Annotated in this window: 115 protein-coding genes and 1 pseudogene (1 of these 116 running past the window's edge); 51 read left to right on the top strand and 65 right to left on the bottom strand. The window is 36.4% G+C overall.

The features are described from left to right. Nucleotides 1-479, top strand: the 3' portion of a protein-coding gene (locus M900_RS13235) for a tRNA-dihydrouridine synthase family protein (protein WP_021275540.1). Its footprint begins 478 nt before the window's first position; 479 of the gene's 957 nt are visible here — the last part of the coding sequence; the start codon falls outside the window, past its left edge; its stop codon occupies nucleotides 477-479. 1 nt (nucleotide 480) lies between these two features. Here the strand turns inward: M900_RS13235 and M900_RS13230 are convergent, their stop codons facing one another. Further along, entirely contained in the window at nucleotides 481-1,260 is a 780-nt protein-coding gene (locus tag M900_RS13230) for a DUF968 domain-containing protein (RefSeq protein ID WP_021275658.1), read from the bottom strand. Between the two features lie 145 nt (nucleotides 1,261-1,405). Here M900_RS13230 and M900_RS13225 point away from each other — a divergent pair, with 145 nt between their 5' ends. Beyond that, a complete protein-coding gene (locus tag M900_RS13225) occupies nucleotides 1,406-2,209 on the top strand; it encodes an ABC transporter substrate-binding protein (protein WP_084703604.1) in 804 nt (267 codons plus the stop codon). Here the strand turns inward: M900_RS13225 and M900_RS13220 are convergent. The 4 genes from M900_RS13220 to M900_RS13205 all read right to left on the bottom strand — a co-directional run bounded on the left by M900_RS13220 (nucleotide 2,187) and on the right by M900_RS13205 (nucleotide 6,881). After that, nucleotides 2,187-3,596 carry a PQQ-binding-like beta-propeller repeat protein gene (locus M900_RS13220; RefSeq protein ID WP_021275531.1) on the bottom strand — a complete coding sequence of 470 codons (1,410 nt, stop codon included), beginning with the start codon at nucleotides 3,594-3,596 and terminating at the stop codon, nucleotides 2,187-2,189. The two genes, M900_RS13225 and M900_RS13220, sit on opposite strands and share 23 nt — an antisense overlap. Continuing rightward, complete coding sequence (locus M900_RS13215; protein ID WP_021275624.1) at nucleotides 3,550-5,838, bottom strand: PEP/pyruvate-binding domain-containing protein; 2,289 nt, start codon at nucleotides 5,836-5,838, stop codon at nucleotides 3,550-3,552. The genes M900_RS13220 and M900_RS13215 overlap by 47 nt, the downstream gene beginning before the upstream one ends. A gap of 65 nt (nucleotides 5,839-5,903) precedes the next feature. Further along, nucleotides 5,904-6,464, bottom strand: a complete 561-nt coding sequence (locus M900_RS13210) for a haloacid dehalogenase (RefSeq protein ID WP_021275433.1) — start codon at nucleotides 6,462-6,464, stop codon at nucleotides 5,904-5,906. A 54-nt stretch (nucleotides 6,465-6,518) separates the two neighbouring features. Then, nucleotides 6,519-6,881, bottom strand: coding sequence for a DUF1304 domain-containing protein (locus tag M900_RS13205; RefSeq protein ID WP_021275461.1), 363 nt, complete (start codon nucleotides 6,879-6,881; stop codon nucleotides 6,519-6,521). A gap of 109 nt (nucleotides 6,882-6,990) precedes the next feature. Here M900_RS13205 and M900_RS13200 point away from each other — a divergent pair, with 109 nt between their 5' ends. From M900_RS13200 to M900_RS13190, 3 genes are read left to right on the top strand one after another with little or no spacing between them, the layout of a single operon-like run. Continuing rightward, the gene (locus M900_RS13200; protein WP_021275495.1) at nucleotides 6,991-7,293 is read left to right on the top strand and encodes a hypothetical protein; all 303 of its coding nucleotides are present in this window, start codon (nucleotides 6,991-6,993) and stop codon (nucleotides 7,291-7,293) included. 25 nt (nucleotides 7,294-7,318) lie between these two features. Beyond that, nucleotides 7,319-7,951: a lysoplasmalogenase gene (locus tag M900_RS13195; protein ID WP_021275393.1), complete on the top strand. Its 633-nt coding sequence runs from the start codon at nucleotides 7,319-7,321 to the stop codon at nucleotides 7,949-7,951. Beyond that, a complete protein-coding gene (locus M900_RS13190) occupies nucleotides 7,948-9,036 on the top strand; it encodes a chromate transporter (RefSeq protein ID WP_021275286.1) in 1,089 nt (362 codons plus the stop codon). Before M900_RS13195 ends, M900_RS13190 begins: the two co-directional genes overlap by 4 nt. Here the strand turns inward: M900_RS13190 and M900_RS13185 are convergent. Further along, a complete protein-coding gene (locus tag M900_RS13185; RefSeq protein ID WP_021275341.1) occupies nucleotides 9,010-9,465 on the bottom strand; it encodes a hypothetical protein in 456 nt (151 codons plus the stop codon). The genes M900_RS13190 and M900_RS13185 overlap by 27 nt on opposite strands. Before the next feature lie 100 nt (nucleotides 9,466-9,565). On the opposite strand from M900_RS13185, the gene M900_RS13180 reads away from it, so the two are divergent. Continuing rightward, entirely contained in the window at nucleotides 9,566-11,752 is a 2,187-nt protein-coding gene (locus M900_RS13180; protein ID WP_021275509.1) for an OsmC domain/YcaO domain-containing protein, read from the top strand. A gap of 2 nt (nucleotides 11,753-11,754) precedes the next feature. Then, nucleotides 11,755-12,060: a DUF962 domain-containing protein gene (locus M900_RS13175; protein WP_034732780.1), complete on the top strand. Its 306-nt coding sequence runs from the start codon at nucleotides 11,755-11,757 to the stop codon at nucleotides 12,058-12,060. 42 nt (nucleotides 12,061-12,102) lie between these two features. Here M900_RS13175 and M900_RS13170 read toward each other — a convergent pair whose 3' ends face one another. The 3 genes from M900_RS13170 to M900_RS13160 all read right to left on the bottom strand — a co-directional run bounded on the left by M900_RS13170 (nucleotide 12,103) and on the right by M900_RS13160 (nucleotide 14,820). After that, the gene (locus M900_RS13170; protein WP_021275353.1) at nucleotides 12,103-12,501 is read right to left on the bottom strand and encodes a hypothetical protein; all 399 of its coding nucleotides are present in this window, start codon (nucleotides 12,499-12,501) and stop codon (nucleotides 12,103-12,105) included. A 74-nt stretch (nucleotides 12,502-12,575) separates the two neighbouring features. Continuing rightward, the gene (locus tag M900_RS13165) at nucleotides 12,576-13,625 is read right to left on the bottom strand and encodes an alkene reductase (RefSeq protein WP_021275566.1); all 1,050 of its coding nucleotides are present in this window, start codon (nucleotides 13,623-13,625) and stop codon (nucleotides 12,576-12,578) included. A gap of 10 nt (nucleotides 13,626-13,635) precedes the next feature. Beyond that, nucleotides 13,636-14,820 carry an MFS transporter gene (locus M900_RS13160; protein ID WP_052600825.1) on the bottom strand — a complete coding sequence of 395 codons (1,185 nt, stop codon included), beginning with the start codon at nucleotides 14,818-14,820 and terminating at the stop codon, nucleotides 13,636-13,638. A 113-nt stretch (nucleotides 14,821-14,933) separates the two neighbouring features. Between M900_RS13160 and M900_RS13155 the strand changes: the two genes are divergently transcribed. From M900_RS13155 to M900_RS13140, 4 genes are all read left to right on the top strand, one after another. Continuing rightward, the gene (locus M900_RS13155; RefSeq protein ID WP_021275474.1) at nucleotides 14,934-15,227 is read left to right on the top strand and encodes a helix-turn-helix transcriptional regulator; all 294 of its coding nucleotides are present in this window, start codon (nucleotides 14,934-14,936) and stop codon (nucleotides 15,225-15,227) included. Nucleotides 15,228-15,411: 184 nt separating this feature from the next. Continuing rightward, nucleotides 15,412-16,026, top strand: coding sequence for an HAD family phosphatase (locus tag M900_RS13150; protein WP_021275366.1), 615 nt, complete (start codon nucleotides 15,412-15,414; stop codon nucleotides 16,024-16,026). Nucleotides 16,027-16,065: 39 nt separating this feature from the next. Next, entirely contained in the window at nucleotides 16,066-16,659 is a 594-nt protein-coding gene (locus M900_RS13145; RefSeq protein ID WP_021275578.1) for an SCO family protein, read from the top strand. Beyond that, nucleotides 16,656-17,111 (top strand): copper chaperone PCu(A)C, encoded by a 456-nt coding sequence (locus M900_RS13140; protein ID WP_021275500.1) that lies wholly within the window; start codon nucleotides 16,656-16,658, stop codon nucleotides 17,109-17,111. Before M900_RS13145 ends, M900_RS13140 begins: the two co-directional genes overlap by 4 nt. 135 nt (nucleotides 17,112-17,246) lie before the next feature. Here M900_RS13140 and M900_RS13135 read toward each other — a convergent pair whose 3' ends face one another. From M900_RS13135 to M900_RS13100, 7 genes are all read right to left on the bottom strand, one after another. After that, the gene (locus M900_RS13135) at nucleotides 17,247-17,669 is read right to left on the bottom strand and encodes a hypothetical protein (protein WP_021275466.1); all 423 of its coding nucleotides are present in this window, start codon (nucleotides 17,667-17,669) and stop codon (nucleotides 17,247-17,249) included. Nucleotides 17,670-17,941: 272 nt separating this feature from the next. Then, nucleotides 17,942-20,014: a hypothetical protein gene (locus M900_RS13130; RefSeq protein WP_021275293.1), complete on the bottom strand. Its 2,073-nt coding sequence runs from the start codon at nucleotides 20,012-20,014 to the stop codon at nucleotides 17,942-17,944. A 176-nt stretch (nucleotides 20,015-20,190) separates the two neighbouring features. Then, on the bottom strand, nucleotides 20,191-20,472 hold the full coding sequence (locus tag M900_RS13125; RefSeq protein ID WP_021275556.1) for a hypothetical protein: 282 nt from the start codon (nucleotides 20,470-20,472) through the stop codon (nucleotides 20,191-20,193). 9 nt (nucleotides 20,473-20,481) lie between these two features. After that, nucleotides 20,482-21,024, bottom strand: a complete 543-nt coding sequence (locus tag M900_RS13120) for a hypothetical protein (protein ID WP_021275645.1) — start codon at nucleotides 21,022-21,024, stop codon at nucleotides 20,482-20,484. A gap of 240 nt (nucleotides 21,025-21,264) precedes the next feature. Then, complete coding sequence (locus M900_RS17320) at nucleotides 21,265-22,629, bottom strand: cupin domain-containing protein (protein ID WP_021275350.1); 1,365 nt, start codon at nucleotides 22,627-22,629, stop codon at nucleotides 21,265-21,267. Nucleotides 22,630-22,748: 119 nt separating this feature from the next. Continuing rightward, nucleotides 22,749-22,979, bottom strand: a complete 231-nt coding sequence (locus tag M900_RS13105) for a hypothetical protein (protein WP_034732778.1) — start codon at nucleotides 22,977-22,979, stop codon at nucleotides 22,749-22,751. Further along, nucleotides 22,980-23,348 carry a PEGA domain-containing protein gene (locus M900_RS13100; protein WP_021275464.1) on the bottom strand — a complete coding sequence of 123 codons (369 nt, stop codon included), beginning with the start codon at nucleotides 23,346-23,348 and terminating at the stop codon, nucleotides 22,980-22,982. It lies immediately after the preceding gene. A gap of 87 nt (nucleotides 23,349-23,435) precedes the next feature. Here M900_RS13100 and M900_RS13095 point away from each other — a divergent pair, with 87 nt between their 5' ends. Continuing rightward, entirely contained in the window at nucleotides 23,436-25,091 is a 1,656-nt protein-coding gene (locus M900_RS13095) for a DUF4105 domain-containing protein (protein ID WP_157680662.1), read from the top strand. Nucleotides 25,092-25,171: 80 nt separating this feature from the next. Next, nucleotides 25,172-25,909 (top strand): ABC transporter substrate-binding protein, encoded by a 738-nt coding sequence (locus M900_RS13090; protein ID WP_034732775.1) that lies wholly within the window; start codon nucleotides 25,172-25,174, stop codon nucleotides 25,907-25,909. Here the strand turns inward: M900_RS13090 and M900_RS13085 are convergent. Then, entirely contained in the window at nucleotides 25,906-26,466 is a 561-nt protein-coding gene (locus tag M900_RS13085) for a GNAT family N-acetyltransferase (RefSeq protein WP_034732774.1), read from the bottom strand. The two genes, M900_RS13090 and M900_RS13085, sit on opposite strands and share 4 nt — an antisense overlap. A 363-nt stretch (nucleotides 26,467-26,829) precedes the next feature. On the opposite strand from M900_RS13085, the gene M900_RS13080 reads away from it, so the two are divergent. Continuing rightward, nucleotides 26,830-29,031 carry a CHASE domain-containing protein gene (locus tag M900_RS13080; protein WP_021275472.1) on the top strand — a complete coding sequence of 734 codons (2,202 nt, stop codon included), beginning with the start codon at nucleotides 26,830-26,832 and terminating at the stop codon, nucleotides 29,029-29,031. 75 nt (nucleotides 29,032-29,106) lie between these two features. Here the strand turns inward: M900_RS13080 and M900_RS13075 are convergent, their stop codons facing one another. From M900_RS13075 to M900_RS13060, 4 genes are all read right to left on the bottom strand, one after another. Then, the gene (locus M900_RS13075) at nucleotides 29,107-30,186 is read right to left on the bottom strand and encodes a hypothetical protein (RefSeq protein WP_021275282.1); all 1,080 of its coding nucleotides are present in this window, start codon (nucleotides 30,184-30,186) and stop codon (nucleotides 29,107-29,109) included. 238 nt (nucleotides 30,187-30,424) lie between these two features. After that, nucleotides 30,425-31,528, bottom strand: a complete 1,104-nt coding sequence (locus tag M900_RS13070; protein WP_021275640.1) for a serine hydrolase — start codon at nucleotides 31,526-31,528, stop codon at nucleotides 30,425-30,427. Between the two features lie 135 nt (nucleotides 31,529-31,663). Beyond that, complete coding sequence (locus M900_RS13065; RefSeq protein WP_021275491.1) at nucleotides 31,664-32,119, bottom strand: GNAT family N-acetyltransferase; 456 nt, start codon at nucleotides 32,117-32,119, stop codon at nucleotides 31,664-31,666. Continuing rightward, nucleotides 32,112-33,062: a hypothetical protein gene (locus tag M900_RS13060; RefSeq protein WP_034732773.1), complete on the bottom strand. Its 951-nt coding sequence runs from the start codon at nucleotides 33,060-33,062 to the stop codon at nucleotides 32,112-32,114. The genes M900_RS13065 and M900_RS13060 overlap by 8 nt, the downstream gene beginning before the upstream one ends. Nucleotides 33,063-33,305: 243 nt before the next feature. On the opposite strand from M900_RS13060, the gene M900_RS13055 reads away from it, so the two are divergent. Next, complete coding sequence (locus M900_RS13055; protein WP_034732772.1) at nucleotides 33,306-33,641, top strand: hypothetical protein; 336 nt, start codon at nucleotides 33,306-33,308, stop codon at nucleotides 33,639-33,641. 57 nt (nucleotides 33,642-33,698) lie between these two features. Here the strand turns inward: M900_RS13055 and M900_RS13050 are convergent, their stop codons facing one another. Next, a complete protein-coding gene (locus M900_RS13050) occupies nucleotides 33,699-37,880 on the bottom strand; it encodes a BspA family leucine-rich repeat surface protein (protein ID WP_157680660.1) in 4,182 nt (1,393 codons plus the stop codon). 648 nt (nucleotides 37,881-38,528) lie between these two features. Here M900_RS13050 and M900_RS13045 point away from each other — a divergent pair. Continuing rightward, complete coding sequence (locus M900_RS13045; protein WP_255344730.1) at nucleotides 38,529-39,344, top strand: Fpg/Nei family DNA glycosylase; 816 nt, start codon at nucleotides 38,529-38,531, stop codon at nucleotides 39,342-39,344. A 10-nt stretch (nucleotides 39,345-39,354) separates the two neighbouring features. Beyond that, nucleotides 39,355-40,059 (top strand): sensor histidine kinase KdpD, encoded by a 705-nt coding sequence (locus M900_RS13040; RefSeq protein ID WP_021275325.1) that lies wholly within the window; start codon nucleotides 39,355-39,357, stop codon nucleotides 40,057-40,059. A gap of 4 nt (nucleotides 40,060-40,063) precedes the next feature. Here the strand turns inward: M900_RS13040 and M900_RS13035 are convergent, their stop codons facing one another. From M900_RS13035 to M900_RS13015, 5 genes are all read right to left on the bottom strand, one after another. Next, a complete protein-coding gene (locus M900_RS13035) occupies nucleotides 40,064-40,426 on the bottom strand; it encodes a DoxX family protein (protein WP_021275524.1) in 363 nt (120 codons plus the stop codon). Nucleotides 40,427-40,455: 29 nt separating this feature from the next. After that, on the bottom strand, nucleotides 40,456-43,542 hold the full coding sequence (locus M900_RS13030) for an efflux RND transporter permease subunit (RefSeq protein WP_021275404.1): 3,087 nt from the start codon (nucleotides 43,540-43,542) through the stop codon (nucleotides 40,456-40,458). Further along, nucleotides 43,542-44,741, bottom strand: coding sequence for a TolC family protein (locus tag M900_RS13025; RefSeq protein ID WP_021275591.1), 1,200 nt, complete (start codon nucleotides 44,739-44,741; stop codon nucleotides 43,542-43,544). The genes M900_RS13030 and M900_RS13025 overlap by 1 nt, the downstream gene beginning before the upstream one ends. A gap of 130 nt (nucleotides 44,742-44,871) precedes the next feature. Then, nucleotides 44,872-45,291: a hypothetical protein gene (locus M900_RS13020; RefSeq protein ID WP_021275388.1), complete on the bottom strand. Its 420-nt coding sequence runs from the start codon at nucleotides 45,289-45,291 to the stop codon at nucleotides 44,872-44,874. A gap of 11 nt (nucleotides 45,292-45,302) precedes the next feature. Beyond that, nucleotides 45,303-45,647 (bottom strand): hypothetical protein, encoded by a 345-nt coding sequence (locus tag M900_RS13015; RefSeq protein WP_021275303.1) that lies wholly within the window; start codon nucleotides 45,645-45,647, stop codon nucleotides 45,303-45,305. 296 nt (nucleotides 45,648-45,943) lie between these two features. Between M900_RS13015 and M900_RS13010 the strand changes: the two genes are divergently transcribed. The 7 genes from M900_RS13010 to M900_RS12980 all read left to right on the top strand — a co-directional run bounded on the left by M900_RS13010 (nucleotide 45,944) and on the right by M900_RS12980 (nucleotide 53,469). Next, complete coding sequence (locus M900_RS13010) at nucleotides 45,944-47,425, top strand: CoA-acylating methylmalonate-semialdehyde dehydrogenase (RefSeq protein ID WP_021275582.1); 1,482 nt, start codon at nucleotides 45,944-45,946, stop codon at nucleotides 47,423-47,425. A 12-nt stretch (nucleotides 47,426-47,437) separates the two neighbouring features. Next, a complete protein-coding gene (locus tag M900_RS13005; RefSeq protein ID WP_021275477.1) occupies nucleotides 47,438-48,706 on the top strand; it encodes a GTP cyclohydrolase II in 1,269 nt (422 codons plus the stop codon). A 1-nt stretch (nucleotide 48,707) separates the two neighbouring features. Continuing rightward, the gene (locus M900_RS13000) at nucleotides 48,708-49,907 is read left to right on the top strand and encodes a URC4/urg3 family protein (RefSeq protein ID WP_021275374.1); all 1,200 of its coding nucleotides are present in this window, start codon (nucleotides 48,708-48,710) and stop codon (nucleotides 49,905-49,907) included. Nucleotides 49,908-49,925: 18 nt separating this feature from the next. Then, entirely contained in the window at nucleotides 49,926-50,555 is a 630-nt protein-coding gene (gene upp / locus M900_RS12995) for a uracil phosphoribosyltransferase (RefSeq protein ID WP_021275657.1), read from the top strand. Between the two features lie 6 nt (nucleotides 50,556-50,561). Then, nucleotides 50,562-51,173: a uridine kinase gene (gene udk, locus M900_RS12990; protein ID WP_021275602.1), complete on the top strand. Its 612-nt coding sequence runs from the start codon at nucleotides 50,562-50,564 to the stop codon at nucleotides 51,171-51,173. A 36-nt stretch (nucleotides 51,174-51,209) separates the two neighbouring features. Beyond that, entirely contained in the window at nucleotides 51,210-52,982 is a 1,773-nt protein-coding gene (locus tag M900_RS12985) for an ABC transporter ATP-binding protein (RefSeq protein WP_021275459.1), read from the top strand. A gap of 82 nt (nucleotides 52,983-53,064) precedes the next feature. Continuing rightward, a complete protein-coding gene (locus tag M900_RS12980) occupies nucleotides 53,065-53,469 on the top strand; it encodes a hypothetical protein (RefSeq protein ID WP_021275338.1) in 405 nt (134 codons plus the stop codon). A 59-nt stretch (nucleotides 53,470-53,528) separates the two neighbouring features. Here the strand turns inward: M900_RS12980 and M900_RS12975 are convergent, their stop codons facing one another. Continuing rightward, nucleotides 53,529-54,875, bottom strand: a complete 1,347-nt coding sequence (locus M900_RS12975; protein ID WP_021275447.1) for a hypothetical protein — start codon at nucleotides 54,873-54,875, stop codon at nucleotides 53,529-53,531. Nucleotides 54,876-55,032: 157 nt separating this feature from the next. On the opposite strand from M900_RS12975, the gene M900_RS12970 reads away from it, so the two are divergent. Together M900_RS12970 and M900_RS12965 are read left to right on the top strand one after the other, a co-directional pair. Continuing rightward, on the top strand, nucleotides 55,033-58,893 hold the full coding sequence (locus M900_RS12970) for a hypothetical protein (RefSeq protein ID WP_021275361.1): 3,861 nt from the start codon (nucleotides 55,033-55,035) through the stop codon (nucleotides 58,891-58,893). Between the two features lie 13 nt (nucleotides 58,894-58,906). Beyond that, the gene (locus M900_RS12965; RefSeq protein ID WP_021275563.1) at nucleotides 58,907-59,449 is read left to right on the top strand and encodes an NYN domain-containing protein; all 543 of its coding nucleotides are present in this window, start codon (nucleotides 58,907-58,909) and stop codon (nucleotides 59,447-59,449) included. On the opposite strand, the gene M900_RS12960 is transcribed toward M900_RS12965, so the two are convergent. The 6 genes from M900_RS12960 to M900_RS12935 all read right to left on the bottom strand — a co-directional run bounded on the left by M900_RS12960 (nucleotide 59,420) and on the right by M900_RS12935 (nucleotide 64,725). Next, nucleotides 59,420-59,950: an NUDIX hydrolase gene (locus M900_RS12960; protein WP_021275460.1), complete on the bottom strand. Its 531-nt coding sequence runs from the start codon at nucleotides 59,948-59,950 to the stop codon at nucleotides 59,420-59,422. The two genes, M900_RS12965 and M900_RS12960, sit on opposite strands and share 30 nt — an antisense overlap. After that, nucleotides 59,950-60,558, bottom strand: coding sequence for a hypothetical protein (locus M900_RS12955; RefSeq protein WP_021275656.1), 609 nt, complete (start codon nucleotides 60,556-60,558; stop codon nucleotides 59,950-59,952). Before M900_RS12955 ends, M900_RS12960 begins: the two co-directional genes overlap by 1 nt. Further along, the gene (locus M900_RS12950) at nucleotides 60,555-61,283 is read right to left on the bottom strand and encodes a glycerophosphodiester phosphodiesterase family protein (RefSeq protein ID WP_021275365.1); all 729 of its coding nucleotides are present in this window, start codon (nucleotides 61,281-61,283) and stop codon (nucleotides 60,555-60,557) included. The genes M900_RS12955 and M900_RS12950 overlap by 4 nt, the downstream gene beginning before the upstream one ends. A gap of 13 nt (nucleotides 61,284-61,296) precedes the next feature. Then, nucleotides 61,297-62,967 carry a hypothetical protein gene (locus M900_RS12945; protein ID WP_021275482.1) on the bottom strand — a complete coding sequence of 557 codons (1,671 nt, stop codon included), beginning with the start codon at nucleotides 62,965-62,967 and terminating at the stop codon, nucleotides 61,297-61,299. 16 nt (nucleotides 62,968-62,983) lie between these two features. Then, a complete protein-coding gene (locus M900_RS12940) occupies nucleotides 62,984-64,417 on the bottom strand; it encodes an aldehyde dehydrogenase family protein (protein WP_021275413.1) in 1,434 nt (477 codons plus the stop codon). Nucleotides 64,418-64,485: 68 nt separating this feature from the next. Then, entirely contained in the window at nucleotides 64,486-64,725 is a 240-nt protein-coding gene (locus tag M900_RS12935; RefSeq protein WP_034732765.1) for a hypothetical protein, read from the bottom strand. A 220-nt stretch (nucleotides 64,726-64,945) separates the two neighbouring features. On the opposite strand from M900_RS12935, the gene M900_RS12930 reads away from it, so the two are divergent. Both M900_RS12930 and M900_RS12925 read left to right on the top strand, forming a co-directional pair. Continuing rightward, on the top strand, nucleotides 64,946-66,943 hold the full coding sequence (locus M900_RS12930) for a transketolase C-terminal domain-containing protein (RefSeq protein ID WP_021275605.1): 1,998 nt from the start codon (nucleotides 64,946-64,948) through the stop codon (nucleotides 66,941-66,943). A 14-nt stretch (nucleotides 66,944-66,957) separates the two neighbouring features. Further along, the gene (locus M900_RS12925; RefSeq protein WP_084703601.1) at nucleotides 66,958-68,397 is read left to right on the top strand and encodes a DASS family sodium-coupled anion symporter; all 1,440 of its coding nucleotides are present in this window, start codon (nucleotides 66,958-66,960) and stop codon (nucleotides 68,395-68,397) included. Here M900_RS12925 and M900_RS12920 read toward each other — a convergent pair. From M900_RS12920 to M900_RS12910, 3 genes are read right to left on the bottom strand one after another with little or no spacing between them, the layout of a single operon-like run. Then, nucleotides 68,374-68,613 (bottom strand): hypothetical protein, encoded by a 240-nt coding sequence (locus tag M900_RS12920; RefSeq protein ID WP_021275586.1) that lies wholly within the window; start codon nucleotides 68,611-68,613, stop codon nucleotides 68,374-68,376. The genes M900_RS12925 and M900_RS12920 overlap by 24 nt on opposite strands. An 8-nt stretch (nucleotides 68,614-68,621) precedes the next feature. Further along, nucleotides 68,622-69,092, bottom strand: a complete 471-nt coding sequence (locus M900_RS17315) for an HAD family acid phosphatase (RefSeq protein ID WP_052600824.1) — start codon at nucleotides 69,090-69,092, stop codon at nucleotides 68,622-68,624. Further along, nucleotides 69,070-70,980, bottom strand: a complete 1,911-nt coding sequence (locus tag M900_RS12910) for an MFS transporter (RefSeq protein WP_021275440.1) — start codon at nucleotides 70,978-70,980, stop codon at nucleotides 69,070-69,072. The genes M900_RS17315 and M900_RS12910 overlap by 23 nt, the downstream gene beginning before the upstream one ends. A gap of 265 nt (nucleotides 70,981-71,245) precedes the next feature. On the opposite strand from M900_RS12910, the gene grxB reads away from it, so the two are divergent. Continuing rightward, nucleotides 71,246-71,884, top strand: a complete 639-nt coding sequence (gene grxB, locus M900_RS12905; RefSeq protein ID WP_052600823.1) for a glutaredoxin 2 — start codon at nucleotides 71,246-71,248, stop codon at nucleotides 71,882-71,884. Further along, nucleotides 71,881-73,161 carry an AarF/ABC1/UbiB kinase family protein gene (locus tag M900_RS12900; protein ID WP_034732762.1) on the top strand — a complete coding sequence of 427 codons (1,281 nt, stop codon included), beginning with the start codon at nucleotides 71,881-71,883 and terminating at the stop codon, nucleotides 73,159-73,161. The genes grxB and M900_RS12900 overlap by 4 nt, the downstream gene beginning before the upstream one ends. Here M900_RS12900 and M900_RS12895 read toward each other — a convergent pair. From M900_RS12895 to M900_RS12850, 10 genes are all read right to left on the bottom strand, one after another. Continuing rightward, nucleotides 73,151-74,029 carry a DMT family transporter gene (locus tag M900_RS12895; RefSeq protein ID WP_021275669.1) on the bottom strand — a complete coding sequence of 293 codons (879 nt, stop codon included), beginning with the start codon at nucleotides 74,027-74,029 and terminating at the stop codon, nucleotides 73,151-73,153. The genes M900_RS12900 and M900_RS12895 overlap by 11 nt on opposite strands. After that, on the bottom strand, nucleotides 74,029-74,799 hold the full coding sequence (locus M900_RS12890; protein WP_021275478.1) for a mechanosensitive ion channel family protein: 771 nt from the start codon (nucleotides 74,797-74,799) through the stop codon (nucleotides 74,029-74,031). Before M900_RS12890 ends, M900_RS12895 begins: the two co-directional genes overlap by 1 nt. Then, entirely contained in the window at nucleotides 74,799-75,560 is a 762-nt protein-coding gene (locus M900_RS12885) for a hypothetical protein (RefSeq protein ID WP_021275574.1), read from the bottom strand. The genes M900_RS12890 and M900_RS12885 overlap by 1 nt, the downstream gene beginning before the upstream one ends. A gap of 11 nt (nucleotides 75,561-75,571) precedes the next feature. Continuing rightward, nucleotides 75,572-76,363, bottom strand: coding sequence for a mechanosensitive ion channel family protein (locus tag M900_RS12880; protein WP_021275542.1), 792 nt, complete (start codon nucleotides 76,361-76,363; stop codon nucleotides 75,572-75,574). Further along, nucleotides 76,353-79,382 carry an ATP-binding protein gene (locus M900_RS12875; protein WP_021275575.1) on the bottom strand — a complete coding sequence of 1,010 codons (3,030 nt, stop codon included), beginning with the start codon at nucleotides 79,380-79,382 and terminating at the stop codon, nucleotides 76,353-76,355. The genes M900_RS12880 and M900_RS12875 overlap by 11 nt, the downstream gene beginning before the upstream one ends. Nucleotide 79,383: 1 nt before the next feature. Beyond that, complete coding sequence (gene rimK, locus M900_RS12870) at nucleotides 79,384-80,286, bottom strand: 30S ribosomal protein S6--L-glutamate ligase (protein WP_021275596.1); 903 nt, start codon at nucleotides 80,284-80,286, stop codon at nucleotides 79,384-79,386. Continuing rightward, nucleotides 80,283-81,389 (bottom strand): CorA family divalent cation transporter, encoded by a 1,107-nt coding sequence (locus M900_RS12865; protein ID WP_021275446.1) that lies wholly within the window; start codon nucleotides 81,387-81,389, stop codon nucleotides 80,283-80,285. Before M900_RS12865 ends, rimK begins: the two co-directional genes overlap by 4 nt. Then, nucleotides 81,386-83,731, bottom strand: a complete 2,346-nt coding sequence (locus M900_RS17310) for a mechanosensitive ion channel family protein (RefSeq protein WP_021275367.1) — start codon at nucleotides 83,729-83,731, stop codon at nucleotides 81,386-81,388. The genes M900_RS12865 and M900_RS17310 overlap by 4 nt, the downstream gene beginning before the upstream one ends. 63 nt (nucleotides 83,732-83,794) lie before the next feature. Beyond that, complete coding sequence (locus tag M900_RS12855) at nucleotides 83,795-84,253, bottom strand: DUF962 domain-containing protein (RefSeq protein WP_021275677.1); 459 nt, start codon at nucleotides 84,251-84,253, stop codon at nucleotides 83,795-83,797. Between the two features lie 88 nt (nucleotides 84,254-84,341). Beyond that, nucleotides 84,342-84,968 (bottom strand): 50S ribosomal protein L25, encoded by a 627-nt coding sequence (locus M900_RS12850; RefSeq protein WP_021275371.1) that lies wholly within the window; start codon nucleotides 84,966-84,968, stop codon nucleotides 84,342-84,344. Between the two features lie 111 nt (nucleotides 84,969-85,079). Between M900_RS12850 and M900_RS12845 the strand changes: the two genes are divergently transcribed. Next, complete coding sequence (locus tag M900_RS12845; RefSeq protein ID WP_084703600.1) at nucleotides 85,080-85,715, top strand: alpha/beta hydrolase; 636 nt, start codon at nucleotides 85,080-85,082, stop codon at nucleotides 85,713-85,715. 145 nt (nucleotides 85,716-85,860) lie between these two features. Here the strand turns inward: M900_RS12845 and M900_RS12840 are convergent, their stop codons facing one another. After that, nucleotides 85,861-87,087, bottom strand: coding sequence for a DNA recombination protein RmuC (locus M900_RS12840; RefSeq protein WP_021275554.1), 1,227 nt, complete (start codon nucleotides 87,085-87,087; stop codon nucleotides 85,861-85,863). Nucleotides 87,088-87,161: 74 nt separating this feature from the next. Between M900_RS12840 and M900_RS12835 the strand changes: the two genes are divergently transcribed. Then, nucleotides 87,162-87,605: a DMT family transporter gene (locus M900_RS12835; RefSeq protein ID WP_021275288.1), complete on the top strand. Its 444-nt coding sequence runs from the start codon at nucleotides 87,162-87,164 to the stop codon at nucleotides 87,603-87,605. Here the strand turns inward: M900_RS12835 and M900_RS17305 are convergent. Next, nucleotides 87,567-88,502 carry a M23 family metallopeptidase gene (locus M900_RS17305; RefSeq protein WP_021275581.1) on the bottom strand — a complete coding sequence of 312 codons (936 nt, stop codon included), beginning with the start codon at nucleotides 88,500-88,502 and terminating at the stop codon, nucleotides 87,567-87,569. The genes M900_RS12835 and M900_RS17305 overlap by 39 nt on opposite strands. 133 nt (nucleotides 88,503-88,635) lie before the next feature. Between M900_RS17305 and hisS the strand changes: the two genes are divergently transcribed. After that, nucleotides 88,636-89,982 (top strand): histidine--tRNA ligase, encoded by a 1,347-nt coding sequence (hisS, locus tag M900_RS12825; protein ID WP_021275428.1) that lies wholly within the window; start codon nucleotides 88,636-88,638, stop codon nucleotides 89,980-89,982. Between the two features lie 66 nt (nucleotides 89,983-90,048). Here the strand turns inward: hisS and M900_RS17825 are convergent, their stop codons facing one another. Together M900_RS17825 and M900_RS12815 are read right to left on the bottom strand one after the other, a co-directional pair. Beyond that, a complete protein-coding gene (locus M900_RS17825) occupies nucleotides 90,049-90,312 on the bottom strand; it encodes a hypothetical protein (RefSeq protein WP_021275507.1) in 264 nt (87 codons plus the stop codon). Between the two features lie 112 nt (nucleotides 90,313-90,424). After that, complete coding sequence (locus M900_RS12815; protein WP_084703599.1) at nucleotides 90,425-91,204, bottom strand: ABC transporter substrate-binding protein; 780 nt, start codon at nucleotides 91,202-91,204, stop codon at nucleotides 90,425-90,427. 68 nt (nucleotides 91,205-91,272) lie between these two features. Here M900_RS12815 and M900_RS12810 point away from each other — a divergent pair, with 68 nt between their 5' ends. Then, a complete protein-coding gene (locus M900_RS12810) occupies nucleotides 91,273-91,698 on the top strand; it encodes a hypothetical protein (RefSeq protein ID WP_034732757.1) in 426 nt (141 codons plus the stop codon). A 2-nt stretch (nucleotides 91,699-91,700) separates the two neighbouring features. Further along, nucleotides 91,701-93,047 (top strand): hypothetical protein, encoded by a 1,347-nt coding sequence (locus tag M900_RS12805; protein ID WP_021275553.1) that lies wholly within the window; start codon nucleotides 91,701-91,703, stop codon nucleotides 93,045-93,047. A 37-nt stretch (nucleotides 93,048-93,084) separates the two neighbouring features. Here M900_RS12805 and M900_RS12800 read toward each other — a convergent pair whose 3' ends face one another. Next, on the bottom strand, nucleotides 93,085-93,516 hold the full coding sequence (locus tag M900_RS12800; RefSeq protein WP_021275647.1) for a hypothetical protein: 432 nt from the start codon (nucleotides 93,514-93,516) through the stop codon (nucleotides 93,085-93,087). Between the two features lie 244 nt (nucleotides 93,517-93,760). Here M900_RS12800 and rpsD point away from each other — a divergent pair, with 244 nt between their 5' ends. After that, nucleotides 93,761-94,393: a 30S ribosomal protein S4 gene (gene rpsD, locus M900_RS12795; protein ID WP_021275584.1), complete on the top strand. Its 633-nt coding sequence runs from the start codon at nucleotides 93,761-93,763 to the stop codon at nucleotides 94,391-94,393. A gap of 51 nt (nucleotides 94,394-94,444) precedes the next feature. Here the strand turns inward: rpsD and M900_RS12790 are convergent, their stop codons facing one another. Both M900_RS12790 and M900_RS12785 read right to left on the bottom strand, forming a co-directional pair. Next, nucleotides 94,445-95,242 (bottom strand): cytidylyltransferase, encoded by a 798-nt coding sequence (locus M900_RS12790; RefSeq protein WP_021275444.1) that lies wholly within the window; start codon nucleotides 95,240-95,242, stop codon nucleotides 94,445-94,447. After that, nucleotides 95,243-95,542 (bottom strand): hypothetical protein, encoded by a 300-nt coding sequence (locus M900_RS12785; protein WP_021275616.1) that lies wholly within the window; start codon nucleotides 95,540-95,542, stop codon nucleotides 95,243-95,245. It abuts the gene before it with no gap. Nucleotides 95,543-95,632: 90 nt separating this feature from the next. Here M900_RS12785 and M900_RS12780 point away from each other — a divergent pair, with 90 nt between their 5' ends. Both M900_RS12780 and M900_RS12775 read left to right on the top strand, forming a co-directional pair. Next, a complete protein-coding gene (locus M900_RS12780) occupies nucleotides 95,633-95,974 on the top strand; it encodes a hypothetical protein (protein WP_021275278.1) in 342 nt (113 codons plus the stop codon). Further along, complete coding sequence (locus M900_RS12775) at nucleotides 95,974-96,390, top strand: TM2 domain-containing protein (protein WP_021275529.1); 417 nt, start codon at nucleotides 95,974-95,976, stop codon at nucleotides 96,388-96,390. Before M900_RS12780 ends, M900_RS12775 begins: the two co-directional genes overlap by 1 nt. 11 nt (nucleotides 96,391-96,401) lie before the next feature. Here the strand turns inward: M900_RS12775 and M900_RS12770 are convergent, their stop codons facing one another. Beyond that, nucleotides 96,402-96,962 carry a hypothetical protein gene (locus tag M900_RS12770; protein ID WP_021275648.1) on the bottom strand — a complete coding sequence of 187 codons (561 nt, stop codon included), beginning with the start codon at nucleotides 96,960-96,962 and terminating at the stop codon, nucleotides 96,402-96,404. Nucleotides 96,963-97,155: 193 nt separating this feature from the next. Between M900_RS12770 and M900_RS12765 the strand changes: the two genes are divergently transcribed. After that, entirely contained in the window at nucleotides 97,156-97,383 is a 228-nt protein-coding gene (locus tag M900_RS12765) for a hypothetical protein (protein ID WP_021275629.1), read from the top strand. Here the strand turns inward: M900_RS12765 and dtd are convergent, their stop codons facing one another. Continuing rightward, nucleotides 97,384-97,818, bottom strand: coding sequence for a D-aminoacyl-tRNA deacylase (gene dtd, locus M900_RS12760; protein WP_021275406.1), 435 nt, complete (start codon nucleotides 97,816-97,818; stop codon nucleotides 97,384-97,386). After that, nucleotides 97,815-99,746: a hypothetical protein gene (locus tag M900_RS12755; protein WP_021275539.1), complete on the bottom strand. Its 1,932-nt coding sequence runs from the start codon at nucleotides 99,744-99,746 to the stop codon at nucleotides 97,815-97,817. The genes dtd and M900_RS12755 overlap by 4 nt, the downstream gene beginning before the upstream one ends. Nucleotides 99,747-99,896: 150 nt before the next feature. On the opposite strand from M900_RS12755, the gene M900_RS12750 reads away from it, so the two are divergent. Continuing rightward, nucleotides 99,897-100,355, top strand: coding sequence for a hypothetical protein (locus M900_RS12750; protein ID WP_021275349.1), 459 nt, complete (start codon nucleotides 99,897-99,899; stop codon nucleotides 100,353-100,355). A 1-nt stretch (nucleotide 100,356) separates the two neighbouring features. On the opposite strand, the gene M900_RS12745 is transcribed toward M900_RS12750, so the two are convergent. Further along, the gene (locus tag M900_RS12745; RefSeq protein WP_021275317.1) at nucleotides 100,357-100,896 is read right to left on the bottom strand and encodes an adenine phosphoribosyltransferase; all 540 of its coding nucleotides are present in this window, start codon (nucleotides 100,894-100,896) and stop codon (nucleotides 100,357-100,359) included. A gap of 278 nt (nucleotides 100,897-101,174) precedes the next feature. On the opposite strand from M900_RS12745, the gene M900_RS12740 reads away from it, so the two are divergent. Beyond that, complete coding sequence (locus M900_RS12740; protein ID WP_021275628.1) at nucleotides 101,175-101,849, top strand: inorganic pyrophosphatase; 675 nt, start codon at nucleotides 101,175-101,177, stop codon at nucleotides 101,847-101,849. 31 nt (nucleotides 101,850-101,880) lie between these two features. Here M900_RS12740 and M900_RS12735 read toward each other — a convergent pair whose 3' ends face one another. Beyond that, entirely contained in the window at nucleotides 101,881-102,828 is a 948-nt protein-coding gene (locus tag M900_RS12735; RefSeq protein ID WP_021275445.1) for a hypothetical protein, read from the bottom strand. Between the two features lie 68 nt (nucleotides 102,829-102,896). Here M900_RS12735 and M900_RS12730 point away from each other — a divergent pair, with 68 nt between their 5' ends. Both M900_RS12730 and M900_RS12725 read left to right on the top strand, forming a co-directional pair. After that, the gene (locus M900_RS12730; protein ID WP_021275352.1) at nucleotides 102,897-103,637 is read left to right on the top strand and encodes a TIGR02147 family protein; all 741 of its coding nucleotides are present in this window, start codon (nucleotides 102,897-102,899) and stop codon (nucleotides 103,635-103,637) included. 72 nt (nucleotides 103,638-103,709) lie between these two features. Beyond that, nucleotides 103,710-105,122, top strand: a complete 1,413-nt coding sequence (locus M900_RS12725) for a hypothetical protein (protein WP_021275469.1) — start codon at nucleotides 103,710-103,712, stop codon at nucleotides 105,120-105,122. Nucleotides 105,123-105,164: 42 nt separating this feature from the next. On the opposite strand, the gene M900_RS12720 is transcribed toward M900_RS12725, so the two are convergent. After that, complete coding sequence (locus M900_RS12720) at nucleotides 105,165-105,623, bottom strand: CBS domain-containing protein (RefSeq protein ID WP_021275535.1); 459 nt, start codon at nucleotides 105,621-105,623, stop codon at nucleotides 105,165-105,167. 285 nt (nucleotides 105,624-105,908) lie between these two features. On the opposite strand from M900_RS12720, the gene M900_RS12715 reads away from it, so the two are divergent. Beyond that, nucleotides 105,909-106,892, top strand: coding sequence for a YceI family protein (locus tag M900_RS12715; protein WP_021275473.1), 984 nt, complete (start codon nucleotides 105,909-105,911; stop codon nucleotides 106,890-106,892). Here the strand turns inward: M900_RS12715 and M900_RS12710 are convergent. Beyond that, a complete protein-coding gene (locus M900_RS12710) occupies nucleotides 106,889-107,149 on the bottom strand; it encodes a Kazal-type serine protease inhibitor (RefSeq protein WP_021275588.1) in 261 nt (86 codons plus the stop codon). The genes M900_RS12715 and M900_RS12710 overlap by 4 nt on opposite strands. A 30-nt stretch (nucleotides 107,150-107,179) precedes the next feature. Next, the gene (locus M900_RS12705) at nucleotides 107,180-108,232 is read right to left on the bottom strand and encodes an agmatinase family protein (RefSeq protein WP_021275375.1); all 1,053 of its coding nucleotides are present in this window, start codon (nucleotides 108,230-108,232) and stop codon (nucleotides 107,180-107,182) included. Nucleotides 108,233-108,363: 131 nt separating this feature from the next. Between M900_RS12705 and M900_RS12700 the strand changes: the two genes are divergently transcribed. After that, the gene (locus M900_RS12700; RefSeq protein WP_021275476.1) at nucleotides 108,364-109,332 is read left to right on the top strand and encodes a deoxyhypusine synthase family protein; all 969 of its coding nucleotides are present in this window, start codon (nucleotides 108,364-108,366) and stop codon (nucleotides 109,330-109,332) included. A 24-nt stretch (nucleotides 109,333-109,356) separates the two neighbouring features. On the opposite strand, the gene M900_RS12695 is transcribed toward M900_RS12700, so the two are convergent. Then, nucleotides 109,357-109,719 (bottom strand): response regulator, encoded by a 363-nt coding sequence (locus tag M900_RS12695; protein WP_021275523.1) that lies wholly within the window; start codon nucleotides 109,717-109,719, stop codon nucleotides 109,357-109,359. Between the two features lie 66 nt (nucleotides 109,720-109,785). After that, the gene (locus tag M900_RS12690; protein ID WP_021275360.1) at nucleotides 109,786-110,253 is read right to left on the bottom strand and encodes a hypothetical protein; all 468 of its coding nucleotides are present in this window, start codon (nucleotides 110,251-110,253) and stop codon (nucleotides 109,786-109,788) included. A gap of 130 nt (nucleotides 110,254-110,383) precedes the next feature. On the opposite strand from M900_RS12690, the gene M900_RS12685 reads away from it, so the two are divergent. Both M900_RS12685 and M900_RS12680 read left to right on the top strand, forming a co-directional pair. Then, complete coding sequence (locus M900_RS12685) at nucleotides 110,384-110,971, top strand: murein L,D-transpeptidase family protein (protein WP_021275662.1); 588 nt, start codon at nucleotides 110,384-110,386, stop codon at nucleotides 110,969-110,971. Continuing rightward, the gene (locus M900_RS12680) at nucleotides 110,964-111,428 is read left to right on the top strand and encodes a 2OG-Fe(II) oxygenase (protein ID WP_021275458.1); all 465 of its coding nucleotides are present in this window, start codon (nucleotides 110,964-110,966) and stop codon (nucleotides 111,426-111,428) included. The genes M900_RS12685 and M900_RS12680 overlap by 8 nt, the downstream gene beginning before the upstream one ends. Here M900_RS12680 and M900_RS17580 read toward each other — a convergent pair. Further along, entirely contained in the window at nucleotides 111,425-111,946 is a 522-nt protein-coding gene (locus tag M900_RS17580) for an endonuclease I family protein (RefSeq protein ID WP_369751683.1), read from the bottom strand. The two genes, M900_RS12680 and M900_RS17580, sit on opposite strands and share 4 nt — an antisense overlap. Before the next feature lie 480 nt (nucleotides 111,947-112,426). Between M900_RS17580 and M900_RS12670 the strand changes: the two genes are divergently transcribed. The 4 genes and pseudogenes from M900_RS12670 to M900_RS17820 all read left to right on the top strand — a co-directional run. After that, complete coding sequence (locus tag M900_RS12670; protein WP_021275364.1) at nucleotides 112,427-112,714, top strand: hypothetical protein; 288 nt, start codon at nucleotides 112,427-112,429, stop codon at nucleotides 112,712-112,714. 13 nt (nucleotides 112,715-112,727) lie between these two features. Continuing rightward, nucleotides 112,728-113,492, top strand: coding sequence for an ABC transporter substrate-binding protein (locus M900_RS12665; protein WP_021275631.1), 765 nt, complete (start codon nucleotides 112,728-112,730; stop codon nucleotides 113,490-113,492). 168 nt (nucleotides 113,493-113,660) lie between these two features. After that, on the top strand, nucleotides 113,661-114,869 hold the full coding sequence (locus M900_RS12660) for a hypothetical protein (protein WP_021275604.1): 1,209 nt from the start codon (nucleotides 113,661-113,663) through the stop codon (nucleotides 114,867-114,869). Between the two features lie 28 nt (nucleotides 114,870-114,897). After that, nucleotides 114,898-115,343, top strand: a pseudogene (locus M900_RS17820) (hypothetical protein); the annotation flags it as partial.

The raw sequence follows: 115,343 nt of genomic DNA, 5'->3' as shown, positions 1-115,343 counted from the left end.
CAATTCACGCGCGACTTGGAAAACAAATTTACACTGGTACTGTAGATGTGGATGCCTTTGAGAGTTGTCTACCTCTGCTCGAAACTATACCTTGCTATAACGGTGATATTAATTCTGTCGCAGACTATGAGCGTTTGAAAAAACGTCTCCCAATGATTAAGAAATGGATGATTGGCAGAGGAGGTCTTTCTAACCCTGCTCTTTTTGCACAAATAAAGGGAGAGGTTTTTAATGAACAAAGCTATAGTGCCAAGTTCATTGAAATGCACAATCTTATTACTACTGGCTACCTTGAACAGGATAATGCGAAATCTGACTTTCTTGCCAAGATGCGTGGACACTGGTTGTACTTTAAAGATATCTTTGAAAATGAGCACAAAGTTTATAAGAAAGTAAAAAAAGCAAAATCAATTGAACACTATAATGATGTTGTTGAATGGATCTTTGAGCAAGATATTTCACCAAAAGTTCTTAATTAAACTACTTACTCGCCTTTTTAGCCTGCTTAATTTTATCTCTTAATTCTTTATCTCTTTGTCGCTTCAGTTCTTTAGATTTTTGATAGAATTCATTATTCTTCAAGCTCAATTTAGTTGAACTCTTCTCTTTCTTCGCATTTTCTTTTAGCTTATCGCGAAGTTCCTTATCCTTGCTTCTTTTAAGCTCTTTCGCCTTTTCGTAGAATTCGTTGCCAACAAGACTAGTACTTACTTTCTCTCTTTTTGTTGTAGCCTTTATATTTTGACGTAACTCCTTATCTTTTTCTCTTTTTAATATCTTAGCTTTTTCATAAAACTCATTTCCTTTAAGCTTTATTTTCAAATCTTTCTCTGACTTTGCCTTAGCCGATGCCTTCTTCTTAACCACTGGAGAAACTGCGAGATCTTTTTCCTCAAGAATTTGTATCAAGTATGCAATCATTTGCTCATCTGACTTGTCTTTGAGATCAATTAGAATTTTATACTTATGAGTGATATATTCTTTAAGATACTTTACAAAGAGAGAGTGAATATTAAGCTTGAATTGCTTAATAAATGTCTCTTCTCCAATAACATGAAGAGCAAATAATCCAGTCGTATGATATTCATTTCTAAGTGGAATACAAAAATAGTCGGATGGTTTTAAAGAGACACCGCCATTAGTTCCAAGACGAATATGATGAGCGCACTCAGCCTTGCGTCCTGAGATGACACAAGTTTGCTTTCTTAACCAATTAAGGTAAGCAGCACTTCGGTGATTGCTATATTTTGTTAACTCCATAGAAAAATTAGAACATAAAGCCCATAAATCGTCCATCCATTGGAAAATTCAGCTCGAAAAATTAGATACTTAAGCTGATTCAGTGTAAAGAAATCTTGATTCCTAGGTGGCTACTAAATGATATAAATTGTGACATAATCAATCAATGAAGTTACTAATCATAAGTCTATTTATGTTCACAGCACTCTCAAAACAACCCTATATAATTCTCTCAGGAGACTGGGAACCCTATACTGGAGTAAATTTAAAAAATCATGGAATTGCGAATAATATTGTCTCCCATGTGATGAACCAAGTTAATGAGAAAGTTGAATTTCACTTTGTCCCTTGGACTCGTACGCTCAATCTTGTTCTATCAAATAGAAAATACATCGCCTCAAGTGCTTGGGCCTATTCAGAAGAAAAGGCAAAGCTTTATGCCTACAGTGATCCTTTTATCAATAATCCCGAAAATCTTTTCTATATCAAGGATAGAGACAAGGTGCTGGAGTGGAATGAGTTAAGTGACCTTAAAAAAGTAAAGGCATCATTTGGAGGAACTCGATCTTACTTACATTCAAAAGTTTTAGGCGAGGCCGGAGTCAACCTCGATATTGCAAACTCCGATTTATTGAATTTTAAAAAGCTATTAGCAGGACGAATTAACTATTTTCCATGTAATCCAACTGTTGGCCTTGAGATTATTAAAAAATATTTCCCGGAAGAACAGGATCGATTTGCTTATATTAAAAAACCAATCATGAATATTTCCCTTGGTCTCGTTGTTGATAAGAAAAATCCTGAAGGGCTAAAGTTTATTGAAAAATTTAATAAGGGCCTTAAGATAATTAAGGCCAATGGTGAACTTAATAAAATTTTTGAAGAGCACTCTAAAAATAAAGAGCTTATTGAGCTCTTTCATCATCGAAGTGCATCAATATTAGATACTAATTCTTCACACTACCCATAGACTTGTCCAGCTCCAGAATACTTCCCTTCATTCCGAAAATATAAATCTTTTCATCATACTTTAAAATGTCAGCATAAACCCTCTCGCCAGGTTTAAGTATTTTTGAAAGGTCTCGTTCTAAAAAAACACCAGTAATAGGATTAACGATCTTCAAAGTACCATCTGCATCGACAAAGTAAATATTATTATCAATCAGAACTGAGCTTGAATAGCCATGGGCTTTGGAAGTAGCTTTAATTTTCCAATTCTCTCTTGAGCCATCAACTTTCCAAGAGTAGAGACCACCATGATAATCATTAAAGATTATATTATCTCCTAAGATGATAGGTTTACTTAAAACAGGTGCATCAATTAAAATTGTACTTTGACGTTCTCCGGAAGGAGAAAAACAAGAAATTCCCCCAAGCTTAGACTCAACGTGAATTTCACCTAAAGGAAAACAAATATGATCATTTGAGATTGCTGGTCCATACCAAGTAGATAGCGGTAATTCTCTTTGCCAAGCTATTTCTCCAGTTTCACTATGGAGACGATAGGCCATCGGACGGACCTTGTCATTATCTTCAACAGGCACACCTGTTCCAACAAAGAGCGCATTTTCTAAAATTCCGACATAACCATCCATATGACCACCAGAGAAGTGCCACTTCTTCTGCATTGTTTCTATATCAATGGCATAAAGACCATCTCCACCAGCAGCTTGATACAAAATATTATTATGAATCACCGGAAAAATTTCAGTATGCCCTTGTGTCTCAAACTTTGTAGCAACAGAGAACTCTTTTAAATCAAATTTATAAACACCCATATGGTGTGACTGATGAAGACCTTCTCCAAAGTAGAGGTATCCATCAAAAAAGACAGGTGTAGGGGAAACGAACTTACCGACATAAAATCGTTTTTCAATACTTCCACGTTTCAACTCTATTTTTAGAAGATTACCAGAAGTTGTTCCAACATAAAGCTTTCCTTCAACAATGGTTCCTTTGGCAAAGACAGGTTCATTTATATCAATAACCTTGATTCCATCTTTAAGTGAAACTTTTGATGATGGTGTTGCGAAGGTCTTGGAAAGAGTTGACTGTACAACAAGTGGAACTGGCCCATTCTTAACATGAGCATAGAAATGGAATCCAGCATAAATTAATACATTTAAGAACATTGCACTAATGAGTAACTTTGGACGCAGAAGAAGTTCCAGTAACTTCCTTGGACCTTCTGCCTTAAGTTTAATTCCAAAGAAACCGGCTACATAAGTAGCAAGGATACTTATTCCTGTGCTTAAAAATGCAAGAGGAAGTAAAACTGTCGGGACAATTCCATAGTGATACTCGATTACATTATTGGACTGCTGTAACAGTTCCATCATTTCCATTGATCCAAACATTTTGTCCCTCTTTTAAATTAATATAACAATTTTTAATTCCACTAACGGCAGGAATTCCCATCTCACGCGCAACAATAGCGCAATGAGAAAGAGCACCACCTCTTTCAACTATAATCCCTTTTGCTCTGATAAAGACAGGTGTCCAACCAGGATCAGTAGCTTTAGCGACAATAATTGGATTTTTTGGCCACTTGATTTTTGAAACGTCCGCCATGCTGTTGATAATAACAACTTCACCTTTCACAAGTCCTGTCGAAATCCCCTCTCCTTTCATCGAATTCTCTACTGGTACATTGTTTTCCAAAGTATCTTTTATTTCTTTAAGACAAGTAACAGTTGAAAAATTATAACGAGAAAGAGCTAAAGAGCGGAGCTTTCTCTCTTGCGCAGTAGAGAGTATTGATTTCGCGTAATCAGAAATTTCATCGAGAGTAATATAGAAAACAAGATCGTTTGGAATTTCTAAACGCTTAGATAATTCTAAAAGCATATAGCGAATATGTGAAAACTGTTTAAGGAGGGCCATTTTCCACTTTTCTCTAAGTTCTAATAAGTCTTTTAGAAGAAGCCACTCTTCAAGAATTAAAGCTTTTTTGATCGTTTTCAACTCTTCAATTTCAGCAGCGATATCACAAATCGAATGGGAAGACTTTAATTCTTCGTACTCTGAAGGACTTAACTCAAAAAAAGCATCGTCTCCCATCTCTTCCCAACGCTTTGAATTTAAATCAAGCTCTCCCGGACAACGATGCCCGTATTTTTGCATAAAAAGTTGTCTAACTTCTGGATATGCACACGCCTTATTAAAGTATCTTGTCATATCGTAGGTCTCAGTCTGAAGTCCAGTTCCCATCCAACGTGTGATTATTTGCTCAGCTTCGCTCTCGCCAGTTACTCCTTTTAGATAACTAAAAAGTGACTGATGAGTTGTCTCTGTTAAAGAGATCAGAACATATGGCCAAAGTAGAGTTTTAGTAGAGAATATATGTGACTCTTTCTGTAAACGCTCAATCAGTTTGTGCGTCTCAAAGTCCGCGTATGACTCTGGTCCGCTCCCCTTTTCCATAATTGTTGAAAATGCAATTAAGTTTTCACGGGACTTCTCGATGAATGGTCTACGATGAGTATTAATAGACATTGCAACACTAAGCATTTTAAAAACAGTTTTAGGCGTTTTGACAATCGTCTCAAAATTTAACTTAGATAATCTAAATTCTAGATGTACACGCGGTATTGGATTTATTCGGTATGGAATTGGTCCAAAGTACAAAGGTCCCAATCGTTCGAGATTAATATAACTTCTTCCAAAAATTGAATCCAATAAAGACTTCGATTGGTTGTCCTCAAATCCAAGATAACCTAACTCTTTTAAAGCGAGGTCGAAGCCACCTCCAGGAGCGAATGATTTCTCCCAAAGTGAGAATGAGAACGTTGACGGACAAACTGTTAGTTCACTGAAAGTTTGCCCATCCCAATAAGTATCTTCGGAGAATTCATTTTTTAATCTTTCAAGTTCTTGAGTTGCTATTTTTTTAGAATCAAGGTCCTTGAGTGTTGTAATAGGACGAGATTGAAGAATATAAACTTCACCTGTCTTAGAAATTGCCCATTCAATATCAAACTTATCATCGTACAATCCTTCAATACGATGACAGTGTGAGACTAATTCATTGAGATTCTCCTGAGATAAATCTTCATTTTCAACGATTGTGTTTGGATACACTTTCTTAGGTGTTCTTTTTCCACTTACGAGATCCTCACCAACACCATCAATATATTCAAGTAGCCAATCTGAAGTTGCCCCAGTTGGGTCCTTGGAAAAAAATACACCTGCATATGCCGGATCTACCATTTCTTGAATAACGACATTCATTCTACTCTCAACAGCAGTAGAAATATTTTGTCGATATGACTTAGAAGATTCATTATTTATACTTGAAAAGCATTTTTTTACTGCGCTAATAAGTTCTTCTAAATTTTCCACATAGAGGAATGTTGTATTTTGACCAGCAAAACTATGATCTTTAGAGTCCTCTGCACTAGCAGAACTTCTAACTGCAAGAGAGAAGTTTCGAGATAAGTAAAAACTACGAAGATTTTCTTCATCTTCAGCTGTAAATGATTCGTGAATAATAAACCCAGTAGGAATAGGTAAACCATCTTGTAACATCATGGCCAACATATAGGCCTTACCACCTACTGCTTTCAATTCTTTGGGAAGTGTTTCAAATGAGTAAAGCATAAATAACCTCTTTTGTTATTTATACCTAATACAGAACACAAATAAGCTGATTTGTATCAGTTTATTTATTTAATTATGCAGTCTTTTGAATAATCGCGATGGTAGTTTTGAATAATAAACTCTTCGAGGTGAGAGACTTCAGGATAAGCTTGTGTTCCCTTGTAATCAAAGAGATAAGCTGCCATACCTAACTCTTGTGCCTTTTGAACCTCTTTTAAGTTCTCTGAGATATAAATTGCAGGACATTCTTCAGCATTACGAAGAGCACGTAGATAGAGAGTTTCATTCGGTTTTAATTCTGCGTTGCTAAGCGGCAAGAAAATAGCATCGAGTTCATCCCAAGCAAAGCTCTCATCTTGCCAGTTTTCCTTGATATAATCCTTGAGGGTTTCAAGCTTTTCCTCATGTGATGCACCAAAGCTTTCTGGAATATTTGATATAGCAGCAACTGATAGACCAGAATTATGTAGAGCTCTTAAAAATTCATGGGCCTTTGGAAAATACTTAAATTCACCGGCCGTTCGAGTATCGATAATAGTGTTTCCAAGATCGAGAAAAACCCAAACACCTTTGGCGCTGATTGATAATTGTAATACTAGAATTAGTGCAATTTGAAACATTCTCATACATAGATTATCCTATGCTATCTGAAAAAAATCTCTATGATTTTAAACAGGTTCTTATCCAAAAAAACTTGCTATAATACCCGCTAGTGCCGGTAACCCCTGTATGAGTGCAGGAATATATTTCTTAGGAGCAGAAGCAAAGAGAACAAAGGCTGCACCTAAAATTACAAATAGAATATAACGCGCTAAAAATATCCCCATTCCATTGCCAAGATAAAGAGAATAGAAAAGTCCAAGGGCCAGGAAGAGATTGTAGAATCCTTGATTTAAGGCCCAAATTTTAATGACCTGCCCTTGTTCCTTTGTTAGAGCAAATCTTTTTAAAACGTGGTCTTTCATAAAGTCGATACTTTCAAGCTTAAAAAAAAGAATATGTAAAATTGCGGTAATCGTGACAAAGAATTTAAATATGGTCATCTCAACTTCCTTATTAATGATGAAAACTTGTGAATATTTTACATTGACACTGGTATGTACGCTAGAAATATCTTACAGATGAAAGACACGCATACAAAGGACTTTATTAATGAAAAAATTAATGACATTCGCAATGTTAGTACTATCTATTAATTCAATTGCTTGTGAGGCAGTTGATACAACTCTAATAAAATTTGAATACGGTATGGCAAGTCAAGCTGACGTAGCGAAAAGTATTGAGTGTAATCTTAATGAAAAAATGGGTGTGAAGTCACTTTGTCAGACAAAGATTGGTCTTAAAGCAGACCTTTTAAAAATTGTAAAAAGCGAATTTGACTATGGGTTAGCGACACAGGATCAAGTCGATGAAGCACAAGAGGCTTATCAGAGAACTAAAGCAGCTTGTAAATAGTAACAACATAATGAGAAGATAAAGTATGGTTACATTTTTTATCTTCTCCATTCTAATATCGATGTCTCTTCATATTTACTTTGAGTATAGAAGAGACTTCAAATTTATCTATCTTTTCAAGCCACTAACCACCACTCTAATTATTATACTTTGTATTAAAAATGGTAGTGAGACAGATTATCGTAATATTATTATCCTAGGACTAATATTTTCGTTACTTGGAGATATTTTCTTAATGCTCAAAGAGCAGAAGTTTATTCCTGGTCTAGTAAGCTTTCTTCTTGCTCATATTATTTATATCTTCGCCTTCACACGAAATATAACTGAGATCAAATTCTGGCCACTGGCCATTCTTGTTCCAATAGCACTTGGACTTTATAGTTACTTATTTAACAGTTTAAAAGAAATGAAACTGCCTGTCGCTATTTACGTCTTAGCAATCCTCACGATGACCTTCGCGGCGTGGCAACAGTTTTTAGCCCTACATTCAATGGAAGCAGTCTATGCTTTGGTGGGATCATTCCTATTCATGACCTCTGATTCTATTCTCGCAATTGATAAATTTAAGACAACTAAGAAGATATTTATATTTCTGATTATGACGACTTATTTTAGTGCTCAACTGATGATTGCACTATCTGCAAGGATCATTCAATGAAGACACTATTCGAAATAGGAAAACTCTTTTTAAAACTTGGTTTTATCGCTTTTGGCGGTCCAGCAGCACATATAGCAATGATTCATCGAGAAGTAGTTGTGGATAGGAAATGGATGACTGAAGAACATTTTTTGGATCTCATGGCCGCAACTGCACTTATACCGGGTCCAAATTCAACAGAGATGGTCTTACATTGCGGGCATCAAAGGGGACAAAAGCTCGGACTACTTACAGCAGGTCTCACATTTATTATACCGGCCTGTCTACTTACCGGAGTTCTTGCCTACTTTTACACGCTTGCCAGTACAATACCTAACTTTGAACATTACCTTGTAGGAGTGAAGCCAGTAGTTTTAATTCTTATATTTCAAGCGGTCACAAAGCTTTGGCCAAAGGCGATTAAGAGTAACGAATATATCCTCATTGCCTTAGTTGTGATTACCTTATCCTTAATCGGAACTGGTGAAATCATTGCACTCTTAATCTCAACAGCTGTGGCATTTGCCTATTTCAAGCTCAAGAATAATTTCACACAGAAAAGTGTTTCCATATCTGCTATCTTTTGGATCTTTACCAAAATTGGTTCAATTCTTTTTGGAAGTGGATATGTCTTAATAGCTTATCTTCAAGATGAATTAGTGGTAAAACGAGCTTGGCTCACTAATCTACAAATCGCAGATGCCATCGCCATTGGGCAATTTACTCCTGGCCCTGTGCTATCTACTGCGACTTTCATTGGTTTTTTGTTAGGTGGTTTTCAAGGAGCGCTCGTTTCGACGATTGGAATTTTTCTGCCTTCATTCATTTTTGTTCTTATCTTAAATCCACTCATACCAAGGATGCGAGAGTCAAAAAATCTATCACTCATCTTAGACTCTGTTAATGCAGGGGTTATAGGTTTAATGCTCTTTGCCCTCTATCCACTTGCGAAGGTATCATTAAATAATAGTGTGGGTATAATAACATTAGTAGTATGTGCAGGGATTAACTACAAGTTTCCTAAGATAAGCTCGTTCAAGCTTGTTCTGTTTGGGCTTACCTTAGGAGTAATAAATTTCTTAGTGAAAGATCTTCCATTCATTTAGGAATGCTTCATCACTCTTATCAAGCGTCGGCCACCAACCTTGAGACCCAAGCTCTTCACCTGTTTCGTAATCAATTGTATGATTTACCCAACCCGTTGGCTCAGGTCCCACAAAACGTCTTAGAACGATACGACCATCAACGATATAATCTGATCTGTGATAGGTAACAGCAAAAATCGATCCATCATATTTCTTTCTAAAAAATCTGATAACCTCGCGATCAGTAATCTCATCACCAAGATTCCACATTAGTGTCATCCCATCATATTCTTTAGCCTTATACCAACCGCCAACGAGGTGATCTGGCTTCATTGTTGATACAAGTGTACGAAATCTTTGATATTCTTCCATTAATGTCTTTGCATCTGGGTCACTATATCCAAAAGTAAGAAATGGCAGCAGTGCCAGCAACATGATTAATTTCTTCATGAAAACTCCTTATTTAATAAATAATATCTACATTATTATAAATTTTATATTACGAGAAGTTAAGTTATTAAAACCATGTGCTTTATGATAAATAACTGCCATGCAAGTAAATGTAAAATTCCTCGATAATCTCAGGCTTGAAGCTAGTTTCGACGACTTCAAAATAACAACCGATCAACCTATCCGATACAAAGGCGATGGGACGGCGCCAAGTCCATTTGACTACTTCCTCGCCTCTTCTGCTCTATGTGCGGCTTACTTTGTTAAAGTTTACTGTGTCTCGCGTGATATTCCGACAGAAGATATTCGTGTGAGCCAAAACAATATTATCGATCCAGAAAATCGCTACAATCAAATTTTTGATATACAAATTGAATTACCTGCAAGTATCTCAGAAAAAGATCGTGAAGGAATTCTTCGCGCCATGGATCGCTGTACGGTTAAGAAAGTAATTCAAAATTCTCCAGAATTTAAAATCAATCCAAAAGATGTCCTTGGTACTGACGCAGGTCTAATGTATGACCCGGGAACTAATCCAGATGCAAGAACAATGATTCTTGGAAAGGATTGCTCATTAGAAGAAACAATCCAAAAGATGACATCTCTTATTTCGGGACTTGGAATAAAAATCGAAGTAGCCTCGTGGAGAAATCCTGTTCCTCACGTTTGGTCTGTTCATATTCGTGATGCTGACTCTCCTATGTGCTACACAAATGGAAAGGGTGCAACGAAAGATGCGGCCCTGGCATCTGCGCTTGGTGAGTATCTTGAAAGAATTAGTAATAACTATTTCTACAATGACTACTACCTAGGAGAAGAAATCGCTAACGGTGACTTCGTTCACTACCAAGACGAGAAGTGGTTTAAAATTCCAGCTGATGATTCAATTCCAGAAGGATTAATGGATGAAACTTTATTAAATGCTTATGGCAATGACGGAGAGCTTGCTGCTTCAAATCTTGTCGATACAAACTCAGGAAATAAAGAGCGCGGAATATGTGCTCTTCCATATACTCGTTGGTCAGATAAGGAAAAAGTTTATATCCCTGTTAACCTAATTGGAAACCTCTATGTGAGTAATGGAATGAGTGCGGGAAATACAATCTATGAGGCACGTGTACAGTGTCTCTCAGAAATTTTTGAAAGAGCAGTAAAGAACGAAATCATCATGGATGAAATTACTCTTCCAGATGTACCAAAGAGTGTACTTCAAAGATACCCAACAATACTTGAAGGAATCGAAAAATTAGAAGAACAAGGCTACCCAGTGCTCGTAAAAGACGCTTCCCTTGGAGGACGATTTCCTGTGATGTGTGTAACTTTAATGAACCCACGTAACGGTGGTGTATTTGCTTCTTTTGGTGCACACCCAAAGTTTGAAGTGGCGCTCGAGCGAAGCCTGACAGAGCTTTTACAAGGCCGAAGCTTTGAGGGATTAAACGATATTATGCCTCCAACATTCAATGAATTTGCGGTTAGAGAGCATAATAATATTATTGATCACTTTATCGATTCAACAGGAGTGGTCTCTTGGAAATTTTTTAGCGAAACAGCTGATTATGAATTTTCAGATTGGGATTTCTCTGGAAATACTGAACAAGAGTTTAATTACCTCATGGGAATTCTTGAAGAGTTAGGTAAAGAAGTATACATCGCAGACTATGAAGAGCTTGGCTGCAAGGCTTGTCGTATTCTTGTGCCTGAATATTCAGAAATCTACCTTAGCGAAGACCTCATTTGGGATAATAATAATCAGGCCCTTACTTATCGTGAAGATATTCTTAATATCCATCGGCTTGAAAGAAGACAGCTAAAAAAACTTCTTTCTAATCTTGATGAGAGTGAACTTGATGATAATATGCCAATTTCTGAACTGATTGGTATTAGCTTTGATGAGAACTCTCCTTGGGGTCAATTAACTATCGGAGAACTAAAATGCCTGATTCATCTTGCCCTTGAAAACCACTTAGAGGCCAAGGAGTATGCTGAGTCATTAATGGCATTCAACGACTTTACAGCGACAAGAAAAAGGTTCTATCAAGTTCTTAATATTATCCTTGATATAGAAATCAATGATGAGCTTGAACTATCTGACTATCTTCCAAATTTAACTCGTATGTTTGGAGCTGAAGTAATAAGTAATACAACAAAGTCAGTTAGTGGTGAGATTAAATTCTTTGGACTTACAGAAACAAATATGAAGCTAGAAGGTCTTGAAAAGCATCAAATGCTCATTGATAGCTACAAAAAGCTGCAAGTCGCGAGAAGAAACTATGTTAAAATGTAAGCATGGAAAAACAATATAAGAACTTCAAAGAATTCTATCCTTTCTATCTCTCTCAACATGAGAATAAAATATGTAGAGTACTACACTTTGTAGGCTCTACGGTTGTTCTCGTAATATTAGTTTTTGCTATCTCAACACAAACATATAAAGCTTTATTCTCTCTTCCAATAGCAGGATATGGTTTTGCATGGGTTGGACATTTTTTCTTTGAAAAGAATCGACCAGCGACATTCACTTACCCAGTGTATAGTCTAATTGGCGATTGGGTGATGTACTATCAGTTACTCACGAGGAAAATAAATTTCTAAAAAAAATGGGCCCCTATAGGCCCATCACTAAACATTAAAATCTTAAAGTGCTTCGCAGTCTGCACGGTATTCAACACCTTTTGCATCTCTAATTTTAGAAGCTAACTTTCCTTTGTAATTTAAAAGAAGGTTTACATAAACATGATCATCACTCTGATCAACAGATAGAGCACGGTAGGCCATAAAATCATCTGTAACTGTATCTCTTAGCATTTGAAATTTTGCATCACGAGTTACATTCTCAAGAGATGTAAAAGCTCCGTTTTGACCTGCTCGCTTAGTTTGAACATCATATGTAATTGTTCCATCTTCAGTATCAAGTGAACCTTGCATCGAAAATGTATTAACATAGACGAGATCAGATGCCGTACATTTGAAATCAAATGAATCTGCAAATGAATTGAATGAAATTAGTGCAAACACTAAAGGAATTAGTTTCATATGTCCCCCAAATAAAGTTTAAGGAGTTATAGCATATGATCGTAATCCCTCTAGTAAATTGTAATATCTACAGACTAAAGCTCGGGATAATCAGTATATCCAAGCTCACCTTTAGCGTAGAAAGTATCATAAACTGGCTCATTTAACTTAGCTCCAGTCTCAAACCTCTTAACCAGGTCAGGATTGCAGATAAAAGGAACTCCAAATGAAACAGCGTCTGCAAGACCTGATTCAATGGCCTGCTCAGCAGACTCCTTAGTAAACTTCTCATTAGCAATAAAGACACCTTTAAAAAGTTCTCGAAGCTTAGGAGAGATACTATCCTCTGCTTGATGTTCACGTGTAAAAATAAAAGCGATATTACGTTTATCAAGTTCTTTTACAACGTATCCAAAAGTTTCAAGAGGGTTTGAATCTCCCATATCATGACTATCGCAACGAGGAGCAAGGTGAACCCCAACTCTATCCGCGCCCCATACCGAAATAGCGGCATCAGTTGCTTCAAGAAGAAGTCTTGCTCTATTTTCTAAACTTCCACCATATTCATCTTCTCGTTTATTCGTTGAATCTTGCAGGAATTGATCAAGAAGATATCCGTTAGCCGCGTGTATTTCCACACCATCAAAACCTGCATCTTTTGCATTATTTGCGGCCACTTCATAGGCCTTTACTATTTCTTTAATTTCCTCTGTCTCTAAAGCGCGTGGCGTCTCATATTCTGTAATTGGTCTAATGAGAGAAACATGACCAGAGGGCTTGATTGCAGAAGGTGCAACAGGAAGCTCTCCTCCAAGAAAACTAGAGTGTGAAATCCTTCCTACGTGCCATAGCTGCATAAAGATTTTTCCACCTTTATCATGCACAGCTTTTGTAACTTTCTTCCATCCGTCTACTTGTTGTTCATTCCAAATTCCGGGAGTATCTGCATAACCTACGCCCATTGGTACAATTGAAGTTGCTTCTGTTAAAATCAATCCTGCATCAGCACGCTGAGCGTAGTACTTTGCCATTAAATCATTTGGAGTTCTTTCAACTCCAGCACGAGCACGAGTTAGTGGCGCCATGATAATTCTGTTTTTTAATTCGAGATCACCTAGTTTTAGTTTTGTAAAAAGTTGACTCATATTTCCTCCATTAATTATGTGCAAGTTTATGCTTAATTTCTTCTTTTAATATTTTTGATTCAGTTAAAAAGTATAAAAGCCCTATAACAGGCAGAGAGAAGCCCACCATACTAGTTAGTGGCCAACCACCTTTAACAAAAGACCATGCGCCAAGAGCTGAACCAATCGCCCCTCCGATAAAAATAGTTGCAACATGTAGCCCATTCACTCGACTTCTAATTTCAGCAGGTAGAGAGAATATAACTCTTTGACCTAGAACGAGATTTGCAGTAACTCCAGCGTCAAGCAAGATGGCACAGAAAACAAGTAGTCCAAATACAATATTGCGATCAGCAAAGTGTAAGTGCCCGAGTAAAAAAGCTAAGCTTGCACTCGACATCGCCACGACCGTTCCCATACTAATATGACCCCTATCCGCAACTTTCCCTGAAAGTGGTGCAACGATTGCGCCTGCAACACCTGCGAGTGCAAAGATTGCAATTTCAGTTTGAGTAAATCCCATATCACTGCCCATCAAGTAGAGCGGACTGGCCGTCCAAAAAATACAAAATGCAGAGAACATCGACGCCTGATAGATTGAGCGGCGTCTAAGAATTTTTTCTGTCTTATAAATGTGATACATAGACGTCAAAAGGTTACGATATTTTAGATCTTTCTTATCTGGATATTTCTTAGGCATTACGGTCGCAAGTGCGATCATTACAAGAACCATAATCACTGCTGAAACAATAAAGATCGTATGCCACGAGAAGAGGTCAGTAAGATAACTTGAAAGAGGTCGAGAAAGCATAATTCCAATCATTAGCCCACTCATCAGTGTTCCAACAACTTGTCCCCTTCTTTGCGGCTCAACTAAGTGTGATGTATATGGAACAACAACCTGTGCAGCAGACGCTCCTAGTCCAGTGACGAGAGCGGCCAGTAAATATGAATAGATATCACCAGCAAAGGCAAGACCTATAACTCCAAAGATTGTGACTACAATCATCGAAAGAACAAGTTTCTTCACTTCCATAATATCTCCAAGAGGAACAAGTAAGAGAACCCCTACTCCGTAGCCCGCTTGAATTAGTGTCACAATTAAACCTGATGCCGAAACAGAAAAGCCTACAGAATCTGCAATTAGTGCAATAATTGGCTGAGCATAATAAAGATTAGCGGCCAGAGCACCTACAGTTAGGGCAAGGAGGAAAATTGTTTTTTTCGATAAAAATTGCTGATTAATATGAACCTCTTTGTTCGATAGATGTCTAACAATAAGCCTGTATTTGCTTTAATGCAAGAACTTTGTTAGATATATATCTAACAATGAAAAAAATTGATAAAATTCCATTAGATCAAATCATGAAGGCCTTGGGTGATCCCATTAGGCTAAGTGTAATTAAACAGCTTCTAAATGCTGAAAATCAAGAGATGACTTGTGGCTCTTTCGAGTACTGTGTTCAAAAGGCAACATTCTCTCACCATATTAAAATTCTCAAAGATGCCCATATTTTGTGTGAGAGAATTGAAGGCGTGAAAAAATATCTCTCGATAAATTCTGATGTTTACAATTCTTATCCAGAAATTTTAGAAGCCATTAGAAAGACTCGCTGCAAATAGCCTGTCCCTACTTATAACAGCTATTCTAATGTCATTGCACTTAAGAGACAAAGAAAACGCTCTTTAGATTTAACTGTCTCAGTGAAAATTGCAAAGCTCTAAGAAGCAAGATCGGAGTGATAATATTTGGCTCAAAGTGACTCGTAAAGTTGCCCTTACGAGAAAGATTCTATAAATTAAAAGAATGAAACTTCTTAATTTTGACCTCAATTCATATGATGCACTCCTCTTTGATCTCGACGGAACAGTTGTCGACTCCGTAGAAATACACGATCAAGCATGGGTCGACACTTTTAGAGATTATGGTGTGACAGTGGACTTTGATTTTCTAAAAAAGACTACTGGGATGGCGAGCACAAGAATTGTTAGAATCGTTAACGAAACATTCAAAGTACAGCTCGATCCAAATAAATTAGCGACAGAAAAAAGAAACCGTTACCTTCAAAATCTTCCAAATGTAAAACTCATTGATCCTGTAGTTAGTATTTTGAAGAATTACTATGGAAAAACTCCTATGGCAGCGATTACTGGAGGTAGTCATCAAGTTGTTGACATGCTCCTTCCCAAATTAGGGATAGATCATTTTTTCCAAGCTGTAGTATGCTCTGATGACACTGAAAAAGGTAAAGATAGTACTGAACCTTATGAGCTTGCATGCAAGAGCCTAGGAGTTCAAATGAATAAGTGTCTCTTCCTTGATGATGGCGATATTGGCCTGACAGGAGCAAAGCTTGCGGGAATGGATACCATTCTTGTGGACATTCACCACCCCGATATATTTTTATATGCAACAATTTGATGCATCCCCATAGCCACAACAAAAAGGTAAGATGAAAAAATGTTAGGAAATCTGAAATATCTACTCTTCGCAATGACCCTCATCGGTGGAATTAGCTTTTCAATTTTAAAGCTCGAACCTGGCCGCGACTTTAATCCAAACAGCTACTCACTTACAACACCGACAGGTCAGATTACGCTCGATGAACTTAGGAAAAAAGAACAACTTGTCATTTTATATTTTGGCTTTCTGACTTGTCCCGAAGCCTGCCCAACAACACTTAGTCTCATGTCGAGAGTTTTCAAAGAACTCACTCAAGAAGAGAAAGATCGAATTACTTTTCTTTTTATTGGAGTTGATCCAGAACGAGATAGTCTCGAAGACATGACAACCTATGCCCATTACTTTGATAAGAAAATCACCCCAGTAATGATTCCATTACAAGACCTTCAAAATTTCACGTATAAATTTGGTATCTCAGTCTATAAAATGCCAATTGAGTCCTCGATGGCTTACACGATTGATCATACAACTGATATGATTATTATTTCTCCAAAAGGCGAAATACTTCCATCAATTCAACATGGCCAACCCAAAGTGGTTGTTCTTGATAAACTTAAAACAATACTTAATGCTTATGGAGCAAAGAAATGAAATTAATAAAAATTATTACACTAGTACTTGTATCTTTAACATCTCTTGCAATGGATGAAATTCACGTCGTAAACCCAACGATTAAAATTCTTCCTCCGGGTTCAACTATGACATCAATTTCGATGAATATTATGAATCACTCAAAAAAAGATATTAAACTTCTTGGTGCGACTGGTGAATTTGCGAAAACATTTGAACTACATTCAATGGAAATGAGTAATGGCATGATGAAGATGAGAAAAGTTGATCAAATTGAAATCAAAAAAGATAGCTCTGTTGAACTCAAGTCTGGTGGTTATCATGTCATGGTTTTCGGTCTTAAATCCCCACTTAAAGAAGATCAAGTAGTGAACTTAAAACTTCTATTTGATGATAATAAGGAAGTAACTGTAGATGTTAAGGCAAAGTCTCAGATGAGTTCAGACAATTCAGGTCATGGACATCATCACTAGACGAAGTACTATTTTGCTCGGTTTCGTAACAATTACTATAGAGTGGCCTCTTCAAGAATTTAAGGCATAGAGTATGCGATTAAAACACTTTAATCGCTCAACCTCTTGCTTGATACACTGTGAATATTTATATTTTTAGTAAACAGTAAACTCAATGCTTGCCCCTGCAATAGAAGCTCCAAAAGCGAACTCGATTCCACCCATAAAACATGCTCCCTTTCCTAGAAATACACCAGCGGAGCCACCAATAAAAGGATCGGCTTGAACATGCCCTCCATAGAATTTTTCACCATCTCGTATATTTTTTCTAAGCGGGCAAGAAATTAGAACACCTTTTAAAAAGTTTTGCCTCCATCCAATTCCTTTTGTAATGACATTGGCACTGATTACCACATTATCGTGTCTCTTACTTAATTGTATACAATCCAATTCAAACTCACCATCTAATCCAATATGTGAATCCTCTCCATTAGTGTGTGGTTCCGATGAACAGCTCAAAAGAACAGCGTTGGAATTAAGGCCGATAATTAGTGAAATCGCTGCTAGTAATTTTTTCATTTCTCTCTCCGTGTACAGTTGTTTGTACGCTTAATATCCATAATTCATTTAGCCCTGACCAGGACATCTGTTGACAATAACTAGCACTTTTCGTCAACATAGGAATTATTTCTCCAGCGTGAAAGATAGGACAGGTCTGATGGGCGTTATCGAAATGAGTGACGATATAATTGAAACAAAGAGGAGGAAGCTCCTCAATTGTCTCCAAAAATACAGCAATGGATAGTCGATATTCTTTCGGCTAGGAAAAGAGGAAAGAATAGTTCAACTTCTTAGACTTCAGAATTATTAACAGCATCTTCAAAGTTTTCATACTCTCCTGAGCATGCCTTATTATCTGAAGCTTGCGCACGATATTTATCCTGGTACTCCTTATAAATTTCTTGTCTACGTTTTGAAAGATTTAAAACGATATCTTTTGCCTTAAAATGATCACAATCGGGACTATTCATACTTATCTTTTTATTTTCCCAACAATTTGCCTCAATGGCCTGCTTTCTTAAATCTGAAGTTAGATTAGATATTTCATTTCTCAAGTCACCTGCTATTTGTGATGCAACTGCAGAACTACAAAGTGTATTTGAACCTCCAGAAATTTCTCTTAACATCTTAGCTCCTTGAACAACACTTTTTAGTCCAGAGCCAGATGAAGAAGCTGACTTCGAAAATGACTCAGTCCCTGGAGATAAATGATCAGAGTCTTTACCACCACTTTCACTACCAGCAATCTTTTTGCCCTGATTATTTCTCAAGGTAGTTTTCATCGTGGTCTGCTTTGACGAATCTATCCAAGATATTTGTCCCTTCGACTTATCTTTAAAAACTGGATTTCCTTCACCATCTACTTCAGGAACAAATTTATTACTATCACAGTTAACGTAAACACGATAACCACCCCTAACATACTTTGCTTGTGAATCAAGACTGAAAACATACCATGCAGTTGTATTTAAGTTTTCTCCATTAGGACCAACTTGAGCAAATGTTTGATTATTAATATAGCGCCCATGGAATTTTTTAGCCCAATCGGCTTCTTTACTGATTCGTTCCTTTAAAAAATCTGGGGCCTTTCCATTTTCCATCGCAATTGGGAAAGTATATACACACTGGATGTTGTAATCTTTTTGCCCGTCACACATGTAAGTGGGAGGGTTACCATGTAGAGCGATTGGATTAGATGTACACTCTCTTTCATAGGGATAAGTCTCTTTGCACTCTTTATTAATTTTTTGTTCTAGAGAAATTTTCTTAGGAAAAAATTCACGTTGAGTATCATAACAGGCCTGATTGATACATTGATTGTAGCTTACCATCTGTTTAGCATAAGGCTCTTCCCTACTTCCAATACTAATCAACCCATCATCGGCCAACACTGAAGGAGTATAAGAGTCAAGACTGCAAAGAATTTTCAGACTTGGATTTGTTAGGTTACGTGAATGATGAATACCGGCCCAATCAATTTTTCTTCCACAGTTATTCTTATCAAGTTCGAGGTTACCCCACAAATCAGCATTTGAAAGACACTCAGTTTGATCACCTTTATTTTTCAGGCACTCCCTTTTCATTGATTTAACTCGTAGCTCAACTTCAAAACAATTCTTATCATTTCCTTGAAGGGCCTTGTCAGTACACCCTACAAGTTTCTTATAAAATGTTTCATTAAAATTTGCGAACAACTCAAATCTCTCAAATTGGGCCTGCCCCTGTTGTTCACAGTACGGTTTTCCCTTATAGTTTGGAAGATAGATATTATTCGGACTATAAACTTCTTCAAGTGAAAGAAATTCAAAATTATTCAAATCAGTCTTATCTTCTTTTACAGATTGTGAAACTGTAACATCAGAGTATCCAGAGCACTTCTTCTCATTTTGACCTGAGCTAGAAGCGAGGCCATTGAATTCATTTTTAAATTCTTCGATAGTTGCTTGTCCAGAGTATAGCTTCCATAAGCGATGTATAAAATTTGGATCACTATCATCCCGATCAACTTTCAAATTTTCACAATAAGCTCTTTTCAGTAAATTATAATTTTCCAAAATAGTTTTATCAGAGCTTACTTTTGAACACTTTTGGTCTGTCCCTTTTGTACCATTACCCCCGCCGGCCGTTCTAGCATAGATTTGTACATCAGTTAGAATCTGTGAAAGTTTGATGCCATTGGCGCGGAACAAATTAACATGAGACTTATAAAGATTAGTTAAACCTGGGGGCGTATTATTTCCTCTTTCATATCCCATCACGGGTGCATAACCAAAGGTTTCACAATAAATTGCCGTAATAACAACATCAGGCTTTACAAGTGCTTTTGCTGATATAGCGATTAACAATACAAGAAGGTACTTCATTAAAACTCCATATTTATAAGTACCAATTATTGTAAACGAAATAGAACTCAAGTAGTAAAAAGAATGATATTGCCGATGGAAAATCAGGTAGATAACACTACTATTCTAAGGAAAAAATGGCATTTCTTGTGCCAATAAATAAGCACAAGAATTAAAGCTATCTGAAAGTAAGGTATTTATTCTAAAATGTATCCATCTGCACATTCTGGCCAATTTTCATCACCATTAGAGCATCCCGATCTCTTTGCGGAATTGCGATCGTCATCCTTATTACTCCAGCAGTCGTATGTTAGAGTTGGTGCCATATCATGATAATTAAAATACTTACAAACCTTAGTCTCTGAAAAGCAGACGATTACGTTCTGATCTTCTATTTTTGTTTGCTTACAAATATCTTGAGCAAAAGATTGAAATCCAATTATTAAAAAAAATGTCATTGCACTGATTTTTTGAATCATGTCTAACTCCTAAAATTTAAAACTAATAAGTGCCCCAGGAACAAATGTGTAGACAGCATCCATAGCATCAACATTTCCGCGACCGCCAGAATCATATACTTCTTTTCCAAGCCCTGCAAGTAAGGCGGCTCCAGCTCCAGTCAACGCACAAATAAGCCTATTGTCATCTCCGTTGTAGATTTTCTCACACAACTTTGTAGCACCAAGCCCAATCACGGCCCCCACAAGAGCATGCTTCTTTTTATCTTCAGGTGCCTGAAGGGTTGTATGTAAAACAGTCGCTACAAGTGCAATATTGAGTGAAGTTTGAAAGGCTGGTTCATCAAAAAGAGATGTCTTCTTTGGCCCATCACAATTGATAATTTCATGATTAACTCGACTACTTTCCAAGAGATCACCTCGGCGAATATCAATACCACCAATAGTAATAATCTCATCTTCATATGATTTGACAGTCATATATTCTTGAAGAGTTGGTTGCTTAAATTTGAATTCCTCAGCAATAGAAGAAAACATTAGGGTAAAAATTAATAGTAGTTTTAGAATTTTCATACTTAAATCTAAAGCAATGCCCATGCCAAAGAAATGGCTAAAATGATAAGAAAAACGATGTATTTTTGTAGGTTTATCTAGTCGTATGACCAAATAATTGACAGCCCGCGCGTATAAACTCGCTTATGTTTTCCAAAAATATGGCAAATAGTAGAAGGGACAAATTTCTCGATGATAATTAATTGAACTCGATGTTTCTATATATTTTAGAGAACTAGATCGCAACCAACTTTTGGCGTTTCAATCATGCCACTTCTCCTCCCAAAGCAGCCCCTTGTCCTTCATCTCTTTATTTCTTGCTGCGTGCTGGGGATAGTATATTTTATCTCCTACAGGATCACACTCACCGACACAGAGATAAAAGATAAAGTCAGAAGTTTTATTAATCAAAGTGTGAGCAATACCGGACCCGGCCTTAAAATCAATCCCATCAAAAGGTTTTGCAGAAAACTCATTACTATCTAATAAAACCGTTGGTTCCCCCTCAAGGACAAAAACAAATTCTTCTTCTACTGAGTGAGCATGTGGCCATGAGGTTCTTTTCCCCACAGGTACTCTCTCAAGCCAAATGGCGATATTCTTCAAACCAAAGGGACGACTTAAACATACACCATTGCCAAATGTCTCACTATCTCCAGGATATGAGTAACTTTCATCTGTCAAATTAGCATATCCATTTAGAGTGGTAATTGAATCATCATATTCATCAGATTTAACAGTCCCTGGTAATCCAAGATGAGTTCCAAGCACCTGCTTTGGCATATCATCCCACCATTTCACTCCACAAACATCTTTCAAGCTTGGGTCGAGGTGAAAGTGATACTGATTTTCACTTTTAGTTCTCTCTCCAGAAACAAAGAGCTCACAAGGAATTTCATAGTTATTAATAAAACAATGACCAACACCTGTCCCCGAGGGAAATCCGATGCAATCACCTTTTTTCATTGTTTTAATTTTTCCATTCAGCCAAAGATCAATTTGTCCAGAGATCACAAAAACAAATTCCTCTTCCATACTTTCAGCATGAGGCTCTGAAGTTCGATATCCAGATGGTATTTTAAAGTAATGTGCGGCAACACGTTTTAATCCAAAATATTTAGATAAGTTCGCATTTGTGCCTGCTATTTTTAATTCTTCATTATAAAGTTCTGTAAAAATATCACTAGAATTGATTATGTGACCATTAGCTGCAGGTAGATACTTTCCTTGTTCCGCAACGAGAGAGGCCTTTGCGACTTCAAGCGGCAACCAGTAGTAGTTAAATATTTCACCATTATCTTCGTCCAAAGACTTAACTTGATGAGTCCATGAATCAGGTAGTCCATTTGTCACAAGTGAGAATACATGTCTTTGATGAGTTTCACCCTTATAAGAAGCATCATGTTCAAAAACACCTAAGTGAATATCCATTGCTTCGAAAACGAGGCCTGACTCTTCCTCTATTTCCCTTAACACTGCGAAAGAGGGCTTTTCGTTCTCATCAATTGTTCCAGAAGGCACTTGAGGATTTACTTCCGAAACCCCTGGATGGTCAAAAACAAGAACCTCAAGAAGTCCATTTACTTCCCTAAAAATATAAGCAAGAACTTTTTCCTTTGATATCATTTCTTTATGTCCTCAGTTATTGTTTTAAAGTCTATAGAATGATCGAAATATCAGCAATTAATAAAGTCTGACAATTCATTGCCATTCTTACGAAGTAATCTCGTGAGGATAAGAAATCCTCACTGATTATTTTTTTTTATACAATTAATAAGCTCAGGTGCATTATGAGAGCTTTCTAGACACGATTCAACTTCGGACTCGGACATATATGAACGAGAAAGTTCTTTGAGAGAAATGAGGTGTCTGCCATTTCCAACAAGATACTCTGCTGCGATTTCGAAATAAAACATTAGAACAAAGACTGATAAATGAGAGCTCGTATCAGCTCTCATCATATCAAAGCTAAACATTCACTTATTTGATTCTTTCTCTAGTCTCACATGGTAAGAGTTTGGCTCATACTCATAAGCGGCACCAGTAATTAAATCTGTTGTACTTAAATCCCAAAAGATATTAAGTAGCGCTGTCGCATCGTAAACTTTTTCAAGAGGCTTTGTTACTGAATTATAACCATCTTTCTTTATAATAATCGTGTCATACATATTTTTTTTAAGTTTTACTGTTAAAGGTGTCATACCGCGTGAAGTACCATCAATAATAACTTCCGCACCAGATGGTTCAGATGTAAAAGTAACGGTCTGACTTGTTCCCTTAATTACTCCAGCACAACCGGTAAAGATAACTAAAGCAATTACTGCGGCACTAATTTTTTTTAACATTCTCTCTCCTTAATTGTTAAAATTATTATACAATCAAGGTATATGAAATCCGCTTTAAAATCTATAATATGTTCTCTGCTTCTAATTGTGTCGCTTAAAATACATGCGAACTCTATTCCTTCATCGTTCAAAAAGCTTTACTACACTAACGATAACGATATATCACAAATCAAGAATCAAGAATTCTTTACTTTCAGCAAGGACATGAGCAAGGAATTTTTTTCCTTTCAAGAAGCAATAAACAAACAAGACCAGAACTCAAGAGCGCTTGCATGTGCCTTTCCTGCGCGTTATCTCACACTAAAGGAAAATATTAAATCAACACCTGTTTATGATTTAAAAAAATGTGTGGGACTACAAAGTTTTCTAGAAAATATTCCCGGAGAGCACCTAAGTATTCTTTTAACCTCAGAGTACTTTAATGCTCCATCATCAGCTTTTGGCCATATCATGCTCTCAATACATCAAAACTCAGAAATTCAGCTAACAGATAAGGCAATACATTTTTCCGCATTAACGAACAAGAGTGATGGCTTTCTCATGTATTCCGCCAGAGGGTTAACTGGAGGTTATCCTGGTTATTACATCGTTGAACCTATCTTTAAGAAGTTTCATGAATATTCTAATAAAGAACAACGCTATCTTTTCTCGACGGAGTTATCTTTAACAAGTAAACAGCTATTACTATTTAAATACCATCTCTATGAACTTGATAAGGCGCAATTTGACTATTATTTTCTAAATCAAAATTGTGCTTATCGGATTGATGCTCTACTAAGTACTATTCTAGAATCCAATGCAACAGAGAACTATCTATACACTCTTCCGAGCAGTGTTTTCAATAAATACAGTAATGGGAAAGCAAATTCGAAGAAAATTCTCCCTTATTCTACAATCGCAAAATTCTACATCGATCAACTAAGCAGCACAAAAAAAAATGAACTAGAAATGATTATTAATGGATCGAAAAAAATTTCAATCGACACAGATCCCAGCATAGGAACAGCTTATTTTTACTATGCACAATATAAATTTAAACGAGAAGGAATTTATGACAATTCCTATAAAGACAATATGAGAATTATTCATATTAAGACAACTGAAATCCACGATCAAATATCTTCCCCAAGAGAAAGAGATAATACTTTTCTAGTATCTCTAGGAGCTAGATACAATTCAGATTATACAGGCTTACTTAAAATTCGTCCTGTCCTAATAGATAGGTTTTCATTTCAAAATAGGTCACTCAGTGAAACACAACTAAAAGTACTTGAAACTCAATTTAGCTATAATAAGAAATTAAGACTAGATGAACTCAATCTCATTACCCTAACACTTTTTCAACCTTATCATCGCTTCTTTAAAGACACTTCTTGGCAATTTAGTTCTAGCCTCCAAAGAATGAGTAATGAACAAAACTTAAACAATCTCACATATTTTGGAATAGGACACACTTATGAATTCCTTACATATTTTAATTACTTCGTTAATATTGGAAATCAAGAAATGGAAAACTTTTGGAATCCTTACTTATCAGTCGAAACAAATCTTTTTGGTTATCTTGGAAGTAATTTGAAATATGGACTTAACTATGAATACCGTCAATTTAAAGATGAGCACATGACGATCTTGAAATCTTACTTGAATTGGAAATTGACTAAGAATAAGCAATTACTTTTCGAAACTAAGAAATATAAGAAATCTTCTTTGACTACAGTAATTAATCTTCGATTTCTTCTTTAAATAATCATAAGACCCTCAATCCACCGCACAAATTCAAAAAACACGCTTTCAATATTATTTATTTAGTGTATGATACTGCCATGAGAATAGCTTTGTTACTTGCTCTTACACTATTAGTTAGTAGTCCACTACCTAGCGTGGCAATGGAACCTATTTCTCTGATCACTGAAGAATGGCCTCCCTATAATTATACTGAAAACAATGTCATCACAGGTTATTCAACTGAACTTGTACAACTAATAATAAAAGAACTTGGCATTAAAGAGGATATAAAGATTTATCCTAGTATGCGCGCGACTCAAACTTTAGAAACATCTAAGCGTACAATGCTATTCTCATTTATCAAAACTAAAGAAAGAGAAAAACGATATAAGTGGATCGGCCCTTTTGGTTCTCAGTCCATACATTTTTACAAAAGAAAAAATAGCTCACTAGTAATTCAATCGATCGCTGATGCAAAGAAAGTAAATTCAATCTGCAGTAGAAGTGGCGGCCTAATCTTTAACAAACTAAACGAGCTTGGTTTTAAGAATCTAGATACGAGCACAAGAGCTAAAAGTATTTACCTTAAAACGATAATAGGCCGTTGTGACCTTGCCATCAGTGAAACAGCACTAGGCTATATTCATTGGATGAAAGAATTGAATCAACCATTGGATGTCCTTAAAGAAACCCCTGTTAAAGTTACAGAAGCTCCTCTGTATATTGTAGCGACCAAAGATATTCCAGATAGTGAAATAGAAATGTGGCAAAAGGCACTTAAAAAAGTTATTAACTCAAAGGAGTATATAAAAATCGCGAATAAGTATGGTCTTTAGTTTAGGTCTTTCCAGCTTGCATTGGTTTTACTTGTAAGTACGTGATCCTGCCATTTCCCGGCGATCAAAAGGTAATTTTCAGCAACTCCATGTTCAGTAAAGCCAAGGCGTTTCAAAACATTTCCACTACGCTCATTACTTGGAATATAGTTCGCTTCTATTCGATGAAAGTTTAATTCATCAAATATATAACGAATCGATTCTTCTAATGCTTCTGTCATCAAACCCTGCCCTTCAAATTTCTGTCCCAACTTGTATCCAAGACGACAACATTGAAAAGGCCCTCTTTCAAAACCTGTAAAGTTGGCCATGCCAATTAATTCATTTGAGCTTTTAAGAAATATATTAAGGCGTAGAGATTTTTGATTTTCAAATTCCCTAATTGCTTGAAGGTTTTTTTCTCTCCAAAACTCTTGAGTATAAAAACCATCTGGCTTCTTTGGGTCCCAAGGAGCAAGGAAATTTTCGTTCTCTTTATAAAACTCAACAATCTGATCTTCACTCCCAACAGATGGAAGTGTAAGAATCATTCTTTTAGTTTCTAATTGTAGTGTCATCTGAAAATTATAGAATAATTTTGAAATAAATGCATTTCTAAAGACCTATCAATCATTTGTTCAATGCCAATTCTCTTGCGTGACCGTAATAGTCACGACCTAAATGTAGCCTTTTATTAAACGGCCCCTATGCTTGAAAACAGAAATTCGAGTAAATAGCCAGAATTTATCCGATATAGACGAACATCAGAATTTTATAAAACTATCTAGCCTAAAAGAATGGCATGACCACTTTTAATAATAATAGAGGTTTACCTTCATAAATGGCTTATCAATAAAGATTAATTAACTCAAAGGTTGAAATCGACTCTTTCATGAATGTATAATTACTTATACGTCATTTAGCAAATAAGAGTCGCCACAATGGAAGAAAGAGCACAGAAAAAAAATGTTTTCATCAAATATCTATTCCTTATAGTTGGACTTACACTTTCTGGGTGGTTCTTTAAATTAACATACGAGAAGCAGAGATTAAACGCAAGCTCAGGAATTAGAAAACAACTCGAGCAGTCGTATTCCAAGATAAATTCCGACTTAAGTGTGTCAACGGAAGTACTATACTCTCTTTCTAATCTTCTTAATACATTTCCTGACCTAAATGCATATGAATTTAATCAGTTTACTAAAAACTTGAGCACGAGAAAAGATGCTATCTTGATGATTGAATGGCAGCCTCGTGTATTTGAAAAAGATAGAATAGAATTCGAGGTGAAAGCAAGAAAGAAAGGTGTAACAAATTTCAAGATCGTTGAACCAGACGGTGATGGAAAACTAATCACAGCAAAAGATCGCGAGGAACATTTCCCAGTCCTCTATGGAATTACAACAAGAGGTCACAGTCTTTCAATAGGTCTTGATCTTGCGTGGTCGCCAGAGCGTATGCAGTCAAAGTATAAGTCTAGAGATACTGGAAGGCCGATGGCATCTAATACGTTTAGAGTTGTGCATTCAAATACAAATCAGAACTCTGCACCAGGTTTCGCGATAACTCTTCCTGTATATGAAGGGAACTTTATCCCTCAAGATATTGAAGCCCGTCGCGCGAAACTAAAAGGATATCTTGCCTCAGTTATTTATCTCGAAAATTTCTTAGGTCCAATTACTGAAGATATTAGAAAAAATGATCTTGAAATTCTTATTACCGATCTCGCAACAAATGAAGTCATTTCCAAGAAGATAGAACCGCCATCTGCAATTCTGAGTGAAATAAGAGAAATCGATATTTACGGCCAGAAATGGAGACTAGAAGTATTTGCTACAGATAAGTTTCTTTCTAACTATATGGATATTCCACAGTACTTATTTCCGACGGCGCTCTTTCTTTTTACATTAATCCTTTATTTCTTTCTCACACAAAAAGAAAAACAAAACAGGGAATTACTTAAGACGAGATCCGAGCTACAAAATGCCCTTAGAGAAGCAAATGTGGCAACACATTCCAAGATGATCTTTTTAGCGAATATGAGTCATGAAATTCGCACTCCGATGAATGCCATTCTGGGATATTCAAATCTCATAAAGAATGAGCCTGATGAGAACACCCGCCTCGACTACATTGAGAGGATGGAAAAAAGTGGTCATCATCTTTTAAAAATTCTCGAAGATATTCTCCATGTATCAAGTCACGAAGTAAGTAAGATTAAGCTTAGAAATGATGATTTTAAGCTTCACGAGCTAATTCATGATGTTAATAATATCATTATGACCAAGTTCTCAGACACAAATGTTCAATTTGAATGTATTGTCGAGGCGGATGACATCAATCTACATGGAGATCCAGTAAGGCTACGTCAGGTCTTAATTAATTTACTAAATAATGCATATAAGTTTACGGAAGAAGGGTTTATCAGATTAACATGTAAAAATGTTAAAGCTGATAATGGTGAATATCTCGTAACTTTTAGTGTTTCAGACAGTGGCGTTGGTATTGATGAAAAGTATCTTGCGAATATTTTTAGTCCCTTTAGCCAAGAAGATGAAACCTTTAGACGCAATCAAGGTGGCGTAGGACTTGGACTTTCTATCGTTAACAATATTATTGAAATGATGGGGGGAACAATTAGTGTTAATTCGACAAAAGGAAGAGGAACATCTTTTACACTCGAAATACCATTTACTGATGCAAAAGTAAGTAGCGAAAATGTCCCTACCGTTGTCGAGAAAGAAATATTAAAAGAAACTGAATCAACACTTCGCGGAAAACGTATACTTGCAGCAGAGGATGATGAGGATGCAAAATTTCTTCTAAAAGTCTATCTCAATGGTCAAGATTTTGAAGTTGATTATGTCACCAATGGAGTAGAACTTTTAGAGAGATATAAAGAAACCCAATATGATCTGATACTAACAGATATTCAAATGCCGGAACTTGATGGATTAAGTGCCGTTAAAATTTTAAGAGATAGCGAAGACAAAACGCCCATTATCATTATGAGTGCCCATGCACTACCAGAAGAGAATGAGCGCGGGCTCAAGGCCGGTGCCAATGATTTTATCACCAAGCCACTTAATAAAGAGAACCTCATTGCTGCAATCAAGAGACAATTGAGTTCTCCATCAATTTAGTTTGTAATATAGACAAATAAAAAGGCCACAGACGTGGCCTAGAAATAGAAAATTGCTTCTGATTTAAAAAATAATTTAGAAAATATACGCGTAACTTAAACTCATTGATTGGGTTTTTGTTTCTGTGTCATATTTGTTCTCGTCACTAGAAATATACCCATTCGTCTGCTTAGACTTAACAGTACCGATAGAAAAAGAACCGCTAAAAGAATGTCCTTTTGTGTCATTACCGTAAGCGAAGTTAAATGTATTTTCTAAACGAGCTTCCGAGTTACCTTGAAACGCCAGTAGGTTATATAAAATCCCTCTGTGCATGAAAAAACCATTTTGAATATAACGGCCAGTATAACCTAACTTTAGTTTTCCAAAAATTGTTTCAACCGTACCTTCTACCATCGAAGGAGTTACCTTTCCTGTCTCTCTCTGCATTGCTTTCATATATTTTATGTAACCAACTTCTGCCCTAAGAAGCTTCGTCGAAAAACCAACACCACCACCAATTCTATCATCCGAAGGAGTAGTTCCTCCCCCTTCAGCTGTTTCGGCACCACCTTTGGTCTTCAGTGAACTCTTAGTATAAAAAAGACCGAAATCAAGACCGAGGTTAAAGGCAAAACCAGCAGTTAAAGCTGTTAGTTCATTTTCTTGTTTAATATTGAAAGCTTGTTTGGAACCAGCAACATCTAACTCATAACTATTTTTATCTTCAGCAGTTGCCTTCACAACACTAACACCAAAACCTTTCCAGATTCCTAGTCCTACATTGATAAGAGTTAATGAAGACTCCGACTTGTTTTTTTGAGCGATAGCTGTGTTATTGGGTGCTTTTATATCATTTGTACGACCACCCGATCCTGTCTCACCAAATATCTCAAGAGTTGGTCCACCTCCAGCACCTCCGTAGAAACCGCTAAAGTTAGTAATTTCAACAGTGGCCTCATAGCTCGACCCCGCTCCGGCAGCTCCTGCAGAAAGGTCTTTTTGAGTAATTTTAATATCATCCTTCTTTGCAAGAAATGATAATGCACGTGATGTTCTTCCAGAAATAACTCCAGGATTGGTAGAAATCATTTCTTTAAACATTGATGCACTTGTTAAACTTGCATGGGTAGGTGTTACTAATAGTGGTAAAATAAGATACTTCATTAATTTCATCAAAAAATCCTCTTAAGATATTTAGTCAGATAATTTTACACGACAAAAAAAAATATTTCACTAAGTACGTTTTGCCTGACAAAAGAAATCCAGTATTATACCTTATTTTTTTGATTCAAAGATTAATGCTATTAGATACTTAGCTCTATAAAGACTGAGAAAAGCCATGTTAATTTTATTTCGTCACACGTGTGACTAAGTAAACTGTATTCATATCTTAAAAGAAGCAATTCAATACTTATTGCAAGGAGTTTATGTAATACTCTTTTAGGAAAGGAACCATTTCAAGAACCGCTTCTTGTGATGGCGAGTTTGTATTTATCAAAAAGGCAAATTTCTTATCGAGACCTACAATCGCATATGAGTAATTAAGTGTATTTGATCCTGCATGAATTAGTAATATTCCAGACCAATCTCGACTAACCTTTCCCCATGCACCAAAAGTGTAATCATCAAGATTTACTTTGCTTATAAACGCTCTTCCCTCAGGGCTTAGATATTTACTATTTTTTCCAACATTCATAACAAACCAAATAAACTTGGCCCAATCACCCTGACCACAGCTTATTCCTCCCGCAGGGCTTAATGCTGGTGGATTATCTGAGCCTATTAACTTTGGGTCTTGTGGAATATATTTTCCATCAACGAACTGATGTGCCCAAGGCTGTGATGAATTATCATTTCTACCAGCTGGACCATATGAACAAGAGTTCATTTCAAAAGGTTTAAACAGTTTTGTCGTTAGAACTTCTTCAAATGGCCTAGATTCAACTTTTTCAATAATTTGCCCAAGAAGCATGTATCCAATATTACTGTAGATAAATTCAGAGCCCGCTTTAGCTGTTCGCTTAGCTGTATTTAGGAAATTAATTGCAATGTCTCTTCCTTGAGATGGAGTGATATCAAATGAAAACATACTCCCCCAAGGCCCGCCCTCGACATTGGCCTTTATGCCACCAGTATGTGATAAGAGGTGTTTGATTTTTATATCAGCGAATTTTTTTGCATCAAGAGTCTTTAAATATTTTGTAATTGAATCCTCAACACTAAGCTTTCCTTCATCCTGTAGCTTCAAAATCAAAGTCGCAGTAAATGCTTTACCACACGAACCAAGGTGAAATGAATCAGTCTCTTTGATTTTATCATCTTCGCCACTTTTTCTAACACCAAAGCTCGACTGAACTAGAATTTTTTCTTGTGACAGAACCATGACAGATAATGATGGGATATTATATTTCTTAACTACATCTCTAACTTTATCATCAATATTTGCCATCGTATTATTGCCTATAATTAGTAATCCTATTAATGTGAACTTCTTAATTTGATATAGAGAAATCATAAATTTTATCTCGTGGTCTTAAAGTTTTTTTATTTTATTAAAAGTATAGGTTCATAAGTAAGTATTGACAATGGACCAGTGGTTCTTAGAAATTGAATTTGTACTTTTACTTTCGAGTTACATTGAATTTCTTCACTAAAAATACGCAGGCGGTTCAAATGAATCATCGTATTCCCCAAAGCACATACATACCGACTTTCTATACTTTTGATATTTTTCAGGTAAAGTCATAAAACCAAATCTTTCATAAAATGGCGCATCAATATCTGAATATAAAAATATCGGATGCCCAGATATTTTATATACTCCTATTACGTCTGTTAATAGTTTTGATCCATATCCCTTTTTTCTTTCATAGGGACAAGTAGCAATAGAACCAATCCCGAAAGATTGGTCCTTGAATTTATAGACAATTAACGAGCTAACAATGTGGCCATTATCTTCTAAAATCCACCACTGTCCTTTTTTATATTTCTCTGACTTAAAGCAAGTTTCTAAATACTCTGTCTCACTCATGTTATCTGACCAAACATCTTGCCCCATAAGAAATATACTCTGATACTCAATTTCTTTAGCTTTTCTACTAATCATTAGAGTCTCCAAGAGGTAAATCAACAAAGCACTCATACCTCATAGGTCTTCTCCCATTGGATTTCGCCGTTTTAAATGACGGCAAATTGTGGGCGTCGATTGTTCCCCAGACAAGTTCATGTTCAACAGTATTTGATACTATAAATTTTCTCTGGATCGCCTTAGCAAGTCCCTTACCTTTCCACTTTTTAGAAATAAATATTTCATGAAAATAAATTCCGTCATGCCCAAGTAGTTTACTCCTCTCTCCGGCGATCAAACCAATTCTCTCTCCTTGAAATTCAACATAAAAAAGTAATCCCTCCTCTAGTGAATCTCTCATTGAATCAACGCTATTTACAGTTACCTTCTGACTTAACTCTGGAGAAGATTCGTGGAACTCTTTGTAGCCGCTTTCATACCAGTCATAGTAAGAATCATCAGTTATTTTAGTAAAAGTTAAATCACTCTCTAGTGACCATTCATCCAAGAGTTTCATTTTCTTTGATGTCGACACCATATAAATAGAGCCAAAAAAATCTGCATCGATTTGATCTCTAGACCAAAAACTTAGAAACTTTGGTTTAAACACCTCAAACTCATGTCGAACTTTCTCATATACTTCCAAGGCCTCTGCCTTAGAGTATATTTGATAGTTAGGAGTAAGCTGAACAAATGGCAAATCAGGATTTCCACCCATATGACGAATACCATAAATAACTTTCCTGCCTGAGTCTAAGAGCAGTACCTTTTCGAAATAGTCTTCTGGCTTTGCTCCCTCAATTTTAAAGTGATCGTTTCTTGCCTTCTTAGTTTCCTCAGAGTTCAAATCTTCAAATTCGGAAGAAATGTCATCTTTTAAACCAATAAGAGCCTTTTCTCTATCAATGCTAAATTCTTTTAGATCAAACGTATCCAAAACAGCCTTAGCAAATAGCTGCATATCATTTTCCTGTAATGTCATTGTAATACCCTTTAAATTAGTTAAAAATTAAACTTAAAATAAAGAACAAAAATGGATAGCTATATTATTCTAGAAGACCCAAAGATGTTCTTTTTGAAATGATGTTTGAATTTTTCATGAGAACCTCCTTGGTGTTGAAGTTATAATTTAAACTTTATTACTCATATAGTCAATGCTCGAACTACCCGACATCAAGAGCAACATTAAATAATCCTCATCAAATTCGACCGGTTAGCGGCAATAGTGAAGTTCTTCGTACTTTTTGATTTTCACTATATTTCATTCAATTTCACGGTATTTCATGAAAAAGGTGAGTATGGTGAGCATAGGCAATATGCCTGTACTAATCCAAGTAGTAACAATTCATCCCTCTCCTATCATCCTGATAAATTTCAAAGAAATTATCTTGTAACAAAGGATGGAAAAATGAGTTTATTAAATGATCTATTTAAAGGGAGAACTATTCTTTCTATTTTAGCATTAGCCCAACATGGCTTTACAGTTGAATACATGGCCCGTCGAAAAGACGATTTTCTTGGAGTTGTTAGTAACTACAATTGGAATGAAATAGAGAATTAGTCTCTATTTCTATTCTCCTAACATTTTCTCGAAGGCGTCTGCAAGAGCGGAGTCACTCTATTCAGAATCATAATCATCAAATCGAAGAACTTTCCCAGCTAAATATCCGGCCATTTCTTGCCTTTTATTTTCATTCTCAAAATTTGCATAGATTTTCACATGATCTTTCCAATCATCTAGCGTTAGACAATCTTGTCCTACATAGCGACCAATCTCATTGTTTACTTGTAAAAATTCCTCACCAGGACAAGCAAGATGCATATTACCAGCTGTATCAATTTCAAGTATGAATGGAATTCTTAAAATAGAAAGCCCAACATAAGTAGCTCTAAACCTTTCTTTCATTAATTCGTTCGTATTATCATACCACTGACGAGTCCAATCAAAATTGTATCCGGATGGAAGACGAACTTTTTGAAGTGAATAGTTTTTTCCTAAATTGCTTCCATAATCTCCAAGTTTTCCATATATAGTTAACTCATACCACCAAATTCTCAGGTACTCGTCTGTGTATTTGGTATTAGGATCATTTGCTTGATAAGCATCTTTTTTTGAAAATATCTCACACCATCTCTCATACTCAGATGCGCGAGAGACTTTCTCGCATTGCTCTTTTTTCTCTTTAAAATTTATATTAAAACTTGATAGATCAACTTCTTGTAAACGATAGGCATCATTAAATAATCCCGCAACTTCAAGCAATTGACTTGAGTCCGTTAGAGAGAATTTAAAATTCTTTAAATACCAACAACCATTACATAGACCTTTAATACTTACTAAACTACTAGAATCAAATGAAGACATATCGATATGAATAGATTTTGAAGTAGAGAATAGATTAATAATACTTTCAACTTTTGATGTATCCCAACTTGGAAACCTAAAGGACTGTTCTCCACGTCCCATAAATGTCCCATTTAGAACTTGTAACTTAGGTGTTTGCCAATTATCCAACCCTTTTGGTGATAATGGCGTCATATAGAAAGTATTACTCATACTTCTAATCTCTTGGGTCTGCAAATGACTTAAGTCCAATTCTTTTAACTTTGGAAGTTCTGCAAATGTACCATCGAGACAGTAAAGGTTTGAGGTATTAAGATTTTTAACATTTAACTGCTCAAGAGAAGACATTTGCCTAAACATATCTCTAACACCTGAAACAGGATGATTAGGTGAATTAGATCCACATTTATTCGGATCAATTGTAAAAGTCTGACCATGTTTCTTACCAAACTCTTCAACAATCGGATCCAAATTTTGCAATTTATCTGTATTAAAATGAGAAATATCTAATCCTTTTATCATTCGTGCACCATAAAACATACCTGTCATATTCTTCACATTAGAAGTATTCCAACGATCAAACTTGATTTCTTGAACACCTTTCCCTTCACACATAATGGAATTTAATCCATTGAGACACCATTGCTGATTCGGATTTGGTCCAGCTGGATAAACGTAGAAGCTCAACTCCCTAAACATACCCGCCATGTTAATTACTCGACTTGTGTTAAAGTGATTTAAATCGAGAGTCGTCATCAGCAAATTTCCATTATTGAACATCCCTGCCATTGAAGTAACTTTAGAAGTATCTATATTTTCAAGTCCGATGAGTTCTTGTTCATTAATTATTCGTGAAGAATCACTACCCCATTGTCCAAATGCATTGTCCATGTTTGTTACATTCAGAGTGTTTGCCTTAGACAAGTTAACTGAGTAGAGATTAGGGCAATTTATAAACCCAGGTATTTTTGAGTAATCTAAATCTCCAATTTGCAAAATCTTTGTCACATAGTGTGGAGGTGGTTCATTCGTTCTCATCCCTGTTCTATCTGTACAAAAATTCATACTTGTCAAAGTTCCCCATACTTTAACTGTATATTCTTTATTAGTTTCCGAATATGTATGTAAATTAGAGTTTTGAGTAATTGTTCCATCGCCCCAATCTACAAAGAAGTTCATTTTTCTGGCATCACTATCATTACCTATAAAAAATCTCGTTGCAAAACCTACTTGCGAATTTGACTTCCATTTAAAAATTAGAGCGGCCTCTTCTTCTCGAACAGAATTAATCACAAATACTTTCGAAGCTGATTTACCATTAACTGATGCAGTTACTTTAATCTCATAGGCACCATAATCCGTTAGAAGACTAGAAAGCATCAGAAGACCTGTTGGTAATAATTGACAATTCTGACCACTTGAAACACTTCCATCAACAACACGGTCATACGTACAAGAATAATTTAACCATTGTCCTTCATACTTATATGAACCACCAACTTGAACTACAACTGTATGATTTCGACCTTTCACAACAGTATACTTGTCTAAAATTGGATCTAACCTAAAATCATCTGCAACAGGAGGATCTCCTCCGTCTTTGTCCTGAACAGTAAGAATAAATGAAACTGAATCAGTTAATACGGTATCACTTGCTGATATAACAAAGTTATAAATTCCAACTTGAGATGGCACAAAACTCAACATCCCTCTTGAAGTTGAAAAATTAGGACAGCTAGATCCGTTTACTTTACAAGTATATACTAGTCCCGTACCATCACTATCTTTATCATCTCCACCGTCGTTAAAATCAAGAGATAATGTTTCTCCTTCTTTTATCGTTCTATTTTCAACTGGATCTATTTTCGGGGGATTATTTACTGATCCTTTTTCAACAGTAAATACTACGTACTCTTGTGTATTCTTTTGTTTCGTTTTTCTTGTTGGTCCATCCGTTACATGAAAAACAAATTCAAACTTACCTATATGCTCTTCCTTAACTTCCCAAATAAATACACCTGGACGTAAACTATCTGTTTTAACTCCTAACTCATTACACCATTTTCTAGTCTGAGCATCATGAATCACCACACTTCCATCAACTTCTTGATCAAAGAAACAGCCTGTCCAAAGATCATCTCCATCTACGTCTTTATAATCTCCACCATCTGTAATTTTGAATTCATAAGTCTGACCAACTTTTAAAGTCTGATCTGATATCGGGTCAACTACAGGAGGGTTATTGATGTTTTCACTAACAATTGTTACTTTAAAGATTTTTCGATCAATTAGATAATCAGTCTTCCCCTGTCTCCAATCGGATGCACGAGCCATAAATTCATAAGTCCCTACCTGTTCTTCAGTAGGCATCCAAGTCATCTGACCTGTTGATGTATTTAAAGGACCGCCTAGTGCTCCACACCACTTCACCCCTGCGCCACTATCTTTTACGATACCATCAACTGTCTTATCATAAACACAACTATAATAAAGAGGATCTCCATCAATATCAGTATCGTTACCACCATCATTAAAATCTAAGTTTAAAACTTCACCAACTTTAATAATTTTATTTGTAATAGAATCCAATTTCGGTGACTTGTTAGATATCTTTGGTAGCACTCTTATTTTAAATATTTCCTTATCAAATTTCTGATCACTTTGACGATCGAGACCATCAGTTACGTAAGCAACAAATTCAAACTCACCTTCTTGACCAGCTACTGGTGACCAACGTATTAAACCAGTTGCTGTATCTACGCTAACACCTTCAATGTCTTTACACCATCTCTTTGTATTCTTATGTACTTCTACATATCCATCTACTTCTTCATCATAGAGACAACCGAACCATAAACGATCTCCATCGATATCGACGTCCCCTGTTCCAACATTATCAATATCAATTTTTAAAGTGTCCCCAATATAAACTAATTGCGTAGGCACAGGTTCTAAATTTGGAGGATTATTAATAGCTGGCGGAGGAGAATCTCTTTCAATTACAGACAAAACAAAAATTTCTCCATCTTGAAGCTCTTTATCTGATGCGATAATTTCTATCTCAAAAGTACCTTTCGTATTTGGTACCCATGAAAGAACACCATTTTGGGCATTAAAAGAAATTCCCTCTTCACGACATTTCTTAGCTGGTTTTGAAACATTACCATCGATATTCTGATCGACAAAACAAGAGTAAACTAAGACATCATTATCAATGTCCTTATCATCTCCACCATCATTTGCATCTGCTGTAAAACTATCTCCAAGATAAACGAATGCGTCTGCAATCTGATCAATTTTTGGAGGCTTATTTTTATCTTCAGGAAGAGGTGTATCCGGAAGTTTTGGATCTCTTAAGCCATCTGGAGTCAAAGTCGTCCCGCTATCTCCCCTTGAAACTTTATTTACACCTGCAGACGGAGTACATCCAATTAAAAAAGCTAGTAGTAACGACAATTTTAAAATCTTTAACAAGTTCAACAAAAAAACCTCTTAATAAAATCAAAAGTTAGACTATTACTTATCGGCTATATATCTACTGTAAGATAAAACTTTAAAGTATCTAAGAATTATTGCAACACAGTACCTAAGGTACTGAAATTATGTACACAAGGCTTTTTGTTAGTGCAAACTTTATGAGTAGGAACAAGAAATTTGTTGTTGGTGGTTTTCGAAAATACCACTTTACCTTGTAAGGTAAAATGCCCGACTCGATGCTAAAAGTGCCATTTTACATTTCAATGTAATTATCGGAAAAATTTTTGAAAAAATTAATTATTTATCTAAATTTATTCAATATCTTAGGACAATCTGTTTTAAGAAAGAATTACACTTTCATAGAGTCTTATTTTTTAACACCCTCTGATTCATTTCAAATCTCAACAAAATACTCATTAAAGCTGAGGGAATATAAACACATAACAATTAAAAATCATTTATAAAAAACTCTGTTGCTGATACGGCGGGTGCCAATACTTTGCTTCTCATTTTTTTGTTCTGTTCTCTTAGTTCTGTTGTAATCCTTTCATTAAAAACGATTTGAGAAATAAAATATTTCAAGCTAAGATAAATCGTCTAAACACTAAATTAATCAAGGGGTAAGCTATTCCAGAGCTTCCAGAAGTCGAAACCATCAAGTCCCAACTCTCCAAAGTCATCCCGATGGATGTCGAGGAAGTGATATTTTCAAAAGTCAGCAAGTCCATCGTTAAAGACCCAGAATTTGAAATAGAAAAATTTAAAATACTTAAAGTCGAGAGATATGGAAAAGTTTTGCGCTTCTTCCTTGATGATAATCGTCGCATCATCTCAGGACTTGGCATGTCGGGTTCATGGCGTATTAGTACTACTCCAATTGACGTCAAGCACACCCACGTTACTTTCATTGGAAAGAATTCAAAGGGACCACTTTACTTGGGTTATGTTGATCCACGCCGTTTTGGTGTGATGTACTTTCTCACTGAAGAAGGCGAGGCCCAGTGGTTGACGCGCTTAGGTCCCGATGTCTCGACCGAGGCCTTTAATCTTGACTACCTCCTCACTCTTAAAAAACTTCGACCAGAAAAAGTCATAAAGCCCTTTATGCTCGAGCAAAATTATTTCAGTGGCATTGGAAATTATATGGCCTCAGAAATCTGCGCACGTGCAGGAATTAGGCCCACGCGAAAGATGAAAACACTCTCCACCAAAGACCTTGAACGCATCGTTGATGCCACTCACCTAGTGCTTGATGACTCCATCACCACTGGAGGGACAACATTTTCGGGGGGCTATCAGGACGCTTATGGAGACAAGGGAGAAGGTGTAAAAAATCTCGTTGTTTTCTACCAAAAGCAATGTGGAATGTGTAAAATGACAGATGTAAAAAAGATCACACTTGCAACACGAGGAACTTACTACTGTCCGAAGTGTCAAAAATAAAGGTATCAAAATGAGTAGAGTATTTGAAAATGAATTAGACCTCAAAAATCTTAATGAAAATCTTCATCAAACACTACTTGAGGCCCATCGCGATTTTGACACTATCATCGCAAGTGAAACAAACGAAGACACAAAGAAGCGACTGATGAACCTTGAGTCAAAGGTTGATACGGTTACCAAATCATTAAAAAAAATCAATCAACTTATTCTTCTAAACTTCTACCAAGGCAATAAGTGGAGAAAGATCGAAGTATCCACTCCCCTCAAGGCCTCTATTGATAAACTAAAAAGACATGCTGACAAAAAAGAACAAAAAATAGACTTTGAAAATCAAACAACAGCCGCCATTAATTATGGGGATGGGATTATTTTTGAAGAGTTTATTTTTGATAACCTAATATCTAACGCGATAAAGTTTAGCCCACACGGCTCAACTATCCATATTCGCCTCTCACAAACGGCCGATTACAACATCATCGAAATCAGAGACTATGGAATTGGGATGGATGCAGATCAACTCTACCGAATCAACTCACTCACTGATCGCATCTACACGGCCGATACTGACGGACAAATAGGAAGTGGTATGAGTTTTCCAATTGTCTCAAGCCTCATGAGAAAATTGAATGGAAGTCTTATCGTAAACTCGTGGACCAAAGAAAGTGCCGAGCATAAGAGAGGAACAGCGGTAAAACTTAAGTTTCACCGCTTCTAAAAAATTACTCTTTAATTGAGAATTTTCCGCCACCAGTCATCGTTAGTGTCGCAAAAATTACTGCATAAAGAAGTGGAAATTCTTTTTTATTCCATGGATCAGAAGCATGTACCACGAAAGCGGCCACTAACATTGTAAAGATAAGAGGGATTGTTACCCACTTTGTCTTAATTCCAAGAACAAGAAGTATTGCACAGAAAAACTCTGCAAATACTGCTCCAGTAAGAGACGCTTGAGAACTAATTCCAAGAGGATCAGGGAAGGTATTCATCTTTGCCGTAAATCCAGAAAGTTTTGACCAACCATGCGGGAGCATTAGTAGTCCACTTGAAACTCGTAAAAATAATAATCCAAAATCTAATTTCATTTCCCCTCCTTGGTAATATTTCCTCTAAATTAAATCAATGATCTCTCTTCATTCACATGTCCTGGCATTATACTATAAATACATGGCACAATAATTAAAGTTAGAACTGTCGAGAATAAGAGTCCCCCAATAACCGCAAGGGCCATTGGAATTCTTGTCTCGGCCCCTGGCCCTAAAGCAAGAGCTGCAGGCATTGTTCCCGCAATTGTTGAAACCGAAGTCATGAAAATCGGACGAAGCCTAATTGGACAGGCCTTTAAAAGTGCCTCATTAACACCTAATCCCTCAGCACGAAGCTGGTTTGTAAAATCTACTAAGATAATTGAGTTCTTTTTTACAATACCCATAAGAAGAATAAGTCCAATCATCGAATACATATTTAGTGTCTGTCCCCCAAGCTTGAGTGCTATAAACGCTCCCGTAAAACTAAATGGTAGGGCCGCAAGAATTGTTAACGGCGAAACAAAACTATTAAACTGAGATGCTAGAATCATATAAGCAATCATTAAACCTAAAACGATTACAAAAACTAAACTCTCAAATGACTCATTATAAGTTTTAGAAGAACCACTGATGATTAAGCTATAATCCGGCGGTAATTCACTAGCAAGCTTAGTTTCAATATACTCAAGAGCATCACTTTGCGCCACACCAGGGGCAAGGTTCGCAGTCAGACGAACGGCACGTGCGCGATCTTCTCGCGTTACAGAAAGAAGTCCTTTCACCTCTTCAATTTTTGTTACTTCAGATAAAGGAATCAGCTGTCCTCTATTATTTCTAACTTTGATCTTTGTAATATCAGAAATTTCCTTCAGGTCACCATCAGTTACTTTTACTTTAATATCGTAACGTCTTCCACCTTTTGAAAATTTTCCAGCAACAACACCAGAAACCATCGATTGAATAGTCTTACCAATCTGATCAATGGCCACACCACGCTCAAGGGCCTTCTTCCTATCTGGAAGAATATGAACTTCAGGTATCAAACCTTTAAAGTTCGAGTCTGCCTCGACCATAAGTTTAGATTCTTCAAGTTTCGTTTTCATATTTTCTGAAAGCTCTTGTAGCACACCAAAATCAGGACCAGTTAAACTGAATTCGATTGGGTAATCACTCCCCCCACCAAAACCACCAAGAGATGGGTCACGAATAAAGGCCATAATTCCTTTAACATTCGCTCTCATCTCACCTTTTAAGTAATCAGCAAATTCCTGTTGCGTCAGTTTTTTTCCAAGCTTGGCATTCACTGGACGCTCACCAACTGGTTTTAAAGTAATATATCCAAATGCTGTATTAGATTCAGTGCCAGTAAAGCCACCAATGGCCACAAAGTAGCGTTTGAGTTCTTCTTGTTTCATCAGAAGATTTTCTATTTCTCTAACTTTCTCTTGAGTATATTCAAGAGAAGAGCCGGCCTTTGTTTTCATAAAGATAATAAGGCGTGACTGATCTTGAGGAGGAACGAACTCACGTTTTAAAGAATTAAAAATAAAGTATGTCGAAGAGAAAATTAAAAATGAAACTCCTAATACGGCCCACTTAAATTTCAAGCAAAAAACAAGAGAACGGTGATAAAGATCTTCCATCCAGTTCATCACTCGATCAATCCACCTCTTCCCTTCTTCCTTATCTTCACCAAGCATAAATGAAGTTCTCATTGGAGTTAAAGTAACGGCATCAATAAATGAGAATCCAATGGCCACGCAAATTGTAATGGCAAATTCAAAGAAGTACTTCCCCGTAATTCCTTTCATAAATCCAAGCGGCATAAAGATTGCGATAATTGCCGTCGATGCCGCAAGAGCGGCAAATGAAACTTCCTTGGTCCCCATCAACGAGGCCTTAATTTTTGAAAGTCCGCCCTTGTACTTTCTTGAAATATTTTCAAGAATCATAATATTATCATCAACAACTAGACCTACCGCGAGGGTTAAACCAAGCATCGTAAAAGTATTTAGCGTAAAGCCAAAAAACTTTAGCCCCATAAATGTCGCGATAATCGCAGTTGGAATTGAAAGCATGATATTAAATGCGGCCCCAAAAGATCCGAGGAAAACCCAAACAACAGCGGCCGTTAAAACTCCAGAAAGAATAAGCGTGAATTTGAGTTCTTCTATCGAGTCTTCGATAAAGACTGTCCCATCATAGTTAATTCCAATCTCTGCTCCATCTGGAAGAGTTGGTGCAACCTGGGCCATTTTCTCTTTAACACCCTTCGCAACATCAACCGCATTTGATCCACGCTTCTTTCTAAAACCTAAACCAATAGAAGAAGCCCCATTAACTCGAGATATTCTTCGAACATCATCAAGACCATCTTCAACTTTTGCAATATCTTTCAAAGATAGCGGAGTATAAATCGGGGCTCCACCACGCTGATTGATTGTAACATTTTCAAAGTCTTCGATATTATCAGATTCCCCAAGAACACGAACATTATACTCTTCTTTCGGATTTTCAAAAATTCCTGCGGGATACTCGGCATGCTCGCGTCCAATCGCCCCAACCACATCAAGTACAGAAAGATCAAACTTCGCAAGCTTTTCGTCATTAACCCAAACGCGTAGACTTGGATCAACATAACCACCAAGAATAACTTCAGAAACTCCATCAACCGTTTGAAAACGATCCTTAATCTGATCACGGACAAAAGTCATCAGCTCAACTTTACTCATTTTATTCGAAGTAATACTTAGCCAAAGAATTGGACGATCTTCAGGATTTGATTTTCTAACAACAGGAGGATCAATATCATCAGGGAGACGACGTTGAGCCGCGGATAAAACAGACTGTACTTCTTGAACTGCAATATCAATATCTTTATCAATATCAAATTCTACTGTAACGTCAGCACGTCCTCGACGAGCTTGTGAGTTCATCGACTTAATACCTTCAACAGAAAGTAGAGAACTTTCTAATTGATCGATAACATCAAGCTCGATAACTTCAGGTGCCGCACCGGGCCAGCCCACAGAAATATTTACAACGGGAAAGTCGACATCAGGCTTTTCAGAAACTCCAAGATCTTTGAAGGAAAGGAGACCAAAAACAATGAATGATGCCATGATCATCCATGCAAATACTGGCTTCTTAATTGATATTTCTGTTAACTTCACTAGATATTCTCCGTTAAAATTTTGTAACGATAAGCTGAAGCCTGTACCGTATAAAGTGTTTTATAATAATTCTTCTCAGCATCAATGTACTGATTTAAACTTTGAATCACATCAAGGTTTGTAATCAGGCCTAAATTATATTCACGAAGTAACTCTTCATAACTTGTCTTCGCCGCATTCTTTGATTTAAAAAGAAGAGCAATTCTCCTTTGCCCTGTTTGATACTCTGTAAGAATCGTATCGATCATCTGCACAACTGATTTTTTAGCAGACATAAGGTCATACTCTGCTTGATTAATCGCAAGCGCCTTATCTGTAACATCAGCACTTGTCTTTCCACCTTCATAAAGCGGAAGCGTTACAACCACGCTTGCATCCCAATCTCTTTGCGATGGCAGATTAGATTTAGAGGCATAGTAATTTGCTTTAAGGTCAACTGTTGGTAGATGCGCGCCTTTTGAAATCTTAAGACCAAGCTTCGCCGCCTCTTTGAGGGCCTCATAAGTTTTTAACGTTGGATACCCATCATAGTTTTTATGAACATATAGATCGCTAATTTCTTTTGGAGGTATCATATTAGTCATCTCCATCTGCTTATTCACAAGAAGAGAGATACTTATTTTTGCTTTTTCAATTTTACTATTTAATTCTTGAAGTAAACTCTCAGCACTAAAGGCCTGCGATTTTGCAGTATAAAGATCAGCACGTTTAGATTTACCAATTCTCACTCGATCGTTAATCTCGTTAACTCTCTTATTTGAAAGATCAAGTAGACGCTGAGTAAGATCACGCTCTTTATATAGAGACAGTAGCGAGAAGTACTCACTCACAAATAAACTCTTCAGTTCCCTTGTTATTGAATCTTTAATATATAGCTTTGATTTGGAATAAAGCTTCGAGGCCTCAATTGTTTTAAACTCGCGAAGTCCCCTAAATAAAGGCTGAGTCAAATTAACAGATAAAAGAGTTGTGTCTTTCTCTTCAATACCTGTTCCAGGACCTAGCTTTGAATAATTTCCATTGAGACTGACATCTGGATAGACATTACCCTTTAAAAAATCGACATTATTTTCAGCACGATCAAAATCAATCACCGCACTTTTAATTTTCTCGTTCTTTTCAAGAAGCTCAAGTCCTCTTTCAAGTGTTGCTGCATAAACTCCTGCTGTCACTAGAGAACAAAGAATCACTTTAAACATTACTACCCCGAATTATATTAATTTTTTAATATTCTACGTGTAATAAAGATAGAACAGCAATTTTTAAAAGAGAATTGACAAAATTTTGACAGGAAAAATCATCGCCCAGGGGCCTGGGCGACAAAATTAGTTAAAGAACTTCACAAGTTTGGAAACAAAGTTTTCTCATTTCTTCGCTTCCAATCATTCCACACTGCTCAACACATTGTGGTACTGACTTATTTACTGATGAATAATCCATTTCACAAAGAGCAATGATTCCATCTACACATTGCTTATACTCTTCACCTTGGTAACCTTTACACTCAGCTTTTGCTTGCATTGCACACACTTTTGGGTGAACAAAGAAGTCTACTGCAAATGGTGATGAATAGTTGTCGATACAAGTATTAACTTCTTCATTCATACAATCTGCAAGTTGGTCACCTACTAAACCATAACAAGCTTCAGCTGCTTGCTTGTAACAAATTTTAACAAGACCTGGATTTACAGTTCCTGCAAAAGTCGTAAAAGATAGTGCCATCATTGCTAATAAAATCATTTTTTTCATTCTTTTCTCCATTATAAATCGTAAAGACAGTTAATATTCTTACCAGATAAAATTGATAAATCTTCAAGTGCTTTCACATACTGCTCATGAGAGAAACTCCCCGCTTCCTTTAATTCATAAACAGTCTTACGTGCATAATCAGTTTCTTTTAAGACCTTAAACATATCGCCATAGACAATATTCTCAAGTTTCACTAATGCATGATCAGAAATTCTCGCCCAATCAATCGTTACTTTGTATGAATGAAGCTTCGTGTAACCTGTTGCGTAGTAAGCATTTTCACAGATACTTCTCAAATCTTGCCCAGCAGCATTTAATCCAACCAAAACAAGCCCTAAGCTTATAATTTTCTTCATTTTTAACCTCGTTTTTGCGCTTTATATCGAGGCAGTGTTCATCTGTAAATCCACTCTGTAAAAACTGCCCCCTTCCAGTGGTGTTGAAAATGATCAAAAGCTAACACACATCGCGTCATCAGCGACCCCAGTTGTGACTGTCAACAATGAAACCACCTCGATAATTGTCACCAAAGGCCGAGCAAAAATACCAACACCATTCAAAGGGGGCACTTTGTACGCTATGCGTATTTTGCTTTCGAGAAGAATATTCATATAATTTCTGTTTATTTTGATCAACTAGTTACGGAGAACTTATGAATAATATTGAATTCCCAAAGGAAACCATCCACTGCCAAAACATGATTGGCGGAAATTGGAAAACTGGGAGCGGACAAAAAATTGATGTTTACTCACCTTATAATGGAAAAGTTGTGGGTGAAATCAATAGCGCAACAGAAGCCGAAATCAATGCTGCGATTGAACTTGCGCATGAAGCTTTCAAGAAGTGGTCACATACACCACTAAAAGAAAGAACTCAGGTGATGTTTAACTTTAGACAAATCCTGATGAGAGATATTGATAAGATTTCAAATATGGTTTCGCTTGAGAGTGGAAAGACACTTGGTGAAGCAAAGGCGGGAGTTCTAAAAGGTATTGAGGTTTTAGAATTCGCCATTTCTGTTCAAAACCTTGACCAAGGTGGAAAGATGGAAGTTTCTCGTGGGGTTTACTGCGAGTATCGTCGTGAGGCCCTTGGGGTTGTCGCTTCAATTACTCCATTTAATTTTCCAGCGATGGTTCCAATGTGGACAATTCCAATCGCGATCGTTCTTGGAAATAGTTACGTGTGGAAGCCGAGTGAGAAAACTCCTCTGACTTCAACTCTAATTGCTAATAGTCTTAAAGAAGCGGGGCTTCCTGATGGTGTACTAACTGTACTTAATGGCGGTGCCGATGTTGTTAATGGTATTATTGACCATAAGCACGTGAAGGCCGTTGGGTTTGTTGGTTCGTCAAAAATTGCAAAGCTTGTTTATCAAAGAGCAAGTAACCACGGAAAGCGTGCACTATGTCTTGGTGGAGCAAAGAACCACATTGTTCTTCTTCCTGATGCTACTCCAGAAATGGCCGGAGTTGGTATTGCTGATTCATTCACTGGATGTGCGGGGCAAAGATGTATGGCGGCTTCGGTTCTTCTTGCTGTTGGTGATACGTCAAAGCAAATCGAAGCAATTAAGCAAAGAGCGCTTGAAACAACTTGTGGAGACAAGATGGGTGCTCTTATTACGAAAGAACAATACGACTTTTTAAATGCTGCGATTGATGAGGCCGTAAAAGAAGGAGCAACTCTTCTACTTGATGGTCGTGGGCAAAAAGCAACAGATAAGAACTATGAGGGTGGTTACTGGTTAGGTGCTACGATTCTCGATAACGTTAATCCAAATTCAAAAGCATCGAAGATGGAACTTTTTGGGCCAGTTCTAAGTATCGTAAGAGTAAAAAATATTTCAGAAGCAATGGAAGTTGAAAATGCGAATGAGTATGGAAATGCTTGTTCTGTATTTACAAATAATGGAGCGATGGCAGAGCTTGTGGCAACAAAGGCGAAGGCCGGAATGGTAGGGATTAATATTGGTGTTCCAGTGCCTCGTGAGCCGTTTAGCTTTGGTGGAATTAACGAATCTAAGTTTGGGTTTGGGGATATCACTGGTGCGAACTCTCTGAACTTCTGGAGTGATATTAAAAAAGTAACAACTAAGTGGACAATGCAAAACGACCACAACTGGATGAGTTAATCGAGGTTGAATATGAATACAAAAGAAATGAAATTTGAAAGGGCCAACCATGTTGTGCTTACTTCACACTTAAACCAAGTATTTAAAGAGTCACTTCCAATTCATTGGGGTGCAAAAGATCCGAAAGCGAGAGGGCCAGTAATTGGAACTATTACTGAGCTTGAAAATAGAAATGCGATAGGAACACATAGTGGTTCATATACTGTTTACCGTGCCCTATCAATTGCTCAAGGAAATTATCCAAAAGAACACAGACCTGATTTACACAATACTCAGGCCACAACTGATATTGGTCCATTTGAGTCATGGTTTGATCCAGACAAACTAGTTTCGATTGATCCATGGGGTGGACACGTACAAAAAGTTTTCAAAGAGGAACTTGATAAGGGTTATAACATCAATCCTACAATCGCTGTTACTCAGGCGCACTTACAAATCCCAGAGATTTACGATGCGATTGAAAAAGGTCGCCTAAAGCCAGATGGTAAAATCATCAAGGCAAATGGTGATATCGCTGTAACAAAAATTGCTCTTGAGCCAGTTTGGTATCTTCCAGGGATCGCGAAGAGGCTTGGGATTGAAGAAGGTGAACTAAGAAAAATTCTATTTAAAGAAACTGGAGGAATGTTCCCAGAGCTTGTGACTCGTCCAGACTTAAAAGTTCTTTTACCTCCTATTGGTTCAACAACAGCATATGTTTTTGGAAATCCAAAAGATCTTTCAAATCCAGATATAAATCTTTCATGTCGTGTTCACGACGAGTGTAATGGTTCAGACGTTTTTGGTTCTGATATTTGTACTTGTCGCCCATACCTGACTTACGGAATTGAGCACGCAGCAAAGACTGCTCAAGAAGGTGGAGTTGGTATCGTTGTTTATTTTAGAAAAGAAGGACGCGCGCTTGGTGAGGTGACTAAATTCTTAGTTTATAACGCAAGAAAGAGACAAGAAGGTGGAGATTCGGCCGCCACTTACTTTAAGAGAACTGAGTGTGTGGCAGGTGTTGAAGACGCTCGTTTTCAAGAGTTAATGCCAGACGTACTACACTACTTTGGAATTAAGAGAATTCATGAACTTCATTCAATGTCTAATATGAAGTACAACGCTATCGTTGGAAGTGGAATCGAAGTTACTCACAGAATTTCAATTCCTGATGAGCTAATTCCAGCTGATGCGCAAGTTGAAATGGAAGCGAAGAAGGCCGCTGGTTACTTTACAGCTGGTGAAGTTAAAACAAAAGAAGAGCTTGTAAATGTACAAGGTCGAAAATTAGAGGAATAAGATGTCGACAAATATTGACTATATTAGAAGTACAAAGGCCATCAGAGAAAAAACAATGATGATCTATGACCTTACGAAAGATGGAAAAACAAATTTCAATCTTCATGAGGAAAAGCTTGAAGAGATTGGAAACTTTGTACTTGAAGTAATTAAAAAGAATTATCCAGATCTAAAAATTCCATTTCACTCACGTTGGGGACACTTTAGAGTTGGTGGAATTAATAGAGTGACAGATCTTGAGGCAAAGCTTGGAAAAGTTGATCCTTTAGAAATGGCGAGAACGAAACTTGATCTTGCTATTACTTCTGTTCTTCTTGATGCGGGAGCAGGTCCGACTTGGAAGTATGATGAAAATGGAACGGACTTTAATCGCTCTGAAGGACTTGGAGTTGCAAGTTTTCATATGTTCATGGCCGGTGCTTTTTCAACTGATGGAACACTAAAGGCAGAAGCATCAAAACTTACCACAATTTCGGGTTCAGATATTGAAAAGCATTTCCAAGTAAGTGGATCAAATCCACTGGTGGGAATAGAAGGACGTGCGAGTCTTTTGAAAGCCCTTGGGGAAACAATTTCTAAAAAAGCTGATATCTTTAAAGATGGACGTCCTGGAAATATCGTTGATCATCTCATTGAAAAACATGGAAAGGCATTCAAAGCACAAGATCTTTTAAAAGCTGTGCTTGAACACTTCGGAGATATTTGGCCATCAAGAATTGAAATGGATGGAACAAATCTTGGAGACGTTTGGTCACATCCAGGGCTTGGAGAGAGAAATTCTTTTGAATCTCTTGTGCCGTTTCACAAACTTTCTCAGTGGCTTACTTATTCCCTGATTGAGCCGATTGTTGATGCTGGCGTAAAAGTAACTGACGTTAGTGAGATGACAGGACTTGCTGAATATAGAAATGGAGGTCTCCTAATTGATCGTGGACTTATTTCACTAAAAGATCCAGCGATGTATGAAGTAGCTCATAAGCCAGATAGTGAGATCATTATTGAGTGGCGTGCTCTTACAGTTGTTTTCCTTGATAAAATTGCAGAGATCGTAAGAGATCGTCTGGACTACTCTCCTGAAGAATTTCCTCTCGCGAAGGTTCTTGAAGGTGGAACTTGGTGGGCCGGTAGAATTGCTGCGAAGGAAAAGAGAGAGGATAGTTCTCCTCCACTAAAACTAGATAGTGATGGAACTGTATTTTAATTTTAGGAGATTATAGATATGTCAAAATTTAACTTAATCAGTCACCCGATATTACAACATAAGCTCACGAAGATGCGTGAGAAAGATACAAACTCAATTGGCTTTAGAGGCCTAATGAATGAGATTGGAAAATTCCTAGCTTTTGAAGCGACGAGAAATATTGAAACAGAAACTTTTGATATTGAAACACCAGTGGCAAAGACGAAGGGAATCAGACCAAAGGCCTACCCGATGGTTGTCTCGATCATGAGAGCTGGAAATGGGATGCTTGATGGTGTTCTTGAAACTCTTCCATACGCAAGTGCTGGTCATATTGGAATTTACCGCGATAAGTTTATTAACAACACTGTTGAGTACTATTTCAAACTGCCACCAAATGCCAAGGGTCGTGATGTACTTCTTTTAGATCCCATGCTTGCCACTGGGGATACAATGATTGCAGCGATCGATCGCCTTAAACAATATAACGTTGGAAAAATTACACTTCTATCAGTTTTAGTTAGCCCACAAGGCCTAGAACGATTACATTACTTCCATCCTGAAGTAGAAATTTACGCTCTAAGCAAAGAAGAAGGCCTTAATGATAAGGGTTACCTTGTTCCAGGTATGGGCGACGCTGGTGACAGACTATATAACACAACAAAGTAGGAATTTATGAGTCAAGTACAGATTATTGGTATTGCAGGCGGAAGTGGTTCAGGTAAGACAACATTTGCTCGACGTTTACGTGATCGCCTCGGTATTGAAAATTCAGAAGTACTTGGCCAAGATTCATACTATATTGACCAATCAAATAAATTTGACCATGACGGGGGATCAGTTAACTTTGATCACCCTGCTTCACTTGAATTCTCTCTAATGGCAACTCACCTACGCACGCTAAAAGAAGGAAGAACAATCGAAGTTCCAATTTATGATTTCGCGACTCATAAGCGTCAGGCCGAAACAATTACTCTTACTCCAAAGAAAATCATCTTCGTCGATGGAATCCTCATTTTCTCTCAACCTGAAGTTGTGAAATGTCTCGACTACAAGATTTTTATTGATTGCGAGGAGGGTCTAAGATTTGAAAGACGTCTTAACCGTGATGTTAAGGAACGTGGTCGTACTCCAGAAGGAGTTAAGGCGCAATTTGAAAATCAAGTTAAGCCAATGCACGATGAATTTGTTGAGCCTTCAAAGGTCGTGGCCGATGATATCGTTAACGTCACAAACTTCGATGAGAAAGTGGAGCTTTGGGCAAAAAAAATAAATTCTCTAATCTAGTTCACTAGTCCATAATAACCTCTAACTGGAGTTATTATGGAAAATTCACCACTATCATCCCTATGGGTACACTTTAAAACGAAGAGAGCGAAGGTCATCGAGGCCTCAATCTATTCGGTTCTTAATAAAATTTTTGATATTGCCCCACCAATTCTAATCGGACTTGCTGTCGATACTGTCGTCAAAAAAGAGAGTTCATTTGTTGCAGAATTAGGAGTAAAAAACCATCTCCATCAAATGTATGTCCTTGGCTTTTTAACGTTCCTCATCTGGGCATTAGAGTCATTCTTTGAGTTCCTTTTAAAAGTACGCTGGAGACATATTGCTCAAGAAGTTCAGCACTCACTTAGAATGGAGACTTATGAACATTTACAAAAGCTTCATATCTCATTCTTTGAAAATCAAAACACGGGAAATCTTACAACCGTTTTAAATGACGACATCAATCAACTTGAAAGATTTCTCGATGTTGGGGCCAATGAAATTTTACAAGTTCTCACAACAGTTATTTCGATTGGAACTATTTTCTTCTTCATCTCACCAACGATCGCTTCCCTATCGTTCTTGCCAGTCCCATTTATCCTGTGGGGATCTTTCTACTTTCAAAGAAAGATTGCTCCAAAGTATATGGGAGTTCGCGAAGAAGCGGGACTACTGGCCTCAATGCTAGTGAATAACCTCTCTGGGATGATGACCATTAAAAGTTATGTTGCGCAGGTCTTTGAGAGAAATAGAATTGATAAGCAAAGTTTAAGCTACTCAAATTCAAATAAGAGGGCCATTGTACTCTCCTCTTCATTCTCTCCACTTATTAGAATGGTCGTTCTCTGTGGTTTTCTCTTTGCGCTCGTTCTCGGTGGAATTTATGTATTTGAAGGAAAGATCGAAGTTGGTGCCTACTCAGTTCTCATCTTTCTTGTGCAACGTCTACTTTGGCCACTTACTCGCCTTGGAGAAACATTTGACCTCTACCAAAGAGCGATGGCCTCAACATCTCGTGTACTTGAACTACTTTCAACTGTAGTGAGAATTAACGACGGAAAAGATACAATCTCACATGATGACTTCAAGGGTGATCTCGAATTTCAAGATGTTGGATTTAGCTATGATACAGGAGCGAAAGTTCTTGAGAATATCAATATCAAGATTCCAAATGGAAAAACTGTCGCACTAGTTGGAACGACGGGCTCAGGAAAGAGTACGATCCTGAAACTACTTCTTCGCTTCTATGATGTGACGACGGGAAAGATCACAGTTGATGGTAAAGATATCCGCGACCTGAAACAAGATAACCTTCGATCGCTTATCGGATTTGTTTCTCAAGATACCTACTTATTCCATGGAACGGTTCGCGACAATATTCTCTACGGAAGTTTTGATCGTTCAGAAGAAGATCTTATTAATGCTGCCAAGATGGCCGAGGCCTATGACTTTATTAAGAATCTTCCTGAAGGTTTTGAAACTATCGTTGGAGAGCGTGGCCAGAAACTTTCTGGAGGACAGCGCCAGCGTATCTCAATTGCCCGTGCCCTCGTAAAGAACCCGCATCTTTTCATCTTTGATGAAGCGACAAGTGCCGTTGATAATGAAACCGAAGCGGCCATTCAGCGCTCTCTTGAAAATATCACAAAAGAGAGAACGACTGTGATGGTTGCTCACCGTCTTTCAACGATTAAGCATGCTGATATTATCTACGTATTAGAGAGAGGCGTTGTGATCGAGCAAGGAACACACGAAGAACTCCTTGAAAATAAAAAGATGTACTATGCCCTTTGGAATGTTCAAACCGGGAACCTATCTAATAATTAGATAAATATAATATTTACAATCTATTTTACATTCTCTCCCCTCAATTATATTTACTTGGAAAATAAAATTTAGGGGGGAACATATGAAATTAGCAATCGCACTTTTAATATCGACGTTAACATTCGCAGGAGTTTGTGAAACTCAACTTGATGGTTACACTTTAAGCGACGTAAGAGCATATGATGAAGGAGATGCAACATTCTTTAATCTTATCGGCGAAGGCGACTTCAAGATGACAAAAGAAGAATTCGCAGCAAATAGAATCTTTAATCAGTGGGATGATATTGATGAGTCTTACGAATACTGTAAAGATGCTATGAGATACCTCGAATTTTCTCACCCAACAACAGGTGAAGAATTTAAAGCAATCTATACGATTGAAGATAGCTGTGATGGTGGAAATAGTTTTGGATATATCACTAAGATCGATTCAACTGATATCGTTGCTGAGATTGGAGATAGTGAGTTCTATTGTCCAAGTAAATAAGAAATACGAAGAGTTATTTTAAAATAAGAAAGGGTACTAACAGTACCCTTTTTTTGTATTTAGAATAGAAATTTTAGCGAAGAATAAACAGCATCGTTAGCTCGATAAGCTGCCCAGTAAGAATTCTCATCAGGAGCCTTAATTAACTCCATCCCAATATTGATAGAAGCCTTTTTAAATAGCATATAATTTGCTTCGGCCTTGAGGATATTATCTCTTCTCGTAAGGTCATACTTTAAGTCGACCATCACATTGAAGAAATCATCGAAGTAGTAACGAACACGAGCACCAACAGTATTTTTCCACTTAACAGTATCAGAGAAGAAGTCATCACTTCCCCTCTCGTTATCAGTAAGAAGTTTAATATAGTTAAGAGAAAGCATATAACTTCCACGGTTGATATTTGCAGAAGTATGAAAGTAACTTTCTCTTTCATAGTTAGGCTTAACCGTAAAATACTCAGATTCAAAAACCTTATTATTCTCTTTCAACTGACCAGCATCAAGAATCTTAAAGTCATCTCCAAGTTTTGCATTGGGATCATTAATATCAAATCCTGCAATGAACTTCACCTGACCAAGTCTCTGCTTGTACTGCATCCCATAGATCATATGGTGGTTAACAATTGGTGAAGCGATAACGTTGATCTTCTCAAGATCTTCGTTCATGTAAGCTTCCGCGTTCATACGAAGTTTATTTTCTGGCTTATAGAGTAAATATGAAGAAAGCTCTCCACGATTTCTATCCCATGAGAATGCTTGTCTGATACCAAGAGATTTCTTTAGCACGATATCGCGGGCGATGTCTGGCTGATTGATCTCGATATAAAGAGGAACGAGTTTATCTTCTAGTGGAACGGCCTTTGGTGGAAGCCTTACCCATTCCGAACTACTTGTTACTTCCCCATCTTTAATTGTTAGCGCCGGATTAAGCGCCGGAACATTGAAGTATGAGAAGAAAATCGACACAGTAAAATTATCATGAAAACGGTGATCATACTGAAGACCAGTAAGTCCCTCTTTCTTTTCACTTAACAGGTACATTCCCTGATTTGGATTCACAGTATCTAAAAGCCAATAAGTTTCGTTTTCATTCCAGTTAAGTAACTGGCGACCAACACTTAATCTTCTATCTCTATCCTTCCACTCCATATAGGCCTGTGGTAGAGAATAGTTGAGCTGGCGGTTATTATTGATATAAAAACGCAGATCAGTCTCTGCGTATGTATGAGAATTTGCTAAACTACCGTCATAACTTAAATTTAGCGCAGTCCAGTCATCAAAATCAGATTTAGTTTCTGGATTGTTAAGTCTTTGAAATTTCTCATATGAGAAATCCCCTTTCAGGTAAGCATTTGAATTTACAGTGGCCAAAAGTAGGCCAAATATAGTTAATTTTCTTAGCATATGACCTATTTAATCAGATTTATTTTAATAATACTAGCCCCTCATGACACACCATGTAAAATTGACAGAAACACTCCTTTATTCTTTCCAATCTGGTAATATTTTTCTAAGCTTTAATGAATACCCAAAAGAAACGGTTTCAAGGAAACAACGTTATATGTTGAAAAATAGAACCTTATTAACGATTATCTTAACTCTTTTTATGCTCGCAGGTTGCGGGTATGTTGAAGATAATCCAGTAAAAGACTCGAGAATCCTCGTTGTTGGCGACTTACAAAGTGGCTGCAAAATAGATACAGATAGAATCAAGAAAATGTTTGAAGAACTCGTTACAGAAGAACTTAACTGTATCGAGTCTCAACTTGAAAAGTTTAAGTACGTAAAGACTGATAACAGAGAGATTCTAACTGAAGCAGACCTGCAAAGATTCATTACAAAATACTTTAGTGATAATCCACAAGATATTATTGATGGACTCAACCTACTTTTCAAATTGAACTCGCTTCTTTTAAAAGATGAGCCAGGACAAATGAGAGTTAAAAATATTAAGTCGTTCTTCGAACTACTTAAGATCGTTAACCGTGATGCTGTCACAATTGTTGATCTTGTTGAGTTGATGAAAGACGAGAAAGATGGTGCTGTATTCATGGAATACAGAGCAATGATGGGCCAAACGATTGCTAGATTTTCGAATTCAATTGTTTCAATCATTCAAAGTAAAGACGGTCGTGTTCAAAATATTAATATCGAAGACCTTATTATTGAGCTAACTAAAAACCTTGATGACTTCAAGCTTGGTAGAGAACTTATCAACTCTCTACTTTTTGTTAAGAAGCTCTTCCTTGGTGGATCAAGAGTTTATATCTCAACAGAAGAAGCCTTAAGAATGTTTAAGCAGTTCCCTGCTTATGCAATGAATATCTTTGATATCTTCCTTTTAAAGGAGGAAGTGTTCAAAACAAAGACTGAGTACTATGAGCATATTGCGAATAACCTTGAGCAACTTAAGGCAAATGTTTATCAGCACCAAAATGAAGAGCTAATTCTTACAATTACAGACCTTGATCGTATTATTGATGAATTCTTCAATGACGATAAGTCTATTTCTGATTGGTTCGGTTCAAATGCTCAAGAAAAATCAGACAAGATCAAGAAAATTATTAGAGCTTTCAAGAAAGATCTCGTGGGCGGTAGTGAGTTAGAATTTAGCTATAGAGATGTTGAAATCTCTCTTGCTTTCATCAATATTGGTATTCGCTCTGTTGAAAAGATTTCTAAGATCGGTGACCTTGTTGAAGACATGGACGATCTTGACCTTGCTCGCAAGCTTGAAATTAAGAACGAATTCCTAAATACATTTAAAGAGCTTTCTGAGAAAGCAAAAGAGCTAATCGAAGGAAACCAAGATATTCCTGCGCAAATGAAGCTTTTAACTTTTGTTCAGTCGCTAGCTTCTGATACAGACTTATTAAATGTCGACCCACAGCTTATCAACTCAATCTTCTCTATTAAAGTTGGTACTGTTGGTGGAAGCCGCGACATCGTAACAATCCCAGAACTTATTAAGGCACTTGAAAGAGCTGAAGATTTCGCAAAACTTTATTTTGATCTTCAATACCTTGCTGAAGACTACTTCGACCTTTCAGACAAAGCGAAATTTGTATTCTTTGAAAGACAAGTTAATCAACTATCTGCGCTACTCTTAGATAATACTGAAGTTGAAAATGTTATCACGATGGCAGACATTGATATTATCATCGATCAGTTCTTTAAAGACACTGATGAAGATAAGGAAAAAGGAACTGCACTTAAGGCCTTAGCTAAGAACCTTAAAATCAATATTCTTGGTACAGACAAGGAATACTTAAATCTTAATGAAGTAAAATCAACTGTAAATCTTGCAGCACTTGCATTTAAGGCAATGGTTTTCACAAAATTCCATGAAGAATTAAAGCAAAAAGTAAACGAAGGTAAAGAAGATCTTGGCATTGCCAAATTAAAGTACAAGCAAGAGTTTGCAAAAATCACAGCAGACATGAAGAAGTACCTTGAAAATCCAACCTTCTTAATGAATGACATTAAAATTTATGAACTTATCGATGAATTAAGGGATTCAAAAGCAATCTTTGATATCGATGTAGAACTGTTTAAGCTGGCAACTAACTTTAAGTCACTTATTGTTGGTGGAGAGAATACAATCATCAAGAGAACTGAGTTCCTTTACCTTGCAACAAATGGTGCAAAAATTGCAGACTCTCTATTTGATCTGACTTTCAATAAGTTTAACGAGATCAAACCAAACAAGTCACTTTATAAGTTTATTATCTCAAACTTAAGAAATATCAGAAGTATCCTGCCAAAAGCAGCAGAGGACAAGGTATACTTCAATCTTAAAGACGGACTTCTTTTTGCTGATAAGCTAATCAGATCTATTAACAAAAATTCAGACTCACCAAAAGATGAAGAAGATCTAATTACAGTTAGTAACTTTAAGCGCACAATTATTGACTTCTCAGAGAGAATTCTAGCACCAGTTCCTAGGTCAGAGCTTTCATACCCAGCACCATGTCAGCCAGACCCAAAAAATGCAGGAAAATTTATCTGCTCTCAAGATGATCCAGCTAACGCTCCAGACATCGACCTTGCTGTAAATAACAAAATTATAAGTAAGTTACTTGATGTTGCTGATGAAGCAATCTCTGCCCTATACTTTGCAGAAGTAACTTACGATTATTTTGAAAATGACCTATTAAGCACAAAACCTGTAACAATTGGATTCTACCCAAACCTTGCAGAATATGACCTAATTGACTCAAACCTTATTATTAGGTTTAAGGCTGCATTCACTGATGTCGCAAAGAACAATAGATACTTCAGAGATAGTGAAAACTACGCTTTCTATCAAAGAGAGATCATTAGAAACAAGATTGGATTCACTTCTCTTGTTCTTATGAGAACAGTACTTCCATATGCCCTGACTGGTTATGGAGACGAAGGCTATACTGGAGATCCAACAGCAGCGAAAGGTTTAGCGGTTAATCAACTTCAAGATCTTCTTGTCGGTATAAAATCAGTGCTTGAAGAAATTGGACTTTGGACAACAAACTTTGAAAGTTTTGGACAAAACATTCTTCTTCTTTCTGATTTATTCCAAAGTAGATCTAATGGTGACTTATTTATTAACTTAAATGAAGCATCAGAATTTGTTGAACTAATTTTCTCTTCTGCGAAGCTTGGTTCAAATATGATCGATGTATTTAAGACAAAGTGTGAAGTTAACTACACAGCTGACGGTGGTGCAAAAGTTAACACTGAATGTGTTAGAAACCAGTTCTTTGACACTCTATTTACTGACCTTAACCTTGGAAAATACTTCCCAAGACTTAAGAAATACAAAGACTCTGTATCAAAGAGAGAAGCTGTAGAATACATCAAAGGTGTCGAAGGTTTCGCAAGAGATGTACCAGATTTAAATATCCCATGGGAAATTAGAGATTTCACTCTAGTTCTTGGGGCAATGTTAAATATTGAGTCAACGTTTATTAGATTTGATAGTTCATATGATAATAAACTAGACTTTAACGAATTAAAGAAATCCCTAGGTGTTTACGAGAATGCAATCATCATGCTTGCTAACCTTAAGGGAAAAAACAAGAAACTTGCAAGAACAGTTTTCTTTTACATGGTTAAATACATGAAGGCACCAGCACCACTAACTGTTTGGTCCCTTGATAAAATCTTTAAGATACACTTTAAGAAAATCAAGGCAACAAGACTAAATATTAGTGCTCTTCTTTTCTACTTAGTAAACTCTCAAAATGAGAAAGTAGAATATAACGAAGATGAAGCAGGTGAAATAGACCCATCAAAAACTGAAACAGATAGTTTATCTCAATTAGGTTTCATGATGGATGCTTATGCTGATGCACTCGCACAAAAGACAGGCGAAGAGGTAGAGGCCATCCTAGATAGTATTGCAGCGATGTATGAGGACACTAAGAACTTTCTAAGTTTCTAATAAAAAGGAAATTATGACAGGTGTTTTAATCAATCAAACCGTTGCTATTCTAATCGATGGCAACAATATCGAAAGAAGTATCCATGGTATTACAAACAATCAAAGTGCTATGATCAACTTTGACAAGCTTATTCCAAAGCTTCTTGATGGTCGTGGTCTCAACAGACTTATTTACTTCCGTGAAGGGAAGAATATTTCTTCAAAATTAACAGAAAGACTACATAACAACTACTACGGTTCAGTTATGCCATGTCACAAGAGTGCAGATATTCCACTTACTATTAAGGCCACTCAGCTGGCAAGTAAAGTTGATACTATCATTATCATGTCTGGGGATTCAGATTATATCGATCTTGTTAATCACTTGAAGTCTGAAGGTGTTCGCGTTGAAATTGCGGCCGTTCCAAAGACGACTTCAACAATGCTCATCGACGAAGCCGACTATTTTCACCCAATTGAATCTGAAGACTGGTTTATTCTACAACAAGCAAAGAAGCCGTCAAAACGTCCGATTAAACGCCCGACTTCAAAGCGCAAAGAATCTAAAAAGAGCTAAAGAACTTAAGGAGTGAGAAATCACTCCTTCTTTTATCATAGTAAGCGTCTTCTCTTTTGAGAAAACCTCAACTTCAACTTCTTCCATCAGATCAAAATTTGTCTTTCCTGTTGGAGTACAATTTTTCGCCAAGTAGAAGTAGCACTGGTTTGTCATAAAGGCAGGGTTTACATCTACATGCCCTAAAGAAGTCCAGTCATCACTCTGGTAACCAGTCTCTTCTTCTAGCTCTCTTTTAGCAGCATCAAGGGGATCCTCACCCTTTTCAATTGCACCGGCAGCAGTTTCAAGAGTTATTTCATCAGAGCCTGCACGATACTGTTTTACTAAAATAACATTTTCATTGATATCTAGGGCCACGACATTTACCCAGTTCGCACACTGAATGATATCAAAATTAGCCTTTTCTCCGTTTCGTGGATTTGTCACTTCTGTTTTTAAATATCTAAAAACAGCAGCGCGAAGAACTTCTTTTAACTCTGACCTTTCCCACTTCTTCATTAAAAATCCATCAAAATCACACCCTCATTTGGATCTTGTTTTTCCATGAGGGATTGATTGAAGTTATCACGAAGTTCAAGGTACTTGATAAAGTTCCCTTCTCCTAGTTTACTCTTTAATAGTTCGTCATATTTTTGTTGAATATCTTTTTCAAACTGAATTTCTTCATCTGAAGGATTATATGTATAGTTATCACCATATTTTTTTTCCATTTCAGCATGAAATGCCTCAAAGGCGCGAAGTTTATCTTTTGATAATCCTTCTTTCATGAGCAGATAATCCTCATAAGCTGCTTGCTCTAGATTAAGCTCAACAGTAAAGAGATTGAGAACAAGATTCTTCCACTCTTTTTCGAGTTGATCATACTGCTCGTCCCACTTCTCCATTTGCTCTTCAACTTCTACATCTGAATTTAGCTTAGAAGCCTCAATAACTCTTTGTTCATCAGTTGTTTCAAATGTCTTGTCCTGGCCAGTTATGACGGAGTTAGTATCGAGTTTAAAATGCTTAGAGATATCCTCCACATTCTCGCCTTTCTTTACAAAAAGTAAAATTCCGCCAACTGCGATAATTGTAATGATGGCAATAATCAATAAATTCTTTTTCACTCAATCTCCATAGGGGTAAACTTTTCAAAAATTATATTATCACATAGCTCACGACACTCAAGATAAGTTTGTTCATCTGCAATCGTCCAAAAAATAATTTTAGCGAGAGTTAACTTTTTAATTATAAAGTATTGAATGAGAGAGAAGCTTTCGTAATCAAGTCCGATATAATCCGGTCGAATTACCGGTAAAAAAGACATATAGCGAAGAACGAACTTCTCGTAAAATTTCAGCTTCGTTCCACTAAAGTCATTCGTCACAAGAAGTCCAAGAACAACTTGAGGATAATGCTCACGAATCCACTTCAAAGTATAAGGATTAAATGATTGGATAGTGTACTCCCCTTCATAATGAACCAGGAGCTTCATGACTTCAGACTCAATTACACCATCATGCTTATTACATTTGATTTCAATAACAACAGGGACACGACCATCTACAAAGTCTAACACTTCCTTAAGCGTCGGTATTCTTTCTTCTGTTTCTCCAAGGTGAAGGTTCTTCAAACTTTGTAAAACATATTGTGAAACCTCTCCCCCGCTTCCCGTCATTCTCTCTAAGCTTTCATCATGGAAAACAACAACGGCCTGGTCCTTTGAGAGATGCACATCAAGTTCAATAGCGTAACCCTTCTCAAGGGCCTTAGCAAAAGCCCCAAGAGAATTCTCAGGACATTGCTCATCATGTAGGCCACGGTGGGCAATTGGACGCTCGAGATAAAACAAGACAAATCCTTTCTTATAAAGTTTTTAAATACATAAGAAGATCTTTCTTCTCTGAAGCGCTAAATTTTTCTTGACCATCTTCAGTTAGGAACATTTTATAGTGTCCTTTATTACTTAAACCTTCTTTTCTCGTATCAAAGAAAGCTTCTTTCTTCTTACGATCATCTGGAATATTCTTTCCAACTGGAAATCCTACGCACTCACTATCAAAATCCTGATCCTTCCTTTCTGCAGGGATTTGATAGAAAGTCTTAGTTCTCTTCTCTGGCGGCGTCATTAGATCACAGAGAGTAGGTATCGCATTATTATGGAGATATGGATAACGTGACCAAATTCCAACCAGAGGTGGTGGAACATACCCTTCTTGTGGTTCAACAACAGTCTTCATCCACTTTGATATTTTTAATTCGTTAAGTGAGCTTGCAAATGCTTTTGTTCCTTCATAGCGACCTGGATCTGTCCCGACATTTTTGACTGGAGTTTTATCATGGTAAATGACCTTTACGGTTTTAATCACCTCAATCGATGGTAATTCATTTGCATTTGATAATGACCATCCCTTTTCATATACTCCATGACACTTCTTACAACTATTATTGAAGTGAACCTCACCTCTTTTCGCTGCATTAATATCAATTGTTGAGACATCAAAAAAATCAGTCCAAAGTGGAGCCTCTGTTGCAAAAGCAGCAGCAGTTAACTGCTTAACTGTTTTTTGATTCTCTTGCATCCATTTTTCTAGCTCTTTTAAATCCGTACCACGACCAAGATCATTCCAAAGAAAATTTGTAAAAATTGGATTTCCCGCAACGATTGATCCATCAGACAACCAACGAGTCTTATACTTTAAATTCCACCAAACAGCTGGTTTAGAATCTGAAATTTTAGTTTCAAGTTCATTTGCTCTTGGAAAGACTTCAAAAAAAGGATTTTTTGTTGCGTACTCATCAGTATTTCGACGGGCCAGAGAAAGGGCCACTTGAGGAAGAGAAGTATCAAGTCCTAAGACTTGTGGATTTGTAACCCCTACCGCCTTCAGGTTCTTTTTAGTACGTTTCATCATCTCAACTTCTTCATCAGTCGCACCAGTCACACGTTGAAACATCTTGTTAGGAATAAGTGGAACAAATTTCTTGGCCATATGGAAAAGTCGATTCGCCTTAACTGTCTTATTAGTAAGACCCATCACTGTTGTTCCAAAAAGATTAGCAGAGTGGCATGTGGCACAACTAAATGTTAGACCTTTTCCCCATTTTGTATCAACGATACTAGCACCCATATAATAATCAGGTTTTTCACCATTTGGATAAGGTATGCGATAAATACCAGTAGCATTTTCATCGTTATACTTATTAAGTCCCAACCACTGATAAAGCCCTTCCTCGCTTGTAATGTCAGCATATTCCTGGCCAACAAGCTTAAGAATGAATTTCATAAGGTCGCTATTTTGACTTTTAAAAAAGTTAACCATTGGGTCGTATGGAATGAAGAGTCCACTAACAGTCACGGGATAAACAAGGGCATGCTTATATCCCTCATTTTTAATTTCCTCGAGCTCAGCTTTTGAAAGCCCATAAATATTTGCCCTATTCTCACCTGGGCCAAGAGTCACATCACGTGACCAGTCCGGTGTTATCTGGGCCATACAAGTGATGGCCATTAAAAACGTAATTAGTATTTTCATCTCTCTCCCCAAAAATTTAAAAAACTAATAGCCTCGGTTCAGTCATATCTTCAATTGCGTAGCGAATTCCTTCTCTTCCAAGTCCAGAATCTTTAATCCCACCGTATGGCATCGAATCGATTCTAAAACCTGGAACGTTATTCACAATGAGACCACCAACTTCAATTTTATTAAATGCATACTTCATTTGATCTAACTGATTCGTAAAAAGCCCTGCCTGAAGACCAAACTTACTATCATTAACAAGCTCTATTGCCTCATCGAAGTAATCAGTTCTTTCAACAATCACGACTGGTCCGAAAATCTCTTCTTTCACTACTTTCATATCAGGTGTTGTGTCAGTTAGGATAGTTGGTGCGTAAATATTATGCTCTTCATCGAGAATATGCCCACCGCTTAGAACTTGTGCTCCATCGCTCACGGCTTCCTTCACCCAGCGGTGAATTCTATTCAAGTGCATTTCATCAATAACAGGTCCAACAATGGTTGAAACGTCATTTGGGTCACCACATACCACTTCTTCAGTGAGTGCAAGTAGTGTTTCAATAAATTCTTCATAAATAGTTGAATCTACGTAAACTCTTTGTGTAGAAATACAAATTTGTCCGGAATATAGAAACGCTCCTTGAACAATTTTCTTACACGCATCTTCAATATCTGCACTTGTATCAACAATCACTGAAGCGTTGCCACCAAGCTCTAGAGTAATTTTCTTCTTCTTTGCCTTCTCTTTTAACATCCACCCAATTGCAGGTGAACCAGTAAAAGAAATCATCTTCACTCTTTCATCTGAAACTAACTGAGAAGCTACATCGTTATCACAAATAACGACGTTAAGAGCACCAGCAACAAAGCCCGCTTGCTTTGCAAGAGATGCAAGGGCGAGAACTGTTAAAGGAGCATATGGTGAAGGCTTTAAAACAACCGTATTTCCAGCGGCTAAGGCCGGTCCAATTTTATGAAGTGCGAGATTAAGTGGGAAATTAAACGGTGAGATACAAGCAATAACACCAAGTGGAAATCTCTTTGTATATCCCTCTAGTCCACTACCATGATTGAAGTTTAATGGAATGACTTCACCACAAATTCGTCTGGCTTCTTCAGCTGAAACTTTTAGGGTAAAGATACTTCTTTCAACTTCTGCTTTAGCATAGGCAATCGGCTTCCCTGCTTCTGCACAGATAAGACTTGCAAAAGTTTCTTTATTCTCTTCAAGCAGACTTGCGAGTTTAAAGAGATGATCACTTCTTTTTCCCTGATCCCACTTCTTCATTTCTTCAAAAGCAATTTCGGCCTGCTCGATGGCAAACTCAATTTGCGATGAACTTAGAAGGGTGATCTCGCTAAGTGTATTTTGATTATATTTATCTTTAACTTCTAAAATTTCTGTGGTGTTCCCTTGAACCCACGAATTGGCGATGAATGAGCTTGTACTCAGAAAATTTTGCATAAAAAAACCACCGATAAAATCAGTGGTTATTGTATCTATATTAAGAACGGCGGGTCAATTAAAAGCACTTAAAAATCAAAGTCACTTCCAGCGTACTGTTGCTTAAGTTCGACATTCAACTTCTTATTTTCTGTCAAAAATTTTCTCTCTCCAGCAACGAAGAGGTTAATTGAACAAAGGTAGCAAAGCTTGATATTGACCTCACGACCCTCAAATGCACTATACAGCTTCGCTCTCTCTAAATGTGATCGCCCAGGCCCATTAGATAGTGACCAATTCACTCCCTTAGCTTGACACGCATCGCACATTTTTAACCCCCGTGATTCAGTTAAATTCTTTCAAAGTATATCGGAAAAACCGACTATTTCCTTAAACTTTTTTACTTTAGCCATATTATAAGTACTTATAATTAAAGAGTTAAGATTTTCTCATAATTTGACTGCCAATATTATTTCTTCATGCCTGTTTTTCTAGACGATTGAGGATTCATAAGATACGCTAAGTTGTTTAAATAATTAGGAGATAACCATGACAGTAAAGCTTAAGCCGTTAAGTGTAAAAAACAAATTAGCAAGCGCCCCAACAACAGAACCTAAGTATTCTGTTGAAGTAAAAAACCTTGCTGGAGAGACAGTAAAACTTGGAGACCCAAAGGTAACAAGAGCACTTGTCGCACTAATGGATCAACATGCTGTTATCGGTGGAGCTGCTGCTCACTGGGGTGGGCCTGCGGCCTATGCAGAAATGAGTTCTGCTCTTCACCAAATTATGTTCTCTTCAATATCAAACGGAAAAGAGTGGCATGAAAATTATAATTTCGTAAACGATGCGGGACACGCTGAAAACGGTATCTACGCTGTTAGAGCAAATCTTGGATTTGATGGATTAACTTTTGATGATCTAAGAAAATTCAGATCAATCGAATCAAAGCTTACTGGTCACGGAGAAGCTCACCTAAACCCAGAAGGTGTATTCATTTCTAATGGTCCTTTGGGATCTGGTCTTCCACAAGCACAAGGTCTTGCAATGGGTGACAAGTTATCAGGTAGTGAGAGAGCTACAATTTGTGTTATCTCTGATGGTGCATGTATGGAAGGAGAAGCTAAAGAAGCTATGGCAGCGATTCCTGGTCTTGCAGCAAAAGGAAAAATGAATCCATTTGTCATGATCATCTCTGACAATAATACAAAACTAGGTGGAAGAATTTCTGACGACAGTTTTGATATGGGACTAACATTTGCATCTTTAAAAGATCAAGGATGGAATGTTATCAATCTTGAAGAAGGTCACGACCTTCAAAAAGTTTACCACGCAATTGAGGACTCTATTGCCAAATCAAAAGCTAATGCTAATAAACCAGTGGCCCTTGTGATTAAAACAATCAAAGGTTACGGTGTTAAATCGACTGAAGAAAGTGCTTCTGGTGGACACGGTTATCCACTTGGAGCTTACGATGACAAACTTCCAGGATTTATCTCTGAAATCTTCCAAGGAGAAGCTCCTTCTTACTTCCTTGACTGGGCAAATGAAATCCTAGCAAGTAAACCAGAGAAAAAGTCTTCTTCAAGCTCAGCACCATCTGACAAAGTTCAAACAGGTGTTGCCAATGCTCTTATTAAAGCTTGCGAAGAAGGACTTCCAATCTTCTCTGTCTCTGCTGACCTTCAAGGTTCAACAGGTATTAAAGATTTCCAAAAAGCATTTCCAAATAACTTCATTGATGTTGGAATCGCAGAAAGTAATATGGTTTCAGCAGCAGTTGGTCTAGCAAAAGCCGGATTCATTCCAGTTGTTGATACATTCGCACAATTTGGAGTTACAAAAGGTAATCTTCCACTGATTATGTCACAACTTTCGGGTGGACCAGTAATTTGTCTTTTCTCTCACTCGGGTTTCCAAGATGCTGCTGACGGTGCTTCTCATCAAGCAACAACTTACTTCTCCGCAGTTAGTGGAATTCCAAACACAGTTGTCATCTCTCTTTCTTGTAAAGCAGAAGCTGAAAGTTATATGTACCAAGCAGTAAAGAGATACGAAGAAGCTGTTAAAGATGGAATAACTCCAGAGACAACAATCTTCTTCTTTGGAAGAGAAAAGCACCCAATTAGCTATACAGATTCCACAGATTTCACTTGGGGGAAAGCACAAGTTCTAAGAGAAGGAACTGATGGTGTTGTTGTTACAAGTGGTCCACTTGTTCAAGAAGCACTTGCTGCAGCAGATGAGCTTGCAACAAAAGGAAAGAAGATCACAGTTATCAATACTCCATTTATTAACCGTTTTGATACAGAAACAGTTATCAATCAACTTAAGAAGAATGGTGGAAAACTTGTGACGGTTGAAGATCACCAAGTAACTGGTGGTGCAGGTTCAATGCTTGTGCATGCCCTAAAGCTTGCCGGAGCTGAGTTTAGTGTAACCTCACTTGGTAACCATGGACATTTTGGCCAGTCTGCTTACCAAGCAAAAGAGCTTTATAAACTTCATAAAATGGACTCTTCAGCGATTGTTGAAGTTTTAAAATAAGTTAGACGATAGCAATGGCACAAAAGAGAACCTTAAAAATTTTATCGTACATGATTGCGCCGATAATTTTTTTGGTTCTCGCCTTTGCACCTATTGATCTTCTCATTTCACAAAAAATTTTCCTCGCAATTTTTTCTTTTGTAATATCTCTTTGGCTTCTCACAGACCTGCCTCTATTTATTCCAGGAATTCTTGGTGTCTGTCTCAGTGTCATTTTTGGAATTACAAATGTTAACGATGCCTTCGCGCCGTTTGCGAGTCCGATAATCTTCCTCTTTCTCGGGGGATTCTTACTGGCCAAGGCCCTAGAGATCACTGGCCTTGATGAGACTCTGGCTTCTTTTACACTTAATATATCCTGGGCGCGAAAAAGCGCCAAACGAACAGTCTTTTTATTTCTACTTTTATGCTCTGTACTTTCAATGTGGATTTCAAACACCGCAGCTGTCGCAATGCTCCTTCCTTTAGGAATAGGACTACTAAAAAGGCTTGAAGTCAATTTTGGAATTAAAGATAGTAAGTTCTCAGAAGTACTTTTGATCTCCCTTGCTTATAGTGCGACGATTGGAGGTAATATTACACCGATTGGTTCACCTCCAAATATTATTGCTATCGGATTTCTAAGTAACCTGACTGGAACAAATATCTCATTTCTAGGTTGGATGCTTATTACTGCTCCAATTTCGATACTACTTTTTGCTATCGTCTATTACCAATGTATCAAGCTTCTCCCTGACCAACTTGAAAATAAGCTTCAGGAGACAGAAAAGAAAACTATCGTTGATTATAGATTATTTTCAACAGCACAGAAGTATGTTGTTGCGATATTTATTCTCACTGTCTTTTTTTGGATAAGTCCAAGTGTGATTGGACTCTTCACTTCGGCCGGTACTCCATTACATCATTTTTTAAACAGTAATATATCTGCTGCAGTAGTAGGTTTATTCTTCGCTTCAACACTATTTCTCTTTCCAATTAATAGTGCAGACAAAATTTTAACGTCTGATCACGTTTCTCAAATTGACTGGCCTTCACTACTACTTTTTGGAGCTGGTCTTTCCCTTGGAAAGATTCTTTTTAACACAGGTCTTGCTCAAATTATGGCCGACACGATTACTTCCGCAGCTGGAAATATGAGTGTCTTCTTTATCTTATCGTTTCTTATTTTATTTACAATTTTCTTTACCGAGCTAGCCTCAAATACGGCCTCAGCAAATATTCTAATTCCAATTATGATTGCACTTGGGGAAACCCAAGGTGTGAATACGATGATCGTAGCAGTTCTTTTTGCACTAGCATGCAATAGTGCTTTTATGCTTCCAGTGGCGACACCACCAAATGCGATTGTATTTGGGACCAACCTCATTAGTAAGAAGTCACTTATGAGTCATGGGTTATGGATTAATATTACAAGTTGGCTGATCTTTTCTCTAATTTTGATTTTTGCTATTTAAGCTTCTCAAACTCTCTCTACTCATTTCAAAAATTTGATCAGAATACTTTACAAGAATTGAGTCCTCAACCATCACATCATCCCCGTGACACTCAAGCCAACTCTTAACAGATTTCTCTGCAAATTCTTTAGCATTCATGTATTCCATCTCTTCATTAATTTCAAAAGTAAGTCTAGATCCTTCAAGCCTAACTTTTGCTTTGTAATAATTCGACACAAAATCTCCTAAAAGTCACCTTCATCACATTGTAAGCAGACAAGACCTAAATCTCTCCAGGCCTTAACAACACTCTTACGATCATCCAAAACGAAGAGTGTTTCATACTTATTTTCTATCTCTTTTTGATAAATATCAACTTTGACATCACTATCTTCACGTCTATCGCCGTGTTCACGCATAAAAAGCTTTTGATATCTAACCTTATATTTTTCTAGCCAATCAGTTGTAATTTTTCGATAACTTTCTTCTCGACCAGTTACAAATAAAATTTCATAACCACGATCTAAAAATGCCTCAATCACCTCTTGGCACCACAAATTAATTTGATCCTCACTAATTCCTAAGAAAAATGACTCCCAATCTTTTACGCCGTTTTTTGGATTCTCAACAAAGTGCACTCGATGACTTAAGTCACAAAGTGTTCCATCAAGATCAACAATTATGGCCTTTGGCTTACTTTGCAAAATCAGCTCCATCCTCTATCGTCCTTGGAAAGTCACAATAGTTCTTCGCAATCTGGCCTTCTAAATCTTTAAAACAAAAATTATCCGCAGGCATCTTTGGTAAAATCTTAAGTGTAATTGTCCTACGTCTGAAAATATTTAATCCTTTAAATACTCCTGGCCCTTCATGAGAAAAGAAACTTCCCCACGCCCCACTAATAACAATAGGTATAACTTCGGCCTGCGTTTGATCAACTATCTTTTTAATTCCTGGTTGAAACTTTCTAAGTTTTCCATCTCGAGTTAAAAAGCCTTCTGGGAATAATCCTAGAATCTCACCGTTATCAAGGGCCTCAAACATCGTCTTAAAAGACTTTTCAAGAATCTCTGGATTTTCTTTCTTCGTAGCCACAGGGATGAGCTTTGCATGCTTAAATAAAATCTTAAGCCCAGGGATATTATAGTAAATATGATCAATCACCCATCTAAGAGGTCTCGGCGAAATGGCCATAATAAAAAGCCAGTCCACAAATGTCACATGATTTGAAGCGATAATAACAGGTCCCTTCGTTGGAATGATATTCTCCCCTTCGACCTTTAAGTTATACATAAGCTTAGTCAAGCCCATTGCAATGAAGCGCCACATTTCCTCTGTATAAAAGCGATAAAGAACATAAGCAAATAGCAAGTTAGCTAAAGCAATCAATCCTACAATATGTGGCAGAGAAATTTTAAATGAGTGAAGTACCATCAGGGTCACGGCCGCCACAACCATTCCCACAGAGTTCCAAATATTATTCGCTGCAATTGTTCTTGCAAGATACTCAGGGTCTGAATTTCTTTGCATATAAGCCTGTTGAGGAATGATAAACATCCCACCAAAAATTGTTACCATCGTTAAGTCAAAGATCGCTCTTACAGAACCATCTAATTTAAAGAAGTCTGGAATCGATAAAAGTTCAAGCGTGTGATAATTCCAATTCGTGCAGACCCAAAACAGATCGAGAAGAAACAAACTCATCCCAACAGCTGCCAGCGGAACCATCCCCACTTCGACTCTCTTTCCAGAAAGCTTATTACAAACGATTGATCCAAGTCCCATTCCAATTGTAAACGTCGACATGAACATCGTTCCCACTGTCTCAGACCCTTGGAAGAGTTCCTTACAAAGGGCTGGAAGTATTGATAAAAGAGCCGCTCCAAAAAGCCAGAACCATGAAATACCAATAATGGCCTTAAGTGTTTTCTTTTCTTGAAAAGAACGTTTAATAATCTCAAATGTTGGCTTTACAAAAGTATAATCAATCTTTACGCCATCATGATTATCACCAAGATCACGCTGATACCACGCCGACCAAATCCCAAGGGCCGCAACAACAACCACTCCTATTGAAGTAATAATATTTGCTCCTGGTAAGCTTGCACTTAAACCTCCAAGAATCGTCCCAATTAGAATTGCTAAGAAAGTTCCACCACCAATATAGGCATTACCTAAAGTCAGCTCATCTTCATTTAAAATTTCTGGGAGCATCCCAAACTTCACAGGAGAGAAAAATGACGATTGCGCCCCCATTAAAAAGAGAACCACAAGCAGCAGACCATAACTACTTAAGAAAAACCCAACTGCAGCGATCAACATAATCACGAGCTCAGTAATCTTAGTCACACGAATAACTTGGGCCTTATCATAGTGGTCAGCAATCTGCCCTGCTGTTGCTGAAAAGGTCACATAAGGAAGAATAAAAATCCCACCAGCAAGTGCAACGAGTGCCGCGGAGTTCATCCCCATCAAGTGAACGCTATTATATGTGATCATCATCACAAGGGCATTTTTAAAAAAATTATCATTTGCTGCGCCAAGAAATTGTGTCCAAAATAGCGGCCAAAATCGGCGATCTTTTGTAATCATTGAAAGTGACAAGGGAAATACTCCTATAAAATTATCTTAAAATTAGACCACTTACCTCCACTATAAGTCACGTTGCACCAAAACAAACCAGTGCGTCATTTTGCAAGCATATAACTGCTCCAGTATAATGGGGATGAAGTAACAATTTATATAATAATATTATATATCTAGACCAAAAAAAGTTGGCTGCCCAAAAAAATCCATATATCTTTACTAAATCTATAAAGGATCTAGATATTTTATCCCCATTTAAGTGGAGCAGTTCTTGAGGAAAAGTATGAAATTATATCACTACGTTCATTGTCCTTTTTGCGTACGCGTCAGAATGGCCTTAGGTTTTCTCGATATGCCGTATGAATCAATAGTCACACAATATAATGACGAGAAAACCCCAATTGATCTCACAGGGAAGAAGATGCTTCCAATTATGGAGTTTGATAATGAAGCAGCGATGAATGAGAGTCTTGATATCATCAAGAAGCTTGATTCTAAAGCTCTCATTAGCTTTGATCTTTATAAGAATCACGAAGCAGAAATAGAAGACTTACTTTCTAAAATTGGAAGCGATGTTCACTCTCTCTGTATGCCTTACTGGATTTGGACACCTGAATTCACGACAGAGAGTAGAAAGTACTTTCAAGAAAAGAAAGAAGTTAAGCGTGGGCCATTTAAAAATCTGATCAAAAACAAAGAACAATTTATTGATTCGCTGAATGAAACATTGAAAACACTTGAAGAAAGAGTGTCTAGTTTTTATCGAAGTGATATCTTAACTGTTGCTGATATTATGATCGCATCACACCTTTGGGGAATGTATATCTTTCCAGAGTACCAGTTTAGCGAAAAGGTTCATAGCTATCTCCAACTTGTGAAGAAGCAGTGTCGCTTTGACTACCACGTAGACTTTTGGAAATGAAAAAACTTAGTAAAATAAAAAATAGTTTCGTTTCAAGAAACTCAGGACTTTTAAAGCTCGCTCTTAAATCAGGAATGGGCATCTTAAAAAATTCACAAAACCCAACAGAGATTTTAAAAACGATTATTGGAAAAGACCCTGCGAAATTTACAGAAGAGCTTTCACTATATAAAGGCTCTATCATGAAAGCTGGTCAACTCCTCTCCTTATATGGCGAGTACTACCTGCCAAAAGAACTTAATGTTTTTCTTGAAGCTCTTCGCTCGCAATCTCACTACATAGATTTCGATATTATCAAGTCGACAATTCCTGCGCGAACATTAAATGAGCTAACATTTGAGAAGACTCCCCTCGCGGCAGCCTCTATTGGCCAAGTCCATCTTGCCAAAGATAGTCTTGGCAATGAATATGCCGTCAAGATTCAATACAAAGGAATTAAGAAGGCCATCGATACCGACATCTTTTTTCTAAAATTATTTTTTAAAACGGCTAAAGTTCTACCAAAAGGGATGAACTTCGATAGTGTCTTTGACGAAGTTAGAAAAAACCTTGAACTTGAAACCGATTATCACAATGAAGCGAGAATGATAAAGGCGTACCGTGAAAATCTTAACAAGTACGACCTTCACGAGATCAATACTCCTATAGTGAATGTAGAACTATCTACAGAGGAAGTCATTGTTTTAAGTAAAATTGAAGGGGTCACTCTCGATCAATTCGTAAAGACTTCATCTGATCAAAAATTTAAAAATAATATTGCACAAAAGTTATTTGAAATATTTCTACACGAAATATTTAACTTCAATCTCGTACAAACAGATGCTCATGGCGGAAATTATCTTATCGATGATGAAAGTAAGACTCTAGGGTTAATAGATTTTGGAGCATGTGTTGAGTACTCGAAAGAAGACATTAAATTCTATCAAAATTTTCTGAAGTACAGTGTCGCAGAAAATAAGGAATTATTTTTAAAATCCATGCGAGACTTTTTTAGCTACACTGAAAACAAAATGGAATATGATGAGGATCTACTTTGGCAGTATGTAACAATAGCCACAGATCCTGTGCGAGAAGAATCCTATAATTGGGCCAAAACAAATCTTCCCGATCGATTGTTTGATTTAGGAATGAAACTTCAAGCGACTATTAAAGCCAAGAAAGTTCCACACCAATTTGTCTTCATTGATAGAAAAGTAATTGGCCTATTTTCACTAATGCGAAGCCTTGAGGCAGAATTTAGCGTCAAGGCAAGTTATGAACAGATCGTTAAAAGCTAATTAACGACCACATTCCACAGATAAAAAATCCAAGAGCAATAAATAGTGATATTGTTGGTTTTCTCTTTAAGAAAATTGACTCAAAAAGTGATGAAAAAAGTGTTCCTGTAATATTGATCCCCGAGAGAGTTCCTAAGTGAGCTGTTTGGAGAGCACGAAGATAAAGTGATAAAGACAGAAAAGTTCCAAGGATACTTCCAAAGATTGTAAAGCCCTTCTCTTTTGCCGTGAAAGACTTAAAGGTTGAAAAGAAGTTTAAAGGGCGAAAGAAACTCATGATAACAAAAACCGAAATTGCTCCAAGGCAGCGATAGAGATTCCCCTGCATAGCCGAAAGTCCTGGGGAAATATCAAAAGCATGACGAGTTAAAAGAACACCAATTGAATCTAAACTCATTCCAAGAAGTGCAATGGCCATTCCCTTCACTCCCCAACTCTTGTCTTTTCTAAACGACTCAAAAGATAATGTTATCAGACAACAAATAAAGAAAATCACCGAAATAATTTTTCCAAGTTCCATATCTTGGTTAAAGAGTAGTTTCCCCATAGCCCCAAGAAAGACTGGTTGAAATCCAAAGAGCATAAGAGTTCGACCGGGACCTAATATTGAAAATGACTTCAACAAAAAGATGTCCCCCACGCCAAGTCCGATAAAACCAGAGATAAAAAAAAGAGAAATCCCTAATGTCGAAATCGCATACATTTTTTCAAAAGATAAAATAAAAATAAAAAAGCACACACAGGCAATAGAAGCCTTAGCGCAATTCATCCAAGAGCTTGAAACTTTATTTGAAAAGTGAGTAAAGATAATCGTGGCCAGAGCAAAGCAGAAGTTTGCTCCAAGGCCAAGTAAAATATATGATTCCATTAATTATTAACCAAGATTCTCTTTGGTAGAGAAATTTTAATTCCAATAGCATTAAGTCTTCTAATCATTTGACTGTAGACTTGTTTTTTCACCGACATGATATTCTCTATTCTCGTCCAAAATGAGAACTGAACAATCATTGAGTGTTCATTCATACCATCAACAAGAAAAATAGGCTTTGGCTCATCGAGACATTCAATAATATCTGCAACGATAAGATTTAATTCCTTCTCAACTATTTCAAGTTCCACATCGAAATCCAGAGGTATTTTGATGTCAATTCGACGAATTGGAAAATGAGTCATATTGGTAAGATTAGACTTCATTAACGACTCATTTGGTATTCTCACCATGAGGTTATCAAAAGTTCTAAGCCTTGTTGACAAAAGGTCTAGAGAGACAACGATTCCACGGTGCTCTCCAACAACGATCGTATCACCAACCTTAAATGGTCTCTCTAATAACAAGAAAATACCACTAATCAAGTTTGACGCTGAAGTTTGAGAAGCAAAACCGATAGCGACAGAAAATATCCCCGCCGCTCCAAGTATAACTTTTAAGTCAATTTCATAGAGCTTTAAGATCATAAAGAAAGAAATGATTAATAGAAGATATCTTACGACCTTCTCAATCAGCATTCTCTGATGCTCTGTTTTGTGCCGAGTTAGTAATGGCATGAGGATATACGGAAGTAAAACTGAGCCAAAGATCAGTAAGACAACGTAAATTATTTTAACAATATTCGGATTTAAAAGATGCAAATGACTCATTAATGCTCCAACAGAACTGAAAATGCTTTCATGAAAATAGTTTGCAGTGCAGTTCTTGCATCAAAGATTTTCTTCAGGTTTTTTCCCGTAATATGCGGCTTTGACATTGCAATCTTAACACTATCTTCTGATTGTCTAATAACGAGGGAGTCAGAATAAAGATAACCTTCCCCATCTTGATATAGTCTTAAATATTCCGTGAGAACTTTAAGCTTATCAATAGAAATAGGTGTTGCCCCTTCATTATAAACACTGACATGGCAAACAAAGCGGTATTTCTTCTTAATAATCTCATCAGGATCAACCGTTCCACGTGTTTTAACAGCATAGCAAAGATCCCCAATTGTCGGATCTTTCCCGAACCAAGTTTCTGAATAACGAATAATTGGCAAGTTAATAATAAACTTATTATTAAAAGAAATTTTAAGTTTCACACACGGAGAAACATAGAAATCAACTCTTTCCTTAGATGGAAGAAAAATTGGCTTCATCGCTCTAAAAACAAGGTCCCTATCATGAAGAGTTGGAGCTAGAGAAACTTCAAGCTTGTCGCTTTCCCAAGACCACCTTGTTTGCTTGGCATTTTCAGGGATTTCATCCTCAGAATAAGAGAAAAATTCATCCACTTCTTCCGACTGACAATGGGCCAAGATAACTTCATTTTTTATTTTTTTTAACCAAAGTCTTAGACTTCCAATTTCACAATAAAGGGTTTGCGATTCGGACAAATCAAAGTCACGGCAAATTCCGTAGTTTAACACTGGTGTTACTCCTAAACAGGTCTCTTAATCTCATTCTTAATGAGAATATCATTTCCTCGAGAAGTGATATCTGACAAGAATGCCTTTTCAAATTTTACATCAATTACGTAAGCTTTTACATTTATCTTTATGGCAAATGTATTAGAAATTGCAACTTCTTCAAAAGTAATGGCCACTGGCTTCTCGAGATAAACAAATCTACTTGTAATGACGATCTCGTGAAGAAGATTTTTTACCTTCTGAATATCTTCAAAGATTGAAATATAGAAGCTACACACAATCATCATATCCAAGGCACCACTATTTCCACTGGATACAACATCTGAGAGGAATTTTGAATTTGGTATCGTCACGAGATTATCATCCAAAGTTTGTAGTCTAACTGAGCGTAGTCCGATGCTCTTTATCTCACCATAAAAGTCTGCAAAACTTACCCGATCCCCGACTTGAAACGGTCTATCAAAGAGAAGAATAAAGCCAGCAATAATCGACCCAACGAGGTCCTTTAAGGCAAAACCGATAGCAACAGCAGCAGAACCACCAACAGTCACCATGACTTCTTTCGTTGGTTTAAAAACAATATAGAAAACTCCCATTACCCCAAAGAGATAGGCAACGAACGAAAAAATAGTCGTTATCTGAAGAATAAAGAGACGCTTCCCAGTGAATTTCCTTTGCAGTTTCTCTGCCCATAAATTAACAAATTTCACAAAGAAAACAATAACAACGACAGCACAAACAAAGATGAAAATTCGATCTAGCTTAAAGAAGTCGAGAATAAGTGTGGTCGTATTAGTTTCCATAGATAAAGTTCCTTGATCTTAAGTACTTGATCAAATTGTACTGGGTTGTGATATCAATCATAAAGCGCCCATTTTTATCTCTAAATAGGTAATTCCTTTCGAGGCAAACTTTCACTGCATTTCTCACAAGACCAATCGGGATATTTGTCGTGTTTTGTAACTCTGGAATATTTAAATTCTCATGTTTTAAAATATGAGATAGCACAAAGAGCAACTCATCACTACTCTTTTCGATTCCCTTTGTTTCAATAATTTTTGGAATATTAACATTAAGAAGTCTTCCCTTTTTTAGAGATAAAGACGAAAGCCAAAGATGAAGAGAAGCACGAGGATTCCCACTTGAAACTTCCCATAGAAGCTTAAAAAATTTTGACTCAATTGAGGCATACTTATCCACTTCATCTTCCGAACGTGTCGCACTAATTAACGAGTCATAACTCAATCTAAATTTCGAACTTTGATGGCGCTTCATAATAAGTTCTTTTATCTTTGAGTCACTCCAGCCTTTAAGTTCATAGATATTTCTAAAAAACTGATTACGACCAAAGGCCCTATCAAGATAAATCCAACTATATTTATTAAATGATAGAATCCAGAAAATATCATTTGAAGAGTTAACAAGATCGACTAAGTAGTAATATGAATCGAAGCCGCCAGAGCATGATAAGAAAACGTTCTGGGCCTCGTCAAGGAAAATAACTTTTTTGGTTTTTTGCTGATCAATCTCTTCTCCAATATTATTTTCATCGCCTTTAGTATCACAGTGAGGCCTTAAAAACTCTTTAATTCCCTCAACTGACGTAGTTTTAGAAGGTACCTTAAGATAAATAGTTTCAATTTCACCTGCATCTGCTTTTAAAGTATTTTCAATATAGTGAATAAGAGTTGTCTTTCCTACTCCCTTATCTCCAAAAAGGATTGCCGAATGTTCATCACGATGATCTTCAACCCACTCCTGGACCTGTTTGATAATTTGGTCCTCAATGCCAGATGTCGACATAACATAATCAGCAGTTGAATCACTCGAATTCAAGCTAAAGAGATCTCTATAAGAGTTAGGGATCTCGGCGAGATCTTCCTCTATCTCGATATTCTCAATTTGTTTTTTGAAAAGATTAGCAGATATTTTTTTTGAAACTTCAAAATTTTCTGTTAGCTTGATGAACAAGTTAAAAACACCAAGAAGAATAAGAAAAAACAGGAAATAAACAGCTCGGATTTTTTTCGGAATAATCGCCGAAAACTTCTCTACATAATCAACAATCATACCTGAGAAATTTTTCTCCAAGTAACTTAGAAAATCCTCTTCCCAAACTGTCGATTCAACAACAAGTAAATACAGCGCGGATACAAGAGCAATGATATTAATTAAACTGTAAACATAAACTCGGCCAAGAGTCCCTTCCACAAGGATCATTGAGATAAAGTAAAAAAGAAATATTTTCACAATGCCTTGAGTTGTCTTATGTGATTTTTCTTTAAACTGAATAAAATTACGGGAGTCAATTCTTGAAATATTTCCAAGAAATATTTCAACTACTGCCTTAATAAGTTTAGAAACAAGAATAATCTCGATAATTTCAACAATAAAAAGAACGTCTACAAAATTCTCCATTGGTTTAATTAGACAAATAATTAAAAGCCATGAAATTGTTGTAAGATTGTCTTTTAGTTTGAACCAATAAGAAACAAGAACATTAACTAAAGCTGAAGATCGATTCGCTCGAGCCAACTTAGTCACAATATCATTCAAAAATTTAAAAACTTGTAGAAAACAAAAGTTAATAAAGAATAATACGCCGATAAGAAATGCTATTGTCATAATATCGGTAACAAGTATTTTTATGCCAGGACTCCCAAGATTAACCTTCTCTCTTACGTATAAATATTTTTCAAAGAAAAAAGAAACAACTCGATATGGTGAAGCGACAAATTCTTTTCGAAGACTTGACCAAAAAGCGGGAGTAACAAATTTACTTAGTACGTAACCAGCGCTTAGCTCACTATAGATTTTACTTCTTATGGCATTAACTTGGATGAGAAGTGAGTTTTGAATTTTTAACTCATTTGACTTCTTTTCAGAAACATCTTTTGTAATTTTGAGACGATATTCCTTTAGTTGTTCATGAAGAGTAATAATCTCACTAACGACATCACTATTTCTATTTTCGAGTACCTTCGCTGGTAGGGCCACAACCGAAGGAATATCAAAGTCATTTTCAGCAGAAATAATTTTTAAGAAATTATTGCGAATAATGTCAGACCAAATCACGTCAACTTCTTCAAAAGCCTTCTCTTTGCTTTCAAGAGTCATTGTTGAAAAACTCGAAGAAATTACTGAAAGCTGCTTTGAGGTTTGTTCAAAGCGCTTGATATTTCCTTCAAGGTTATTATTATACTCAATACTTTTATTAATAATTTCAATTTTAAGCTTTGCAAGATTTCCCTTAAGACCTAAAAGTTCTTTTACATCGCGACTTTTTTCAGCGAGAACATTTTTTTCTGCTTTTGCCACAGTCGTTTCAATTTCTTTCTTTAGCTTTAGGGACTCAAGATTCTCTTCAATCAGTTGATGCTTAAGCTCAGGAAGGGATTCTTGTGTAATAATTCCCTCTTTAATCGCATTTCCAAGTTCCTTATTCTTAGTAAGAAGTAAGAACTTTAAATCCAGAATTCTCTCAAAAGAATGATAGAGAATCCTTTCTTCCTTATCTAAATTTAGCTCAAGGAGGCATGAGTAAAGCCCAGAGAGTTCAACAGGAACGATAGATTTTGTAATTCGTTGATCTTCAAGCTTCTTCAGCAAAGTATCCATTGAACTTTCATCAACAGACTCTCCAAAAACATTTGATAAACTTGAAGAAATATTTGTTGTATTCCCCGCCAAAATACTTTTTAGATCCGCCTCTCTTTCATTTAAAACAGAGAGGGACTCATTATAGTTTTTAAGCGTTTCTTTCTTCTCGCACTTTCCAAAAGCGTTTAAACCTAGAAACAAAAGGAATACTATTTTTAACAAATTATTTCTTCTCACCAGCAGCCTTCTTGAGCTCTACTTCTTTTTCAATATGCTCAATAATTAATCCAGCAACATTCTTGCCAGTTGTTTTTTCAATTCCCTCAAGGCCTGGACTAGAATTCACTTCCAGAACAAGAGGTCCGTTATTTGATCTAATAAGATCAACTCCAGCAACTTTAAGTCCCATCACTTTAGCTGCCTTTATTGCCGTAGCTCTTTCATCTGGGGATATCTTAGTCTTCTCGGCAACCCCACCACAATGAAGGTTAGATCTAAACTCTCCATCAACACCTTGCCTCTTCATAGTGGCAACAACTTTATCCTTAATAACAAAGCATCTTACGTCTGCACCTTTGGATTCAGCAATATATTGCTGTACAAGGAAGTGCACATCAAGTCCACGAAGCATATCAATAACTGACTCAGCGGCTTTCTTACTTTCAGCTAAAACGACCCCCTTCCCCTGTGTTCCCTCAAGAACCTTGATAATTAAAGGAGCTCCTCCAACAGAATCAATAAGATCCTCTGTCGCTTGTGTCGAGTGAGCGAAGCAACTAACAGGCATTCCAATATCATATTTTGACATATGCTGAAGAGACTTCAGCTTGTCGCGAGACTTAAGTAGGGCAACTGATGAGTTTAGAACATATGTTCCTCCCATTTCAAATTGTCTTAAAACAGCAGCACCATAAAATGTGATACTAGCTCCAATTCGAGGAATAACAGCATCGAATTCATTCAAAATTCTTCCCTTGTAATGCACTTCAGGCTTACGTGAAGAAATATTCATGTAGCAGCGAAGAGGGTCAATCACCTCTACTTCATGACCACGAGCTTCAGCTTCTTCGATTAATCTCCTCGTTGAAACAAGTGCTGCTGATTGTGATAAAATACAAATTTTCATTCATTTCCTTCTTTTTTAACCGTTAACCAACCACGGTAAATAAATATTGCTATCATTAAAATTGCTATCGAAATAAGTAGGCCCAACACATAGAAGTAACCGTACTTCCACTTTAGTTCTGGCATATTAAATGGTGATACCGACGGATCAAAGTTCATTCCATAAAGTCCAGTAATAAAACTTAGAGGAATAAAAATTGAGGTTACTAATGTTAGAAGATTCATCACATCATTAGTTTTCTTTGAGTTATAAGCTAAATAGAGATTTAGCATATCAGCTGAAGATCCTTTCAAAACGCCATACTCTTCAGCGGCATATGATAAGTGATCCTTAAAAGATTTTAATCTTTTTTCAACATCTGTATTATCTTTTCCAATCTCACGATTCATCACATCCATTAGTCTTGCAAGACTCATGGCCTTGTTCTTATAAAAAACAACAGCTTCTCTAAAGGCCCTAATTTCATCAAAGATATTTTTATTTCTAAATATACCCTCTTCGATAAATGAGTTTTGATCAGTTAAGTTATTAAGTCTTGAAAAGTAGCCCTGACTAAAGAAATCGAGAACGACAAGATTAAAAAACACAGGATTTTCGATAATATCATCTTTTCCACTTTCAATAAGGGTAATGAGGTCAGGAATGTCTGTTCGAAGAGAAGCCGGCAGCATAATAAATGCAAAATTCTTAAATAGTAGTAGTGAAACTTTACCACCAAATGAATCATTCTCCTGAGCAGGGCAAAATGAACTCAAGAAAGTATAGTGATCGTACTCTTCATACTTGGCCTGACCAATACCTGTACCAATATCATCAAGAGTTAAGTCGTGAAGAGAAAATTTATATTCGAAAAAGCTGAAGTAATCAAACTTCGCATCGTGATCCATAATATAAATTCTAAAATCCTGATCTGGAGCATTTGCTTTTTCGAAGTTAAACTTATTACTTGGAAATGTAACTTTCTTATTTAGTGAATTTAAGTGGTATAAATCGATATTGAGGAAATTTAAATACTCCTCGCCTGGATTATCACTTTCAAATATTGATAGATAAGAGTCAAAACGATGTCCTTTAATTAAGCTATAAATTTTTGTTAAATTCATGAGAAGCTATTCTCCTTAATAATATGTACATCTCTTTGTGGAAATGGAATAGAGATCTTATGTTCTCTAAAGGCAGCATCTATGTGTGTTAAGAGTCTACTTCTTATTGGATTAGACTCAAAAGGCTTACTTACCCAGCACTTTAGAACAAAGTTTAAGCTAGAATCTGCAAATTCCTCAAACCAAACGTTCGGTTCGGGGTCATTGAGGACATCAATCTCTTCATATGCACACTGAAGAAGTATTTTTCTCACTAAATCAATATCCGACCCGTAAGCAACTCCCACACTACATTTTAGAGCAACAATGTTATTAGTTAGTGTCCAGTTAGTTAATTTATTTGAAAGAATATCTGAGTTGGGAATGATAACAGAAGAGTTATCAAGAGTTTCAACAACAACACTTCTAATACCAATATGCTTTACACGTGCTAACTGCTCATTCACTTCAATAACATCTCCAACTCTGATAGGTTGTTCAAAAATCAAGATGACCCCAGAGACAAAGTTATTAACGATATTTTGTAAACCAAATCCGATCCCCACCCCTAGCGCAGAAGCAAGGATAACAATATTCTTATAAGTCATTCCAAGTAGCGAAGCTAGGACAGAGACAAAAATTAAGATACAAGAGTATCTAATTACAGTTACAATATTTGGAAAATACTTATGCTCTATTTTTAATACTGATAGTAAGAAGCTTTCTATTACGTAAACGACAAAGAGATAGAGAAATCTCATCACGTAAACCGCAAACAAAATCTTAACCGGCATATCAACAGTGAAGCGATATTCCCCAACTTTAAAGATTGTGGCCCCAAAGAAATCGCCAAAAACAAATAGTGTGCTATAAATCGACTGAAAAAATAGGACAAAGATAATTGCAACGATAACGGCTGGTGTTGATGACTTTAAAAATTTTAAAAAATTTGTACGGCTTAAATTTGTTCTTCTCTTCTCAAGTGCCGATTCAACCTTTGTGTTAAGTACATAGTATGCAAAAGCTCCAAGTGTAATGTAACCGACATTACTAAGGGTGAACCCAAGTAGCGCCACTCCTCCATTGAGAAAGCCTAAAAGACTCAATGATGATCCGACAAGAACAAGTGCCGCAAATAAAAGGGTTGAGTATTTAATAAAAGAGAGAAAAGTAAATGTTTTAACCGAACGATCTTTTTCAGAAATCATGGCGTAAATATTTTTAACTAGTCTTACCGAAATTGAGAATGTAAGAATTGACTCAATTAATGTAATATAAATATCTTCCGCAGTTAAACTTACTTTCAGTGTTTTGATAATAATTAGCACCACAACCTGCAGATCAACAAGCACTGAAACCTTAGGTCGATTATCATTTTCAAAAATTTGCTCACTTATTAGAATTAAAAGTTTCTTCCCAAGCGTATTCCAGGCGATCACAAAACCTACAGCGAAAGCAACTCCGAAGAAGAAATTAATTGCTATTGCATTTGTGCTACTAATCGACCAGAGGAACAATAAAGAAAATACACTATTTGCAAGCGTCTTCTTAGACTCAAAAAGCATTTCTAAAATTGGACGAAGACGAGAGATTTCACTGTGCGAGTGGTCTTCTTTTAAGAAGTACTCTCTTAAAAAGTCTCCACCTTTTAAAATTAAAAAAGTAATTAGCAATGAAAAGAATAAATAAAAAACTAAATCCTTAATATTCTCTTCTGTATAATCTTTAAATCTTAGAGAGTATGATTGTGTGATAAAGTCTGTCGTCTGTTGTATTAACTCACTTGGATGACGCTTAAGTTCTCCAATTGTTCTTTGTCCCTGCCAATTAAAAAGATCTGTATTGAATGACTTATTCAATTTATTTTGGACAACAGCCTTCCATGACTCCACATCTTTCTTTGATTGCTCAATAAACTCACGATGAGATTTAACAACTTCGAGCTGATATTTATTCTGCTTTACATACTTCTTATAAGTTCTTTTAACAGATTTTGAATTTGATTTATTAACAACATCTTCAATCTGTGCAATTGAAACAGATAGCTCCTGTGCCCTTTCATAAATATTTGAAGCTTCACTATCCCAAAGTTTAAAATCAGCCTCAAACTTTACAAGCTCAATTTTAGCTTTACTCATTGCCCCCGATTCATTCTCTTTTCCAAGAGAGAGAATGTAATCACTCAATTTAATTTTTATATCAAGGGCCTGTTGATCAATCTCCTTTAACTTCGAAAGGTTCTGCTCAATATCACTTAATTCAGAATTAATTGTACTTAATGTTTGAAGTAACTCACTCTCACCTTGTGAAAATGACAACTGTGACCAAATAACTAAAAATAGGCAAATCAGAATACGATTCAACTTTTCACTCCCTCGAAAAGATATATCTAAAATCTTACCTAATTTTACATGAATTGATGAGAACTATTTGTTGAAACTTATGACATCTGAAAAGACCCAAAGTGGTCCAATTAATAGAAATTGGAGGTCTTTAAAAAATGAAGGTTTCTTACCTTCGATCTTGTGCCCAATAAACTGACCAATCCAGGCAAGTACAAAGACAACAACTGAGCTCGTGAATAATTTATAACCAATAATTGGCCACGATACTTTAAAAAGAACACATGCCGGAACAGCTAAAAGAAGAAATACTCCGATAACTTTCATTGATTTCAAGCTTAAATAAAATGTTAAGGCGAAGGCCAAGAAAACATGGGCCCAGTTAAGACCTATGCTTAAAAAAACTTCAGGAACGGGAATTGTCCAAAGAATGCCGAGAAGCGACCACGTAATTAATGGAACACAAATCTTATGGATAATTTTATTAGTGCGATTTTGATGAGATTCACCATATTCGACGAACCACTCATTTAAAGTTTTCATAGATTCATTATATCATGATTTCTTTTAATAAAAAAAGGGCCCCTCAAATTAAGGGACCCTTCATTAAGTATGATATAAACTCAGGATATTATGCAGCTTCTTTAACTTCATCAACTTCCACTGGAGCAACTTCAGCAGCTGGAGCTTCAACTGGCTCTTCAACTACTTTTACTCTTGGAAGGTGACAAGAAACGATTGTTTCTTCTGCATCCATTGCCCACTCACAACCTTTTGGAGGTGTGATATCAGCAAATGTCCAATGTCCATTCATCTCTAGAGATGTAACATCAATTTCGATAAATTCTGGAAGATCTCTTGGAAGACCTTTTACGTCTGCTTCATGAAGTACTGGATAAACTACTCCACCTTCTTTAGAAGCGTGCGTTTCACCAACAAAGTGAATTGGAAGAGTAACAGTTGTTTTCTCGTTCGCTGATACTTTGTGGAATGAAAAGTGCATAAACTCAGTTCCGAGGTGTCCTCTTTGAACTTCTGAAAGAGCAACTAAGTGCTTTCCATGTCCTTCAACTTCAACTTCAAATACTTTTCCAGAGTGGTGGAAAAATTTTGCAAGTTGCATTTTTGGAACCATAATATTTAGACCTTTATAATCTTTACCAAATACAACACCTGGCACCCAACCATCATTTCTCATTTTAGTTAGTGGTGCTGATGGATCTCTAAATTTTGCTGCTAGTACATCTTTTGTAGACACAATATCCTCCTGTGTTCCTTGGAATTATTCTCACTATGCTCATCGTCCAATTCAAAAAAACTTTTAGAAAAAAAGTTGCTAATTTTGTTTGAGCTAAGTAGTCTACTAATCATGAAAATCTCGAAACTTAGCTCATTTCTCATCCCAAAAAGCACAAAAGGTGTCACTAACGGCAATAAAATTATGATCGTCATGCACGGTTTAGGCGACTCCATGGAGTCTTATAAAGTCCTAACCAAAGAGATCAATGTCACAGGGCTTAACTATCTACTCCTCAATGCCCCAAAGAAGTATTACTTTGGTTTTTCTTGGTATGATCTTCCTCCCTCTGATCCCATGATTGGAATTGAAAGTTCATCTGATCTACTTTTAGAAATTATTGAAGAAGTGAAGTCACAGGGTTTTGAAAGTGAAGATATTTTTCTTTGCGGATTTTCTCAAGGTGGCTGTATTGCCATGGAAACTTTTTATAAGTATCAGGATACGCTAGGTGGTGTTGTAGCACTGAGCCCAAGACTCTATCCTAAAAATATCCCAATTCAATTTAGTGAGACACAGAAGAAAACACCATTCTTCATGGCGCACGGAAGATTTGATGAAGTAATTAATTTTAACGAAACAAAGAGTATTATCGAAGATAAACTTTCTACAGCTTTAGAAATTGAATTTCACTATTATGAAATGGGCCACGAAATTGACCCATACGAAATTTTAGATTTAAGAAATTGGTTGAATGATCACCTATAATCAGTGGTGATCTTCATCCATTGCAGCGTCATCAAATTGTTTAACCGCGATTGCTAGAGATGCTGGTAAACTTGCCCAGAAAGCAACTAGACACAAAGCAACAAATACTTCCATACTCATATAAATTCTCCTTAAACTATTCTTATTATATTAAATCTTCGGAAGATTGACTAGGAAAATCAAGAAGTTCGTCAGGAGTTTCCACTTCGACCTGCATGATTTTCTCAAATTGTTTAGAAATCTTTCCTGTTGTTTTATGAATTAAGTCCGCATCCTTCGTCACTGTCGATAAGTGCTTAGAAAAATTCGTCCAGCGGTCCTCGTATCTCTTAAACTCTTCACCAAGTTTATTGATATGCTGGTGAAGAATACTCATGTACTTACTACGTTCCATGTTCATAATAACGCTTTGTACCGTTGTCAGGGTCGCCATAAAAGTTGTTGGACTTGCAATCCAAACACGACGTTGTTGAGAGTACTCAATTACTTCTGGATGATAAGCATGAATCTCAGCAAAAATTGCTTCGGCCGGTAAGAACATAATCGCCTGGTCAGCTGTTACGTCTTTAATAATATATTTATCAGCAATATCATCGATATGCTTTTTGATATTTTTTACAAATTCACGACGAGCAATTTTCTTATCTTCCTCATTCTCCCCTTCAAACATTCTCTTGAAGTTTTCAAGTGGAAATTTCGAATCCACACAAAGAAGTCCGATTGGTTCAGGAAGCGTTAAAGCTGCATCAACAATCTTTGTATTCTCTAGTTTGTACTGAAGATGATAATACTTTCCACTCTCGCCAAAAACAGAATTTAAAAGATTGCTAAGTTGAACTTCACCAAAAATACCACGACTCTTCTTATCAGTTAATACGTCTTGAAGAGAGATAACATTTGAAGACAAGGACTCAATTTTCTTTTGGGCCTCATCAATTTTTGCAAGTCTTTGAATAATTCCAGTAAAAGTTTCATTGGTCTTTTTGAAACCTTCATTGAGGTTTTCCTGCACTTTCTTATCAATTCGATCAAGTTTTTCTTGAACAACGCCATTCATCTTTTCAAATTTTGCTTCGAGATCTTTTCCAAGCAAATCTTTAAACTCATACAGATCTTTATTAAATGCAGCTTTTGATTCAAGAAGTCTTTGCACTACACTTTCACTTAGGCCTGCAAAATTCTTTGAAAGTTGATCATTGTTTCGAAGAAGTGTATCTGACAATCCTTGTCCCTGATTTTGGATAAGGTTTTGAAGATCTGTAACTGAGCGATCTCCTTCTTTTTGACTCTTATCAAGGCTTCTAAAAAATACAATTATTCCAATAACAATTATTTGAAATACCAGAATGATTACTAGTTGAGTCGTTGTCATATTCTTGCTCTCTTGATTAATTTATATGTCCCTAAGATAATTAGAATATATATATTCGAACACATGGAAGCAACATGAAATACCTAATAATCACATGGGCACTTGGAATTGGACTAATGGTCCCACTTCAAGCAATTATTAACGCAAGGCTATCGTCACTAGTTGGCGGCTCAACTCAAGCCGCGCTTATTTCATTTACTGGCGGATTCTTGATCTTTGCTCTAATCGGTCTGTTTAATTATGGTAACCTTCCATCCCTTTCAAAAATTGTTTCACTTCCACCTTACTTACTCAGTGGTGGAATTATTGGTTCAATTTTTGTTCTCTCTGCAATTATCATTGTTCCAAAATTAGGATCAACAGGTTGGACAGCACTCATTGTGACAGGGCAACTACTTGCCTCACTGATCATGGATCACTACGGGCTTTTTGGGCTCGCTCAAAAAATGATTAATTTTCAACGAGTCCTCGGAGCAACACTACTTCTTGCTGGCAGCGCTTTGATAATTAACTTTTAGTTCCTCACTCGTTTGCTCATCGAGGAACTGAAGGCCATCAACCCAGTTCTCACCGATTCTCACTCCCCAGTGAAGATGTGGAGCACTTGAACGACCAGTATTACCAGAAAGGCCAAGGGTCATTTTCTTGTCCACTTTATCACCGACTTTCACATTAATTTTTGAAAGGTGACAATACATTGTAAGAATCCCAAGACCATGATCGACAAGAACAGTTTTTCCATTAAAAAATAGATCATCTGCAAATACCACGACTCCGTCATTTGATGAAGTAATTGGAATTGGTCTTCTTGCTCTAAAATCTGTACCAGAGTGCCATGAATCTTTCTTATTATTGAAAACTCGTCGAGACCCATAAACGCCAGTCACCTTTGATTTCAGTGGCCTGACAAATGAAGTGCTATAAAGTTTCTTATCCTGAGTTACTGCAGAATAAACATCTTTTAGCTTTGCCTTCTCTTTTAGGAAACGGTCGAGATCTTCCTTTGAAAGGTCAACGTGTTTCTTATTAACTTTGATATAACTAAGTGGATAATCAAACTTTTCAGGTCTTAAGTTAAAAATATGGAAACTATAACTATCACCTTCAATCGAACTTTCTAGAAAACATGGAATGCTCTTTTCTTTACTTGTCTCTAAAAATTTATAGTTGAGAGAAAAGTATGAAACGAGATAGTCTCCCTCCAATACCGATGCTAGCTTCTTGCCACCACAGACAATTTCGTTATTCGACAACTCATTAATACTTTTTGGAATCTCAATTTGAAGTTTTTTTACTTTTCCCGGAAAAACTCGATGCTCAGCAACATTAAATGTAGGCAGCACCACATTTTTCTTTGGTCTTATCATTGAACATGAAACAAAACTAAGTATAATCGCGAGGTAAACAATCTTCAAAACTTCTCCTTGTTTTAAATATCAAGTTCATTATGAACAATTAATGATGGTTATTCAAATTTTATCAAAGAATCTGTCAAAAATGATTTTTAGAGGTTATAATGCAGATGCATATAAATCACGGAGAATTCAAATGAGTACCATTAAACCACAAAATGCAAAGGGAACTAGAGACTTTGGCCCTATCGAAAGCAATAGAAGAAATTTTATTTTCTCGACGATTAGAAAGCATTTTGAAAGTTTTGGTTTTATGCCACTTGAGACTCCATCAGTTGAAAATCTTGATGTACTAACAGGAAAGTATGGAGAAGAAGGAGATAAACTACTTTTTAAAATTTTAAATAGTGGTGACTATCTTGCAAAGGCCCCTGAAGACACTCTCGCCGCAAAGGACTCTCGCGGACTAACTAGACATATTTCAGACAGAGGTCTTCGCTACGACCTAACAGTTCCATTTGCAAGATACGTATCCAAGAATCAAAACGATCTTGCATTCCCATTTAAGAGATATCAAATCCAGCCGGTATGGAGAGCTGATCGTCCGCAAAAAGGACGCTACAGAGAATTCTACCAGTGTGATGCCGACGTTATTGGGACAGACTCGCTTCTTTGTGAAGTTGATCTTATGCAAATCTATGAAAATGCATTTGCAGATCTTGGAATTTCCGACATCTCAATTAAATTTAATAATAGAAAAATCTTGCTAGGCCTTGCTGAAGTTATCGGAGCAAAGGAAAAGCTCACAGACCTAACAATTGCGATTGATAAACTCGACAAAATTCCACTTGAAAAAGTTTTTGAAGAGCTCGAGGGCAAAGGCTTTACAAAAGATCAACTTTCAAAAATCAATCCGATTTTTAATATTACCGGAACGAATGATGAAAAGATAGCAATCGTCACTTCAATTATCGGGAACAACGAAACAGGGACAGTTGGACTTACTGAGCTCAACAAAGTTCTGGCCCTAGGAAAAGAAGTTGGACTAACTCGCATCGACTTCGAGCCAACACTAGCAAGAGGGCTTGACTACTATACGGGAGCAATATACGAAGTCAAACTTGCAGACGGTAGCATGGGTAGCATTGGTGCAGGTGGACGATATGACGACCTCACAAGCGTTTTTGGTGTCAAGAATCTTCCAGGGATTGGGATATCTTTTGGTGCAGATAGAATTTATGACGTGATGGAAGCGAGAGGATTATTCACAGATATCGACAATAGCATCGACTATTTAATCATTAACTTTGATGACTCTATGGAACTTGATTATCTTAGACTTGCTAATCAAATCAGAAAAAATGGACACTCTGTCGAAATTTACCCAAGCAATGCAAAACTAAAAAAGCAAATGAGTTATGCAGATAAAAGAAAAGTAAAGAAAGTAATCTTCTTTGGAGAAAATGAAAAAAGTGAAGGTAGAATTAAATTAAAAGAGCTTGCGACAGGTACAGAAGAAATCATATCAATATCAGAACTATAAAAACAGATCCCTAAAAAACAAAAGGCGAGCATTGCTCGCCTTTCTTAACTATATACTCAGAGCTAATTAAGCAAGAATATCGTATGGTCTAATAGTTTTTCTACCATTAGCAGCACATTTCTTTTGTGCTTGATCAACGATCCAGTATACGTACTCGTTAAGAGCATTTAGAGTATCTGAAGATACGTTAAATCCTTTACCTTTTAGAGCTTCTTTAGTTTTTGAACCAACTAATAGCATTTCTTTTGATTTTGCAGCAGCTTTTTTTGCTGGAGCTTTCTTAGCAGTTGCTTTTTTAGCAGGAGCTTTCTTAGTAGCTTTCTTAGCCATTTTCTACCTCTTTCCTTGTTAGGGTTATTTATAATGAATAATTCATTTTAAAAGTTGTATTCAAAAATCGTCAATAACTTTCATGCCTAAAATCGAAAAAAAAGCATAATTCCTACTCTAAACCGTATTTTTTAATTATTTCATGATACGTAGGACTACTTAAAAACTCATCGATTATTTTTTTCATTTTAGATTCTTCGAAATTAATACTCTTTCTGATTCCAAACTTTAATCGATAGTCCTGATCGACAACACTAGAAATATAAATTTTTGATTTAGTATCAGGATGATCAAGTAGATACTTTTTGATATATGACTTCGTTACGATCGCCATATCTAACCTATTATTGATAATTCTTTCAATGTTACGATCATGAGAAGAAGAAACAAATGCATTGAAGTTTGCTTTTAAATAATGCTCGTCAGAATTGAAATTTGCAAACTTATAATGATAACCAAGATATAGACCTATCGTTTTTCCCTTTAAGTCTTTAAAAAAATCATCAGAACCCTTTCTAGAGATATTTGAAATGAAGACCTCTCCATCTAAAACCACATCCCCTAAAAAAGTTAATTTATTTTGCTCAACAATCTCTTCCCATCCCCATTGAGGAGACTCAAAGAAAATACTATCAAACTTCCCTTCTAAGAAATCTTGGTATCTTCTCTTTGGCGAAGTTTCAAAAACCTCAAATCGATAGGCCTTTTGAAACTTATTAAGACCTGCCAGAAAATCTGGAATAACTCCATAAAATTTTCCATTTTCTGACTTTTCAAAATATGGAGGGAAAATATAAGAGCCAACCTTAACAGTCTGTGCACCAACAGAACAAACAACCGCTAAAGCGACGATTAACCGAGAAAAAGACTCCATTATATTTCTTACCTTCATAAACTTATTCTAACACGTAAATAGAGAATAAATATTGATTTTTTTTATATATAAACTAAAATTTATCAATGAATCAGAAACATATTGTCTTGGCAACCAAGAAACTTAATCGTTCATTCTTTATTTTTTCAAATCAAACCAGTCAGCAAGATTGTCTTGATTATAAAAATATCAGCCTCGTTTATGTTGATGTCGATTCAATTAGCCTAGTCGTACCAAAGAAATCAATTTCAGAAGGGCACCAAATCAGTCTCTATGTTTTTGAAAATAATAAGCAATTAAAAACCTTAAACTCAATGCCTAGAGATAAAAGTATTCTGAAATGCGAAGTTATCAATGGTCTCGTTATCCAATCAGACACTTTTGATAAAGATCTTAATGAAATACAAATTACAGTAAATTCTAAGAATAATGAATATTGGGAGCAGATGATCACTTCAATAGAAGCAAAGCAAGAGACTGTCTCTCAAGCATTTTATAAGTATCGGAAATAATCATGGATGCAAAGGCACAGCAACTTTTAAAAAAATATATGAAGAACAAGAAGTTCTTATCTATCGAGCCTTCAGTCGCCTCAAAAACGGCGATTGAAACAATGCTGATGAAAACGGCAATCCCACGCAAGAACATTCACCATGCCAAGAATCTTCACATGGCGATGGAGATAATCAAGGAAAAAAAACCTAATTACATTATCACAAACGAAAGACTCGAGGATGGAAGTTACAAAGAAGTTCTCGAAGAACATCTTAAACAATGGCCAAACCGACTCGAGAGTGGCTTTATTCTACTTTCGGAGAATGATTCCCTAGACGCGATCTCAAAAGTTGCTCAGTCTGAAATAGATTCACTTGTTATCATTCCTTTTACTGTCACATCACTGCAAAGTGAGTTTCTCAAAGTTGTTGTACCAAAAACAAATCCCTCAGATTATGAAATTGCACTCGAGACAATTCGCGAGCACATGAGATTTGATATCGACAAAGCATTCACTCTTGCTCAAAAAGCAGTAAAACTAGACCCAAAACCATACGAGGCTTACTACCTTGAGGGTATAATTCATCTTAAAAGCAAGGCACTTGAACAAGCGAAAGTTTCATTTGAAAAAAGTTTAAAAGCAAACTCAGAATACTATAATTCTTTAAAAGAACTCTTTGCTGTATATATGACTTTAAAAGAGAGACATAAAGCATACCAAATCAGCAAAAAATTAACTGAAGTATTCCCAGTAAATCCAGAGATGATCCCAGACCTTGCATGGATTTCTGTAGCTTGTGCAGAGTATGATGATATTCTTAAGTATCACACAGCTTTTAAGACTGTTGATCAACCAGATAATGATTTGAAAAACTATATTGCTGCTTCTTTAACAATTTATGGAAAAAAGATTATGCAAGACAAGTACGAAAAAAATGAAACTATCGATGAAGAAATATTAAATCGTGCTTACAAACTAATGGAAGAAGCATCTGTAATATGTGAAGACAAACCACTCGTATTTGCCTCTCTTATTAATACTCTTCGCATGACTAATAACTCTGCCCTACTTGAAAATATTTTCACTAGAGCACGTAAGCGCTTTCCTAATAATAAAAATATAAAAGTTCTGGAAATCCTTATTGATGATGACAAACTTAAGCCGGCAGAGTCTCTAAAAAATGCACAGAACGCTGTGAAGAGCGGACTTGATATGCCAGAGATTCACGAAATTATTCTAAGAAGAACTGTCGAACTAGGTTTGCCTGAGCGTATCATTGAGGAAAGCCTCGATAACGCCTGCAAGAGTTTTCCAAACTTAAAAAGTGTTTTTGAAGAAATTTTATCTAGTGCCAAAAAAGACTAGCCCTTCTTGTCCAAAAAACAAGAAGAGCAAAGTTGAATTATCTGATAACTTTACAGTTTGCTCTGTAAGTTCTGTTTGTTTCAATATCTCTAATTCTTGAATCAAAATTTTCAGAGTAATCAAAAAGTAACTTGATATCAAATGACTGCCCCTCTCCTTCGAGTCTTAAAGAAGAGTAAATAAATGGAGCCTTAGTCATTGCTGAAATTAGTTTTGTGTTACCTTCCGCAATGTATCCCACATAATCGATATAATCACTTTGCTTTCCTGAAGCAACAAGTCTAAATGACATTAGTGTTCTTGTATTCGACAAGATTGACTCACTTAAAGTCCCGTTCACATCTAATGAGCCCTGAGCAAAGAATCTGTTCATGTAAACCATATCTGATGGCTCACAGATATAATTTAATGTTTCAGCCTTGGCCGTAAATCCAAGTGAAAGTAATAGGCTAACAATCATGATTTTCATGAAACCTCCCGATTTTAATGTTTTATAAGTTTTGCGTGCCCCTGCTTTTTAAATTAACAGATTCATTTGGTCAAGTTTTCACGATTGCTTCCGAATATAGATACATCTTGACTTATTCCTTAAATTTCGATAAATTGCGCAGGTCGCGTTCAAGTTTAACTTACTTAAGGGCCCAACACGAGTTGTTGGTGATGTGATGCGACCACTGGCCATGTCCCTTAAGTTAATAATATTAGGAGCTTATATGGCAAAGAGTACTACAGGTAGATCACGTTACGCTATTCAACGTGCATTAGGTGTTGAGCTTCCAGGTCTTGGAAAAGCTGGAGCACTAGACAGACGTCCTTACGGACCAGGTGTTCACGGTAACAAGAGAAAGAAAATCTCTGATTACGCGGTTCGTCTTAAAGAAAAACAAAAAATCGTATTCCATTACGGGTTAAGAGAGAAGCAACTTGTTTCTTACGTAAAGCAAGCAAAGAGAGATACTTCTGGACAACCGTGGATGGATCTACTTCTTACAACTCTTGAGTCACGTTTAAATAACGTTGTATTCAGAATTGGTTTTGCTCCATCTATGCCAGCTGCTTCACAAATGGTAGCTCACGGACAAATCAGAGTTAACGGAAAGAAAGTTGATAAAGCTTCTTTTATCGTAAAGCCAGGTGATGTAATTTCTCTTTCTGAAAAAGGTTACAAAAACCAACTTTATAAGCAATCTTCTGAAACTCCAAGAATTGCTACAATCCCAGCTTGTTTCAACGTAGAAGGAACAGAGCAAAAGAAAGCAAAAATGGTTGAGAAGCCACTTGCTCAAGATGTACCATTCGAACTAGCTCCACAGCTTGTTATTGAGTACTACTGGAAAGTTAAATAAGCGATTCATTCGTTTATATATGAAAAGGCCCAAGTTATCTTGGGCTTTTTTTTATCTAATTTTACTAGAAGCTAAATCTTTAAAAGGATGATCTTTCAACCAGATCACATCAAGACTTGGATGCTTGTCCACAATATACTTCTCGACCTCTGCAACAGAAGAAGAACTTCTCCTTTCAAAACTTCTTGGAAGAATATAAATTTTCTCAATCTCGTCTAAAAATGTATCAACTTCAAACCAGCTAAGAAGGGTATCAAATGTATCCTCGCCCATTAGCCAATTCTTCTTTGACTCTTGAACATCTTTTATCCATTTAGAAGTTGGATTTCTTTGACTGCTTCCCCAGAAGCCTGGGTAAACTGCGGCGTTTGCGCTCGCGCCTCTCACCTTCTTAGAAATCTTAATCATTTCACGAAGTGGACTCTCCATTAAATTATCTTTCCATGGACTGTAGTCAGGAACAACAACAATCGCATTTTCAAATTGAGCACATTGCTTAATACATTCTGAATGACCGGGATGCCATGGATTAAAACTCCCACCAAAAAAAGTTAAATCGAAATTATCATCAATAACTTTAGGCATAAAAAGATTTGGAATGAAATCTTCATGACCAATGAAGTTTGGCATAAAGCGAAAGCACAATCCAATCGCTTTAAGTATTTCCATTTGTACTGACTCTTCAATATCAAAATCCAAATATTCAAACTCTACAGCGCTCACCTCAGTTGCACTACTCTTAGTGAGAATGACATAGTCGTTGTCAAAAATCTTCTCTCCACAAACCTCGCCATCAAATCTTGCAAGTACGTAGCCATTCGAATATTTAGTTAATTGATACTTTGCCATTTAAAAATCTTTTTCCATCAATGTCTTTCGCCCATCCTGCTTTGATCTTTCACAAGCGCGATCACATGCAACACGAACAATATCTGATAGTCTCTTAAATACATCACCCGATGTATTCAAACCATGCTTGTCTTTTACATACTTCTTAAGTTTACTTACGACAATCAAAACATCTTGATCAAAGACCTCATCGTTTACTCTCGTCTTTCCATTTCCTCCAACAAGAATTCGTCGTGGGGAATCTTTCTTCTCTTCAACAGCTTTTGTTTCTTCATCTTCTTTTAAATAATCAACTTTCATAGTATCCTCTACGTATAATAAAACTATAAGCTTATAATAACACAGCGCTTCACCCTTGGTTTATAAGTTAAAAATTACCTAGAGCTTAAAATGAAATTTTCTTGTGAACTAAATAATATTGAGTACTTTTTCGAAACAATCGACGGAGCATGCCTTAGCGATAGACACGCCCTCTTACTTTCAAGAAAGCAGAGAAAGCAAATTCAGGCAGGCGAAGCAAAATACTACACTATACTGGTCTCCGCCACGAAAGATGACCTCACTCTAAACTTTGAAATTCAAGGAGTACCTCTTAGTGTAAGTGAAGAGTTCCAGCCTGAAGAAATAGAAGACTATATTGAATCTCAACTTGTCTTCTCAAAAATTGAAGAAAAGATTAAGCATGCCCTCACAAAAGATAAGAATCCAATTTGGGCAACGAAGGATATTTAATGCTACCAATTTTAAAATCAATAAGTGATAGTCATAGTAAAACCATGGGATACCTACTTTGGATCTTTGGGTTTACAGGAGCTCACCGCTTCTACTTCGGAAAACCGATCACTGGGACACTCTGGTTTTTCACGGGTGGCCTGCTTGGAGTCGGCTGGTTAATTGATCTCTTTCTTATTCCTTCGATGGATGAAGATGCTGACCAAAAATACAATGAAGGAATTATCGATTACAATATCGCATGGGTGGCCCTAACATTTCTTGGAATCTTTGGCATTCACCGCTTCTACATGGGTAAGATCCTCACTGGAATTCTCTATGTCTTCACTGGCGGTTTTTTTATGTTTGGAGTTATTTATGACTTCTGGACACTAAATGAACAAATTGATGAGATAAATAAAAAAGGGCCATTCTAGGCCCTTATTTTTTAACGACAATTTCCGTAATATTCGTAAACTCTTTCTGATGAACTATTATATCCACTAAACTCTGCATGCCCATGATCTTCAGCAACAAGATTCATCACAATATTTTGAGTTGTAGTTCTTAAGCGGTATTCAACATGTCTTTGACCATAGAAATCTCTATAAACAATATGACAACTTCTTCCGTTACAAACAGTGTAAGGAACTCTTTCCACACAACTTTCAAAATCATGGCTTAACGGACCAGAAGTTACTTCAACCTTTGAAGTACCAACAAGATCGTATACTTGGTTCCAATCAGACGCCTTAACTTTGAAATCACCATTTGAAGGAATTTTAAGTTTTGAGTCGAACTTTAAGTCAACTTTATGTCCATCAATTTCAAGCTCAGCTTTCTTCTTTGATTTGAAATTAATTTTAACTTCACGTTGGCCTACTTCAATAGTGACTTTCTTTTTTCCAGTATTTAGTGTTATATCCTCATGAGTAGTAAACTGACCTCTGAAAGTTTTACAACTTCCAAGTAACAAGAGTGGTAAAAGTAGCAAAATTGACTTTCTCATCGTAACCTCCGGAAATAAAATACATTTGCATATAAGTATTGCACTTCTACTACACATGAGACAGACGCGCTACGACAAAATAAATATTCTTAACAAAAATTTAACTGAAAAGTGATGTAAATCATGTTATCTTGCTGAGATTAAATCTATATTGTATTGGTAACTAATTAATATAACTAAATGGAGATTATTTATGAGTAATCAAACTGTTAAAGTATATCAGACGTCAATCGTTCCAAAGGGCGAAGCGCTTGAGCCAGTAAGACCTTCAAAAAACGTAGCAAGTTCTATGACAATTGAAGTATTCCACATTGCATGTTTCCTAGGAGTCTTCGCGTTTATTTTCGCAGGAATCTGGAAGAAAGCAGTTGCTATGGATAGAGCGGCTAAAGCTGAAGCGACAAATAAAGTTAACGCTTAATTAAAAGTCGACACTGAAAGTAACTGGGCCATCATTTGTGAGTGACACGTTCATATGTTCTCCAAACTGGCCCTTTTCTACTTTCGCACTCGCACTCAAATAATTACAAAACTTATCAAATAACACCAACGCCTCATTTGGTTCTTTAGAGTTATCAAAGCTTGGACGATTTCCTTTTTTTCCATTCCAGGAAAGTGTAAACTGACTTACAGCTAGGATTTCGCCACCAACCTGCTCTAGGTTTAAATTCATTTTCCCATTTTCATCGGCAAAAATTCGGTAATTGAGAACCTTACGAGAGGCCTCCTCCACGACTTTTGAATCATCCTGCTTCTCCATACAAACAAGAAGCATCATTCCCTTTCCTATTTCAGATACAACTTTGCCATCAACTTTAACATTTGCCTGAGATACTCTTTGGATCACTATTTTCATGAATTACTTGTATATGTTTTTACTTGTTCTAACTCGTAAGAGCGCTTGAGGTCTTTGAGACGTGTCTCGTAGGTATCGATAATAGATTGCTTTTGGAACTCACTATCCTTAATTACTCTTTCTAGCTTCATATTTGCTTCTGTTAGTTTTTGTCTTAACTCTTTTTGATGATCCGCAATCATCTTCTGCTTATCAAGCTCATATTTTTGAACGGTTCTCGCGTTGAAAACATCATTTTCACGTCTTACCTTTCCAAGATCATTATCATACTGGAACTTAAGTTGCTTGATTTCACGATCAAAATCTTTCTTTAACTCAGACGTTCTCTCATTCATTTCCTGACGTTGCTGATTCTTCATTGAAGTATAATATTGAGTATCAGACTCCTGCTGCATCGCTGAGTTTTTCTGATGTTTTTCTAGTTGTAATTGTAGATTACTTTTTGTCTTTTCTAGTTCTGTGGATAGACGCTGAAACTTTTGTTCATAACTTTCAGTTAATTTATCAACTTTACGATGATACTCTTCTCTCTGATTCTTAAGTTGCTCTTCAACACTCTTTCTTGTGATCTCAGCAATTTCTTTTTTCTCAAGAGCATACTCATGCTGTAGGTTTCTCACGTTATCAAGATTAGCTTTCTCTAGCTTATTAACATTTTCACCAAAATGCTTACGTTGATTCTCTAATAAGTTTCCATAGTACTTATCGCTTCTAAGCGAAGCCTCTTCGTGATTTGAAGCTTGATTTCGAAACTGTCTATTATAGTCTTTTTCAAGTTGGACTTGTTCTCTTCTATTTTTTTCAATATTTGTATTTAGATTATTATTGAACTCAGATTTGAGCTTATCCATATTTTGACGTTCAAGAAAGTTCTTCTCTTTTACTTGAGCATCAACATGCTTATCCATATCAGAAAGGTCTTTTTCAAACTTCACACGCTGATCAAAAAGAAGATCCTTCATTCCATCAATACGTGCATCATACTTATCTCTAAGCTCTTGCTTTTGAAACTCAACACCCTCACCACGAAGAGAACGATCAACGATCTCATCTTTTTCTTTATTAAGAAAATACACTTGCTCTTGATGATCACGTTGACTCTCACTTCTATCACGTACGAACTTACCTTGAAGTTGCTTGTAATCGTGCTGAGAATCACGACTGATTCTATCTACAGCTTCCTTATAATTATTCGCAAGGCGATCAACCTCTGCTCTATCATCTGTACGAGAATTATTAAGGGCAAATTCGAATTTCTCATTGACCTTTCTTACTTCCTCATTTCGATTATCAACAATTGTATCTATTTTCTTACCAAAATAATCTCTAGCTTCATTCATTTCTCTCGAATGACTCTTATTCAATTCGTCTTTTTCCGTTCGATTTCTTTTAACGAAATCTTTCTTCTGCTGACGTATATCATCCTTGAGTTCTGTAATTGATTCCTTAGATTTTGATTGGATGCCAGCAATTTCTTTTGCAGCGATCTTTTCTTTGATATCTAATTTATTGTTGAGATTCTCTGTCGTGTTACTTAATTGTTCATCACTACGATACTGATGTTGTTGAAGAGCTTCATCATAAGAACTTTTAATATCACCAAGCTTTGATTGAAAGTTTTCAGTCAATTGTAATCTTTGCTTTCTAAAACCGTCTTTTTGTTCAGCGAGAGATTCTTTATACGACTCTCTTCTATCATTCAAAAGCTTTGTCGTTTTCTCATTGATAACATCAATTTTATCTTGATTTTGATCAACGAGAATTTTTCTTTTTTCTGCATTATTTGAACGTAGATCATCCATCAATACTTCATTAGTATCTTGGATGTTTTTAATCTGCGCTTCGTACCCTGCTCTTTGCTTTGCCAACTGGCCTTGCTGGGTCTCACGTAGATCTGAAATTTGTGCGGCGTAATCGTTAACTTTCATAAACTCCACAAAAGGGCAAAATCCCCATTAATAGTATATCTTTTTACAATAACTATTATTAGTAGGAAGATTCTGACGCATTACCAGAGCAAATCTCATGGGTATTTTTTGCTTCTCTCCCGTTTAACTAAAAAGAGCTAAGATAAACCTATGAATAGTAATGATATAAGAAACCAAGAAAGTTACCTTAACCTATGGAAAAGCTTAGTTGCTCTGACAATGGTTGATGGAATCTATACAGATAAAGAGCAAGAAACAATTGAAAGCTTTCTCTCGAACGCAATCCTCACCGAAGAGCAGAAAATTGCCATAAGAGAAGTGCTCAAAGAAAAATTCTCGCCTTATACCTATGTTGACAAGATCACTGATGCCTCTCACCTCTCGCAACTCCATCACCTCGCCAATATCCTATTTAGAAGTGATGAGCTTGATATTAAGGAAGAAGCATTTCTTACCAAGTTTCAAAGTTATCTCACTCAGAAGATTGATCCATTAAGTGCATCAAGGGCCATACAAGATTTTCAAAGAAATGACGAAGAAAAGCGCAAAGAAGAATTAAAAAAGGCCAAGGGACTTTTTCTATCCCTTGTCCAATTATTTAGAAAGTAGATTATAGCCCTTCATACTCCACAAGAGTGAAAACTTTATGACCAGCATCTTCAAGTTTTTTCTTCCCTTGAAGATCAGGCAAGTCTACGATTACAGCGAACTCAACAACCTTACCTTCTAGCTTTTCGATTAGCTTAATCGCTCCAAAAGCAGTTCCACCGGTAGCAAGAAGGTCATCGATAACGAGTACTTTTTGACCTTTTTTGATAGCATCAACATGAAGCTCAAGAGTATCTGTTCCATACTCAAGATCATATGATTGAGAAATTACTTCACCAGGAAGCTTTCCCTTCTTACGAACAGGAATAAATCCTTTATGAAAATGGTAAGCTAAGATGCTTCCAAGAATAAAACCACGAGACTCAATACCAACAACAACATCAAAGTCCATTTTTTCGTAACGTTCAACAAATAGTTCGACAGTATTTTGAAGACCGTCTGCGTCTTTTAGAAGAGTTGTCACATCGCGAAACATAATTCCTTCGTGTGGAAAATTTGGAATCGTTCTAATTAATTTCTTGATATCTTGTACCTTACTCATTGCTAACCCCTTAAAATGTAATGAGCGCAAAGTATATCCGATTAACTGCCCCATCGCAATGGTGTTAGCGATCCTCGCTCTCTTTTATGACTACCCAATCTTGAGTTATCGATTCCAACGTGAATAAATAAAATAACGCGACAAACCAACGACAACATCCTTCGACAGACCCCAACACCATTAGAAGGGGGCAGTTAAGAAAGGTATTAAAATTCCAGAAAAGATATGATACGGTCTCTTGAATTTTTTTATATTTGTATTTCGAAAGGACATGTTAAATGAACAATGATCAAATTACTGAATTTTTAAAAGTTGCTGGCCACCTATTTAGACCAAACCCATGGCATGGGGTAAATGTTTGGGACGACAAAGATAAGTCTGTTCTTAACGCATATATTGAAATCACTCCATCTGATAGAGTGAAGTATGAAATTGACAAGGCGACTGGTTACCTAAAAATCGATCGTCCACAAAAGTTTTCTAATATCATCCCAGCTCTTTACGGTCTGATTCCAAGAACATACTCTGCGGAAAAGTCAGCAGAGTACACAATGAAGCAAACAGGAAGAGATGGTCTTTTCGGTGATGCTGATCCTATTGATGTTTGTGTTCTTACAGACAAAAATATTGATCACGCAGATATTCTTGTAAACTGTATTCCAATTGGTGGTTTCAGAATGCTAGATGGTGGAGAAGTTGATGATAAGATCGTTGCTGTTTTAAAAGATGATGCGACTTATGGTCACATGACAGATATTACTGATTGTCCAGAAGCAATCCTTAATCAACTTAAGCACTACTTCTTAACTTACAAGGAAATTCCTCAAACAGATAAGAAAGCAAAGGTTGAAATCACTGGTCTTTACGGAAGAGAAGAAGCTCTAAAAATTATCGAGCTTGGAATTGAAGACTACAACGATAAATACACTGCTGAATACTTTTCAAAGCTATAAAAAATTAAAGCCTGCAATTGCAGGCTTTCTTTTATAATTTCAAAATATTTCCATTGCTTACTTTATATAAAGGCTTAATCCGACGAAGAAATGGCTTCTTTTTAAGTTCGACACTGCCTATTCCTAGATGTTGTGAAATATCAAACTCGATATCAAAAGAATGATACCTAGAATGATTCCCAATATTTTCATATTCACACATCAGTACAAATGTACCAGAAAATGATTTTTTCCCACTCATTAAAGGACCATCATCATGCTTCCAACTAATATTGTAGAAATGATATTTTTGATTCTTCAATCTATTCAACTCTCCAAGACTTGAAGCTGGACATCCATAGACATTAAAAAGTTTGCTCAAAGAAATAAGCTCTACTCCAGTATTTAAGATCAATATTCCATTTGTCGTATAAGAGTTTCCATGAAGAGATAAGACACTCATATCAAAAATAAACGGTGAATAAAATACTTCTGCAAGTCTTCCCTCAAAAAATGACCTTACTCTCGCCCCTACAGAATCTAAAAAGTCATGAGTATAGTCTCCATGGTGATGGCCTAACTCATGGACAAGTAACTGAACGGCCTGTGAGACTTGGAAAAATTTAGTCATTTCATTCTTATCTTTTTTATAGAGAAGATCAGTATTTACATAAATTATATCTCCAACACGATTTCCAGTAATCGCAATTTTTTCAAGCCCATCAATGACAAAAAAGCCGGGATTTTTTCTTTCTGATTTGAAAACTATATTATTTTTCCCTTCATTATTATAAGACTGCACAATACTTTCAATCAAATTAACTTCAGACTCATTAGTGACACATGTATTCTGACTCAAACAAATATTTAAAAATTCAGGAAGTTTTTCAAAAGCAAAAATAATATTTTGCTCTGAGATACCTCCACCATTTCTCACGACATCTGATGCTGTAACAGAAGAATAAATTAAAATTAGGAACAGTAATATTTTCTTTTTCATACATATAGAATAAACTAATATTTTAAAAAATGATTATTTTTTTTTACCTACTCTAACTCGGGACAGAAATGAAAGATTTTTCTAGTTACTTGAAAAGTGTTTTAGAAGAAAGACAAAAGAATAAAAATAACTACTCAATAAGAAGCTTTGCTCTTGATCTAGGAGTAGGCAAAACAACAATTGCCGAAATAATTAATGGTTCGAGAGTCCCATCAGAGAGAAATCTCCAGACAATTATTGGAAATATAACTCAGTCAGAAGAAGAAAGAGAATTACTGATCAATCAATACGCTGAGGCATCTTTACAGAAGAGATTAAAATTTAAAATACTCGAAGAAGCCGAGTTTCACCCAATTTCCGACTGGGAGTACTTTGCCATTTTAAATTTATGTAAATTAAAAGGCAATCAAGGTAATGCAAAATGGATTAGTCAGCAACTTTTCATCAAAGAAAGTAGAGCTGAAGAGTGCCTGAAAGATTTAATTGCATACAATTACCTGACTATAAGAGACGGTAAACTCTTACGTTTAACAAATCCTATTTCTTCACAGACAGAAGTTTCTGATTTAAAAATAAAAAAGCATCACTCACATAGTCTGAATCTTGCAGAAGAAGCATTATATAACACTCCTGTAGAGGTGCGCGAATATATTGCAGGAACGATAGCAATTGAGGAAGCTGATCTTGCAAAAGCAAAAGATGAGTTATTTGAATTCTACAGAAGCTTTGCTAAGAAATATGACAAAACAGAAAATGCTGATCTTGTATACAAAATCAATATTCAATTTTTTCCATGTCGAAACTATTAGTTGCTCTACTGTCCCGACTTAAGAAAAATAAAATAACTCCCCCTAACCGATCATAACTTCAAAGGAGTTTTTATGATTAAATTTTTAGGGGTATTCTTGATATCAATTCCAATCTTTGCAGGCTACTGCCAAACGAAACACCAAGGTAAGCGCTACTTTGAATCAAATGATGTAGGTTTTTCTACAAAAACGGAAGCTGAATGTAGTACAAAGTGCGAGTATCATCGTGATAGATTTCTCTCTAGAGAAGATGGTCCACGAATCTATTCTTGCTATTATGATAGTAAAAAATTATGGAGTCACGGAACTCTTCCAGACCATAAAGAATGTGTTGTTATATGGAATGAGTCTGGTGAAGTATTCAAACGATATAGGGCCCAAACAAAGTCTATATGTGAAGACTTAACACGTACAAACGTGGACTTTCTTTTAAATCAGAATTTTCGTAAAACAGGATATCACGTAAACTATCTCTTCGATGGCGAAAAATTTAGAGAGAGAAAGGAGAATCCTGAATGTCAGATCACGGTCTACGGAACGACAATTGTAAGACATCCAGGTATGACAACGTATAACTATGAAGACTCATCTCAGTGTATTGATAAATGTAGTGATTACTATCAACGTTATACCGACGAAGCAAATGGGGACCCAAGAGAAGTGAGATGCAACTGGGGAGGAAAAGAAATTGAAAAATTTGGCGATATTTCAAAGTCAGAAAAATGCCAAGTTTACATACCTTCGTCAGATGAAATTTACTCGACAAGGTTTTTTCCTACGAGATCAATGTGTAATGATAATTTCAAGCAGAATGAACTTTTTAAATTAGAAAATTACAAATTTAAAAATAAAAAATTTCATGTACAACTATTTTTCAATGAAAAAGAGATTATTAACGACTACTACCATAAAATTTCATGTCGTGCGAAAATATATGGAACACAACCAAATGGGACAGGGGCTGCAACCTTCATTTATTCAAAGGATGATTGTATCAATTTCTGCAAATATGAGCATGACAGAGAAACTTCTCGAGCAAATGGAGAATCAAGATGGACTCATTGTATACATGGAGACGAAATTATCACAAAACTTGGCGAAGAACCTGAATCTCAAACATGTAAGTTTTTTAATAGAGAAGATAACTTACAAGTATCCCGAACCTTCTATGCAAAAACTCCTAGCCTTTGTAAATATACATTTAATTACCAAAAAAGTGGCTTTATCGATCAATTTGATCAGGAGAAAGAATTCATTTTGGATATTTTCCTAGGGGAGAATTTGGTTGATACATACATAAACAAAGCAATATGCCGCTCAAAAGTATCAGTAAAAGAAAAAGGTAAATTTGAAAGGAAGTTAACTTCAGAAGATATCTCAAGTTGTAAAATTGCCTGTCAAACAGAGGAACAAAGGCTACAGAATCATTTTAAAACAAATGAAACAACACAACAATGTTTCTATGCAAGTGAATTAATTGAATAAATTATAATTTATGAGACCCAAAGTTGCTTGGGTCTCAATTTTTTACCAAGTTGTCTGACTTAGCTTATTAATTCGTGAAAATAATTCACTTCTTGTCACGACTCCAAGTAAGAAGCCTTCAGTGTCAACAACAGGGTACATTTGATAATTGTTTTTTAAAAATAACTCAGCTAGATATAAAATTGTTTCTTCTTTGTGCACTGTCATCACTGTTTTTGACATGAAATCTTCAACCCTTTTTGGGCCACCATTATAATATTTCATATCCAAGATATATTTCAGGCAATCTTTTTGACTTAAAAATCCTAGTAAACGTCCAGCACTATCAACAACAGGGGCTCCAGATGCCTTGTGCTTATCAATTAAAGAACAAGCATCTGAAATTGACATTTCCTTCGTCAGTGTCAACGCAGATTTGAGTAAAATGTCCCCAGCACAAATTCTCGCCTGCTCATCAAGCTCTGGGGTGGCTACTTGTAAATTCGGAGTGTAATTGACCATATGAAACCTCTTACGATTAGTACTACGTATTTAGAATAGCATAGGGTCGACTCTAACCTCTTTCTGTAGACTTATCCTTAGAACGTCCATAAATTATATTAGAACATTTAAAACAGAAGCTTAAGCGTTTTAAATTAATACTTCCTTAGCTGCATAATAAATTCAATTTGTTGTCATGCTTATAATATGTGCCACCCCTACTAAAATGCAGAAAAGTCTTAACAATTACCATATAGAGGAGTACAAATTTGTAATATAGCTCATCGAAATCAGGAGTAAAAAATAATGAAAATAGTATTTTTAATGTTGCTTTCAACATGCCTATTTGCCTCAGAAACATATCTCGTGAATAAAGAACATTCTAAGATTGGATTCGCTGTGAAATACCTTGGAATCAACGATGTAGAAGGACGCTTTAATGACTTTGAAATCTACTATGAAGTAGATAGCAACAAAATTACGAAGCTCGAAGGAAAGATTGCTGCGGCTTCAATCGATACGGCAGACAAGAAAAGAGACTCACACTTACGTCGCAGTGATTTCTTTGACATTGGAAAGTACCCAACACTTTCTTTAAAACTAGTCACGCCATTTCTTTTAAAGTTGAATGAGAAACAAGAGATCGAAGTTGCACTAACAATTTTAGAGACGACAAAGAATGTAAAACTTAACGTAGTTTATCTAGGCCCAAAAACTGACCCGTGGACGAAGGTTGAAGGACTCTACTTTAAACTTGATGGCGAGTTAAACCGCGATGACTTCGGACTAACATGGAACAAAGTTCTTGATGATAATTCTGGCTTCCTGATTGCTAAGACTGTTAAACTCAATATCTCAATTGAAAGTTATCGCTCAAACGAAAAACCGGCCTTCTCTCGCTTTTACAAAGAGAAGCAAAGGGGAAAAACAGTTTCAGCTTCAAAGTCAGAACTCGAAGACCTTGAAGCAATAGCTGAGGTAGTACCTGCGAATCCCAAAAAAGTGCCGGTTGTAGTTACTCCGGCGCCAAAAAAAGAATCTCAATATTCTTCTTTTGCGAATGTCGCACTTACATTAATTACTGGTTTTATAGTCTTTCTGGCCTTGATTGTATTTGGAATTTTTAGTCAAAGAAAAATTTCAACTTACATGGAAGAAAAAGGATATAGCGAAACCATAACTTATATTGTTGCCAGTGGATTTGTAATGATCGTTTTAATTATAGTTTCTTTTTTTACTGCACCATTAATGGGCTGGGGAGAGAATCCATTTTTAAAATATTTCAATTAGTTTGAACATTCGCCCGAGTACTCAAATGTCTTGCCTTCACACTGGGCCATACAAATATTTGAGTATGTCTTGCCTCCAGCGCAAACCGGCTCGTAGTTCATTGGACAAATACATCCTTCAGAAGATGATTCGGTCGTAGATTTTACAGAAGTTAATGCCGCATTTTTTGATGGCGATGCAGTCTTCGCCTTGAAAGGGTCTTCACCACACGAAGTGATAAGAATTAGAAATGTGAAAATGCCGACAAGTCTTTTCATAAGGAACTTATCGGCTATTACTTATTAAACTTAATTCTTTTTGATAATCTTCTGAGACGCCATACACGCAGATGTCATCTTATAAAGAAGTCTCATCCCTACGTTAGCATCCCACTCATCACTTTCGTCACCAGATGGACATACTTCTACAAGATCAAAACCTACGATTTTGCGCCCCGATTGAACCACAGTATTTAGAATGAAAACAACTTCATTGTAGTCCAGTCCTCCAGGAACAGGCGTCCCTGTATGCGGGCAGAATCTTGGATCAAGTCCATCGATATCAAATGAGATATAAATATTTTTTGGAAGTTTAGAAACGATTTCTTTTGCGATTTTCTCAAACTTCTCGCCTTTTAATTTTCTCTTTTGAAGATCAAGATCAAAGTAAACATCAAATTTCTTACTCTTCTTTGTATACTCATATTCTTGTTCACAGAAGTCTCTGATTCCAACTTGAACAAACTTCTTAATCGAAGGAATATCTTTGCTAGCATTATACATGATTGAAGCATGAGAATGTTCAAATCCCATATATGCGATACGTGTATCCGAGTGTGCGTCAAAATGTAAGACCCCAAAATCCTTTTTATATTTCTTCGCGTACGATTTAATCGCACCGTATGGAGTTGAGTGGTCACCACCAACAACGACAGGAATTTTCCCCTCAGCAAGAAGGCGGTCACATTCTGCTTCAACAAAGTCATTTACTTTCTTTGAGGCATCGTTAACTTTCTTAAGTGCCGCTTCTAAAGTTTTATTACCTTCTACTTCTTCATTCGCATCAATAATCTTTTGCGCCTGAGTTCTCATTTTTTTATTAAGAGTTTTAATCCAAGACTTTTCCTTTTGCATGAAAAGGCCCTGCTTATAGGCGTCTTTGTACTCAAGATCAAAAAAGTCGATCTGTTCACTTGCATTAAAAATAGCTTCAGGTCCCTGATGTGTTCCTGCAATATATGAAGTCGTTACGTCCCATGGAACAGGAATATAAACAACCTTTGAATTTTCTTCATTGTACGGTAGCCCGTAAACACCTGAATTAGCACTTGCCTTGCCATTTGGATCAATAATCATTTCCATAACTTACACCTCTTTATTATGCTAAGACTTCTACCACAAAAAAAAGAAGATTAAAAAGTAAAATGTTTGTTGCCAAAAAATATTAATGCACCTAAAAGTGTCGAAAAACAAATGTGATGAGGTAGGAAAACATGGCTTCAATTAAGTCTTTTATGCTCGAAAATTTTAAACACTTCAACTCAGCGGCCCTTGTTGATGCGGCCCAGGGATATGAGGCACACCTTGCAAAAGGTGGGAAAATGATGATTACTCTTGCTGGAGCAATGAGTACAGCAGAACTTGGAAAAACTCTTGCTCAAATGATTAGAGCAGATAAAGTTCAAATCATTTCATGTACAGGTGCAAACCTTGAAGAAGACCTAATGAACCTTGTTGCACATAATAGCTACGAGAGAGTTCCAAATTACCGCGACCTCACTGCAGAAGATGAGTATAAACTACTTGAAAGAGGTTTAAATCGTGTAACAGATACTTGTATTCCAGAAGAAGAAGCATTTAGAAAACTTCAAAAACATATCTATGCAAAGTGGGATGCTGCTCAAAAAGCAGGGAAGAACTTTTTCCCACACGAGTATATGTACCAGATGCTACTATCAGGAGAGCTTGAGCAGTACTATGAAATTGATCCAAAAAACTCTTGGATGCTTGCCGCTGCAGAAAAAAATATTCCAATCGTTGTTCCGGGATGGGAAGATTCGACAATGGGAAATATCTTTGCCAGTTACTGCTTAACTGGAGAGCTAGAGTCGCGCACAATGAAGTCAGGTATCGACTACATGGTATGGCTAGCAAACTGGTATACAGAAAATACAAAAGACGGACTCGGAATTGGCTTCTTCCAAATTGGAGGAGGGATTGCGGGAGACTTCCCAATTTGTGTTGTTCCAATGCTTCAACAAGACCTTGAAAGAGACACTCCGCTTTGGGGCTACTTCTGTCAGATTTCTGATTCAACAACAAGTTATGGTTCTTACTCCGGAGCAGTTCCAAACGAAAAAATTACTTGGGGAAAACTTGCTGCTGAGACACCTAAGTTTATCGTGGAATCTGATGCAACAATCGTTGCACCACTAATCTTTGCATATATTTTAGATTTATAATTAAACTTTGCGGGTCAAGAGTCCTTAAGACTCTTGATCCAATAGGTAATTTACGAGCTGCTTTGGACGGTCTTTTCTAAAAAATCGATCAACAAATCCAGTTTTAATAGTCTTCTCTAAATCTGTATCGCCTGAGAATAAAATAACAATTATATCAGGGTTTGAAGACTTCACTAACTTACAAAACTCAAGACCATTTTCAATAGGCATATAGTAATCAACAACGACATGAGTAAGAGAATCTTTAAATTGATGAAATTTATCGATAGCATCGATAGGATCTTTGGCGTCGATAACCTCGACATTAAAGTTATTATCCGTTAGTGAGCCACCTAATGTGCTTCTAAAGATATTATCGTCATCAACTAATAAAATTTTTTTTCTCACCACAAGACTCTCTCAAATATTATATTAATAAGTATGATAAGTTATGTTCGAATTTATTGAAAGCTTTTAATGCTCGATCACACTAATATCATCAATAATATCAAGTATTTCATCTCTCTTTGCCTCAAGCTTCTCAATAATCGGAGTACTTTTCTCTGGATTATTTTTATCCAGCCCCTCAAGAAGCTTTGCATAATCATTCAGCTCTTCTTTTAAGCTTCCAAGAAGCTCTTTTGTTTTAGGCTCAGATGAGTTTTGATGTTCAGAAATAAAGTTATGTACCAAATCAACGAGTTGAGAATAGCTTTCGGCCTCGATTTTATTCAAGGTAGAATCGAGCTCTTCAGTAGACAGCTCATCAGCTACCTCTTTTGTCACTGGCTCAGAATCTAGTCGTTCTACGGGAGTCTTCACAACAGGAGTTTCCTGAGAAGTTTCCAACGGTTTCTCTTTGCCTCCTCCTTTCATTGTTAGGTAAAAAGTAGCAAGTCCAAGAGAAATAAGAATAAGAATACAAATTACTATTTTTTTCATCTGAGAATTTTATAAAATTTTATTTAGGATAAAAAGCTTTTTTTCATTTAATTGGTGTCTAACTTTTAGGCAGTTTATAGATTTTTCAAATTCACACCAAAAACAATCATTTAACTGATATAAAGAGGATATGAAAAAACTAACTCTTATTGCGATTCTATTCTTTTGTTCAACATCCTTCGCCCAAAAGGTAGACAAGATTGTCGTCTACAAGAAAGAGCGCCGTATGCTTCTTCTTAGCAATGATGATATTGTCCGTGAATATAATGTGAAACTTAGTTATTCCTACAATAATCCCCTATTTACGGCAGCACCGAAGACGCGCCGAGGGGACAACCAAACCCCAGAGGGAACATACTTTGTAAAACAAAAGCTTAATGCAAGCTGGAGTAACTTTAAAAAATCATTACTTATTAATTACCCAAATAAAGAAGATATTGCCAAAGGGAAAGCACAAGGTGTTTCAGTTTATGATCTTGGTGATGCTATTCAAATCCACGGATTCCCAAAGAGAATCGATCCTACCTTAAAGTCAATCTTTGGCAAATTAATGCCATGGGGCTCTGATGATGAAGACCTGAAGAACTTTTTTTACTCATATATCTATCCAAATTTTGATTGGACGAATGGCTGTGTTGCTGTAACAGATGAGGAAATGGATGAAATTTTTGAATTAGTTTCAGAGAAAACAGCTGTTATTATCAAGGCTCATGAATAATCAACTCGAGACTCACGGCTACCTAATCACTACATTAAATCTTCCTCCGCTGGTCAGAGAGCTTGTAAAACAAGAAGACTGGACAGCTCTTGATAGTCTCATGTTCGAGTATACCGCTCCTGGAGGATTGATATTTGAAACCATGGCAAAGTATTGTGACGTAAAGATCATGGAGTTTATTATCTCCCTTAGAGAGTCTAAAAATGAGTGGGAAGAGGATGGTATCTGGCATGATGATGGCTCACGTATCCTCGCCTTTTCCCTATCGCTGACGACAGACGCACCGGAGGGTGGCGTTTTAGAAATACGAAAGAAAAATACTGAATTGAGTGAAAAGATTAAAACACCCAAATGGGGCAATATGATTATTTTTAAGACCGGAATTCATGGCTTCGAACATAAGATAAATAAAGTCGAAGCCGGTCGTAGACTGATTATTGCAGGCTGGTGCTCTTAGAAGTTTTTGATTTGATCAACAAACTCTGGATGCTCAACGAATACGTTTGAATTTCCTTGATAATTATAGATTACTCTATTTCTATCAACTTCATCTTGATCAACTGGGTCTTCTTTATTCCATTCACGAAGAATTTTTTCTTCATGCTCGTCAATTTGTTTCCCATATTTTATTGCAAAGTAAAAACTTGCTCGTGCAACATTACCCTTGTGGCCTGCCGGTGGCTCAAAACAATTCTCTCCCCACTTATTCTTACCTTGTTTACTTACTTTATTTTGCCATTTTAGACTAGATACTTCACAGAATGGGAAGTTAGATCTTGTTGAATTAACTTTTGAATCTGCTGGGTATAAGTGGTGCAGGTCACTTTTTGCATCTCCAACCGCACCTTTAGATTGTGGCCAAGTATGCTCAACATTCATTTTCGTATGGTCAGGAACACTTTTTGTTCTCAAGCATTTGTGGTCAGAATAAACACAACAAACTTCCCCATTTTCATTATCGAGACGACCGAAAATTATCTCTTTTGCTCTGTTGTATCCAACTGCATGGAAGCCTTTTCTTAGAATTGATCTTAATTCATCTTTTAGGTTTTCACCTTCAAGGTGTGAAAGCTTTGAATACTCATCATTCGAGATATCCTTAAACTCACTTGCAAAAAGATTTGTAGAAATGATTAATAACAGGACAAAAGTTAGTGCTTTAATAAAAACTCCGATGTTCGATTATGTAAAACTTATACACCTTATTAGATCAAACTGAAAACAAAAAATGCTAGAAGTTATTGAATTTTAATGGCTCAATGCAAAAAACATGCAATCATTTCAATACATTAGAGAGTTTGATAAAAAAGTATAAAGTGGTAGAATGAAGGCATGAATAGATAGTCACCCAAAATCAATTTAACTTCCAGCTAAAATCTACACAAAAATGGTGATCATCATGAATACAAAAATCTACATCTAAAAAATCCCGAGAAATTTACTGTAGAGGTATTCATGACAAATAGACTGTTATTTGTACTACTTCTGTTTTTTGCGCCAATTAAGTTTGACCTTAGTCTTGCGAGAAGACTAGGACAAAAAAAATTTCTGCAAACTGAGATTTCAATTAGTAATGAAAAACAGAAAATTAGACTCAAGAAACAAAAGAAAAACTATAGAAATAATAAATACAATCCGCGCCAAAAGGTACTCAAAAAGCATTTTAAGTACACATCCTCGAGGCCACGTGATAAGAGATTTAGTAATCAAAAATTAATTAGAAGAATGTTTCGCAACTGCTGATGGTGAGTTGGCCATGAATAAAAAATTAATTAAGGTACTACTAACAATAAGCTTGATCTTCCAGGCCACGGCCAAAGAGATCAAGCTTTCATGCTTTAATTATCCACCATTCTTTATGTCTCCTGACATTAGTCCAAGTAATGAAGGTATTATCATTGAACTTTTACGAGATATATATAAGGAAGCGGGATATAAAATATCTATTCGCTGGACAAATTTGCCAAGGGCAATACAACAGACAGTAAGTGGCCAGTCAGATGCAATATGTTCTTTGAACGATAGAACAGCAAGCAAAGAGATTGATCTTATCAGAACAAGGCTTATAAACTCTCGAGTAGCAGTAATAGTGAGAAAATCTGATAAGCTCATATACAAAGGTGTTAAATCTCTAGCAGATAGAGTGGTCGGCAATATAGAGGGCTTTATCTATGAAGACTCATCTCCTGCCTATCAAGCAATGCTCGACTCAGGACCAAATAAAGTGGTGGCCCTTTCTGGTGAAGATAGTTTCCAAAGACTTTTTAACTTGATTAGTAAATCTCGAGTAGATGTATTTGCAGTAAACCTTGAGATCTTGTACTTCACATTCGATCGCAAATATATCAATGAAAACTTCCGAATAGCAGGCTACTTGGAAAATAATCTTATCGGCTATTTTGGAGTGTCCTCAAAATCAGAGAAGGCCCTTGAAATTAAGACGATTTTTCAATCTAAAATCAGACAAAAATTGAAGTCAAATTCATTTCGAAAAATTGTGAACAAATACCAAAAAAATTAAGAAACTCTATCCTTCAATCAAGGAAAATCATCTTTGCTTAAACAGTGTGAGTATTTCTAGACAATCCCTAGAATCCCCCAGATTACAGATAGATAAAAAATACATTTTTTACCGTTAGGAGCACTATTTCGTTTACTTTAGTGGTTACAAAATATATTAAAGGCGGCTATGAAAAGACTCTTAATTTTGTTAACAACTTTGTTATTTAACTCTGCATACGCAGATGTTTGGAAGACTAAGAACGATTGGTCAGAAGAGTACGAATTAAAATATCAAAATTGGATTAAGAACGACGGTTTCCATAAGAGAATTTTCTCAGACTCAACTAGCCCATATTACGGTGTTCCTACTGATTGCGCAGATATTATCTATGCTGCACGTATTATCTTCTCATTCGAAAATAAGCTACCGTTTAAAGTTTTAAATCCTGCAAGAAAAGGCATATTTTCGGCTAAGTATATTTCGAATACTGGAAATTACTTCAACAGTATGGAAAATGAAATTGATCGAGTTAAGGCATTTATCAGTAAACTTGCTGTTCACTCAGGAACGACAATCCTTGCTCAAACAGATACCTATCCAATTGCAATTTCTGATATCAGAAGTGGAGATATCTACGTAACAAAAGCAAATGGTATTAGACATGCTTATCTCATAAAAAGCGTCAGTAATTCAGGAATCTTTGATCTTTATTATTCAACAGTCCCTAGAGTAGTTAGAGAAATTAAATTCCACCGCGGACTACCGCTATTCTCATTTGACAGTGCCCCTTGGGGATTTAGAAGATTTAAAAAACCTAATGAAGTTTCTTTGGAAGTAAAAGAAATTGATGGCTTTTCAAACGAGCAGTATGAATTACTCAATAAAGTTGGATCAACAGGTGTTCTTGAATATATTTCAGATATGTTGAGGACTGAAGACGAGAGCATTGAAGGAAGACTTGATAGAGTTATCTCAAATATCTGTCGCTCAATGAATGACAGAGTTGATGCTATCAAAAAAGCTGAAGTATATGTGCGTGAGATTATAAACGGACGTTGTGTTAACAAGTCAGAATATGACAACTACTCTACTCCAGGCCTAGACAATCGAATATTTAAACAAATAACAACCCTTCAAAAGTTTTATTCAAAAATCGTGAATGCTGACTTACAACTTAATATTAGCAATTCACGCTATATCGTACTTGAAGAGCTTCTTAATGAAGAATCTTCTAAAGTTAAATTATGCGAAGACTCTGTTTCTCCAATCACAATTACAACTTATTTTAAAAGATACAAAAATAAAACACTTTCATCTCATCCAAATGATACAGAGTCTGCGAGATGGGGGGAAAGTGTAGAAAGAACAGATTGCAAATTATTTAACAGTTTATAAAAGAAGTTCATTTAATGGAGAGAGACAAATGAAAAAATTAGCAGCTCTTATAGCGACGTGTGCGCTTATAAGTTTTCACGTAAATGCAGCTAGTAATGGGAATACGGGTAACAATGGCAATAGCAATGGAAACTCTAATAGCTCAGGTACAGCAGGTAACCCTAATGGCGGCGGACAAGGAAGTGGGACTCAAACAGAAAACCCAGCTTCAGGAACGCAGACTCAGCACGATAACCCAAATCCAAATGGAAACCACAATACTGGTAATAATGGGAATGGAGTTGGAAATAACTGTACAGGAAACCAAGGTAACGTTTCGTCAGTAGGTTGTGCGGCCGGAGGAAATGGTTCAACTGGTAGCAACGGAAACAACGGTTCTAACGGAAACAACGGTTCTAACGGGAACAACGGATCTAACGGAAACAACGGTTCTAACGGGAACAACGGTTCTAAGGGGAACATGGATCTAAGAAA

It is taken from the genome of Bacteriovorax sp. Seq25_V, from assembly GCF_000447795.1.
Lineage (GTDB): Bacteria > Bdellovibrionota > Bacteriovoracia > Bacteriovoracales > Bacteriovoracaceae > Halobacteriovorax_A.
This window is presented reverse-complemented; position numbering and strand designations above follow the sequence as displayed.

Bases quoted from the DNA above. Each gene is read 5' to 3' on its own strand.
- M900_RS12680 (WP_021275458.1), top strand. From the start codon at position 110,964: ATGAATAATCAACTCGAGACTCACGGCTACCTAATCACTACATTAAAT.
- M900_RS13020 (WP_021275388.1), bottom strand. From the start codon at position 45,291: ATGAAAAAAATGATTTTATTAGCAATGATGGCACTATCTTTTACGACT.
- M900_RS13000 (WP_021275374.1), top strand. From the start codon at position 48,708: ATGTCGACAAATATTGACTATATTAGAAGTACAAAGGCCATCAGAGAA.
- M900_RS13070 (WP_021275640.1), bottom strand. From the start codon at position 31,528: ATGATTTCTCTATATCAAATTAAGAAGTTCACATTAATAGGATTACTA.
- M900_RS13085 (WP_034732774.1), bottom strand. From the start codon at position 26,466: ATGACACTACAATTAGAAACTAAAAGAATGATTCTTACACTTCCATCT.
- M900_RS12775 (WP_021275529.1), top strand. From the start codon at position 95,974: ATGCTACCAATTTTAAAATCAATAAGTGATAGTCATAGTAAAACCATG.
- M900_RS17825 (WP_021275507.1), bottom strand. From the start codon at position 90,312: ATGGCTAAGAAAGCTACTAAGAAAGCTCCTGCTAAAAAAGCAACTGCT.
- M900_RS13145 (WP_021275578.1), top strand. From the start codon at position 16,066: ATGTTAGGAAATCTGAAATATCTACTCTTCGCAATGACCCTCATCGGT.
- M900_RS13125 (WP_021275556.1), bottom strand. From the start codon at position 20,472: ATGATTCAAAAAATCAGTGCAATGACATTTTTTTTAATAATTGGATTT.
- M900_RS12810 (WP_034732757.1), top strand. From the start codon at position 91,273: ATGAATCAGAAACATATTGTCTTGGCAACCAAGAAACTTAATCGTTCA.
- M900_RS12720 (WP_021275535.1), bottom strand. From the start codon at position 105,623: ATGGTCAATTACACTCCGAATTTACAAGTAGCCACCCCAGAGCTTGAT.
- dtd (WP_021275406.1), bottom strand. From the start codon at position 97,818: ATGAAAATAGTGATCCAAAGAGTATCTCAGGCAAATGTTAAAGTTGAT.
- M900_RS12725 (WP_021275469.1), top strand. From the start codon at position 103,710: ATGATTAAATTTTTAGGGGTATTCTTGATATCAATTCCAATCTTTGCA.
- M900_RS12745 (WP_021275317.1), bottom strand. From the start codon at position 100,896: ATGAGTAAGGTACAAGATATCAAGAAATTAATTAGAACGATTCCAAAT.
- M900_RS13120 (WP_021275645.1), bottom strand. From the start codon at position 21,024: ATGAAAATTCTAAAACTACTATTAATTTTTACCCTAATGTTTTCTTCT.
- udk (WP_021275602.1), top strand. From the start codon at position 50,562: ATGAGTCAAGTACAGATTATTGGTATTGCAGGCGGAAGTGGTTCAGGT.
- M900_RS13200 (WP_021275495.1), top strand. From the start codon at position 6,991: ATGAAAAAATTAATGACATTCGCAATGTTAGTACTATCTATTAATTCA.
- grxB (WP_052600823.1), top strand. From the start codon at position 71,246: ATGAAATTATATCACTACGTTCATTGTCCTTTTTGCGTACGCGTCAGA.
- M900_RS12940 (WP_021275413.1), bottom strand. From the start codon at position 64,417: ATGCAAAATTTTCTGAGTACAAGCTCATTCATCGCCAATTCGTGGGTT.
- M900_RS12685 (WP_021275662.1), top strand. From the start codon at position 110,384: ATGAAAAAACTAACTCTTATTGCGATTCTATTCTTTTGTTCAACATCC.
- M900_RS12845 (WP_084703600.1), top strand. From the start codon at position 85,080: ATGAAAATCTCGAAACTTAGCTCATTTCTCATCCCAAAAAGCACAAAA.
- M900_RS13195 (WP_021275393.1), top strand. From the start codon at position 7,319: ATGGTTACATTTTTTATCTTCTCCATTCTAATATCGATGTCTCTTCAT.
- M900_RS12975 (WP_021275447.1), bottom strand. From the start codon at position 54,875: ATGCTAAGAAAATTAACTATATTTGGCCTACTTTTGGCCACTGTAAAT.
- M900_RS12715 (WP_021275473.1), top strand. From the start codon at position 105,909: ATGAAAATAGTATTTTTAATGTTGCTTTCAACATGCCTATTTGCCTCA.
- M900_RS12770 (WP_021275648.1), bottom strand. From the start codon at position 96,962: ATGAGAAAGTCAATTTTGCTACTTTTACCACTCTTGTTACTTGGAAGT.
- rimK (WP_021275596.1), bottom strand. From the start codon at position 80,286: ATGAAAATTTGTATTTTATCACAATCAGCAGCACTTGTTTCAACGAGG.
- M900_RS13010 (WP_021275582.1), top strand. From the start codon at position 45,944: ATGAATAATATTGAATTCCCAAAGGAAACCATCCACTGCCAAAACATG.
- M900_RS12710 (WP_021275588.1), bottom strand. From the start codon at position 107,149: ATGAAAAGACTTGTCGGCATTTTCACATTTCTAATTCTTATCACTTCG.
- upp (WP_021275657.1), top strand. From the start codon at position 49,926: ATGTCAAAATTTAACTTAATCAGTCACCCGATATTACAACATAAGCTC.
- M900_RS17315 (WP_052600824.1), bottom strand. From the start codon at position 69,092: ATGGAGCTGATTTTGCAAAGTAAGCCAAAGGCCATAATTGTTGATCTT.
- M900_RS12935 (WP_034732765.1), bottom strand. From the start codon at position 64,725: ATGTGCGATGCGTGTCAAGCTAAGGGAGTGAATTGGTCACTATCTAAT.
- M900_RS13060 (WP_034732773.1), bottom strand. From the start codon at position 33,062: ATGACATTACAGGAAAATGATATGCAGCTATTTGCTAAGGCTGTTTTG.
- M900_RS12730 (WP_021275352.1), top strand. From the start codon at position 102,897: ATGAAAGATTTTTCTAGTTACTTGAAAAGTGTTTTAGAAGAAAGACAA.
- M900_RS12945 (WP_021275482.1), bottom strand. From the start codon at position 62,967: ATGAAAATACTAATTACGTTTTTAATGGCCATCACTTGTATGGCCCAG.
- M900_RS12755 (WP_021275539.1), bottom strand. From the start codon at position 99,746: ATGAAAGTTAACGATTACGCCGCACAAATTTCAGATCTACGTGAGACC.
- M900_RS12665 (WP_021275631.1), top strand. From the start codon at position 112,728: ATGAATAAAAAATTAATTAAGGTACTACTAACAATAAGCTTGATCTTC.
- M900_RS12880 (WP_021275542.1), bottom strand. From the start codon at position 76,363: ATGGAAACTAATACGACCACACTTATTCTCGACTTCTTTAAGCTAGAT.
- hisS (WP_021275428.1), top strand. From the start codon at position 88,636: ATGAGTACCATTAAACCACAAAATGCAAAGGGAACTAGAGACTTTGGC.
- M900_RS17320 (WP_021275350.1), bottom strand. From the start codon at position 22,629: ATGATATCAAAGGAAAAAGTTCTTGCTTATATTTTTAGGGAAGTAAAT.
- M900_RS12765 (WP_021275629.1), top strand. From the start codon at position 97,156: ATGAGTAATCAAACTGTTAAAGTATATCAGACGTCAATCGTTCCAAAG.
- M900_RS12690 (WP_021275360.1), bottom strand. From the start codon at position 110,253: ATGAAAAAAATAGTAATTTGTATTCTTATTCTTATTTCTCTTGGACTT.
- M900_RS13180 (WP_021275509.1), top strand. From the start codon at position 9,566: ATGCAAGTAAATGTAAAATTCCTCGATAATCTCAGGCTTGAAGCTAGT.
- M900_RS12925 (WP_084703601.1), top strand. From the start codon at position 66,958: ATGGCACAAAAGAGAACCTTAAAAATTTTATCGTACATGATTGCGCCG.
- M900_RS12805 (WP_021275553.1), top strand. From the start codon at position 91,701: ATGGATGCAAAGGCACAGCAACTTTTAAAAAAATATATGAAGAACAAG.
- M900_RS12780 (WP_021275278.1), top strand. From the start codon at position 95,633: ATGAAATTTTCTTGTGAACTAAATAATATTGAGTACTTTTTCGAAACA.
- M900_RS13175 (WP_034732780.1), top strand. From the start codon at position 11,755: ATGGAAAAACAATATAAGAACTTCAAAGAATTCTATCCTTTCTATCTC.
- M900_RS13100 (WP_021275464.1), bottom strand. From the start codon at position 23,348: ATGTTAAAAAAAATTAGTGCCGCAGTAATTGCTTTAGTTATCTTTACC.
- M900_RS12750 (WP_021275349.1), top strand. From the start codon at position 99,897: ATGAATAGTAATGATATAAGAAACCAAGAAAGTTACCTTAACCTATGG.
- M900_RS12700 (WP_021275476.1), top strand. From the start codon at position 108,364: ATGGCTTCAATTAAGTCTTTTATGCTCGAAAATTTTAAACACTTCAAC.
- M900_RS13035 (WP_021275524.1), bottom strand. From the start codon at position 40,426: ATGAAATTAGATTTTGGATTATTATTTTTACGAGTTTCAAGTGGACTA.
- M900_RS12735 (WP_021275445.1), bottom strand. From the start codon at position 102,828: ATGAAAAAGAAAATATTACTGTTCCTAATTTTAATTTATTCTTCTGTT.
- M900_RS13205 (WP_021275461.1), bottom strand. From the start codon at position 6,881: ATGACCATATTTAAATTCTTTGTCACGATTACCGCAATTTTACATATT.
- M900_RS13040 (WP_021275325.1), top strand. From the start codon at position 39,355: ATGAGTAGAGTATTTGAAAATGAATTAGACCTCAAAAATCTTAATGAA.
- M900_RS12790 (WP_021275444.1), bottom strand. From the start codon at position 95,242: ATGGCAAAGTATCAATTAACTAAATATTCGAATGGCTACGTACTTGCA.
- M900_RS13005 (WP_021275477.1), top strand. From the start codon at position 47,438: ATGAATACAAAAGAAATGAAATTTGAAAGGGCCAACCATGTTGTGCTT.
- M900_RS12670 (WP_021275364.1), top strand. From the start codon at position 112,427: ATGACAAATAGACTGTTATTTGTACTACTTCTGTTTTTTGCGCCAATT.
- M900_RS12985 (WP_021275459.1), top strand. From the start codon at position 51,210: ATGGAAAATTCACCACTATCATCCCTATGGGTACACTTTAAAACGAAG.
- M900_RS12855 (WP_021275677.1), bottom strand. From the start codon at position 84,253: ATGAAAACTTTAAATGAGTGGTTCGTCGAATATGGTGAATCTCATCAA.
- M900_RS13220 (WP_021275531.1), bottom strand. From the start codon at position 3,596: ATGTTTGGATCAATGGAAATGATGGAACTGTTACAGCAGTCCAATAAT.
- M900_RS12835 (WP_021275288.1), top strand. From the start codon at position 87,162: ATGAAATACCTAATAATCACATGGGCACTTGGAATTGGACTAATGGTC.
- M900_RS12800 (WP_021275647.1), bottom strand. From the start codon at position 93,516: ATGAAAATCATGATTGTTAGCCTATTACTTTCACTTGGATTTACGGCC.
- M900_RS12660 (WP_021275604.1), top strand. From the start codon at position 113,661: ATGAAAAGACTCTTAATTTTGTTAACAACTTTGTTATTTAACTCTGCA.
- M900_RS13170 (WP_021275353.1), bottom strand. From the start codon at position 12,501: ATGAAACTAATTCCTTTAGTGTTTGCACTAATTTCATTCAATTCATTT.
- M900_RS12815 (WP_084703599.1), bottom strand. From the start codon at position 91,204: ATGAAGGTAAGAAATATAATGGAGTCTTTTTCTCGGTTAATCGTCGCT.
- M900_RS13105 (WP_034732778.1), bottom strand. From the start codon at position 22,979: ATGTTTAGCTTTGATATGATGAGAGCTGATACGAGCTCTCATTTATCA.
- M900_RS13185 (WP_021275341.1), bottom strand. From the start codon at position 9,465: ATGAAGAAATTAATCATGTTGCTGGCACTGCTGCCATTTCTTACTTTT.
- M900_RS12785 (WP_021275616.1), bottom strand. From the start codon at position 95,542: ATGAAAGTTGATTATTTAAAAGAAGATGAAGAAACAAAAGCTGTTGAA.
- M900_RS12705 (WP_021275375.1), bottom strand. From the start codon at position 108,232: ATGGAAATGATTATTGATCCAAATGGCAAGGCAAGTGCTAATTCAGGT.
- M900_RS13210 (WP_021275433.1), bottom strand. From the start codon at position 6,464: ATGAGAATGTTTCAAATTGCACTAATTCTAGTATTACAATTATCAATC.
- M900_RS13190 (WP_021275286.1), top strand. From the start codon at position 7,948: ATGAAGACACTATTCGAAATAGGAAAACTCTTTTTAAAACTTGGTTTT.
- M900_RS12740 (WP_021275628.1), top strand. From the start codon at position 101,175: ATGAACAATGATCAAATTACTGAATTTTTAAAAGTTGCTGGCCACCTA.
- M900_RS13080 (WP_021275472.1), top strand. From the start codon at position 26,830: ATGGAAGAAAGAGCACAGAAAAAAAATGTTTTCATCAAATATCTATTC.
- rpsD (WP_021275584.1), top strand. From the start codon at position 93,761: ATGGCAAAGAGTACTACAGGTAGATCACGTTACGCTATTCAACGTGCA.
- M900_RS13155 (WP_021275474.1), top strand. From the start codon at position 14,934: ATGAAAAAAATTGATAAAATTCCATTAGATCAAATCATGAAGGCCTTG.
- M900_RS13130 (WP_021275293.1), bottom strand. From the start codon at position 20,014: ATGAAGTACCTTCTTGTATTGTTAATCGCTATATCAGCAAAAGCACTT.
- M900_RS12965 (WP_021275563.1), top strand. From the start codon at position 58,907: ATGACAGGTGTTTTAATCAATCAAACCGTTGCTATTCTAATCGATGGC.
- M900_RS12930 (WP_021275605.1), top strand. From the start codon at position 64,946: ATGACAGTAAAGCTTAAGCCGTTAAGTGTAAAAAACAAATTAGCAAGC.
- M900_RS13135 (WP_021275466.1), bottom strand. From the start codon at position 17,669: ATGAAAAAATTACTAGCAGCGATTTCACTAATTATCGGCCTTAATTCC.
- M900_RS13025 (WP_021275591.1), bottom strand. From the start codon at position 44,741: ATGTTTAAAGTGATTCTTTGTTCTCTAGTGACAGCAGGAGTTTATGCA.
- M900_RS13165 (WP_021275566.1), bottom strand. From the start codon at position 13,625: ATGAGTCAACTTTTTACAAAACTAAAACTAGGTGATCTCGAATTAAAA.
- M900_RS12890 (WP_021275478.1), bottom strand. From the start codon at position 74,799: ATGAGTCATTTGCATCTTTTAAATCCGAATATTGTTAAAATAATTTAC.
- M900_RS13140 (WP_021275500.1), top strand. From the start codon at position 16,656: ATGAAATTAATAAAAATTATTACACTAGTACTTGTATCTTTAACATCT.
- M900_RS12865 (WP_021275446.1), bottom strand. From the start codon at position 81,389: ATGAATTTAACAAAAATTTATAGCTTAATTAAAGGACATCGTTTTGAC.
- M900_RS12970 (WP_021275361.1), top strand. From the start codon at position 55,033: ATGTTGAAAAATAGAACCTTATTAACGATTATCTTAACTCTTTTTATG.
- M900_RS13215 (WP_021275624.1), bottom strand. From the start codon at position 5,838: ATGCTTTACTCATTTGAAACACTTCCCAAAGAATTGAAAGCAGTAGGT.
- M900_RS13015 (WP_021275303.1), bottom strand. From the start codon at position 45,647: ATGAAGAAAATTATAAGCTTAGGGCTTGTTTTGGTTGGATTAAATGCT.
- M900_RS12900 (WP_034732762.1), top strand. From the start codon at position 71,881: ATGAAAAAACTTAGTAAAATAAAAAATAGTTTCGTTTCAAGAAACTCA.
- M900_RS13225 (WP_084703604.1), top strand. From the start codon at position 1,406: ATGAAGTTACTAATCATAAGTCTATTTATGTTCACAGCACTCTCAAAA.
- M900_RS13065 (WP_021275491.1), bottom strand. From the start codon at position 32,119: ATGATTAGTAGAAAAGCTAAAGAAATTGAGTATCAGAGTATATTTCTT.
- M900_RS12980 (WP_021275338.1), top strand. From the start codon at position 53,065: ATGAAATTAGCAATCGCACTTTTAATATCGACGTTAACATTCGCAGGA.
- M900_RS12840 (WP_021275554.1), bottom strand. From the start codon at position 87,087: ATGACAACGACTCAACTAGTAATCATTCTGGTATTTCAAATAATTGTT.
- M900_RS13090 (WP_034732775.1), top strand. From the start codon at position 25,172: ATGAGAATAGCTTTGTTACTTGCTCTTACACTATTAGTTAGTAGTCCA.
- M900_RS12895 (WP_021275669.1), bottom strand. From the start codon at position 74,029: ATGGAATCATATATTTTACTTGGCCTTGGAGCAAACTTCTGCTTTGCT.
- M900_RS12960 (WP_021275460.1), bottom strand. From the start codon at position 59,950: ATGAAGAAGTGGGAAAGGTCAGAGTTAAAAGAAGTTCTTCGCGCTGCT.
- M900_RS13230 (WP_021275658.1), bottom strand. From the start codon at position 1,260: ATGGAGTTAACAAAATATAGCAATCACCGAAGTGCTGCTTACCTTAAT.
- M900_RS13075 (WP_021275282.1), bottom strand. From the start codon at position 30,186: ATGAAATTAATGAAGTATCTTATTTTACCACTATTAGTAACACCTACC.
- M900_RS13150 (WP_021275366.1), top strand. From the start codon at position 15,412: ATGAAACTTCTTAATTTTGACCTCAATTCATATGATGCACTCCTCTTT.